Origin of the sequence: Pseudarthrobacter sp. L1SW (genome assembly GCF_020809045.1) — a bacterium.
GTDB lineage: Bacteria > Actinomycetota > Actinomycetes > Actinomycetales > Micrococcaceae > Arthrobacter.
The window spans coordinates 1479383-1594725 of record NZ_CP078079.1; the positions used below are offsets into that span (position 1 = coordinate 1479383).

The window sequence follows — 115343 nt, forward strand, 5'->3', positions numbered from 1 at the left end:
CCCCGAATGCTTCGTCGTCAGTCCGGCCGCCCCTGAGCGGCCCGGCGAAGCAGGCTCCTGCGGGAGCCGGGAAAGACCTCCGGTTGGTTAATCTGACTGGAAGTGGGTTCCCTGATGAACGTTCCCCTGTGGGGCTGGCTGGCTGTCCTTCTCTTTATCGTCCTGATGCTTGCGATTGACCTCTTTGCCCACCGCAAAGCACACGTGATCGGCGTGCGGGAAGCAGCGCTCTGGTCCGCCGTCTGGGTGGCCTTTGGTGTTGGCTTCGGTGTCATGGTGTGGCAGGTGTTCGGTGCCGAGTTCGGCCAGCAGTACTTTGCCGGCTACCTGATTGAAAAGTCCCTCGCCGTGGACAACGTGTTTGTTTGGGCCATCATCTTCACGTACTTCGCCGTACCGCGGGAGTACCAGCACCGCGTCCTGTTCTTCGGCGTCCTGGGGGCACTGGTGTTCCGGGGCATTTTCATTGCGGCCGGTGCGGCGATTATCGCCAGCGCAGGATGGGTGCTCTACCTGTTCGCAGCCTTCCTGCTCATCACCGGCTACCGGATGATCCGGCACCGGAACGACCATGTTGATCCGGAGAAGTCCCGGGCGCTGATGTTTTTCCGCCGGCATGTGCCCATGACGGATGACTTCCACGGGCAGCGGTTCCTGATCCGGCGCCGCGGGGTCCTGCTGGCCACTCCGCTGCTTGCGGTCCTGGTCCTCGTCGAGGTGACGGACATCATCTTCGCCGTTGACTCCATTCCTGCCATCTTCGCCGTTACCGATGACGTGTTCCTGGTGTTCACTGCGAACGCGTTCGCCATCCTGGGCCTTCGTGCCATGTATTTCCTCCTGGCGGACCTGATCCACCGGTTCATCTACCTGAAGACCGGCCTGGCGCTCGTCCTGATCTGGGTGGGCATCAAGATGTTCCTGAAGATCGATGTCTTCTACATCCCCACTCCGGTTTCCCTCGCAGTGATTGCCGCGATCCTTGCCGTGTCGGTAGCGGCCAGCCTGTGGGCGACACGGGGCCAGGAGCGCCGGGCCCTGCCCCGGCCTGAGCGCGCGCCGTTTGGAACCGCCTCCCCCGAGGACCTGGAGGCCTTGGAACCGCTGTGGCGGCGCAGGGAGCCAAACAGGTCGGAGCATCTGTGACACCGAACCAATGGAGCGTCCATGACAGCTGAACGTGCCGCCGCGAGCCGTCAGGAGGCGCCAGGTCCAGGCAGGCCTGCCCGGCCCGCCTGGACCTTCCTCACCAACCACGGGCATGTCCTGCTGTCCGTGGCACGGGAGCCCGACATCCTGGTTACGGATATCGCGGAGCGGGTGGGCATCACCACCCGGGCCGCCCTGCAGATCCTCAAGGACCTCGAAACTGCGGGCTATCTGCAACGGACAAGGGTAGGGCGCAGAACCCACTACACCATCCGGCCCCACCAGCACTTCCGGCATCCCTCCACTGCGGCGCAGGAAGTGGACGGCCTGATCCGCCTGTTCACAGAGCGTGCGCCGGGCGGTGGTCCGGCGGCGCGGGCGGAACCGTAACAGCCACCACCTGCATGCTTTGCCGGCGTCCGGCCGGACCGCCGAATGCAGGTAATCTTAGAGAGTTCCGCGGCCGGCACCGGCCCGGACACTGATACTTGCAAGCGGTTAAGGCGAGGGTGATGGTCTACATCTGGAACGATCCGTCCGAGGTCCCGGCGGACTTCGGCCCATCTGTGGTCACCATCGGAAACTTCGACGGCGTGCACCGGGGACACCAGCAGGTCCTGTCCGAGCTGGTGCGCACGGCACGGATCACAAAGTCCAAAGCGGTTGTTGTCACCTTCGATCCGCACCCTGCCCTGGTTCACCGCCCCGAGTCCGCGCCCGAGCTGATCATGGGGCTGCAGGACAAGCTGGAGGCGTTGGGGGAGTTGGGCCTGGACGCCATCCTGGTCATGAAGTATTCACTGGACCTGGCCAGCCTCACCCCTGAGGAATTTGTGGAGCAGTACCTGGTGGACTGCCTGCACGCCGGCCATGTTGTTATCGGCCACGACGTACGCTTCGGCCGCGGCAACTCAGGGGACCTGGACACCATGAAGGCCCTCGGCCAGAAGTTCGGGTTCGAGGTGCAGGTGATCAGCGAGTTCGGCTCCGAGGGTTACCCCCTGCATGACGACGACGGGACGGACCGCCGCTGCTCCTCCACCTGGGTGCGGGAAGCCCTCCAGGAGGGAGACGTTGCCACGGCTGCCGCCGTGCTGGGCCGTCCGCACCGCATGCGCGGCGAGGTTGTCCATGGGGCCGCCCGCGGCCGTGCCCTTGGTTTCCCCACCGCCAACCTTGCCAGCAACGCCAGCGGCCTGGTCCCTGCCGACGGGATCTACGCCGGGTGGCTGGTGGACCAGGCTGGAACGCGGTGGCCTGCGGCAATCTCCGTGGGTTCCAACCCCACATTCGACGGCGTCAGTCGCCAGGTGGAGGCCCACGTGATCGACCGGCCCAAGGAGGACGTGGAGGACTTCGATCTCTACGGCCAGACAGTAGTCGTGGAATTTGTAGCCCGGCTGCGGGGCATGGTGGCCTACCGTGGGCCGGAGGCACTCGTGGAGCAGATGCGCCTGGACGTCATCCAGGCCCACGGGCTGCTGGCCAGGCGCTAGGGCGCCACCAACGAAAGGCTGTACCCGTGTCCGTCGAGAAGAACACCCGGAAGCTGGACAAGGGGATTGTCCGCGACTTCAGCTCACGGATGAGCTACGCGTCCTACCTGCAGCTGCCAACCCTCCTGAGCGCGCAGCAGCCGGTCAGCAAGCCCGAACACCACGATGAACTTCTCTTCATCATCCAGCACCAGACCACCGAGCTGTGGCTGAAGCTGGTGCTGCATGAACTGCGCAGCGCCGCGGCGTGGCTTCGCGCAGATGACCTGGGGTCGGCGCTCAAGGGCATTGCCCGGGTGAAGCACATCCAGAAAACGCTGACCGAGCAGTGGTCCGTGCTGGCCACCCTCACCCCCACCGAGTATTCCCAGTTCCGCGGGTTCCTTGGCAATTCCTCCGGCTTCCAGTCGAGCCAGTACCGCGCTGTGGAGTTCGTGCTGGGCAACAAGAACCGAAAGATGCTCCCGGTGTTCGAGTCGGACCCGGAGGCGCACGCCATGCTGGAGGAACTGCTGGCAGCACCCAGTATCTACGACGAATTCCTCGCCTACCTCGCCCGGCAGGGCTTCGACGTGCCGGCGTCGGTCCTGCAACGGGACGTCACGAAGGCACACGAGTACACCCCGGAACTGGTGCCGCTGTTCAAGCACATCTATGAGAACGCCGCGGACAACTGGGGCGCGTACGAGGCGTGCGAGGAACTGGTGGACCTTGAGGACAACTTCCAGCTGTGGCGTTTCCGGCACCTGCGGACCGTCCAAAGGACCATCGGGATGAAATCCGGAACGGGCGGATCCAGCGGCGCCGCGTTCCTGCAGAAGGCCCTCGAGCTGACCTTCTTCCCGGAACTTTTCGCAGTCAGGACGGAGATCGGACAATGACCATCCAAGGGGAGAACCCAGCTGCACCAGCGGAGGCGCCGTTGCAGCAGCGCGCCGCCGACCTCGACCGGGAGGATCCGCTGGGGCACTGCCGCGGTCACTTCATCGGCACGGACACACCCCTGTCCTACCTGGACGGAAACTCGCTGGGCCGGCCGCTGAAGCGCACTGCCGAGGACATCGCCGCCTTCATCCGCGACGACTGGGGTGGGCGGCTCATCCGCGGCTGGGACGAGCAGTGGCTGGCCCTGCCGCAGTCCATCGGCGACCAGCTGGGACGGGCAGTGCTGGGCGCCGCGCCGGGCCAGACCATCATCGCCGACTCCACCACCGTGGTGCTCTACAAGCTGATCCGTGCAGCCCTTGCCGCTGTAGCGGATCCGGACCGCAACGAACTGGTCCTTGACACTGAAAACTTTCCCACGGACCGGTACCTCGTCGAGGGCATTGCCCTTGAAGAGGGCCTGACCCTGCGCTGGATCCAGGCGGATCCGGCCGCGGGGGTGACCGTTGACCAGGTGCGCGAGGCAACGGGGCAGCGCACCGCCGTCGTACTCCTCAGCCAGGTCGCCTACCGCTCGGGCCATTTGGCGGACCTTCCCGCCATCACCGCAGCAGTGCACGACGCCGGGGCCCTGGTGGTGTGGGATCTTTGCCATTCGGCGGGGTCGGTGGAGATCGACCTGGACGGTGCCGACGTGGACTTCGCGGCCGGCTGCACCTACAAGTACCTTAACGGGGGTCCCGGCTCGCCTGCCTTCGCCTACGTCAATGCCCGGCACCTGCCCGCGCTGAACCAGCCCATCTGGGGCTGGATGGGGCGGAAGGACGCCTTCGGGATGGCTGCCGGCTATGAGCCGGCGCCGGGGATCCGGGGGTTCCTCAGCGGGACGCCGGCGATCTTCGGGATGCTGGCGATGCGTGGAACCCTGGACCTGATTGAGGAAGCCTCCATGGCTGCCATTCGGGCTAAATCGGAGAAGCTCACAGCCTTCGCCGTCGAGGTGTTTGATGCCTGGCTGGCGCCGCTGGGAGCTGAACTTGCCTCACCGCGGGATCCCGCAGAACGCGGCAGCCACATTACGGTGGACCATCCGGATTTCACCAAGGCAACGGTGGAGGCGCTGTGGGAAGGCGACGTCATCCCGGACTTCCGCGCCCCCCGCGGTATCCGCGTAGGCCTGTCGCCGCTGAGCACCAGCTTCCGGGAGGTTCTCCAGGGCATGGAGGCGATGCGGGACCGCCTGCAGGGATAACGACGCCCCCAGCAGCGACCGACGGAGTGCTGTTTCGACAACATTAGGCAGTGGCCGGTAAACTGAACGATGGATCCGGCTGCAGTCCGTGGCGGCTGGTTCCTGTTGCGTACGGCCCGCACCGGTTTTCCGGCAGGGGCCGCAGCAGCAGACCCGGCAGTGAGTTACTGACCTGGGCCCTCACGGCACATCCCAAGGAGTTATTGTGGCACTTGACGCCGCTGTAAAGCAGTCCATCATCAAGGAATACGCAACCGGCGAAGGCGACACCGGTTCACCGGAGGTCCAGGTTGCAGTCCTGACCCAGCGGATCAAGGATCTGACTGAGCACATGAAGGAGCACAAGCACGACTACCACACCCAGCGCGGTCTGCTGGCCATGGTTGGTCGTCGCAAGCGCATGCTGAGCTACCTCAAGAAGACTGACATCGCCCGCTACCGTTCGCTCATCGAGCGCCTCGGCCTGCGCCGCTAGTCGGACTTAGGGGCGGCCCCTTCCACCACGGAACGGGCCGCCTTCTTCAAATGAAAAACTAAACAGGAGGATCAACCGCATCACGCATTCGCGGTCCTCGGTAGTGATCCCCGGGAACGGCTTCCTTGAGTGAAGCCCCGGCCCGTGGGTCTCGATCGATGACCGGGTGCAGGGCCAGTAGACAGATGCTGGCTGGGTTGATGCGGCTGGACTTCCGTAAAAATGAAACGGAGGTGACTCTCTTGGAGGGTCCCGAAATCCAGTTCTCGGAAGCAGTCATTGACAATGGCCGTTTCGGCAAGCGCGTAATCCGCTTCGAAACCGGCCGCCTTGCCAAGCAGGCAGCCGGCGCAGCGATGGTGTACATCGACGACGACACCGCGCTGCTGTCCGCCACCACCGCCGGCAAGCACCCGCGTGAAGGCTTTGACTTCTTCCCGCTGACGGTCGACGTCGAAGAGCGCATGTACGCTGCCGGCCGCATCCCGGGCTCGTTCTTCCGCCGCGAAGGACGCCCGTCCACCGAAGCCATCCTGGCCTGCCGCCTGATGGACCGCCCGCTGCGCCCCGCCTTCATCAAGGGCCTGCGCAACGAGGTCCAGATCGTGGTCACCGTCCTGGCGATCAACCCGGACGAGCTCTACGACGTGGTGGCCATCAACGCCTCCTCGATGTCCACCCAGCTGTCCGGCCTGCCGTTCTCCGGCCCCATCGGCGGCGTCCGCGTTGCCCTGGTTGCCGACGAAAACGGATCCCAGTGGGTGGCGTTCCCCAAGCACTCACAGCTGGAGAACTCCGTCTTCAACATGGTGGTAGCCGGCCGTATTGCCGGTGACGACGTCGCGATCATGATGGTCGAAGCCGAAGCCACGGACAACTCCTGGAACCTCATCAAGGAACAGGGCGCCACCGCCCCCACGGAAGAGGTTGTTTCCGAGGGCCTCGAGGCTGCCAAGCCGTTCATCAAGGCACTCTGCGACGCCCAGGCCGACCTCGCCGCCCGCGCTGCCAAGCCGACCGTCGAGTTCCCGGTCTTCCTGGACTACGAGGACGACGTTTACGCCGCCGTTGAGGCCGCTGCCGCCGAGAAGCTGACCGCTGTCTTCCAGATCGCCGACAAGCAGGAGCGCGACAACGCGTCCGACGCCCTGAAGGACGAGGTCACCGCTTCCCTGGCCGGCCAGTTCGAAGGCCGCGAGAAGGAGCTGTCCGCTGCCTTCCGCTCGGTTACCAAGCACGTTGTGCGCCAGCGCATCCTCAAGGACCAGATCCGCATCGACGGCCGTGGTCTGACGGACATCCGCCAGCTCACCGCCGAGGTTGAGGTCCTGCCCCGCGTCCACGGTTCGGCCATCTTCGAGCGCGGCGAGACCCAGATCATGGGTGTCACCACGCTGAACATGCTGAAGATGGAACAGCAGATCGACTCGCTGTCGCCAGTGAAGACCAAGCGCTACATGCACAACTACAACTTCCCGCCGTACTCCACCGGTGAGACCGGCCGCGTCGGTTCGCCGAAGCGCCGCGAAATCGGCCACGGTGCGCTGGCCGAGCGCGCGCTGGTGCCGGTCCTGCCGTCCCGCGAGGAATTCCCGTACGCCATCCGCCAGGTGTCTGAGGCTCTCAGCTCCAACGGTTCGACGTCGATGGGTTCCGTCTGCGCCTCCACCCTCTCGATGCTGAACGCAGGTGTGCCCCTGAAGGCCGCCGTCGCCGGCATCGCCATGGGCCTGGTCTCTGACCAGGTGGACGGCCAGACCCGCTACGCTGCGCTGACCGACATCCTTGGTGCTGAAGATGCCTTCGGTGACATGGACTTCAAGGTTGCCGGTACCTCCGAGTTCGTCACGGCCATCCAGCTGGACACCAAGCTCGACGGCATCCCCGCTTCCGTGCTGGCAGCAGCCCTGAAGCAGGCCCGCGAAGCACGCCTCCACATCCTCGAGGTCATCAACTCGGCCATTGACACCCCGGACGAGCTCTCCGAGTTCGCACCGCGCGTTATCGCCGTGAAGATCCCCGTGGACAAGATCGGCGAGGTCATCGGCCCCAAGGGCAAGATGATCAACCAGATCCAGGAGGACACCGGCGCCGACATCTCCATCGAGGACGACGGCACGGTCTACATTGGCGCCACCAATGGCCCGTCTGCAGAAGCAGCACGTTCCGCCATCAACGCCATCGCGAACCCGCAGGTCCCGGAAATCGGCGAGCGCTACCTGGGTACGGTCGTCAAGACCACCACCTTCGGTGCCTTCGTTTCGCTGACCCCGGGCAAGGACGGCCTCCTGCACATCTCCGAGCTGCGCAAGCTGGCCAACGGCAAGCGCGTGGACAACGTTGACGACGTTGTCTCGGTGGGCCAGAAGGTCCAGGTGGAGATCACCAAGATCGACGACCGCGGCAAGCTCTCGCTCGCCCCGGTGGTTGCCGAGGAAGAAGGCGCCGAGGTTGAGGTTGAGACCGAGCGCGCCCACACCACGGAGCCCGCTGAAGGCGCTGACATCTAGCATTCCGCCATGCGGGCGCAGCCCGCGGCAAGCATGAATCGGCGGGGCCGGTGGATGATCCACCGGCCCCGCCGCTGTTACGATGGCAGCCAGATCCCGGCTGCCCCTTTCGAAAGGCCTCAATGACTGTTGTACCCCTGCCGCTTGAGCAGAACCACCGCGGCGATACCCTGGTCCACGGGGCCGACGGCGGCTCCGAAGTCCGGCGTTCGGTGCTGCCCGGCGGAGTGCGGGTACTTACCGAGGCGATGCCCGGGCAGAGGTCGGCCACCATCGGGTTCTGGGTGGGTGTCGGTTCCCGCGACGAGGCGCCCGGCCAGCACGGCTCCACCCACTTCCTTGAGCACTTGCTCTTCAAGGGCACCAAACGCCGCACCGCACTGGAGATCGCCTCGGCTTTTGACGAGGTTGGCGGCGAGTCCAATGCGGCCACGGCCAAGGAAAGCACCTGCTACTTCGCGCGGGTCCTGGATACCGACCTGCCGATGGCCATCGACGTCATCGCGGACATGATCACCGGCGCCGTCCTTGATCCTGCTGAGATGGAGCAGGAACGCGACGTCATCCTTGAGGAAATCGCGATGGACAGCGATGACCCCACGGACGTCGCCCATGAGAACTTTGTTGCGGCCGTCCTGGGAAGCCATCCCCTGGGCCGCCCCATCGGCGGCACGCCGGACGCCATCCGGGCGGTGGCCCGCGATTCCGTCTGGGAGCACTACCAGCGCTATTACCGGCCGGATGAACTGGTGATTACCGCCGCCGGGGGCCTGGAGCACGACGTCGTCTGCGGCCTTGTGGTGGAAGCGCTTGAGTCTGCGGGCTGGTCCCTTGAGTCCGACGCTGCGCCAGTGGAACGCCGGTCCACGGAACGTGCCCTCATCACCGGGACGGCCGGGCTCCACGTCGTCAAACGCGCCGTCGAGCAGGCGAACATCATCATGGGTTGCCCGACGATCGTGGCCACGGACGAACGGCGCTATGTCATGAGCGTCCTCAACGCCGTGCTGGGCGGGGGAATGTCCTCACGCCTGTTCCAGGAGATCCGCGAGAAGCGCGGCCTGGTCTATTCCACGTACTCCTTTGCGTCCTCCTACGCGGATGCCGGCTACTTCGGTATGTACGCCGGGTGCACGCCGTCCAAGGTGCGCCAGGTACTGGACCTGCTCGCAGTTGAGCTGGACAAACTGGCGGAGCACGGCATCTCCGAGGACGAACTCCGTAAGGCCGTGGGCCAGCTGGGCGGCGGGATCGTATTGGCCCTGGAGGACACTGGTTCGCGGATGTCCAGGCTTGGCCGGGCAGAGCTTGTGTCCGGTGAGTACCAGGACATTGACGAGACCTTGCGCCTGATCAAGGCTGTAACCACCGATCAGGTCCAGGAACTTGCGGCCGAACTCGCTGCCGCTCCCCGGACTGTGACCGTGGTCGGACCTTTCGAGGAGACGGAAACGTTCGGCCTCTGACGGCGGAACAGCAGGATGGGCTCGTCAACGGCAGGACTTGGCTCTGGAGGTGAGCGGACAGTGGAACGGACCCCGCCTGGCCGCGCGCCGAAAGCTTTGGCTGGCTTCCTGGGCCACTGGCGGGGGATCACCCGCTTCGCCGCCGGTCCTTGGGGTCCTGAACGGGCGGTCGACGCCGAAGTAACCTACACCCCGGTGGCCGGCGGATCGGCCGTGGTCCAGAGCTACCGCCACTTGGAGCCGGACGGCACGCATTTCGAAGGTCACGGAATCTTCACCGTCGATCCCGACCACCAGGACGTTTTCTGGTACTACGTGGACAACGCGGGCCCGGCACCCGCCGCTGCAGCCCGCTGCACGTGGCAGCATGGCGCCCTCAGGGTGGAACGCGAGGGCGGTGCCGGGTGGACCCGGCACACCTTGAGGGTCGATGGCGGTGTGCTGACGCACGTGACAGAGCTCCGTACACGGGGCGGGAAGTCCGCAGAACAAGGCGCCGGCATGCCCGACGGGACGGGCTCGGCTTACGTTCCGTTTTTGACGTCATCGTTCCAGCGGGCTGACGGTTTCAGGTGACTGCACAACGGAACGGCATCTGACACAACAGGCTGCATTTGCACCTCATACAACGCGTTTCATTTACCGCATTCCCAGTAAGGTTCCAGGCGACCTCAGCAGAGCAGCACGTCCCACTCCCACTCCTTGGGCGGGTCCTCGGGCAGCTTTGGGGGCCTGGCATAGAAGTCGACCCACACGGGATCGTCGGGCGAAAAGACCTCGGGATCCTCAAGATTGCCAGCGACTGGTTCTTCAAGCGGAGGTTCCCCGCCTTGGAATCCAGGTGTTTCCGGTGCACCGGGAAGGAGCCCGGGAGGCCATTGTGCTGGTTCCCGGTCGTGGTGTTCCGCCTTGTAGAGCCTGCCGGTAGGTGAGGTCCAGCCGGGCGGTTCGGTTTTGGTGGCCGGGGTGGGTTTCCAACCGCTGTTGTGTTTCAGGCGGTGATGTTTTGGGCAGAGAAGGGCCAGGTTGCTGACCCCGGTGTTGCCGCCGTGCTGCCAGGCCTGTAGATGGTCCGCCTCGGTGTCCAAAGTCCGGTTGTTGCAGCCAGGGAAGGTGCATTTGCCGTCCCTGAGCTGTAGGGCCTTTTTCATGGCTTTGGTGAGGCGGTAGCCGGCCCGGCCGATTTCGAGGGGTGCGCCATTCCGGGGGGCGACGAGGACCCGATGGAACGAGTGTGCTCCGTCGGCGAGGAGTTTGCGGGCCATCGAGGCAGGGATAGGCCCGTAACCGTCAAGGTCTGCGGGTTCGTCGGTGAGGCCAAGGAGTGAGAACACCGGGACGGTGACGAGGACTTGGGCGTTCGGGACCGGGACGTTACCGAGATTGGTGAACGCGGTGCCGGTTTCAGCGCCAGCCCCCGCAGCGACATCCCCGACCGTTACCCCGGCAGCGTCTGTGCCGCTGGTTCTGGCAGTGGCATCTGGCTGGTCATTGACAGACAGGGAAGCCAGCCCAATGGGGGTGCCGGTGTCTTCTGCAGCGCTGCCTTCTACTGTGCTGCCTTCTACACCGCTGGCTCTTGCCGTGCCGGTTCTTCCTGCGCGGGTACCCGCTCCTGTGTCAGTACCCGCGGCGTGGCCAAGGGCCGGTCCTGCGCTGAGGAGCAGGTGGGCGGCGACGTCGGGCCGCATTTGCGCCAAGGTCCGGGTTTCTTCGGGGCCCTGGAGACCACGGGCGAGGGCGGTGGTGCGGTTCCAGATGGCGCTTGCGGTGTCGGCTGGCAGATAGAGCGAGAGCCAAGCCATGCCGTCGCGGTCCGGGGTGCATTTCATCCGGCGGTCCGCGGCGCATTTGATGTGGCGTTTCTCCAGGGTCTCGGGGTGGTGGCGTTCACGCCAGGCGCGGACCCTGGCGCGGAACCGGTGAGGCACGAGTTCACCGGCGGCGGCTCCCCGGGCCGGTTTAGGGGCGTCGGGATCGAGGAAGTGCGCGACGAGGGCGGCGGCGCCGGCGGGGCCGAGGGTGTCGGTTTCGTCGGCGAGGATTTTGGCGTGCTGCCAGGAGATGGTCCCGGCCGCCAAGGCGCCCATGGCCAGCGGGAGTGCCGCGAGCTGGCGGGCTTGGGTGACGAGGGCCCCGGCGGCGGGGGAGCTGAGGGTCAGGACCCCTGCGATTTCCTCAATCGCCGACATCTCGGTGTAGGTCCGTTCGTGCACGGGCGCGTCCGGCGGGGTCATGGCGTGCTGGATCCCGATGGCCTCTGCCGCGTCCCCGGCCTTCACTGCGGCGACCTGCGCTTCAAGTTGCTTCGCCACGGCCATCCGCTCCAAACGGATCTCATACCTGCGCTGCAGCACATCGACTCCAGCTCCCGCACCAGTGCCGACTTCCAGGGCGGCGTCTTCAAGAAACAGCGCATTCATGCGGGCGATGGAGGCCGTAATGCCCTCCATCGCCGGTGCCGTGCCCGGGCTGGTTTCCATACGGACATCATCCATCGAGGCACCGACATTTTGAGCGGGCGACGAACCAACCGCCAGCGGCGAACGCTTTAGAGGCAACAAGCCCGCCCAGGGTGATCCTTCCAGGCGGCTGCTGAACAAGGTGGCTGTTGGGGCGGGCGGAACGCCACCAATGGGCCGTCTCGCCTAGCCCCCGGCAAACGGAGGCAGCACATCCACCACGTCGTCAGCCTTCAACACAACGGCGCGGTCCCTCACCGCCACCTCATTAAGCAGGAAGCTGCTGCGTGACAAAATGCGGGCCAGCGGGGGAGTGCCGGCAGGCGGTTCAGGCCGCTCCACGGAAAGAACTGCCTCCAGCAGATCGGTAACAGTGGCGCCTGCCCCCAGCTCGAAGCGCTCTTCCTCCACGCCCGCCGCAGCGCGTGCGGCAGCGAAGTAACGTACGTTCAAAAGTTTCAGCCCCCGATGGCGCTCATGCTGCGGTCCGGTTGGACGAAGTCCGGTGCGTCAAGTCCCACGTGGTCCATTCCGTGGGCTTTTGGCTTGATCCACATGGCGTCCTGCCACCGCTGGGCAAGATCGTCATCGCTGGCGCCCGTCCGCAACAATCCCAGCAGGTCGAACTCTTCGCGGGAGAACAGGCAGCTCATGATCTTGCCCTCGGCCGTGATCCGCGTCCGCCGGCAGTCTGAACAGAAGGGCTCGGTCACCGAGGCGATAATCCCTACGGTGCCCAGCGCGGGACCGGAGGAACCGTCAGGCCCAGCCTCCCGCCGTCGTACTTCAAAGCGTTCCGCCGGGGCGCCGTCCCGGGCGCGGGGATCGGAGCTGAGTACAAAGTCGGACGACAGCAGCTCGCGGATCTCCGCGGCCGTGATCATGTTCCGCCGGGTCCAGCCATGGTCGGCGTCAAGTGGCATCTGCTCAATGAAACGCAGCTCGTAGCCGCGCCCCAGCGCCCACGCCAGCAATGACGGCGCCTCCGTATCGTTGATGCCACGCATCAGGACCGCGTTGAGCTTGACCGGGCCAAGACCTGCCGCCCAGGCTGCATCAACCCCGGCCAGCACCTGGTCCAGGAACGGCCGCCGGGTCAGCTGCGTGAAGGTTTCCTCGTGCAGCGAATCCAGGGACACGTTGATCCGGGTCAGTCCGGCCGCCTTCAGCGCTGCTGCCTTCTTCGCCAGCCCCACACCGTTGGTGGTCATCGAAATGGGCAGGTCGGGATGGTTCCGGCGGAGAGCGGCGATGATCTCCACGAGATCGTGCCGGACGAGTGGTTCGCCGCCGGTAAGCCGCAGTTCGCGCACCCCCAGCTTGTCCACGCCGATCCGCACGATCCGTATGATCTCGTCCGCCGACATCACCGCCTGCTTTGCGAGCCATTCCAGGCCTTCGGCAGGCATGCAGTACGTGCAGCGGAGGTTGCATTTGTCCGTCAGGGACAGCCTCATGTCCGTGGCCCGGCGGCCGTACCGGTCCACGAGCCCGGCGGGAGCGTCGGCGGGGCGGGCCGCGGGGACGGATGGCAGCGCTGTGGCCGCTTCCTCCCGTGGCTGCGGCATACCTAGCTGGACACTCATGAATTCAGGCTACGCCACGATGGGCTCTGCATCACACCCGGGTCCACGCGGGTTGCCGCCGCAGAATGTGCAGCCGGAACGGCGCCGCGGGTATCCGTCGAACCTATGCTGGAGGTGTGGACAGCTCCGAGCAACAGGAGGCAACGCACGACGGCGGAACGCGGGTTCCGGAGCGCCCGGCGCCTTCCCTGCCGCAGGGGGAGGGGCAGGGGCAGGCTCAGGGTCAAGGGCAGGCGCTCGGGCGGCGTGCGTGGTTGGCAGCCGCAGCAGGTGCAGTGGCGGTGGGCAGCGCGGTAGTGCTTGGGGAACTTTTGGCGGGCATCTTCAGTCCATCGCTGTCACCCATGACCGCTGTGGGTGGTGCCGTCATTGATGCCGTTCCTCCCGGTGTCAAGGACTGGGCGGTCGCGCTGTTCGGGACGGCCGATAAAGTTGCGCTCCTGGTGGGCATGGCGCTGGTCATTGCCGGCCTGGCCGCTTTGGCAGGAGTCGTGGAGGACCGCCGTCGCTTTGCCGGCATAGCAGTGGTTGGCGTCTTTGGCCTGGCCGGCCTGGCAGCCGTCCTGACCCGCGCCCAAGCGAGTGCCAACGCACTGGTGCTGGCGGTACTCACCGCCGTCGTCGCGGTGGTCCTGCTCAGGTTACTGGTCCGCAGGCTTCAGGAGTGGGGGAGCCAGGCCGCGGAGCCGGCCACCGCAGCTGCAACCCCATCCCCAGCTGCAAGCCCAACGCCAACCGCATACCCATCGCCGACCCCAAACCCAAGGCATGCCCCTGCCCGGCGCCGCTTCCTGCAGGCCTTGGCCGGGGGAGCCGCCTTCACGGCAGTCGGCGGCGCGTTCGCGGCAGCCTGGCGGGGGGCCGCCGCGGTCGCAAGCGAAGCCCGGGGCCGCGTGGCGCTGCCGGTTCCCGCCTCAGCAGCGCCGGCCATACCGGCAGCCGCAGAGGCAGGAGTCGAGGGCATCACCCCGCTGGTCACCCCGAACACCGACTTCTACCGCATCGATACCGCGCTGTCGGTCCCAGCCGTCGATCCCGCGACGTGGGTCCTGAAGGTCACCGGCATGGTGGACAGGGAGGTTGAACTGTCCTTCGCCGAACTCCTGGCCAAACCCTTGGTTGAACGCCATGTCACCATCGCCTGCGTGTCCAACAACGTGGGCGGCGACCTCATCGGCAACGCGCGCTGGCTCGGGTGGCCGGTCCGCGAACTGCTGGCACTGGCAGGCCCGCAGGCCGGCGCGGACATGGTCCTCTCCAGGAGCGCCGACGGCTGGACGGCTGGAACGCCCCTTGAGGTGCTCACCGACGGCAGGGATGCGTTGCTCGCCGTCGGAATGAACGGGGAGCCACTGCCCCTTGAGCACGGCTTTCCCGTGCGGCTGGTGGTGCCGGGTCTCTACGGCTACGTGTCGGCCACCAAATGGGTTACTCAGCTCAAAGTCACCCGGTTCGAGGATGATGTGGCCTACTGGACGCCCCGTGGTTGGTCGGAACGTGGTCCCATCAAGACCTCTTCAAGGATCGACGTGCCGCGTGGCGGCCGCCCCGTGAAAGCCGGAACGGTGCTCTTCGGTGGGGTGGCCTGGGCGCAGCACACCGGCATCGGGAAGGTGGAACTGCGGGTGAACCGCGGACCGTGGCAACAAACCGGGCTGGCGCAAAGCATCTCGCTGGACACCTGGTGCCAGTGGAAGCTTGGACTGGACCTGACGGAAGGGCAGTACGAAGTCCAGGTCAGGGCCACGGACCTCTCCGGCCGTGTCCAGGACGAGCAGAACCGCCCCGCCGCCCCCAACGGAGCAACCGGGTTCCACACGATTAGAGTGGACGTGAAACCCTGAAGGCTGACACCGAAGGCGGAACCATGACCAGCCCCGAACCGCATGGAATGCCTGTGGACGGAATCCGGCACGCGGCCCCGCATTCCGCCCGGCACCAGGCAGGGCACCACGCGCGGTCCGTGGCTGACCACGCCGCCGCCGTCGAGGATCTCCTGCGGCCATTGCGGTCACCGGAGCGGACGGAACACCTGCCGCTGCGCGTGGCCCTGGGCCGGGGCCTCGTCCACGACATCCCCGCTCCCATCAGCCTGCCGCCCTTCCCCAACTCGCAGATGGATGGCTATGCCATCCGTTCCGCTGACGTGCCCGACGGCGGCGGAGAGTTGCGCGTTATGCCTCCCGTCCCCGCCGGTGCCAGTCCGGACGGACTCAGGCCCGGCACGGCCGCACCGATCATGACGGGAGCCATGCTTCCGGACGGAGCCGACGCCGTCGTCCCCATTGAGCGGGCCGTTCCGGACCGCTTCCTGCCGCCCGTAGTGCCGGCAGCGGGACAAGCCACGGGACAAACGACGCAACAGGCAACGGTGCAGTTGCCACCGGCAGTGCCCGGAACGTTTGTGCGGGCAGCAGGCAGCGACATCCTTGCCGGCGAGACGGCGCTGGCAGCCGGCACGTTCCTCGGCCCGGCCCAGCTGGGCCTGCTCGCGGCACTGGGAATCCCGGACGTGACGGTCTACAAGGCCGTGACGGTCCTGCTGGTGACCACCGGCGACGAAGTGGTGGAGCCGGGCCAGGAGCTGCCCGACGGGAAGATCTACGATTCCAACGGCACGCTCCTGGAAGCTGCCATGAGGCAGGCGGGCCTGCTGGTCCGGCGGGCAGGCATTGCCACGGACCACCCGGACGCCCTCCGCACGCTGCTTCGTGCAGAGGGCGGGGCTGCGGACCTGATCGTCACCACCGGAGGGGTCAGCAAAGGCGCCTACGAGGTGGTCCGGCAGGCCATGGAGGACCAGCCGGTGGAATTCCTGCACGTGGCCATGCAGCCGGGAGGTCCGCAGGGGATCGGCAGCTTCGAAGGGATTCCTTTCCTGGGCTTCCCGGGCAACCCCGTCAGCTGCCTGGTGTCCTTCGAGATGTTCCTCCGCCCGGTCCTGGCCGGGCTCCTGGGCACACCCGCACCGCGCCTGCCTGTCCGCGCCCGCCTCGCCCAGCAGCTCACGTCTCCCGAACACAAGCACCAGGTCCGCCGCGGCACTTTGCAGCCCGACGGCACGGTGGAGCTGCAGGGCGGCGAAAGCTCCCATTTGATGCACGCGCTCGCCGGCTCCAACGTGCTGGTCCACGTCCCGGTGGGAGTGGCCGCGCTCGCGGCCGGTGCGGAGGTGGAAGTATGGATGCTGTGAATGCAGAACAAACCCCGGCCGCGCTGACGCACCTGCGCCAGGACGGCAGCGCCCAGATGGTGGATGTCTCCGCCAAAGCCGAAACCACCCGCGAGGCCACCGCCACCGCCACCGTCCACACCACGGCTGAGGTCATGGCCCTGCTCGGCTCAGGCGGACTGCCCAAGGGGGACGCCCTGGCCGTGGCACGGGTCGCCGGGATCATGGCAGCCAAGAAAACCCCCGAACTGATACCCCTTTGCCATCCGCTTCCGCTGTCCAAGGTAACCGTGGATTTTGAACTTGGCACCGGGACAGTGGCGATCCTCGCCACCGTCAAGACCCGCGGCGTCACCGGCGTGGAGATGGAAGCCCTCACGGCAGTGTCCGTTGCGGCGCTCAGCGTCTACGACATGATCAAGGCCGTGGACAAGCATGCCGTCCTCACCGACATCAAAGTGGTTGCCAAGAGCGGCGGCAAGAGCGGGGACTGGACACTGTGAGCACGCCCAGCACCCTCAACGCCCCCGAACCCCACCGCCACGGCGACGTCCAAGGCCGGAAGGCCGGCGTCGTGATCGCCTCCACCCGTGCCGCCGCCGGTATCTACGACGACGAAACCGGCCCCGTGATCACCGACTGGCTGACCGAACACGGCTTCGACGTCTTTCCCGCCATGGTGGTTCCGGACGGTGAGCCCGTAGGAGCAGCCGTCCGTGCGCTCCTCACCCAGCACCCCGCCGTCGTCATCACCAGCGGCGGCACGGGCCTCAGCCCGGACGACCGCACCCCGGACGTTACGCTGCCCCTGCTGGACCGCGAGATCCCGGGCATCATGGAAGCGGTCCGCCGCGCCGGCGCCGCGAAGACCCCGCTGGCGGCGCTGAGCCGTGGTTATGCCGGCGCTGCCGGCAGTACCTTCATCATCAACCTGCCCGGATCACCCAAGGGGGTCATGGACGGGCTGTCCGTCCTGGACCCGCTGATCGGGCACCTTTGCGACCAGCTGGAAGGCGGACATGGGCACTGAGGCAGTTTTCGAAGTAGTCAACGCCGTCCTGAGCGCGGAGCCGATCTCCGTTGACCGGGCTATCGCGGCGGTGGAGAGCGACACTGCGGGGGCGGTGGTCAGCTTCAGCGGCGTGGTCCGCAATCACGACGGCGGAAAGCCGGTTGAGCGCCTTAACTACAGCGCGCACCCCACGGCGCACCAGGTGATGGCCGACGTCGTCGCGCGCCTTGCCGAGGAGCAGGCGGCCGGAACCGGCGGGAAAGAGGGCGGGTCCTCGCAGCCGGTCCGCATCTGGGCGGCACACCGGATCGGCATGCTGGAAATCGGCGACCCCGCGCTGGTGTGCGCCGTGTCCGCAGCACACCGCGGCCAGGCCTTCGCCGTCTGCTCCGAGCTGGTGGACCGGATCAAGGAGCAGGTGCCCATCTGGAAGGAACAATTCTTCACGGACGGCACAGTGGAATGGGTGGGAGCAGGCAGCTGAAGCTCCCGCTGGCGCCGCCCAGGACCTTGGTTCCTGCGAGGTAACGCACACTCCCCGGTTCCTGTGCGGCACGGGCCCACCGGTAGGCTTAACGCCATGACCGAACAACTCCCTGCTCCCATGCCCGTTGCCGTGCTGGGCGCGAACGGGCGCATGGGCGCCGAAGCCGTAAAAGCCATCGAAGCCGCACCGGACATGAAGCTGGTGGCGGCCCTGGGTCGCGGCGATTCGCTGGACCAGGTCACGGCTGCCGGTGCGCGGTATGTGGTGGACCTGACGGTCCCGGAAAGCACCGAAGCGAACGTCCGCTTCGCCGTGGAACACGGCATCCACGCTGTTGTGGGAACCACGGGCTGGGATGCGGACCGGTTGTCCGCGCTGGAAAGCCTCCTGGCAGCACACGCTGACACGGGGGTCCTGATCGCGCCCAACTTTGCCCTCGGATCCGTGCTGGCGTCCGCCTTCGCGGCCAAGGCCGCCAAGTACTTTGAATCGGTGGAGATCATCGAGCTGCACCACCCTGACAAGGTGGATGCGCCTTCAGGCACGGCGGTCCGGACCGCCCAGCTGATCGCCGCCGAACGCGCTGCGGCGCAGGTGCCGCCCAGCCCGGACGCCACTACCAGCGAACTGGCTGGGGCGCGCGGTTGTGACGTCGACGGCGTGCGGGTCCACAGCGTGCGCCTCCGCGGGCTCGTGGCGCACCAGGAAGTCCTTCTCGGCAGTTGGGGTGAGCAGCTGACCCTGCGCCATGACTCCTTTGACCGCGCCTCCTTTATGCCCGGCGTGCTACTTGGCGTCCGCAACGTGGCGGCACACCCCGGACTGACCGTGGGCCTGGACGGCTACCTGGACCTGGGGCTCTAGGCCATGGGCGGACTGCTGGCCGGGTTCCGGAAAAACCGCACCAAGATCTGGGTGGGTGCGGTGACGCTGCTGCTGGTCTTCTACCTGGTGGTGTCCTTCCAGCGCTCCATCCTCCTGCTGACGGACAGCAACCTCGCAGCGCAGGCTATCGGGGCGGCTTACCTTGTGCTGCCCATGATCGGGGCCTGGGCACTCATCCGCGAACTGATGTTCGGGGCCCGTACGGAGCAGATGGCAAAAGTGCTCGAGGCGGAGGGCGGGCTGCCGGTGGACGAACTGCCCCGCACGCCGGCCGGCCGCATCGTCCGTGCTGCCGCGGATGCCGAGTTCGAGAAGTACCGTTCCGAGGCCGAGGCTGCTCCGGATGACTGGCGCTCCTGGTTCCGCCTGAGCTGCGCCTATGACGCCGCCGGCGACCGGAAACGCGCCCGCGCTTCCATGCGGGACGCCGTCAGGCTTTTCCGGGGGGACGTTCCCGCCTGAGGCACCGGCTGCCCGGCACTCTCAGGCAACCGGCCGCGTGGCACCCTGAGGCACCGGCTGCCCGCGGTTCAAGGCAACCGGCCGCCCGGCGCTAGCGGACGGACGTGAGTTCGCCCCGGCCCGCCAGGTTCGCGGCGTGCCCGGCCCACTCCAGCGGCCCGCGCCACTTGAGCAGCACGAACACCATTCCCACGACGATGGCGGTGGCGGCGTGGGCAAAATACATCCCGTCCTCCGTCCAGCCGGCGGGCAGCGGTTTGAGGTAGAAGCCGGAAACCACCCAGACGTGGGCCGTGTAGAGGGTCAGGGTCATCGCTCCCGCACCGCGCAGCGGCAGCAGCAGGTCCAGGTCCACCCACTCGGCCAGCCGGCCCAGCAGCAGGCACGCGCCGATCACCGCCACCGCCACCGCCGAGGTGTGCAGCAGGTCCAACGTGGTGGCGGAGTGCGGTGCCGCGGATGCCAGCCACCACCAGGAGCCCTCCTGCGGGATGCCCGTCAGGTTGACCTGCAGGATGCTCTCCAGCGGATAACCCGGAGAGTCCAGCACTTCCTCCAGCGCAGCCCGGCCGCCCCAGCTCTCCATCGCCGTAACGCCCAAAGTCTTTGCCAGGACTGCCACGATGGTGCCGCCAACCAGGAGGACCACCGGCACCATCGCCCTGGCCAGCACCAGCCTGCCCACGATGAGTCCCACGAGCAGGTATGAAAGCCACTGGAACACGGGGTAGTAGCCGGTGAAGAACAGGTCCGCCAGCAGGCTCGACGGTGTTGCCAGGTCCTCCCAGGACGGGTTGTGGCCCAGTTGCAGCGGTGGTTCGGCGGCCAGTAGCCACGGGCGCAGCAGGTACGCCAGCACCGGGGACCCCAGGATCCAGCCGCCGGCCCAGGCGCACAACCGCTTCAGCCCCATCCCCAGGAAGGGCAGGACGCACAGGAACAGCACCGCGTAGTGGACCAGGATGATGGCCAGGTTGACTTCCAGCCCGCCAAGGGAAAGTCCGACGGCGGCAATCACCAGCGCACGCAGGGCAATGCCCCGGCGGGCGGCGGACAGGTCGGGGCCCTGCAGCGGCCTGTGCTTTCCCGTGGACAAGGCCAGGCCCACCCCGGCAAGTACCGCAAAGAGCGCCGCCGCCCTGCCCGAGAAGGTGAGGCCAATCCAGGTGGGCGTCAGGTCCGCGTTCGACTCGAAGGTGGGGAGCAGGTGGGTGGCCATCATCCCCAGCAGTGCCAGGCCGCGGGCAGCGTCGATGCCGTAGAGGCGCGCCGCCACCAGCCGCCCGGCAGTCTTACGGGACGTTCTTGCCGGGTTACGGGACGTCATGACCAGATCGTCTCATACCTGCCTGTGCCCGGGCTGTCACAAGAATCTCCTTGTATTCGAATATGTGTTCGAATAATATAGGCTGCATGCACACTCCATCATCCGGAATCCCCGCTCATGAGTCCGGCAATGCAGGGCTCATGAAGGCCATGAGTCCAGGGGTTGTTGATTTCCTCTTCCGCCAGCTGGTGACCGGCCGGCCGCCCGAGGATGTCCAGTGGGAGCAGGAGGGCCTCAGCCTCGCCGCCCAGCCCGAGGGCGCGGAGCTCGCCCGCCGCCTCGCCGAAGCGGACATTGACGCCCTGACCCCCGTGGAGCTCTTCCACTACGTCCGGGCAGCCCAGCGGCTGGCGTCATGGGCAGAGGAGCTGCGGCAGGCCGCCGTCGGACGGTATTGCCACCCGCCGGCAGGGACGCCCCGCTCCGCCGGCCAGCCCGCTCCCTGACTGCCAGCCTGCTCCCTGACTGCCAGCCGGCTCCGCCTACCGGCCCGCTCCCTGGCTGCCAGCCTGCTCCCTGACTGCCAGCCGGCTCCGCCTACCGGCCCGCTCCCTGGCTGACTGCGGGCCCGCTCCCTGACTGCCAGCCCGCTCCCTGACTATCGGCCGGGTGGTGACGGCAAGGCCTGGACGGTCGGCAGGAGGCGTTGGCCATGAGGTGGAGATGGGGTGCAGAGACGCCCATTTGACGTGCATCACGCTCCCGGCATTGTCCTAACCAGCCGCGGACAGGGTAACGTTTTTTCCATGGCTGACAATTCCGCGCATCTCCCTGCCCTTGGTACTCTTCTGACCGCCATGGTCACGCCGTTCACCAAGGACGGCGCAGTGGACTATGAGCAGGCCGCTGAACTGGCGGCCAAGCTGGTGGACGACGGCTGCGACGGGCTGGTGGTCACCGGAACCACTGGCGAAACGTCCACGCTGACGGACGAGGAGAACCTCGGCATGTTCCGCGCCGTCAAGGACGCCGTGGGCGGCCGGGCCGCGATCATCGCCGGCACGGGCACCAACGACACCGCCCACTCAGTCCACCTTTCCCAGCAGGCAGCAGCCCTCGGCGTCGACGGCCTCCTCCTGGTGACGCCGTACTACAACAAGCCCAGCCAGGCCGGCGTCCGCGCACACTTCGAAACCGTCGCCTCTGCCGTCGACGTGCCCGTTATGTTGTACGACATCCCGGGACGTTCCTCCATCGCCATTGAGCCCGACACGATGATCCGGCTGGCGCAGCACCCGAACATCGTGGCAGTCAAGGATGCCAAGGCCGACTTCGTCGCCGCCACGCGCGTCATGGCGGAGACAGACCTCCTGTTCTACTCGGGCGATGACGGACTGACCCTTCCGTGGATGGCCCTTGGCGCCGTCGGCCTGGTGGGCGTCACCACCCACGTGGCCACGCGCCGTTTCCGCGAACTTATCGACGCCGTCAACGCGAACGACCTCAGCACTGCCCGGAAGATCAACTTTGATCTCCAGCCGGTAGTCCGGGCCACCATGACCCGGGTCCAGGGGGCCGTTGCGGCCAAGCAGATTCTTAAATGGCAGGGAGTCCTGCCCAACTCGATTGTCCGTTTGCCCCTCGTGGAGCCGGACGAAGCCGAGATCGAAACCATCCGCGGGGATTTGGCGGAAGCGGGGCTGGTCTTTTCCTGAGGAGTAAGACCGGCACCCTTCCGCCTGGAAAGTAGTGCAATATGACCCAAACCGCCCTCACCGGCCTTGTTACCCCTCCCCGCCTGCCGCAGGGCACGCTCCGGATTGTCCCGCTCGGCGGGCTGGGGGAGATCGGCCGGAACATGGCCGTGTTCGAAATCGACGGCAAACTGCTGGTCGTGGACTGCGGCGTCCTCTTCCCCGAGGAAACCCAGCCCGGCGTCGACCTGATCCTGCCTGACTTCTCCTACATCGAGGACCGGCTGGACGACATCGTCGCCGTGGTCCTCACCCATGGCCACGAAGACCACATCGGCGCTGTTCCGTACCTGCTGCGCCGCCGCAACGACATTCCGCTGGTGGGCTCGCAGCTCACCCTCGCTTTGATCGAAGCGAAGCTGCAGGAGCACCGCATCCGGCCGTACACCCTCACGGTCGAGGAAGGGCAGGTCGAAAAGTTCGGTCCGTTCGAGTGTGAATTCGTGGCCGTCAACCACTCCATTCCGGACGCCCTGGCCGTGTTCATCCGGACCGCCGGCGGCACTGTCCTGCACACCGGCGACTTCAAGATGGACCAGCTGCCGCTGGACGGGCGCATCACCGACCTCCGGCACTTCGCCAAGCTCGGCGAGGAGGGCGTGGACCTCTTTATGTCCGACTCCACCAACGCCGACGTTCCCGGCTTCACCACGGCCGAGAAGGAAATCGGACCCACGCTGGAACGGCTCTTCGGCCAGGCCAGCAAGCGGATTATCGTTGCTTCCTTCTCGTCCCACGTGCACCGGGTCCAGCAGGTCCTGGACGCGGCGGCCAAGCACAACCGCAAAGTGGCCTTCGTGGGCCGCTCCATGGTCCGCAACATGGCGATCGCCGAGAAGCTGGGCTACCTGGATGTCCCGCCGGGCTTGATCGTGGACATCAAGAACATCGACAACCTGCCGGACAACCGCGTGGTGCTGATGTCCACCGGTTCCCAGGGCGAGCCCATGGCAGCGCTGTCCCGAATGGCCAACGGCGACCACCGTGTGGTGGTGGGCGACGGCGACACCGTCATCCTTGCCTCCAGCCTCATCCCCGGCAACGAGAACGCCGTCTTCCGGATCATCAACGGGCTCCTCAAGCTCGGGGCCGACGTGATCCACAAGGGCAATGCCAAGGTCCACGTTTCCGGGCACGCCGCGGCCGGCGAGCTCCTGTACTGCTACAACATCCTCGAGCCGCTCAACGCCATGCCGGTGCACGGTGAGACCCGCCACCTGATCGCCAACGGCAAGATCGCCATTGAGTCCGGCGTACCGGAAGCCAGCGTCATCCTTGCGGACAACGGCACCGTCATCGACTTGAAGGACCACCGGGCTGACGTGGTGGGCCAGGTGGAAGTCGGTTTCGTCTACGTGGATGGCTCCAGCGTCGGCGAGATCACCGATGCCGACCTCAAGGACCGCCGGATCCTTGGAGACGAAGGCTTCATCTCGATCATCACGGTCATCCACCGCGCCACCGGCAAGGTGGTGTCCGGCCCCGAGATCCACGCCCGCGGCGTGGCCGAGGATGACTCCGTGTTCGACGAGATCATCCCCAAGATCAATGCCGCGCTGGAGGAGGCTGTCCTCAACCACGCCGACCACACCAGCCACCAGCTCCAGCAGGTGGTCCGCCGCGTGGTGGGCACGTGGGTCAACCGGAAGCTCCGCCGCAAGCCGATGATCATCCCCGTGGTGCTCGAGGCCTAACAGCAGCCTGCCTGCTCCGGCCCGCGTTCCCGTTCAGCGGGACCGCGGGCCGGAGGCATTTAAGGGCCGCGAACCGGGGGATCAGGGGGCCTAAATCCCCGGAAAACCAGCCCCACTCGGGTACCGTGGCTGGTATGGCCACTCGTACTACGTCCGCGCCCAATGGCTCCAGCAGGGGCAGCGCCGGAAGCAAAACCGGCAGCTCCTCCGGCCGCGGTTCAGGCTCCACGGCCGCCAAATCGGGGCGTGGTTCCGGCAGCACCGCGCGCACCCGCCAGCTCCCCGCCGTCGAACATCACCAGCCCTGGCTGCTGCGTGTGGTGGGCGGAGCCTGGCTGGGCGTCGGCCACCTGGTGGGCGGCGGGGTGCGGCGCATCGGCCATGACGTCAGCGACCTGCCCGCGGAGGAACGGCGGGACGGCGCAGCCCTGTTCAACCTGGCCCTGGGCATCTTCGTCGCCACCTTCGCCTGGTGGGGCCTCACCGGCTGGTTCCCGGATGCCGTGTACGCCGTTGTCAACGGCACGTTCGGGTGGATTTCGTTGCTCCTCCCGCTGATGCTGTTTGTCTGCGCCTTCCGGCTCTTCCGCCAGCCGTCCGACGGGCGGGGCAACAACCGGGTGGGCATCGGCTTCCTCATCATGGCGTTCGCCGGCTGCGGGCTGGCGCACATCCTGGGCGGCCAGCCCACTGTGGCGCAGGGGTTCGACGGCCTCCGCCAGGCGGGCGGCATGCTCGGTTTCCTGGCTGCGTCGCCCTTGGCGGCCATCCATCCCGTTGTTCCAGTGGCCCTCTACTCGCTGCTGGCCTTCGTCTCCCTGCTGATCATCACCGCCACTCCGTTCACTGCCATTCCGCGGCGGCTGCGCGCCGGCTATGAGCACCTGATGGGCGTCGACCTCCTGGATGACCAGGACCGGGACGCCCATGACCGCAGCTACCTGGAACGGACCCCGCCCGCGCCGCCCAAGGGCCCCAAGAAGAAGCGCCGCTTCTTCGGCAAGGACGAGAAGGACGCCGACGCCGGACTGGAGGGCTACGTTGGGGACGAGGCGTTTGAGCATGCAGTGATCGACGACGACGACCCCAAGGAAAGCGCGGAGGCGCGCCCGGCGCCGGGCATCCGGCGGCCCACCCAGGCCGAGATCGCCGTCGAGAAGATCAAGGCGGCCCAAGGCCTGGGCGCCGGCGCTTCCTCCGCCGCGGGTGAAAACGCAACCGAAGCCATCCCCATGATCACCCCCGGCATGTCCGCGGCCGCTGCCAAACCAGCCGCCGCACCCACAGTGCCGTCCAACCCCGTGGCGCCCGCCCCGCCGCCGGTTCCCATCCCGCAGCGCACCGAGCAGTTGTCCCTCGCCGGCGACGTAACGTACACGCTCCCGGCATCGGACTACCTGACGCCCGGCTCCATCCCCAAGGAGCGCACGGAAGCCAATGACGCCGTCGTCGCCGCGCTGACCGACACCCTGCAGCAGTTCAATGTGGACGCCACCGTCACAGGCTTCAGCCGCGGCCCCACCGTCACCCGGTACGAGATCGAACTCGCTCCGGGAACCAAGGTGGAACGCGTCACCGCGCTGTCCAAGAACATCTCCTACGCCGTTGCCTCCAGCGACGTCCGCATCCTCAGCCCCATTCCGGGCAAATCGGCCATCGGCATCGAGATCCCCAACACGGACCGCGAAACCGTCTCGCTCGGCGACGTCCTCCGCAGCCAGAACGCCCGCCGGACGGACCACCCCATGGTGATGGGCGTCGGCAAGGACGTGGAGGGCGGCTACGTGGTGGCCAACCTCGCCAAGATGCCCCACCTCCTCGTTGCAGGTGCCACCGGTGCCGGCAAGTCGTCGTTCGTGAACTCGATGATCACGTCCATCCTGATGCGCGCCACCCCCGATGAGGTGCGCATGGTCATGGTGGACCCCAAGCGCGTGGAACTCACTGCCTACGAGGGCGTCCCGCACCTCATCACCCCCATCATCACCAACCCGAAGAAGGCTGCCGAGGCACTGCAGTGGGTGGTCCGGGAGATGGACGCGCGGTACGACGACCTGGCCAACTACGGCTTCAAGCACATCGACGACTTCAACAAGGCGGTCCGCGCCGGCAAGGTCCACCCGCCGGTGGACTCCAAGCGCGTCATTCGGCCGTATCCCTACCTGCTGGTGATCGTGGACGAGCTCGCGGACCTCATGATGGTCGCCCCGCGCGACGTTGAAGACTCGATCGTCCGCATCACGCAGCTTGCCCGCGCGGCAGGCATCCACCTGGTGCTTGCCACGCAGCGGCCGTCCGTGGACGTCGTCACCGGGCTCATCAAGGCCAACGTGCCGTCCCGCATGGCCTTCGCCACGTCCTCCGTCACCGACTCACGCGTTGTCCTGGACCAGCCCGGGGCCGAGAAGCTCATCGGCCAGGGTGACGCGCTCTTCCTGCCCATGGGCGCCTCCAAGGCCATGCGCGTCCAGGGTGCCTGGGTCACGGAATCCGAGATCCACAAGGTGGTTGAGCACGTCAAGGGCCAGCTCCAGGCGAGCTACCGCGACGACGTTGCCGCCGAGGCGCCGAAGAAGCAGATCGACGACGACATCGGGGACGACCTTGAGGTCCTGCTGCAAGCCACGGAACTCGTGGTCACCACCCAGTTCGGCTCCACCTCCATGCTCCAGCGCAAGCTGCGCGTGGGCTTCGCCAAGGCAGGGCGCCTCATGGACCTGCTGGAATCCCGGGGTGTCGTTGGCCCGTCCGAAGGGTCCAAGGCCCGCGACGTCCTGGTGAAGCCGGACGACCTGGCTCCCGTCCTGGCCGCCATGAAGGGCCAGGACGCGCCGGCTGCGCCGGACTCGCAGACCGCAGCCCTGAGCGACAACGCCAACGCGAACATCGCCCAGGGTGGATACGCGGAAGACCTCGTGGCCGCGGACCTCGACCAACGGAAGCAGAGTGTCGAATATTACGACGGCTCGGATTCCCCGCCTGGCGGCTACGACGACGAAGACGGTTCCGAAGATGCCTGGTCCCTCACGGGGCGCTAGCCCAAAGAATGTAGCCTAGTTAGGTGACTAGCACCGATGCCACCGCGGCCGGCCCAGGCCGTGCCGGGGTCTGGAACCTTCCCAATGTCCTGACCATGATCCGGATCGCGCTGGTCCCGTTCTTCGTGTGGTTCCTTATCGTTGACGCGCCGGGGCTGCAGAGCGCGTCCGGGCCGTGGCGGTGGGCGGCGGCTGCGGTGTTCGCCGTCGCCATCTACACGGACAAGCTCGACGGCGACATCGCCAGGAGCCGGAACCTGGTGACCGACTTCGGCAAGATCGCCGATCCCATCGCGGACAAGCTCCTCACCGGCTCCGCCCTGGTCCTGCTCTCGGTGCTCGGCGAACTGCCCTGGTGGGCCACGCTGGTGATCCTGGTCCGTGAATGGGGCATCACCGCCCTGAGATTCTTTGTGATCCGCTACGGGGTGATCCCTGCTTCGCGGGGCGGAAAGCTCAAGACTGTTGTGCAGACCGCGGCAATCTTCCTTTACCTCCTGCCACTGGGTGCCATCGCCCCATGGCTTGCCTGGGTGGCGTTCGCCGTGATGATGGCTGCCGTGGCCATCACAGTCTGGACCGGCGTCCAATACGTTGTTGAGGCATTGCGCCTTCGGGCCAAGGGAAAGCTGCAGGCAGGCAGCAGCACAGGACAGGAGCCGGCATGACCAATCTCCACCATCTGTCTGCGGAAGCGGTCAGGAAGGCCCTCGACACAGGGCGCACCGTGGCCGCGGCAGAATCGCTGACCGCCGGCATGGTGTCCGCTGTCCTTGCCGACACGCCCGGCGCCTCCGGGATTCTGCAGGGCGGCGTGGTCGCCTACCAGAACTCGGTCAAGGAATCGGTCCTGGACGTCCCGTCGGAGCTGCTGGCCCGCGTGGGATCCGTTGACCCCGATGTCGCCGCGGCCATGGCGGCTGGAGCCCGGACGGTCCTGCGCGCTGACATCGGCGTCTCCACCACCGGGGTTGCGGGACCCGACGCGCACGACGGAAAGCCCGTGGGCACGGTGTATGTAGGGATTGCCACCGCCGGTGGGGCGTCGGCCTTCGAGTATTCCTTTGCCGGCAACCGGGCAGAAATCCGCGGGCAGGCCTGCGCAGCTGCCCTGGAGCGGCTTCTCGAGGCCCTGTCCCGGTGACCCCGTCCGGCCGAAGTTACCCGGACGTAAAGTTGGCGGGAACAAAAGCCGGTACCGATTAGTTATTACATTGTGTCGCTTCCGGAGAGTGGAGGCGCCTAGGATGAAATGACCACGACGGTTCGCTATATGGCGGACCTGACCAATGAGGGAGCAAGGCGATACAGATGGTAAAGCAGCCCGTATCCGTAAACGGCGTTGTCCGCTGGAAGGATGTGGGCCTCGCCGATCAGGCTAAGAGCGAACAGAAGGAGCGCAAGATGGTTGTACTTCGTCACGAAATCGGTGATGTCCTGCGCGATGTCCGCCAGCGTCAGGGGCGTACGCTCCGTGAAGTTTCGCACAGCGCCCGTGTCTCCCTGGGTTACCTCAGTGAAGTGGAGCGCGGCCAGAAGGAAGCATCATCAGAGCTCCTGTCTTCAATTTGCTCGGCGCTGGATGTCCCGTTGTCCAGCATGCTCCGCGAAGTGAGCGACCGGGTGGCAGTTGCCGAAGGCGTCGCCGTTCCGGACACCGTTCCGCAGGAATTTTCCCAGCGTTATGGCCGTGACCTTGAGCGCGACCTGAACACTGAACTTAATGACGAACTTTCCACCGGCCTTCTGTCCGGCGCCCGGTAAGGGCGCCGCTGTAAGGCGGCCCTGGAAGTAAGACGCACTGAAGCCCCCGGCCCCGGCCGGGGGCTTCAGTTGTATCTGCCTACCGGTCGTCAGCAGGAGCGGCCGCGGGGCCGTCCTTCGGGAACCCGTCACGCTCGTAGGTGGCGTTCAGCTTGGCCATGTACCGGGCCAGTTCTTCCAGGTCCTCCACCGGCCATTCGCCCAGGCGTTCACGGAACACCTGCCGCCGGGCATCCTGGACCTGGTGCATCTTTTCCTCGCCCTTGGGCGTCAGCCGGATGGCCTGGGCACGCCCATCCAGCGGATCGGCCTCCTTGGACACGAGTCCAAGGCTCTCCAGGAAGGCGATCTGCCGGCTGACGGACGGCTTGCCCACGCCAATGTTCATGGCCAGGTCGGTGAGCCGGATGGGGCCCTCCCTGCGGATCACCGTCAGCAGGCCGTAGGCTGCCGGCTCCATGTCCGGATGCACCTGGCGGGAGAGCTGGTTGGAGATGGCCCGGGCACGCCGCCAGAAGAGGCTTATCTGGTGCTCCACGTTCTGCAACGCGGCGTCCACTGTAGCTTCGTCGTGGCGGCCTTGCAGGAAGGGGACATCGGGGGAGCTGCTCATGGCAACAATTCTAGGGTGCGGACCGTGAGAGACTTTTCTGGTGCGAATCAGCGATTATTGGCGGCTTATGGACGACGAATTCGGCGCCGGGTACTCGCGGGTCCTCAGCAGCACGCTTGTGCTGGCAGGGGTTGGCGGGCGCACCGCGGACCAGGCGCTGGCTGCCGGCGTAGAACCGCGGAAGGTGTGGCTGGCTGTCTGCGACGTCCAGGATGTCCCGGCCGAGCGCAGGCTGGGCCGGGATATAAAGCCCCGCACGAACTAGCCCGAATCTCCTGACACGCCGCGCTCCTGTTCGAATACCTGTTCGGGTAAAGCTATGCTTTTCCTAGCGGGTTATCCACATAGCCGCCGTTATCCGGCCGGAATGTCAGTGGGTCCCATTAGCGTCAGAGATGACCAATAAACGGCCGCTGAGGCCACTCCAAAGCGAGAAAGCATTAGAGGTGTGAACCATGGCGGCAGCCCCGGATCGTGCAAAAGCGCTCGAAGCAGCGCTGGCCCAGATCGACAAGCAGTTCGGTAAAGGCTCAGTCATGCGGCTCGGCGATGAAGTCCGGGCCCCCATCGAGGTCATCCCCACCGGCTCCATCGCCCTGGACGTTGCCCTGGGAATTGGCGGCCTTCCCCGGGGCCGCGTCGTTGAAATCTACGGCCCGGAATCTTCCGGTAAAACCACCGTGGCCCTGCACGCAGTGGCCAATGCCCAGCGCCTGGGCGGCATCGCGGCCTTCATTGACGCCGAACACGCCCTTGATCCGGAGTACGCTGCAAAGCTTGGTGTGGACACGGACGCGCTCCTGGTGTCCCAGCCGGATACCGGCGAGCAGGCCCTCGAAATCATGGACATGCTGGTGGGCTCAGGTTCCCTGGACGTCATCGTGATCGACTCCGTCGCAGCGCTGGTGCCCCGGGCCGAAATTGAAGGCGACATGGGCGACAGCCACGTGGGCCTCCAGGCACGCCTCATGAGCCAGGCCCTGCGTAAGATCACCGGCCGGCTGAGCCAGACCAAGACCACCGCCATCTTCATCAACCAGCTCCGTGAAAAGATCGGTGTCTTCTTCGGTTCCCCCGAAACCACCACCGGCGGTAAGGCCCTTAAGTTCTACGCCTCCATCCGTATCGACGTGCGCCGCATCCAGACCCTCAAGGAGGGCGCGGATTCGGTCGGTAACCGCACCAAGGCGAAGATCGTCAAGAACAAGATGGCACCGCCCTTCAAGGTGGCCGAGTTCGACATCATCTACGGCCAGGGCATCTCCCGCGAGGGCGGAATCATCGACATGGGCGTTGAGCACGGCATCATCAAGAAGTCCGGTTCCTGGTTCACCTACGATGGCGACCAGCTGGGCCAGGGCATGGAGAACTCGCGCCGGTTCCTGCGCGACAACCCGGAGCTGGCCGCCGAGCTCGAGCGCCTGATCAAGGAAAAGCTTGGCGTGGGTGTGAAGCCGGCGGAGCCCGAGTCCAAGGATTCCCCGAAGCTGAAGGCCGTCGACGGGTTCTAACCGTTGACTGGTTTTGAACGGGAGCGGCCCCGCAGCAGCGGGGGCCGCCCACGGCGGACCCGCCCGGCTTCCCCTGCAGAGGGGGAGCCGCGCGGGCCGGGCGACCCCGACGCACCCCATTACGGTGATCCCGAGCCTGATCCGGTGTCGGTTGCGCAGGCCATTGTCTACCGCCAGTTGACCGCATCGGCCAAGAGCAGGCGGCAGCTCGCACGGAAGCTTGCCGAGCGGAACATCCCCGAGGATGTCGCCGAGGCGGTGCTGGACCGGTTCCAGGACGCGCGCCTGATCAACGACGCCGACTTCGCCGACATGTGGGTCCGGAGCCGTGCGCAGTCCCGGAAACTGGCAAAGGGGGCCCTCCGGCGCGAGCTGGAGGAGAAAGGCATTGACCAGGAGACGGCCGCGGCAGCCTTGGAACAGTTGTCGGACGCCGACGAAGAGGCCTCCGCAAGGCAGCTTGTGGAGCGTAAGCTCCGCCCCGGGCTGGATCTTCAGGACCGGGCGGAACGGGACAAGGCTGCCCGCCGGCTGGCATCCATGCTCGCGCGCAAGGGCTACCAGCCTTCCCAGGCGTTCCGGATCGTTAATGACGTCCTGGAGTCCCAAGCCGCACCCGACAGCGGCGAACGGTAAAACCGGTACCCTTAACAGGTGAGTTTGACCATCCCTTCCCCCCTTTCCGGTACCGGCACCGCCACAGCGACCGGTGGCGCTCCGCAGGAGGCTGCCCAAAAGCCCCGCACCTACCAGGTGCGGACCTTCGGCTGCCAGATGAACGTCCATGACTCGGAACGCATGGCAGGCATGCTCGAGGACGCAGGGTACGTACCGGCGGACGGTGAGCAGGCCGACGTCGTAGTGTTCAACACCTGCGCCGTGCGTGAAAACGCTGACAACAAGCTCTACGGCAACCTGGGAATCCTCGCTCCGGTGAAGGCGGCGAACCCCGGCATGCAGATTGCGGTGGGCGGCTGCCTGGCGCAGAAGGACCGGGAAACCATCCTGAAAAAGGCGCCGTGGGTGGACGCCGTCTTCGGCACGCACAACGTTGGCGCCCTGCCCGCGCTGCTGGAGCGCGCGCGGCACAACAACGAGGCCCAGCTTGAAATCCTCGAGTCACTGGACGTGTTCCCCTCCACGCTTCCCACCAAACGCGATTCCGTTTACTCGGGCTGGGTATCGATCTCCGTAGGCTGCAACAACACCTGCACCTTCTGCATCGTCCCCGCCCTCCGCGGCAAAGAAAAAGACCGCCGGCCCGGGGACATCCTCGCTGAAATCCAGGCCCTCGTGGACGACGGCGCCATCGAAGTCACCCTCCTCGGCCAGAACGTCAACTCCTACGGCGTCGAATTCGGCGACCGGCTGGCCTTCTCCAAACTCCTCCGGGCCTGCGGCGACATCGAAGGCCTGGAGCGCGTCCGCTTCACCAGCCCGCACCCCGCAGCCTTCACCGACGACGTCATCGACGCCATGGCCGAGACCCCCAATGTCATGCCGCAGCTGCACATGCCGCTGCAGTCGGGCTCGGACAAGGTCCTGCGGGACATGCGGCGCTCGTACAGGTCTACCAAGTTCCTGGGCATCCTGGACAAGGTGCGGGAAAAGATTCCCCATGCCGCCATCTCCACCGACATCATCGTGGGCTTCCCGGGTGAAACGGAAGAGGACTTCCAGGCCACCCTGGACGTTGTGGAAAAGTCCCGTTTCGCCACCGCCTTCACCTTCCAGTATTCCAAGCGCCCCGGGACCCCGGCCGCGGACCTGCCGGACCAGTTGCCCAAAGCCGTGGTGCAGGAACGCTTCGAACGGCTAACCGCCCTCCAGGACAGGATCGCGGCGGAGGAAAACCAGCGCCAGTTGGGCCGCAGGGTTGAGGTCATGGTCACTGCGCAGTCCGGCCGGAAAGCGGGGGAGACCCACCGGCTGTCCGGCCGCTCCCAGGACCAGCGGCTGGTGCACTTCTCCGTGCCCGACGGTGCCCAGGCTCCGCGGCCGGGAGACCTTGTCACCGTCACCATCACCGAGGCCGCAGCCTTCCACCTCGTCGCCGATCCCACCCTTGAGGACTACAGCCTGCGCCGCTCCCGGGCCGGCGACGCTTGGGACAGGTCCCAGGCGGACTCCTGCGGTGCTCCCGGGCCGGGCGCCGGCACAGGGGGCAAGGGCGTCTCGCTGGGCATGCCCGCGCTGCCCGTCCGCACCCGCTGACCGTTGGGCTCCCCGCCTGTCATCGCCGTCGTCGGTCCCACCGGTTCCGGCAAATCGGACCTCGCCGTCAGCCTGGCACTGGAACTGGACGGCGAAGTCATCAACGCCGACGCCATGCAGTTCTACCGCGGCATGGACATCGGAACGGCAAAGATCACCGAGGCCGAACGCAGGGGGGTGCCCCACCACCTGCTGGACATCCTGGAGGTGACCGAGGAAGCCAGCGTGTCACGATTCCAGGAGCAGGCGCGCGCCCTGATCTCGGACATCCACGCCCGCGGCAAACGGGCCATCCTGGCCGGCGGTTCCGGCCTGTACGTGCGGGCGGCACTGGATGTCCTGGAATTTCCCGGAACGGACCCGGCCGTGCGCCAACAGCTGGAAGCTGAGCTCGCTGAGAACGGGCAGGCGGTCCTCCTGGAGCGGCTGCGCGACGTGGACCCGGTATCGGCGGGGAGGTTGTCCGACTCCCGGCGCATTATCCGTGCCCTGGAGGTCCACCGGCTCACCGGCAGGCCGTTCAGTTCCTTTATGCCGCAGCGCGAGTATTTCCAGCCCGCCGTCCAAGTGGGACTGGGCGTGGACCGGGAGGTGCTCAGGGAGCGGCTCGCCAGCCGCGTCCACCGCATGGTGGACGCCGGCCTGCTCGCTGAAGTCCAGCGGCTGGACACCCTAGGGCTGCGCCAAGGGAAAACCGCTTCCCGTGCTCTTGGGTACGCGCAGTTCCTCAAGGTGCTCGACGGCGGGTGGACCGTAGCGGAGGCAGCGGAAGACACCATCGTGGCCACCCGGCAGTTCGCGCGGCGCCAGCTCACCTGGTTCCGTGCCGATCCCCGCATCTCCTGGCTGGACTGGCAGGACCCTTCGTTGGTGGCCAAAGCCGCAGCGCTGTGCGAAGCGCCGCGTATTTAGGGCTGACCCGCCCGGCCGGTAACCTTGGAAACATGGACGCAACCCTCGCAAAAACCACCGAGCCGGCCTTCCGCACCCTGAGCGGACTCCGCTTTTCCAAGGGACACGGCACCGGCAACGACTTTGTCCTGGTGGCCGATCCCGAGGGCGTCCACACCATAGCCGCCCAGGACGTGGCAGCCCTGTGCGACCGGCACCGCGGCATCGGCGGGGACGGGCTGATCCGCGCCGTCCCGTCGCGCTTCCTGCCCGAGGGCCGCGAGCTGCTCGCCGCCGCCCCGGACGCCGAATGGTTCATGGACTACCGCAACGGTGACGGCACTTTGTCCGAGATGTGCGGCAACGGAGTCCGCGTCTTTGTCCATTTCCTCCGCGCCGAGGGGCTGATTGACCTGCCCGACGGCGGCGCCCTCACCATCGGCACGCGCGCGGGCGTCAAGACCGTGGTACGCACAGGCGAAGACTACGCCGTGGACATGGGGCCGTGGGAGTTCATTTTCCCCGGTGAAGCCACAGCCAAGGCAATGGATTCACTGGTTACCGCTGAGGGCCTGGAAGTTCCCCGCCCTGCACTCTCCGTCAGCATGGGCAACCCCCACACCGTCGTTGCCTTGGCGGAACTGTCGGAACTCGCGGCAACCCGCCTGTTCACGGCGCCCGTGGTGGACCCTGTCCCGGCCCACGGGACCAACGTTGAGTTCGTGGTTCCGTCAGAGCCCCTGGTGCACGACGGCGTCGGGACGGTGACCATGCGCGTGCATGAACGCGGGGTGGGGGAGACCCAGTCGTGCGGAACCGGGGCTTGCGCAGCGGCAGTGGCCATCCGTCACTGGGCAGGCGCGGAAGCCCCCGACACCTGGCGCGTTAACGTTCCAGGCGGCGTGGTTGGCGTCAAGTTCTTTGCCGGCCCGGCGGGCCATGAACATGTCGAGCTGAGTGGCCCGGCCGTTATTGTGGCAACCGGGACGCTTTCCTGACCTTCAGGATCCGGAAGGACTTGGACGTCGACTCCCGGCTGACACTGAAGGATTCGTCCAGCTCCGCAGCAAGCCAGCGTTGCAGCGAGTCGGCCCCCAGGTTCTTCTGCACCACCAGCCACGCTGTTCCGCCCGGCGCAAGGCGGGGCAGCCACAGCTTCAGGAGCGAGTGCAGTTCGTCCTTGCCGATCCGGATGGGCGGATTGGACCAGATGGTGTCAAAGCGCACGTCCGGGTCCACGGCTTCAGGGGTACTGGCGGTGACGTTGGCCAGTCCCAGCGCCGCAGCGTTCTCATTCGTCAGGGTGATGCAGCGTTCGTTGACATCCACCGCGTAGACCCGGGCTGAGGGCGACTTCAGGGCCATGGTCAGGGCAATCGGGCCCCAGCCGCAGCCGATGTCCAGCAGGTTCCCCTGCGGCGCGGGGGGCGGGACCTCGGCGAGGAGGATGGCGGTGCCCTTGTCGATCCCGTCCGGGCTGAAGATGCCGGTGGAAGTCTGCAGCCTGCGCACCTGCCCTGCGAGTTCGACACTCAGCGGCTTGCGGGTAAAAGGGCCGGCGGGTGTTGCGCTGAAATAATGTGCGGACTCCATAACTGGCCAGAGTAGTTCCCCTTGCAGCGTAAAGGGAAACTGCCGGGCAGGCCCCTCTGCTACGCTGGTGGGCATGTTCCTGATCTTCGAGTAGCCGGCACGGGCCCAGCCCGTCCCGCAGCCTGTCTTCAAGCGACAGCATGTCCCACCCAGCGATGCAGGTTTTGAACCTTCCGCTGCGTGCACCGGCCAACGGATTTCCGCCTGCCGGTCGCCGGACGACACTCGAAGGTCAGCCTCCCGCTGGACTTCCCGCCGTTTTTCCGGCTGTCCATCTCTGCCACGAATCGACGTCGTGGCATGTCCGCCGGCGCTGCCTCCTGCAGCGCCAGGCCCAACAAGCCAGGAGGCTTGGATGACCGCAGGCCGTCAGCCCAGCGCGAATACTTCACCAATCACCATCATTCGGCACTATTCTGGAACTGCCGAATCTTCAAAGGAGACCATGACCAGCCAGCCCAACACCGGATCAGATCCAGCCGCCCAGGACATGAGTCCTGCCGAAATCCAGGCTGTCATCGACCGGATTCTCTCCAAGGATGTACCGGCCAGGAACCTCAGCACGCCAGGCGGTGACGAGGGCCGTGACGGGAAGGCTATGCTCGGCAAAGCCCAGGCGATTTCCCGCCTGGACGAAGAACACACAACGTACGACGGCGACCAGCAGGACCTCGAGGAACGCCGCGCCCTGCGCCGCACAGCAGGCCTTTCCACTGAACTGGAAGACGTCACCGAGGTTGAGTACCGGCAGTTGCGCCTTGAGCGGGTGGTCCTGGCCGGCCTCTGGTCCGAAGGGACCCTGGCCGACGCCGAGAACTCTCTGCGGGAGCTTGCAGCCCTCGCCGAAACTGCCGGTTCCGAGGTCCTGGACGGGCTGGTCCAGCGGCGCGACAAGCCGGATCCCGGAACGTTCCTCGGCTCGGGCAAGGCCCTGGAGCTCCGGGACATCGTGATGTCCACCGGTGCGGACACGGTTGTGGTGGATGCCGAGCTCGCGCCCTCCCAGCGCCGGGGCCTGGAGGACATCGTCAAGGTTAAGGTGATCGACCGGACGGCCCTGATCCTGGACATTTTCGCCCAGCACGCCAAGAGCCGTGAAGGCAAGGCCCAGGTGGAGCTGGCGCAGCTGGAATACCTCCTGCCGCGCCTGCGCGGCTGGGGCGAGTCGATGTCCCGCCAGGCCGGTGGCCAGGTGGGCAGCGCGGCCGCCGGCATGGGTTCGCGTGGTCCCGGTGAGACAAAGATCGAGCTGGATCGCCGCCGCATCCGTACAAGGATGGCCAAGCTGCGGCGGGAGATCGCCGCAATGAAGCCCGCCCGCGAGACCAAACGGGCCAACCGCCGTCGTAATGCCGTGCCGTCCGTGGCGATCGCCGGGTACACCAACGCCGGCAAGTCCTCGCTGCTGAACCGCCTCACCGACGCCGGTGTCCTGGTGGAGAACGCACTGTTCGCCACCCTGGATCCCACCGTCCGCAAAGCGGAAACTGCGGACGGCCTCGGCTACACCCTGGCCGATACTGTCGGCTTTGTCCGTTCGTTGCCAACCCAGCTGGTGGAGGCGTTCCGCTCCACGCTCGAGGAAGTCGCGGACGCGGACCTCATCCTGCACGTGGTGGACGTCTCGCACCCGGATCCTGAGGGCCAGATCGCCGCAGTGCGCAAGGTCTTCAGCGAAGTGGACGCCCGGAAGGTGCCCGAAATCATCGTGCTCAACAAAGCCGACGCCGCTGATCCCTTCGTGGTGGAACGGCTCAAGCAGCGCGAGCCGCGGCACGTGGTGGTCTCGGCCCGTACGGGGGAAGGCATCGCAGAGTTGCTGAAGGCAATCAGCGACGCCATTCCCCGGCCCAGCGTCAAGCTGGAACTGCTCATCCCGTACGACCGCGGGGACCTGATGAGCAAGCTTCACGATTCCGACGCCGAGATCATCAGCGTTGACCACGTTGAGGCCGGTACCAGGGCTGTCGTGATGGTCCGGGAAGGCTTCGCGGCTGAACTGGAACCTTTCGTCAGCAATGACTGAGGCCGTGGCAGGAGAAGCCACGGAAACGGCCGTCGAGCAGTTCGTGATCGAACTGCTCGACCGGGCCGTGGCCGGCATGGGCGGGCAAAGCCGCGCCGGCCAGCATGAGATGGCCAGGCAGGTGGCCCGTGCCATTGAAACGGGGGACCACCTCCTGGTCCAGGCGGGGACCGGCACCGGCAAGTCCCTGGCATACCTCATCCCCCTGATCGCGCATGCCCTGCAGAGCAACAAGCCCGCCCTGGTGTCAACGGCCACCCTGGCCCTCCAGACGCAGATTGTGGGCCGGGACCTGCCCCGGCTGCTCAAAGCGATCACCCCCGCCTTGGACAGGCCGGTCAAAGTGGCCCTGGTCAAGGGCCGTTCCAATTACGTGTGCCGGCACAAGCTGGAAGGCGGCTTCCCCAGCGAGGAGCCAGCCGAGGGCCAGCTGTTCAGCCTGGGCGAGGACACCAGCGTGCCCCACTTCGCGGCAGCCGTGGGCGGCCCGTCGTCCCAGCTCGGCAAAGAGGTTGTGCGGCTCCGGGAATGGGCGGAGAAGACCCACACCGGGGACCGTGACGAACTCCTCCCGGGAGTGACGGACCGCGCCTGGCGGCAGGTGTCCGTGACTTCCATGGAGTGCCTGGGCGCCCAGAAGTGCCCCATGGCTGCGGAATGCTTCAGTGAGCTCGCGCGCCAGGATGCTGCGGAAGCGGACGTGGTGGTCACCAACCACGCGATGCTTGCCGTCAGCGCGTTCGAGGGCCTGGCCGTCCTGCCCGAGTACGACGTCGTGGTGGTGGATGAGGCCCATGAACTTCAGGACCGGGTCACGGGGGCGGTCTCAGGCCAGCTTTCCGTGGCCATGGTCCACGCTGCTGCTGCCGGCGCGCGGAAGCACACCGCCATTACCGTTGACGCGCTGAATGCCGCAGCCGCCAACTTGGAGCTTGCCCTGGCGGGCGTGCCGAACGGCCTGCTGCCGAACGGGCTCAACGACGAACAGCTGGACTGCGTGGACCAGTTGCGCGACGCCTGCCGTGCTGCCCTCTCGGATTCGAAGGGGGACAGCAGCACCACGGCCGACGGCGGCAGGCAGCTCGCGCGGTCCCGGCTCCTGCTCATCCTGGAACTTTGCGAACGGCTCCTCGCAGCCCGGGAGAACCGCGAAGTGGTGTGGTTCTCGCGCGCCAGTTCTTTTGACCCGGCGCAGGGATTCTCCCAGCCGGACGAGACCGCCCCCGCCTTGATCAACATCGCGCCGTTGTCCGTTGCCGGAAGGCTGCGGGAAGGGCTCTTCGCAGGCCACACGGTGGTGCTGACCTCAGCGACGCTGGCCATCGGATCGGCGTTCGAACCGGCCGCAGGCGGACTGGGACTGGTGGGTGACGGGGCCCCGAGCTGGACGGGCGTGGACGTGGGATCGCCCTTCGACTACCAAAAGCAGGGCATCCTCTATGTGGCCGGTCACCTGCCGAAGCCGGGCAGGGGCGGGTCGCCGGAAGCGCTGGACGAGCTGGAAGCCCTGATCCGTGCTTCAGGTGGCGGGGCGCTGTGCCTCTTCTCCTCCCGCCGGGCGGCAGAAGAAGCGGCCGAGGCACTGCGTCCCAAGCTGGGCATGACGGTCCTCTGCCAAGGTGACTCCACCATGACCGGCCTGGTGAAGCAGTTCGCCGACGAGCCCGATACCTGCCTGTTCGGAACCATGTCCCTCTGGCAGGGCGTGGACGTCCCGGGAGGCTCGTGCCGGCTTGTGGTGATCGACAGGATTCCTTTTCCGCGGCCGGACGATCCCCTTATGACCGCCCGTTCACGGGCCGTGGCTCAGGCCGGCGGGAACGGCTTTATGACGGTTTCCGCCACGCACGCCGCGATCCGGCTCGCCCAGGGGGCAGGCCGGCTGATCCGTTCCACCGGCGACAGGGGAGTGGTGGCCGTCCTTGACTCCCGGCTGGCCACCGAGCGCTACGCGGGGTTCCTCCGGGCTGCCCTGCCGCCGTTCTGGGCCACGACAGACCGGACGACGGCGATTGCCGCCCTGGAGCGGCTGGCCCGGGAAAACGCCTGAGCCGTCAGGCAGATTGAGCAGGCCGTGCCAGGGCAAACATGGCCTGGTGCGGGGCTGGGCAGGGCGTTACAGCGAGCGGAGTACCGAGACAACCTTGCCCATGATGGTGGCGTGGTCCCCAAGGATGGGTTCGTACTGGGTGTTCTGCGGGAGCAGCCACGTGTGGCCGTCGCGTTGGCGGAAGGTCTTGACGGTGGCCTCGTCATCGAGGAGCGCAGCCACGATATCCCCATTGGCCGCATCCTGCTGGCGGCGAACCACAACCCAGTCACCGTCGCAGATGGCTGCATCCACCATGGAATCCCCGGCCACTTTCAACATGAACAGTTCGCCCTGCCCCACCAGCTGCCTGGGGAGCGGCATCACGTCCTCCACCAGCTGGTCAGCAAGGATGGGACCGCCCGCCGCGATCCGGCCCACCAGGGGAACCATGGCTGTGTCCAGGGCGGTGGGCAGTTCGGTGACAGTGCCTGCGCCCGGTGAACGCGGGGCGGACGGCTGGCTTGCGGGCTTTGCAGCCCCGCCATCCAGGGTGAGTGGCATCAGGACCTCCATGGCCCGCGGACGCTTGGGGTCGCGGCGGAGGTAGCCAAGTTTCTCCAGCTGGGACAGTTGGTGCGTGACGCTCGAAAGGCTCGCCAGTCCCACGGTGTCGCCGATCTCCCGCATGGAAGGCGGGTACCCGTTCTCATTGACCGAACGCTGGATGGTTTCGAGGATCTTCTTCTGCCGTGGAGTCAGGCCCTTGGCGGTCCTCTTCGGTTGCGCGGTTCCCCTGCCCCCGGCGGCTGCTGCTGCCATATTCGCCAATGCCTTTCGGTTTCCGCCGGGCCGCTCCACGGCCAGGCCCTGGAAGGTCCCGTCCTTGAATGTCAGACCCTGCTGGTCGACTGTCCAGGTGGTTGTTCTTTGGTTCAAAACTAGGCCAGCCGCATTGCTTTTTCAAACATTTGTTCTAGCGAGTCTCGACAAGATTCGTTGATAGGTGCTAAAACTGAGGAAGCAAAGTTCGAATATATGTTCTACTCACCGCCCCGGTCATTCGAAGAGCAGGCCGGAAGGCCGCCGGGTGCAGGTGGTGGGGAGGACGTCCGGGCAGCACAGTACGGTCCAGGAGGGCTCAGATCATGTCAGCTACATCTGTTTCGCGGGGTTCACGCCAGCAGCTGCTTTCGGTGCAGCAAATCCTGTCCGAGTCCGAGATCCGGCAGGCCGAACGGCCGGCGCCGCTTCCGCCGCTCCGCCTGACGCGCCGCGGCCGCATCGTGCTGATCGGGATTCCGCTGGTCATGCTGGCGGCCCTGCTCCTCTCCCTGGCGGGCTTCTTCAATGCCCCGGCCAAGGCGTCGGAGTCTGCTGCTGATCTTGCTACCACGCCCACTGTCACGGTCACCGTCCAGCCCGGCGAGTCGCTGTGGGGCATTGCGGCCAGCGTCGCACCCGAGCGCGACCCCCGGGACGTCGTGGCGGACATCGTCCAGCTCAACAACCTGCCTGCCGGCGCGGTCTTCCCCGGCCAGCAGCTGTTCGTGCCCGCCACCTAGCCCCCGGGCATCATGCCTGTCCGGCAACGGAAGGGGCGCAGCACGCCGAGGGCGAACAGGGAGCCGTCACATTTTCCGGTGTCCGGCGCGGGCACTAAACTGTTCAGGTGAATGACCAGCTAGAGCGCCTGAACCGGCTTCCCCTCCGCAGCAACCTCCGTGGGCTTACCCCCTACGGCGCGCCCCAGCTGGACGTTCCAATTCTCCTGAACGTCAATGAAAACACCCACGGGGTCCCGGCGGACGTCAGGGCAGCCATCAGCGCAGCGGTGTCAGAGGCGGCAGCCGGCCTCAACCGATACCCGGACCGGGAATTCACGGACCTGCGGAAGGCGCTGGCGGAGTACCTGGGGCACGGGCTGGACGAATCCAACCTGTGGGCGGCCAACGGCTCCAACGAAGTCCTGCAACAGATACTCCAGGCCTTCGGAGGCCCGGGACGCACGGCGCTCGGATTCCCTCCCACGTACTCCATGTATCCCCTGCTGGCCAGCGGAACAGACACCGAATACATTGTGGGCGAGCGGGCCGAAGGCTACGGGCTGAGTGCTGAATCCGCAGCGCGGCAGGTCAAGGAGCTGCAGCCCAACATCGTCTTCCTGTGCTCACCCAACAACCCCACGGGAACCGGCCTTGGGCTGGACGTGGTGGAAGCCGTCTACGAGGCCGGCGAGGCAAGCCAGACGATCGTGATCGTCGACGAGGCGTACCACGAGTTTGCGCATGACGGAACGCCCAGTGCGCTGACGCTGCTGCCAGGCCGGGAACGGCTGATCGTCTCGAGGACCATGAGCAAGGCGTTCGCGCTGGCCGGCGCACGCCTCGGCTACATGGCGGCAGCCCCCGAAGTTACCGATGCACTGCGGCTGGTCCGGCTTCCGTACCACCTTTCCGCCATCACGCAGGCCACCGCCCTCGCAGCCCTCCAGCACCGGGAGGCGCTGATGGCGGATGTGGAAGACATCAAACGGCAGCGGGATCGCATCGTCTCCGAGCTGACGCGGATGGGCCTCAAGCCTGCCGCCTCAGACTCCAACTACGTATTCTTCGGCGGCCTGGAGGACCCCCACCAGGTGTGGCAGGGGCTGCTGGAGGCCGGCGTTTTGGTCCGGGATGTGGGAATCCCCGGGCATCTCCGCGTCACGGCCGGAACTGAGACCGAAACCACAGCCTTCCTGACCTCCCTCGAAAGCATCCTTGCCAGCCAGGCCAAGCTTCCCGCCTAGACTGGAAGAACCGGCGCTGGACGCCCGAACCACCCCTTCTGCCCAAAAGGACCCCAAGCATGAGTACCACCGGATCGAATGTTGCCGCGGCCCGGACCGCGCGCATGGAACGTGCCACCAGTGAGTCCTCCGTGCTCGTGGAAATCAACCTTGACGGTACCGGCACCTCGGACATCGACACGTCGGTGCCGTTCTACGACCACATGCTCACCGCGCTCTGCAAGCACTCCCTGATCGACATGACCGTCAAAGCCACCGGTGACATCCACATCGATGTCCACCACACGGTGGAGGACGTGGCCATCACCTTCGGCGAAGTGCTGCGCACCGCCTTGGGGAACAAAGCAGGCATCCGCAGGTTCGGAGAAGCCACCGTTCCCCTTGACGAAGCACTGGCCCACGCCGTGGTGGACGTTTCCGGGCGTCCGTATCTGGTGCACGGGGGCGAGCCTGCCGGCCAGGAATACCACCTCATCGGCGGCCACTTCACCGGATCCCTCACCCGCCACGTCTTCGAAGCAATCACCCTGCACGCCGGCATCTGCCTGCACATGAACGTCATCGCGGGCCGGGATCCCCACCACATTGTCGAGGCCCAGTTCAAGGCCTTCGCCCGGGCACTGCGCGCAGCCGTGGAACCGGATCCTCGCGTTGAGGGAATCCCGTCCACGAAGGGTGCGCTGTGAGCGGGCAGGTCCTGCGGGACGGCGCCATCGTCGACCCCTCGGCCTCCCGGAAGCTGCCCTCGCCTGAAGGCAAGCCCACCGTGACGGTCCTGGACTACGGTTCCGGTAACGTCCGGTCCGCAGTGCGTGCCCTCGAACGCGCCGGCGCGGAAGTCATCCTCAGCTCCAAGCCCGAGGACGTCCTGAACGCGGACGGCCTGGTGGTTCCCGGCGTCGGCGCCTTCGAAACGGTGATGCGTGAGCTCAAAGCGGTGGACGGCATCCGCCTCATCGGCAGGCGGGTGGCCGGCGGCCGCCCGGTCCTGGGTATCTGCGTGGGGCTCCAGGTGCTCTTTGAGGCAGGCGTCGAACACGGCACGGAGGCGGAGGGTATCGGTGAATGGCCGGGCAAGGTGGAGCTCCTGCCCGCTGACGTGGTGCCGCATATGGGCTGGAACACCGTGAAGGTGCCGGAGGGATCCAAGCTGTTCGCCGGCGTCGAAAACGAGCGGTTCTACTTTGTGCACTCGTATGGCGTGCAGGAATGGAACTTCGATGTTGTCCAGCCTCGGATGGCCGCACCCCTGGTTACCTGGTCCGAGCACGGCGGCCCCTTCATTGCTGCGGTCGAAAACGGTCCGCTGTGTGCCACCCAGTTCCACCCGGAGAAGTCGGGTGACGCCGGCGCCCGGCTGCTGCACAACTGGGTGCACAACCTGAAGAAGCCTGCTGCCGGTGCCGCGGCGCCCGCCGGCGTCCCATCAAGGGAAGACGGCACCGCCTAGATGTGGTGGTCCGTCCTCCTGATGGGGCTCGCCGGCCTGCTGATCGGCGGCGCCCTGTCATTCAGGCAGCAGCACAAGCCGCTCTGGACCCAGATATCGTTCTACGTTTTGGCGGGCATGTCCCTGCTCGCTGCCTACCTGCTCACCCTGCCCGGCAACTGACCGGCAGCTGGCCACACTGACCCCGACCCGAAGGATTGACATGACCACCGCAACCGATCTGCCGGTTCTTGAACTGCTGCCCGCCGTCGACGTCGTCAATGGCCAGGCCGTCCGGCTGGTCCAGGGGGAAGCGGGCAGTGAGACCAGCTACGGCACCCCGCTGGAAGCCGCCCTGAACTGGCAGCAGCAGGGTGCCGAGTGGGTGCACCTGGTGGACCTCGATGCCGCATTCGGCCGCGGCTCGAACGCGGAACTGCTCCGCGACGTGGTGGGCCGTCTGGACATCAAGGTGGAACTTTCCGGCGGTCTCCGTGACGACGAAACCCTCGAAGCGGCCTTGGACCTCGGCGTGGCCCGGGTGAACCTGGGAACCGCCGCGCTGGAGAACCCCGAATGGACGCGCCGGGCCATCGAACGCTTTGGCGACAAAATCGCCGTCGGACTTGATGTCCGCGGCAGCACGCTCTCCGGCCGGGGCTGGACCAAGGAAGGTGGGGACCTCTGGGACGTCCTGGGCCGCCTCGAGGAAGCAGGCTGCAGCCGCTACGTGGTCACGGACGTGACCAAAGACGGCACGCTGCAGGGACCCAATGTAGAACTCCTCCGCCAGATGGTGGAAAAGACAGGCAAGCCGGTGGTCGCGTCAGGCGGCATTTCCAGCCTCGACGACCTGAAGGTCCTCCGTTCCTTGGTGCCTTTGGGTGTCGAGGGTGCCATCGTGGGCAAGGCCCTCTATGCGGGCGCTTTCACGCTGCCCGAAGCGCTCGACGTCGCCGGCCGCCGCTAGGCCGCCCCGGCGCAGCAAAAGGCAAGCGATGGCCAGCAACGAAACCGGACCCGGGGTCCCTCAGCAACGACACCTTCCCGGCCATATCGCCGCCGCGCTGGCAGGTGCGGGAGGCGTTGCCGACTCCGCCGGGCAACCGTGGGCCGGACGCAGCCTGGCCGGTGAACACGCCAAAATCCATAACTTCGAGGACGACGACGGAACGGCCAGCGGCGCCTACCTGGCCGCCATAGCAGCGCTCCGGGAAGGGACCGGGGACGAAGCAGGCGTAGTGGCGTCACTCGCCAGCGCCCGGGTCTTCATCCCCATCGTCGCCCAGCTCGCAGAGGATGCCGAGGGCGCCCTCGGCCTGAGCTCCGACAAACAGGCGGACATGGCCCTGGTAACCCTCAAAGCCGCCGACGGAAGGACGGCAATGCCCGCCTTCACCACCACGGCTGCCCTGGCCGCCTGGCACCCGGACGCCAGGCCGGTTGCCGTCTACGCTGCCCGCGCGGCGCTCTCGGCCGTCGCCGAGGGCGCCGAGCTGCTGGTCCTTGATCCGGGCTCCGAGTTCACGTTCGTGGTGCGCCGGCCCGGGGTCTGGGCCCTGGCGCAGCAGTACGGGTGGGTCCCCTCCTACGAGGACGGAGAGCTGGCGGAAGAGATGGTCCGGGCCGCTGCGGGGTTTCCCGCAGTGCGGAGCATCGACCTGGTGCCGGGCAGGGGAGTGGCCGCCCGCGCCGCCGATGGGACCGTGGTTGCCGGCGGCGGCCCGGGGCCTGAACTGCAGGTTGTGCTCTACCTTGAAGACGGCCTTGATGCGGCCGGAGTGCAGGAACTCGTGGCAGGCCTCCAGGCGCAGTGGTCGCGGAATGTATTGTTTGGGGAGCGCGTCGACTCGATTGAGGTTAAGTTGAGGCGCGCAGACCGCTAGCCGCAGTCAGGCGGGGTGATCCCCGGCCCACTGCGGCAGACGTGAGGATCACCGTGAATTTCGCTCTCTACCGGGAGTTGCTCGCCGTCGGGCCTGTCCGCAGGCTGCTGCTGGTGGGCATGGTTGCCCGTATTCCCCATTCCGCGGCCGGCGTGCTGCTGACCCTGCACATCGTCCTCACCCTGGACCAGGGATATGCCGCCGCGGGTGCTGCTGCCGCCGTCATGACCATCGGCATTGCCCTTGGTGCACCCTGGCGCGGGCGGCGCGTTGACACCGTGGGCCTGCGCGCGGCACTGGTCCCGTCCGTGATCTCTGAAACCATTATCTGGTCGGTGGTTCCGCATGTGTCGTACCAGTGGCTCCTTCCCCTGGTGTTCGTGGGCGGGCTGCTCACGCTCCCTATCTTCAGCGTGGTCCGCCAGTCCCTGGGCGTTCTGGCGGACGGCGACCAGCGCCGTACCGCCTTCGCCCTCGACGCGATTACCACCGAGATAGTGTTCATGATCGGCCCCGCTGCGGGCGCCATCGTTGCCACCAGCGGGTTCACTGTGCTGGGCCTGACCGTGGTGGGCGTCTCCACGTCTCTTGCCGGCCTGTTCCTGATGTGGTTCAACCCGCCCACCCGGAGCGCGGACCAGGCCGGGGAATCCACTGCCGACGAATGCCGTGCGGCAGAGGCCGCCGTAGTGACCGCCGCCCCCGCGCACTTGCAGGAGGCAGCGGCGGAACTGGCGCCGGCGGAAGCCCGGGGCAGCGCTGGCCTGCGCGGCAAAGTGGCGCACAATTTCGCATGGTTCACCTCCGCCGTCGGCGCTGTTTTTGCGGTGGCAGCCGGTGCCGGCATGGTCCTGAGCGGGACGGACGTGGGCATTGTTGCCGCCCTGGAGACGGGCGGGCACCAGCGCGACATCGGCATCGTGTTCGTCTTCTGGTGCGCGGCGTCGGTAGTGGGCGGCCTGGTGTACGGCGCCATGCACCGCCCAGTCCCGCCACTCGTCCTGCTGCTGGGGATGGCGGCACTGACCATCCCCATGGGATTCGCCCACGACACCTGGACCCTGGCCTTCGCCTCGCTCCTGCCCGGACTGCTGTGCGCGCCCGTGCTGTCCTCGGCATCAGAAAAAGTGGCTGACCTGGTCGCCGAGGACCGCCGTGGGGAAGCCATGGGCTGGTACGGGTCCGCGCTGACGGCAGGCGTGGCCCTGGGTGCACCGCTCGCCGGCGTCTTTATCGACGGCACGGGCCCCTCCGGAGGGTTCGTATCGGTGGGGGTTGCAGGGGTGCTGCTCTGCTTTGCGGGGCTGGTCCTGCAGCAGCGGCGGCGGCGCGCAGCGGTGTGAGCACTCCCGCCCATCGATTGCTCCGCAAATGCCCTTTTGGTCCCGCAAAACGGCAGTTACGGAGCAATCGATGAAGGGGATGGGACGGCCTGAGCCTGGAAAGCGCGACGGCGGGCCGACCTTTGGAGGTCGGCCCGCCGTCGCGGACTGCTGGGGGAGAAGTTGCCTTAGTTGACCGCGCCGGTGTACTTCTCGCCAGGGCCCTTGCCGGGCGCATCGGGGATCAGCGACTCTTCGCGGAATGCCAGCTGCAGCGACCGCAGGCCGTCACGCAACGGCCCTGCATGCTGCGAGCCGATCTCCGGGGCGGCGGCCGTCACCAGGCCGGCCAAGGCCGTGATCAGTTTCCGTGCCTCGTCCAGGTCCTTCAGCTCCTCGGCGTTGTCCTCGGCCGCCAGCCCCAGCTTGACGGCGGCTGCGCTCATCAGGTGGACGGCTGCCGTGGTGATGACCTCGATTGCCGGCACTTCGGAAATGTCGCGAACCTGCTGGGAGACATCGGGACCGCCGGCTGATGGCTCGAAAACGTGTGAATTACTGTCTGGGGTGCTCATACTGGTAAGCTTGACACAGACCGACTGGATGTCGTTATTTCAGAGATTGATCCCACGGATCAAGGTTCCCTCCGGCGCTGCACAGCGTTGTCGGGAATTTTTTCTGTAAGATGGCATGCAGTTTGCAAGCGGAGTTCTCTCCCACCCGCGTCAGCCGCTGTTCCGATTCATTTCGGGGCGCAAGGTTGCCGGGTACCTGGTTGGGCATGGAACCGGCGTCCGCCGGAACCGTGCGGGCAGTCCCTTGACGGGAGCTGCATCCGATCTTTCAGAGGCCTTCGATTGCTCCGGCAATTGGGGGCCTTCTCTATTTGCCGGAATCCACTACAAAAACAGGAGCTTTAACATTAGCGAGCCAAGAATCAATGAGCGTATCCGCGTCCCCGAGGTGCGGCTGGTCGGCCCTGCAGGTGAACAGGTAGGAATCGTCCGTATTGAGGATGCCCTGCGTCTGGCTGCCGAGTCCGACCTTGATCTCGTTGAAGTTGCACCTCAGGCGAAGCCTCCGGTGTGCAAGCTGATGGACTTCGGCAAGTACAAGTACGAGGCCGCGGTTAAGGCACGCGAAGCCCGGAAGAACCAGACGAACACCGTTCTGAAGGAAATCCGCTTCCGCCTGAAGATCGACACCCACGACTACGAGACCAAGCGCGGCCACGCACTGCGCTTCCTCGGCGCCGGGGACAAGGTCAAGGCCATGATCCAGTTCCGTGGCCGTGAGCAGCAGCGCCCGGAAATGGGCATCCGCCTGCTCCAGCGTTTTGCCGACGACGTCGCTGAAGTTGGCGTAGTGGAGTCCAGCCCCCGCATTGACGGCCGCAACATGGTCATGGTGGTTGGCCCCCTGAAGAACAAGGCCGAGGCCAAGGCGGAAGCCCGCCGCGCTACCCAGCGGGCCGAGGCGAAGGCGCAGAACGAAGCCAAGGCTTCGGGCCGCGTGGACACCTCGGGTGACGACCAGGCTCCGCTGACCCAGTCGCTGGCGGATCTGCTTCCGGAGGGTTTCGCCATCACTACGGAGCCGGAAACAGTAGCCGAGGCCCCGGCCCAGGAGCCGGCCGCCGTCGAGCCTGCTGCGGCAGAAGCTCCCGCGAAGGCAGCGGAAGCGCCCAAGCAGGAAGCACCAAAGCAGGAAGCCCCGAAGGCTGCGGCCTCCAAGGCAGCTGCTCCGAAGGCTGCGGCCTCCAAGGCAGCTGCTCCGAAGGCTGCGGCCCCCAAGGCTGCGGCCCCGAAGGCTGCTCCCGCACCCAAGGCCGCCGAGAAGCCCGCTGCGGCTGCCCCGGCTGCTCCGGCCGCACCCGCAGCAGCACCTAAGCCTGCAGCGGTTCCTGCTCCGCCGAAGCCGGTGGCCAGGCCTGCGGCACCGAAGCCTGCTGCCCGCCCTGCCCCCAAGGCAGTGCCGAAGCCGGCTGGCAAGAAGACCACTTAGTTCACAACTGCCTGGGGTTCCGTCCCCGGGCAGTCAGCAACCAGCATGCCGCCCGCAGGGGCGGCTGCGCGAGAGAGCTGCAGGCCCAGCCTGCGGATACGTAAGGAGATCGGTTCCCATGCCGAAGATGAAGACCCACAGTGGTGCCAAGAAGCGCTTCAAGCTGACCGGCAGCGGCAAGCTGCGCCGCCAGCAGGCCAACCGCCGCCACTACCTCGAGCACAAGTCCTCGCGGCTGACCCGTCGCCTTGCCGGCGACAAGATCGTCTTCAAGGGCGACGCCAAGGTCATCCGGAAGATGCTCGGCATCTAGTTTCCAAGTTCTTTGACTGACCACCACCTGGTGGCCGGTCACCTACCAAAAAGCCTTCTCAGGCCGCCGGGAAACCGGCAGTAGATGCTTGGGATCAGATTTTCGAAGGAGTACGCACGTGGCACGTGTGAAGAGGGCGGTCAACGCCCACAAGAAGCGCCGGGTTATCCTTGAACGCGCAAAGGGCTACCGTGGACAGCGTTCACGCCTGTACCGCAAGGCCAAAGAGCAGCTGCTGCACTCGTTTGTGTACAGCTACGGCGACCGCAAAAAGAAGAAGGGCGACTTCCGCCGCCTGTGGATCCAGCGCATCAACGCTGCATCCCGCGCCAATGGTCTCACCTACAACCGCCTGATCCAGGGCCTGAAGGCCGCTGAGGTTGAGGTTGACCGCCGCATGCTCGCCGAGCTGGCCGTTTCCGACGCCAACGCCTTCGCTGCACTGGTCAAGGTTGCCAAGGATTCCCTGCCTGCCGACACCTCCGCCAAGAAGGTAGTTGCGTAGCAACTGGCTGTTCCCGTCAGGGGCAGTTCAGGAACCGGTGGCCGCAGCCACTAAAGTTCTTGTATGAACGAAACCGGGCGCCCGCAAGATTTTCCGCTGTCCAATCCCCGAGCTGATCGGGTGAGGGACGTGGCAAAGCTTGCCGGGCGCCCGGCGCGTTTAAAGCGTGGCCTGTTCCTTGCTGAAGGACCGCAGGCTGTCCGCGAAGCCCTCAAACTCCACCAGAAGCGCCTGGCCGCCGGAGCCCCGGGCGTGGTCACCGAGGTCTTTGCCAGCGAAAGCTGCCTGGACCGGTTCCCGGAATTTGAGGAACTGTCCCAAGGGGTCAACGCCCGACTTGCCACTGATGACGTCCTTGCGGCCATGGCGGACACCGTCAATCCGCAGGGGATCGTGGCAGTCTGCCGCTTCCTGGACGTGGCACTGGAAGAGGTGCTCGACGCCGGTCCCCGCCTGGTTGCCGTGCTGTGCCAGGTCCGTGATCCCGGGAACGCGGGAACGGTCCTCCGTGCGGCGGACTCGGCCGGTGCGGACGCCGTCGTCCTCACCTCCTCGAGCGTGGACATCTACAACCCCAAGGCCGTCCGCTCCACCGCGGGATCCCTCTTCCACCTCCCGGTAGTGCTGGGCGCGGACATCGGTGAACTGGTAACCGCGTGCCGGGCACGGGGGATCGGCATCCTGGCGGCGGACGGCTACGGTTCCCTCAACCTCGACACCCTGCAGGACGAGAACGCCCGGCGGCGGCTGACAGGCGGCGGTCCGGAGTCCGCCTATGCCCTGGAGCAGCCCACCGCCTGGCTGTTCGGCAACGAGGCCCAGGGCCTGTCCCAGGAGGAGCTGGCGCTGGCAGACCACAGGGTTGCCGTGCCGGTCTATGGTTCCGCCGAGAGCCTGAACCTGGGTACTGCGGCAACGGTTTGCCTCTACGCCAGCGCGCGGTCGCAGCACCTGCCCGCGCCGGTGACCGCCTAGCCCAAGACCTGGCAGCGCTTCCATGCCGGGTCCTTGCCGGAAAAGATAAGGGCCCCGGATGTCCGGAGCCCTTGCGTAAATGTCGAGTTATCGAAGCGGATCAGGGTGCGCGGGTAGCCTTGCCGCGTCCGGTGATTGCCCCGTAGATGCCGGCAACAACAAGGCCGCCGACGATAGCGAGAATCCAGGTGCCCAGGTCAAAGAAGGCAAGATCGCCCTTGTTGAACAGGAGGCTGCCGATCCAGCCGCCCACAATGGCGCCCACTACACCCAAAACAAGGCTGGTGACCCAGCCGCCGCCAACCCGTCCGGGCATGACGGCCTTAACAATGGCCCCTACGATAAGGCCGAGGATAATCCAAGCAAGAAAACCCATGTCTCCTCCTTATAGTGGCCGGGATCCCTTGGTCCCGATGAGGCTCAAGCTAACATAAGGCCCCGGCAATGTCAGCAGGCTTACGGTTAGTCACTGGTGCATGCAGGGCGTTGCGGCGGGTACGGTAACTACGGGCGGAGCCGAGGCAGGACCCGCAGTTTCCCAGCTGAACCTGACCGGAAAGAGGTGGAGCCCTTGGCTGCAAGTGGCGGTACCAAGGCGGTTGTGGCGGCCCTGGCTGCGAACCTGACCATCGCCGCCCTGAAATTCGTGGCGTATGCACTGACGCTTTCCTCGTCCATGCTCGCCGAAGCCATCCACTCCCTGGCCGACTCCGGCAACCAGATCCTGCTCCTGGTGGGCGGAAAGAAGGCCAAACGGGCACCAAGCCCCGAGCACCCCTTCGGCTACGGCCGGGAGCGCTACATCTACGCCTTCATCGTCTCCATCGTGCTGTTCAGCGTCGGTGGCCTCTTCGCCCTCTACGAGGCATGGGACAAGTTCCAGCACCCGCACGCCATCGAAGGCGGCTTCTGGTGGGTTCCCCTCGCCGTGCTGGTAGGCGCCATCATCGCGGAATCCTTCTCGCTCCGGACAGCCGTCATCGAGTCGAACCATTCCCGCGGAAAGCAGTCCTGGGCCAGGTTCGTGCGCAGTGCCAAGCAGCCTGAGCTGCCGGTGATCCTGTTGGAAGACCTCGGTGCCCTCGTGGGCCTCGTCTTCGCCCTCATTGGCGTCAGCCTGACGCTCATCACCGGGGACGGACTCTGGGATGCGGCCGGCACCGCAATGATCGGCCTGCTGCTGGTGGCCATTGCCGTCGTGCTTGCGCTGGAAACCAAGTCCCTGCTCCTGGGCGAGTCCGCAACCAGGGAGGACGTCGAGAAAATCGCCGCGGCGATCGAAGCCGACGGCGGGCGGATCATCCATCTCAAGACCCTGCACCTTGGGCCGGAGGAACTCCTCGTGGCGGCCAAGATCGCCGTCACCCGCTCTGCCACCGGAGACCAGATCGCCTCGGAAATCGACACAGCGGAGGCACGGATCCGCGCGGCCGTGCCCATTGCACGCGTCATCTACCTGGAGCCCGACCTGCACCGGGCCAACGCCACGGGGACAGGCCAGCAGCCTGCAGCAACAGCCCCGCAGTCGTAAGGCCGGCCTGGCAAATGCTGGCGGCCGGAAGCCGCTGCCAGCCCGGTCCAAGGATCAGGCGGTCAGCGGCTTCCTGCGCTCCAGGAGGCCGCTGGCAATGGCGACGCCGAGTCCCATCACGGCGAGGACAGCGCCTACCAGCGCGGGGGCAACGTATCCCCAGCCCAGGGCGATCACCAGCCCGCCCAGGAAGGCGCCGAGTGCATTGGCCACGTTGAGCGCCGCATGGTTCAGTGACGAGGCAAGGGACGGCGCGTCAGGGGACGCGTCCAGGAGCCTGGTCTGCAGCGCGGGGATCAGCATGGATCCTGATGCGCCCACCACGAACACCATGACGAAGGCGGACCACGGCCAGTGGACTGCGACGGCGTAGACCACCAGGGCAACGGCTATGGCGGGCAACACCTTGTACAGGGTTCCCATCACCGACTTGTCCGCGATCCTGCCGCCCACGATGTTGCCGGCCACCATTCCCAGGCCATACAGCGCCACCACCAGCGGAATCAGCGACGACGGGATGCCCGCCACCAGCGTCATGGTGTGCGCGATGTAGGTGTAGGTGGCGAAGAAGCCGCCAAAGCCCACAATGCCGATCAGGATGGCCAGCCAGACCTGCAGGCGCTTGAGGGCTCCCAGCTCGCGCCGGATGCTTGCGTCCGGGTGGGCGTGGTGGAACGGGACGAACTTCCAGACCAGGGCAAGCGTCAGGAGCCCGATAAATCCCACCATGATGAACAGCAGCCGCCAGCCGTATGTTTGCCCCATCCACGTGGCAAAGGGAACCCCCACCACGTTGGAGATGCTGAGCCCGGCCATCACCATGGAGATCGCCCACCCCCGCCGTGTTGGCGGAACCAGCGAGGCAGCAATGACGGCTGCCACTCCGAAGAACGCGCCGTGGGGCAGGCCCGCAGCAAAGCGCGAGGCCAGCATGGTCCCGTAGTCAGGGGCAAGGAAGGACAGGAAGTTGGCGGCGGTGAAAAACAGCATGAGTCCCAGCGCCAGGTGCTTGCGGGGGAGCTTGGCGCCGACGGCGGCGAGCAGCGGTGCCCCCACCACCACGCCCAGGGCGTAGGCCGAAATGAGGTGTCCGGCTTCCGGCGTCGAAATCCCCAGGCCCTGCTCAACTTCCTTCAGCAGGCCCATCATGGTGAATTCCGTGACGCCGATGCCCACGCCGCCCATGGCGAGGGCAAAGACGGCCATGGCGATGTTGGGGGACCGGGTGGGGGCTGCCGTGGACGTTTCGAGGACGCTGCTCATAGGCCTGCTTTTCGGGGTAGGACGTGATGATGGGACCGATGCCGCGGCAGTGGGGCTGGTAAATCCGGACCCTGCCAACAACCCCGGGAAGGGGGAAGGGTATTCCCGCTGCGGGGACGGTGTGTCCGGCCCCACCATTGTCCCCCATAGAATGAGCCAGTGACTGGACTGATACAGGTGGTAGGCGGAGCCGTCGTTGACAGCCTGACGGAACCCTCCCTGCTGCTGGTGGCGCGGCGCAGCGCGCCTGAAAAGCTGGCTGGCATGTGGGAGTTCCCCGGCGGCAAGGTGGAATCCGGCGAGCAACCGGAAGCGGCACTTGCCCGCGAGCTGTTCGAGGAACTCGGGATCGGCGTGCGGCTCGGCCCCGAGCTTCCGGCGGAGGCGCCGCAAGGCTGGCCGTTGAACGACAGTGCCAGCATGAGGGTGTGGCTGGCGGAAGTGGCCCGCGGGGAAGCCCGGCCGCTTGAAGACCACGATGAACTGCGGTGGGTGGCGCTGTCTGATCCGGAAGCCGTCCTGGGCCTGCCCTGGATACCCGCCGATTTCCCGATCGTCAGGGCGCTTCTTTCCGCCCTGGCAGTGCAGGCAGGGGCTGCGCGCTCCTAGAAGAGCGTTGCCTGTCCTGCTGGTCCGCCCTGGCCTGCCAGCCGGGGAAGCCCCTCCGGCCCTGAAAGCCCTGGCACTCCGGGCTTGCCGGGCGTAGCGGGGCCGGCACCATGGCCTGCCGCTGCCGGAATGGCGCCTGCCGGGTACTCGGCTTCCTCGCCACGGGGGTCGTCCTCCAGGTCCCTGTGGCTGAAGCCGGAAGAATTGCTGAATCCGTGGCGTGCTTTGAAGTACCGTACTTTGCCGGCAAGCCAGGACCGGTACTCCTTGGAGGCGTACGAGCCGGAGCCGTACAGGCGGCGGTAGCGGCCGGCCAGTCCGGGATGGTTGGCGGCAATCCACCTCATGAACCACTCCCTGGTTCCCGGCTTCAGGTACAGGGCTCCGGCGGTGACGCCCGTGGCACCGGCAGCAGCCAATGAAGCGAAAAGAGCGTCAAGGGCCTCATCGCTGTCAGAAAGCCAGGGGAGGATGGGCATGGCCATCACCCCGCAGGGCAGTCCGGCCTCGCGAAGGCGGGACACAAGCTTGAGCCGTGCCCGGGGCCCCGGCGTGCCGGGCTCGACTGCCTCGGAGAGGGCTTCGTCGGTCATGGCCAGGGAAATGCCCAGGCCCACAGGCACCTGGGTTGCGGCGCTCTTCAGCAATGGAATGTCCCTTGCCAGCAGCGTCCCCTTGGTGAGGATGGAGAGGGGAGTGCCTGACTCGGCAAGGGCGGTGATGATCCCGGGCATCAACCGGTATCGGCCCTCGGCACGCTGGTAGGGATCCGTGTTGGTGCCGAGCGCCACCTGGTGGCGGCCCCAGGATGGTTTGGCGAGTTCCTTGCGGAGGACCTCCGCGGCGTTGACCTTGACCACCACCTGGCTGTCGAAGTCCAGGCCGGCGTCGAAATCCAGGTAAGTGTGGCTCTTGCGCGCGAAGCAATAGACGCAGGCATGGCTGCAGCCGCGGTAGGGGTTGATGGTCCACTCAAACGGCATCCTGGAGCCGGGCGGCACTTTGTTGAGCACCGATTTGGCGGTGACCTCGTGGAAAGTGATGCCGGCGAACTCGGGTGTGGTGACAGAGCGGACCAGGCCAGCCAAGGGAAGCAGGGGTGGGGAAGCGGTGTCCGGAGCAGTTCCTGCGGGCCGGGGCATCAGTGCTTGGGCGTCCCATCTCATGCCCTCCATTCGAATCTATGTTCGAAGCAAAGTCAAGCATGCCTGCCCCGCGTCGACGAACCGCAACGCACTTAGGGGAGGTCCAGGAGCTCCCACACCACGGTGATGGACATGGCCACCGTCGAATCCCCGGTTTCCACGGCGAGGGATTCCACCGAAGCGGCGCGTTGCATCCGCGCCAGCGGCACCGGACCCTGGACAGGGATGTTGTCCTCAATGGAAAGCACCCGTCCCAGCCGGGCCGAGGCAAGCCGGGCATACTGCTGCGCCGTACTTGCCGCATCCACCCACGCAGCTTCACGGGCCCGTGCCCGCACCGCGGCGTCGTCGCTGAACGTGAGTTCGAGGCCGTTCAGCCGGACCTCGTTGCCGCCCGCCTCGACGGCTCCGGAGATCGCGGCGGATGCGGAGCCAGGCGTCCGCAACCTTACTGTGAGGGTGCTGGCTGCAACATACCCCGTCAGACGCTGGCCCTCCCCTTCCCTCCACGCGAGGTCCGCCCGCACGTTCAGGCCGGCAGTGCGGACGTCCGCACCATCGACGCCGTGCCGGCGGAACGCGGACGCAACGGCCTCCGAGCTGGCGCCGGCGCGGGAGTAGGCGGCCTCCACCGAGTCGGCGCGGCACTCCACCCCGATGGACACCACCATGAGATCAGGGGCAGCGGCCGCCGAGCCGGTCCCGGTGACTGTGACGGTGCCGAACCGGTCAGCGCCGCGCGGAGGACCGCCGGGCGCGTGGGTGCCGCCCGGACCATTCCCGGGGAAACCCGGGCCGCCGGGCTGATAGCCGGCCGCCCCGAAGCCGTCCTCTGCCTCCCTGCCGCTGCTGGAATCCGCTGCCATGGGTCACGCCTCCGCTTCAGCCGGCCCGCGGCGCCGGCGGCGGGGGCGCACGTGCTCGGGATAGCCGCCGGCGGCCAGTCCGGCGTCCCGTTCAAAGATGTTGGCCGTCCCAGGGTTCCCGGTGCGCAGCAACGACCACCCGGCGCTGAGGAGATACAACGGCAGGAACGGGAAACCCAGGCACCAGGCGTACTGGCTGCAGTGCCGTTCCTCGTGGCCCAGCAGGGCCGGCTGCAACTGCAGGTTGTCGGCGGGGCAGCGGCACAGCACCACGTTGCCCAGGGTGAACGCCCCCGCGAACGGCAGCCGCCACCCGTACCCGCCGGCGAGGACCAGGCCCCGCGGTCCGCTGCGGATGTCCGTACGCGCTGCAAGGGCGACGGCGAGGCCAAGGACCGTGCTGCCGTTGGCCAGGTTGGCGGCCTGCCTCAGCCGCTGGGCGGCCGTGAGGCGCTCCTGTGCCCGCTGGCTTCGAGGCGCTGTCATGAGGCCATGCTAGCCGGACGGTTCAATTAGACTGGAGGATAGTGGCCGCCGGTTCTGCCGGTGGGCCCTGACCTGGTCATTGAATGCCCTGCCCTTGGGGCTTTCATCCATGACCTGCCAGTGATGGACGCGCCGCCGGGAAACCGCGCAGGCTGCGCCATTCACCGGCAGCCACGACTCGTAGCTAAGAACAGTAGATGACTGAAACTTTGCCGGGCGCCGCCATCCCGAACCCCACGGATGAAGCCGCCATCACTGCCGCTGTAGACCAGGCCGTCGCCGCCATCGCCGGCGCGGCCACCCTTGACGAGCTGAAGGCGGTGCGCCTCGCCCACACCGGCGAGAAGTCCCCCCTCAGCCTTGCCAACCGCGAAATCGGCAAGCTGCCCAAGGACCAGAAGGCCGTGGCCGGAAAGCTTATGGGCTCCTCCCGCGGGCGGGTCAACAAGGCGCTCGCGGACCGCACCGCCGAGCTGGAAGCCGAAAATGACGCCCGGATCCTGCTCGAAGAGACGGTGGACGTCACCGCCGCCCCGCGCCGTCGTCGTGCCGGTGCCCGGCACCCCCTGTCCACCCTCCAGGACCGCGTCTCGGACATCTTCGTCGGCATGGGCTGGGAAATCGCCGAGGGCCCGGAAGTGGAATCGGAGTGGTTCAACTTTGACGCACTGAACTTCAAGCCGGACCACCCGGCCCGCGAAATGCAGGACACCTTCTTCGTGGAGCCGCCCGAGGCCCACCTGCTGATGCGCACCCACACGTCCCCGGTGCAGGTCCGCTCCATGCTGGAACGCGAGCTGCCCATCTACGTGCTGTGCCCCGGAAAAGTGTTCCGCACGGACGAGCTCGACGCCACGCACACGCCGGTGTTCCACCAGTTCGAAGGCCTCGCCATTGATAAAAAGCTCAGCATGGCGGACCTCCGCGGCACCCTGGAACACTTCGCCCGGCAGATGTTCGGCGGCGAAGCCCAGATCCGCCTGCGCCCCAATTACTTCCCCTTCACGGAGCCCTCTGCCGAGCTGGACATCTTCCACCCGGGCGCCAAGGGCGGACCGGCATGGATCGAGTGGGGCGGCTGCGGCATGGTCAACCCCAACGTGCTCCGCGCCGCGGGCATCGACCCCGACGTCTATTCAGGTTTTGCCTTCGGCATGGGCATCGAGCGGACCCTGATGTTCCGCAACGAGGTCGGCGACATGCGCGACATGATCGAAGGCGATGTACGTTTCAGCGAGCACTTCGGGATGGAGATCTAACAGTGCGTATCCCAATTTCCTGGCTGCGTGAATTTGCAGAGGTACCGGCCGGAGCAACGGCCGAAGACGTGATGGCCGAACTGGTCAAGGTGGGCTTCGAGGAAGAGGACGTCCACCGTCCCACGGACACCCTGAAGGGCCCCATCGTGGTGGGCCAGGTCCTCAGCATCGTCAAGGAACCGCAGACCAACGGCAAGACCATCAACTGGTGCCAGGTCCGTGTGGTCCCCGAGGGCCAGGAGCAGACGCTCACCGGCGACGGCATTGACCCGTCCGGCGTGCAGGGCATCATCTGCGGCGCCCACAACTTCGTGGAAGGCGACAAAGTGGTGGTCACCCTTCCCGGCGCCGTGCTGCCCGGCGACTTCCACATCTCCGCGCGGAGGACGTACGGCCACCTGTCCGCCGGCATGATCGCCTCCGTCCGCGAGTTGGGCATCGGCGAGGACCACGACGGCATCCTGGTGCTGTCCCGGATCGGGCTGGACCCCGAGGTGGGCACGGACGCCATGGAACTGCTTGGCCTCTACGATGAAGCCGCGGAAATCAATGTCACCCCGGACCGGGGCTACGCCTTCTCCATCCGCGGGGTAGCCCGGGAGTATGCCCACGCCACGGGCACCGCCTTCACGGATCCCGCGTCGCGCGTCGACGCTCCCGCGGAGCTTTCCGGCGGCTACGGCGTCAAGCTCAACGACGACGCCCCCATCTACGGGAACCCTGGCTGCGACCGGTTCGTGGCCCGGACCGTCCGCGGCGTGGACGCCACCAGGCCCACCCCGCCGTGGATGGTGTCCCGCCTCCGCCTGGCCGGCATCCGCTCCATCTCCCTGCCGGTGGACATCTCCAATTACGTGATGCTGGAACTTGGCCAGCCCACGCACTGCTACGACCTGGACAAGCTGTCCGGGGACATCGTGGTGCGCCGGGCCGCGGCCGGCGAGAAGATCACCACCCTCGATGACAAGGTGCGCACCCTCGATGCCGAGGACCTGCTGATCACCGATGACTCCGGCGCCATCGGCATCGCCGGCGTGATGGGCGGGGCGGACACCGAGGTGGGGGACTCGACGTCGAACATCCTGGTTGAGGCCGCGCACTTCGACGAGGTGTCCATCTCCCGTTCCCGCCGCCGCCACAAGCTGCCGTCCGAAGCGTCCAAGCGCTTCGAGCGCGGTGTGGACTGGCAGGTTGCCGGCACCGCCGCCCAGCGCGTGGTGGACCTCCTGGTGGAGCTCGCCGGAGGCACGGCAGACGAAGCGGGAACCGACGTGGGAACCGCCCCCGACTCTGTCACCATCGAACTTCCGGCTGCCTTCGCGGCCGCCCGGATCGGCATCGACTTCACCGAAGAGCAGATCACCACCTCCCTGGAGGACCTGGGCGCAGCCGTGGTGAAGAACGACGACGGCTGGAGCGTCACGGCCCCCAGTTGGCGCCACGACCTGGAGACCAAAGAGGACCTCTCCGAGGAGATCGCCCGCCTGGTGGGCTACGACCAGATTCCCGCCACGCTGCCTGTGGCACCTCCCGGCCGCGGCCTGACCCGCGTGCAGCAGCAGCGCCGCCGCCTGATCCAGGCGCTGGCTGATGCCGGGCTCACCGAAGTCCTGGCCTACCCCTTCGTGTCCAAGGCGGCCAACGACACCTTCGGCGTGCCTGAACAGGGTGCTGCCCGGACCGCGGTCAAGCTGGCAAACCCGATCAGCGAGGAGCAGGGCTTCCTGCGGACTTCCATCCTGCCCGGGCTGATCGAGGTGGCCAAGCGGAACCACTCCCGCGGGTTCCGGGACCTGGCACTCTTCGAATCGGGCCTGGTGTTCCACCCGTCCGAGAAGACGGGCACCGACGCCATCCCGCCGCTGGGCGCCAAGCCTGCCGATGAGGTGCTGGATGCGCTGTACGACGGCGTCCCCGCCCAGCCGTTCCACCTCGCCGCAGTCCTCACTGGCCATGATTCACCCGCCGCACCGGGGCACACGCCGCGGCTGTGGGACTGGGCTGACGCCGTGGACGTCGCCCGCCTCGCCGGCGACGTCCTGGGCGTGGACATTGTGGTCAGCCAGGGCGCGCACCAGGCGTTCCACCCGGGCCGCGCCGCAAAGCTCTCGCTCCGCAGCGGTGAAGTGGTGGGCTATGCCGGTGAACTGCACCCCAAACTGCTGGCCGCCGCGGACATGCCGCCCCGCTCCGTAGCCCTCGAGCTCAACGCCGACGCGCTGTTCGATGCTGCGCCTGATGTCATTGTGGCGAAACACATCTCCACGTTCCCCGTAGCCACCCAGGACGTGGCGCTGGTGGTTCCCGCCGGGATTCCGGCCGATGAGGTACTGGCCGCCCTCCGCGAGGGTGCCGGAGAACTGCTGGAGGACGTTGCGCTCTTCGACGTCTACGCCGGCAAGGGGATCGAGGAAGGCAAGAAGTCCCTGGCCTTCGGACTCCGGTTCCGTGCCAACGACCGCACCCTGACGGCGGACGAGGCCTCGGCTGCACGCGAGAGCGCCGTCGCCCTGGCCGCTGAGCGCTTCGGCGCGGTCCAGCGCTAGGCGGTATCACCCAAGTCCCATGGACGCCAGGCTGGCCCTGCGGGCAGTGGACATCGCAACCGATGTCCACTGCCCGCAGGCGCAGCAGGATTGCCTGGAAGGATTCATGGAAGGGCTCGTCCCCGGACCCGCTGAACAACTGCGGGCAGCGGCCATGGATCCGGCTGCGGCCCGGCGGTTCCTGGCCGGCAGGGCAGCACTGCGCCGTTTCGCCGGCGACGTGCTCGGTCTCCCGGCATCGCAGCTGCAGCCCTCCTACTCCTGCCCCCAATGCGGTTCCGGACCCGGCCTCTCCCATGGCCGCCCGGGCTTCCTGCATCGCGGCCGTCCGGCGCCCCTGCTGCTAAGCATGGCCAGGACCGGCAACTGGGTCCTGCTGGCGGCAGTCTCCCCGCCCGGCAGGGGAGAGCGGCTGGGGGTGGACGCCGAGGATCCGGGACGGTTCGGCTTCGAGGGGTTCGACGCCGTGGCCTTGACCCCCTCCGAGAGGCTCACCCTTGCAGGACTTCACGGCGGGGCGCTGCTGCGGGAACGGGCCCGGCTCTGGAGCCGTAAGGAGGCCTGGCTCAAGATGACTGGCGACGGGCTCAGGGTGGATCCCAGGACGGTGGCCGCACTGGAGGAACCTGGAGTGCGGGACCTGCCGTCCACCGCAACCGGCCTGCCGGCGTCGCTGGTTGCTGCCGTGGCCCTGGGCTAGGCCAGCCGGCTCCGCGCGGCGGGCAGCGGCGGAAGCGCAAGCTCAAAGAGCCACGGGTGGAGCACTGCCTCGGCGTCAATGCCAGCAACACCGTTGGCGATCAGGATGAAGTCGGCCGTTGAGACGGTGCCGTGGCGGTGGGTCCTGGTCCATTCCTGCAACAGGGTAAAGAACGCAAGGTCCCCGCAGTGCATGCGGAGCGCGTGCAGCGCCAGTGCCCCGCGCTTGTAGACACGGTCGTCAAACATCAGGGCCGGTCCGGGGTCTCCGATGAGCAGGTCCTGCCCGGCGGCGGAAAGCCTGCGCCAAGCCGCAGCCGCCCTGTCGTGGGTGGCCATCACGCCGGCCGCCTCGGACCAGATCCATTCGGCGTAGCAGGCAAACCCCTCGTGAAGCCAGATGTCGTGCCACCCGCCGACTGTGAGCGAATTTCCAAACCACTGGTGCGAGAGTTCGTGGGCGATCAGCCGTTGGGCGTCCCAGTCCAGGCTGAGATGGTTGCGGCCCAGAATGGCCATTGTCTGGGCCTCCAGCGGAATTTCCAGGACATCGTCCGCCACCACAACCGTGTACTCGGAAAACGGGTAGGGCCCAAAGCAGCTGACGAACGTGCGCATCATGTCCGGCTGCAGGCGCAGCCCCTGGCGGGCCGCGGCTGCCAGGGCAGGCGGGACTGCGGCGGTTTGGCGCACGCCCGGGGCGACCCCCGGGTCGAGGACCAGGGATTCGTACCGGCCGATCTGGACCGTGGCCAGGTAGGTGGCCATCGGCTCCTCCTGCTCGTAGGTCCAGGTCTCCCGGCTTGCCCTGATGCTGTGGCCCACCAGCGTGCCGTTGCAGACGGCACGGTAATTGGCGTCGGTAGTCACCGCGATCCGGTAGCTTGCCTTGCTCCGCGGATGGTCGTTGCACGGAAACCACGACGGCGCGCCGTTGGGCTGGCCGGCCACCAGTACGCCGTCGGTCAGTTCCTCCCAGCCCACTTCACCCCACAGCCCGCGGCGCGGAGCAGGATTGCCCTCATAGCGGACGTCTATTGTGAACGTTTCGCCCGGGGCGAGGTCGGCGTCCAAATGGACCACCAGTTGTTCTGCCCGCTGCGCGAAGCGCCGCACGCGCCGCCCGTTCATCTGCACTTTGACGGCGCGAAGGCCCGCCAGGTCCAGGACGACGGCGGACGCCTGCCTGGCTGCCGTGGCGTAGATGACGGCACGGCCGGTGAGCCGGTTGGCGGCCATCCGGTAGTCGAGGTCCAGCTCGTAGCGGGACACCCGGTACGAGTCGGTACCGTGGCCCGGCATGTAGCGGTCGGACAGCACCCCCGGGATGGCCGTCCCGGTGGCGGGTCCGGACGCTGCTGGTTCAGGAAGACTCATGGACGCGGGCCTCAATCACAAACGGTGGCGAATACTTACTTCAGGCGGGGTGCAGGAACACCGGGGCCGGCCCACGGACTGACGGGGTTGCCCATCCAGTAGGTTCCGGCCGGTACCGTTTCCCCGCGCATTACCAGGGAGGCCGGTCCCACCGTTCCGCCGTGGCCGATGCGCGCCTGCGGGAGGATGACACCGTGCGGTCCCATCGTTGCGCCGTCTTCGAGCGTAACAGGGCCGATGCTCATGATGCGGTCGTGGAACAGGTGCGTCTGCACGACGCAGCCTCGGTTGACGGTGGAGTTCGCCCCAAGGGTGACCAGGTCGGCTTCCGGCAGCCAGTAGCTCTCGCACCATGTTCCGGAGCCAATCCTGGCGCCCAGGGCGCGCAGCCACCAGACAAGGGCCGGCGTGCCGGTGGCTGCCCGGGCGAACCACGGCGCGCTGACCATTTCAATGAATGTATCCACTACTTCGTTCCGCCAGATGAACGAGCTCCAGAGCGGGTGTTCCCCGGCCCTGATGCGGCCGACGAGCAGCCATTTGGCAACCACTGCACTGGCAGCAGCCACGGCACCGGCCAGCAGCATCACCATGCCTCCCAGCAGGGCCGCCGGGGCGTAGCCCAAGGATGCGGCGAGCCAGTCCAGGGCCAGCAGCACGCCCACGGCGAGGCCCACCGTGAGCGCCACGGGAACGAACCGGCAGGCCTCCCACAACGCACGTGCCAGCTTCAGCCTGGCTGGCGGCTGGTAGGTGAGCGAACTGTCCGAGGCGATGGCCGTGCGCCGCAGCCGTACGGGCGGGCTGCCCAGCCAGGAGGTTCCGGACTTCGCTTTCGAAGGTGTCGCGGACAGGACGGCCACCAGCGAGTTCTTGGGAACATTGCGGCCCGCCCCCGTCATGCCCGAGTTGCCCAGGAACGAGCGCTTGCCGATCTTGGCCGGTGCGATCCGCAACCAGCCGCCGCCAAGCTCGTAGGAGGCCACCATCGTGTCATCCGCCAGGAACGCGCCCTCTCCCACGGTGGTCATCTTGGGAACCAGCAGCACGGTGGAGGCCTCCACGTTCCTGCCGACCTTTGCTCCGAGCAGGCGAAGCCAGACGGGCGTAAAGAGGCTGGCATAGACGGGAAACAGGAGGTCCCGGGCCAGGTCCAGGACACGTTCGGTAGCCCAGATCTGCCAGCCGATCCGGCTCCGCACGCGGTAGTAGCCCTCCCGCAGGCCCAGCCCAAGCAGGCGCGTGGTTCCCAGGACCAGCAGCAGGTTGGCGGTGAACCAGACCAGGGCGGCAAGGGGCAGGGAGGCCAGCAGGGGCAACCAGGCCTCGGACAGTGAGCTGTGGCCCCGGATGAACAGGAAGGCCACCAGGCAGGCAGCGCCAGCGGAAACGTAGGGGATCATGGCCAGCAGTGCGCTGGCGGCGGCGAAGGCTGTGAACCAGAGCCGGGCCAGCAATGCACCGGTGGCCGGCTGGGCGGGCCAGTTCTGCTTCGCTTTGCCGCGGCGTTCCGCCGGTGAACCGGCCACTACCTGGCCTGCCTTGACCTTGCCCAGGACCGCCGAGCCGGGCTCCACCTGGCCGCCGGCGCCGATGCTGGCGCCGGGCATCAGGGTGCTCCGGGCGCCTACCGTGGCGCCTGCGCCGATCCGGATGGCTCCGATGTGCACGCTGTCACCGTCGATCCACCATCCCGACAGGTCAACTTCGGGCTCCACGTTGGCTCCGGTGCCCAGCGACAGGAGACCGGTGACGGGCGGCAGCGAGTGCAGGTTGACGTTGCTGCCGATTTTCGCGCCCAGGGCCCTTGCGTAGTAGGGCACCCAGGGTGCGCTGGCCAGGCTGACCGCACCCGCGAGGTCCTGGATCTGCTCAGCCAGCCACAGCCGGAGGTGGACTTTCCCGGATCTGGGATAGGTGCCCGGCTTGACGTTCCGGAGCAGGATCCGGGCCGCTGCAACGGAGATGAGCATGCGCCCGGCAGGGCTGACGAACACCAGCCAGGACGCACCCACCCACCACCAGGACACCGTGGCCGCAGCGGTGAAGCCGGCCAGCCCCGCCAGGAGGTTGTTCGCCGCCATCAGGTACGTCAGCCACCGCATGCCCACGAGGATGTGGAGCGGGACGCCCATCAGCGTCTGGAAAACCTGGGACTTCCGGGCGGTGGGCCGGACCGTGCGCGCTTTGGCAGGGCCGGCGGGGGCGCCGTCCGGCAGTGACTGACGGGCTACATCGATCAGGGCCCCGACGCGGGGCGTGGCGTAGATGTCTGCCACAGTGATCGTGGGGTAGCGGACCCGCAGCGCAGAGACGAGCTGCGCCGCGGCAAGGGATCCGCCCCCGGCCGCAAAAAAATCCGCGTCGAGGCTGGTTGCCTTACTGCCCAGGACAGCGCCCCACTGGTCAACGATCCACTGGGCGTCATCGGGAAGGTTCACCAGGGCGGGGCCTGCGTCGTCGGCTCCGCTGCCGGGGAGCGGCCAGGGCAGGGCATTGCGGTCCACCTTGCCGCTGGTCTTGGTGGGCAGGGAGTCGACGACGGCCAGCAGCGGAATCAACGCAGCTGGAAGGCTGTCCGCGAGGAGCCTGCGGGCGGCGGCCAGGTCCAGCCCAGCAGGCCCGGCCGGCGCAAGGTACCCCACGAGGATCTGGTTCCCGGCCGCCGTCGTCCGGACCGCGGCCGCAGCGCCCGCGATCCCTGGCAGTGCCTGCAGGGCTGCGTCGATTTCTCCCAGTTCGATGCGCCGTCCGCCCAGCTTGACCTGTTCGTCGGCGCGGCCCATAAAGATGAGGCCCTCGGCTTCAAAGCGGACAAGGTCCCCCGAGCGGTAGGCGCGGTCCCAGCCGAGCGTGGGAAAGGACGCATACTTTTCGGCGTCCTTGGCCGCGTCAAGATAGCGGGCAAGCCCAACGCCGCCGATGATGAGCTCGCCAATGCCTCCCGGGGGAACGGGAATCCCGCTGCCGTCCACCACGGCCAGATCCCAGCCGTCCAGCGGGAGGCCGATCCGCACCGGACCCGGGCCGCCCAGGCGCGCAGCGCAGGCCACGACCGTGGCCTCGGTGGGGCCGTAGGTGTTCCACACTTCCCGGCCGTCCACGGCCAGCCGCTCCGCGAGTTCCGGCGGGCACGCCTCCCCGCCGAAGATCAGCAGCCGGACGTTTTCGAGCGCTTCGGCGGGCCAGAGGGCAGCCAGGGTAGGGACGGTGGATACAACCGTGATGCCGTGGCTGATGAGCCAGGGGCCAAGATCCATGCCGGTCCGCACCAGGGCACGGGGCGCAGGGACCAGGCAGGCGCCGTGCCGCCACGCAAGCCACATTTCCTCGCAGGACGCGTCGAACGCCACGGACAGCCCCGCCAGCACCCGGTCCGCCGTCCCAATCGGTTCCGCAGGTAGGAAGATCCGGGCTTCGGCGTCCACGAACGCGGCAGCAGAACGGTGCCGTACGGCAACGCCCTTCGGGGTTCCGGTTGAACCGGAGGTGAAGATCACCCACGCGTCGTCGTCCACGTGCGCGGTCCGGGCTGCCGGATAAGGGGCGGGCCTGCTGCCGGTGAGGCTGATTCCCTTTTCCGTGACGACGGCGGCCACCCCGGCTTCCCCGAAGACGAGCCTGGCGCGTTCCTCGGGGTCGTCCGCGTCCACGGGGACATAGGCGGCACCGATGAGCAGGATGGCGAGGATGGAAACGTACAACCTGTTGGTGCCGGAGGGGATCCGCACACCGATCCTGTCCCCGGCGCCCAGCCCAGCCAGGTGCATCTCCCGCCCGGCGGCGCGGACTTCGGCCAGCAGCTGGGCGTAGCTCAGCGACTTGTGGCCGTCGTCGAGGGCCGACGCGTCGGGATAGCGCTCCGCCGTGTCCAGCAGGATGTCAACCAGCGTCCGTGCCGGGGGAGCGGCAGCAGAGCCCGCCAGCTGTGGCCGGTAACGGGCCCGCCCGCGGAACTTGTCCGGGGCCTGTTCCGCGGCATAGCCGTCGGCTGCCCGGCTGCTGCTTTGTTGCTCGGTCACCTGGGCAGTGTCCCGGGGCAAGATGAACGGAAAGTGTCCAGGTTTGCCGGCCGTCCGTCCGTTGTTCGGCATGAGTTCATCGCGGTTCCTTAGTGTGCCCCCCCAAAAGCGGCTGGCCCTATGGAACCAGGACCACCTTGCCGGTGGTCCGGCGCCCCTCGAGGTCGCGGTGAGCCTGGGCGGCCTCAGCCAGCGGGTACTGTCCGCCCACCCTCACTTTCAGGCTGCCGTTGGCGGCGGCCGCGAAGATTTCGTCCGAACGCCAGCGCCGTTCCGCCGCGTCCAGCAGGTGGTGCGCAATGGTTGGCCGGGTCAGGAAGAGCGAGCCGCCCGCGTTAAGGCGCTGCGGGTCCACCGGGGGAACGGGACCCGAGGCTGCGCCGAAAAGCACCAATGTCCCCCTGACGCGCAGGGCGGCCAGCGAGCCGTCGAACGTGTCCTTTCCCACGCCGTCGTACACGACGTCGGCACCCTTGCCGTTGGTGATGTCCCTGACGGCATCGGTAAATCCCTCGTAGCGCAGCACATGGTCCGCGCCGGCGTCGAGGGCGAGCCGTTCTTTTTCATCCGTGGATACGGTGGTGACCACGGTGGCACCCTTGGCCTTGAGCAGCTGGGTCATCAGCAGGCCAACGCCGCCGGCGCCGGCGTGGAGCAGCACAGTGTGCCCGGGCTCCACCTTGAAAGTGGAGTTAATCAGGAAATGGGCCGTCATTCCCTGCAGCGGGAGGGCGGCAGCGGTGAGGTCGTCGAGTCCCTCCGGCACGGGCAGGGCCTTGTCCGCATCCACCAGCGCGTAGCCGGCGTAGCAGGCGGTGCCCTCGGCGGTGGCCACCCGGTGTCCTTCCGCGAAGCCGGTCACGCCTTCGCCAAGTCCGGCAACCGTCCCCGCCGCCTCAGAGCCCGGCGTAAAGGGATACGGGACCTTGTACACGCCGCTGCGCTTGTAGGTATCGATGAAATTCACTCCTGCCGCACCAACTTTGACCAACAGCTGGCCAGGGCCCGGGAGCGGCCGGTCCACCTCTACATATTCGAGGACTTCCGGGCCGCCCGCCTGCCGTGCGACGATTGCATGCGTCATGGCTCTCCTTCCCCGGGCCCGGCCTTTCCAGCCCCGGCTGCAGGTTCCATCCTAGGGAACCCCGCAGGGAAAGCTTGCAGGGAAAAGCTGCAGGGAAAGCGTGCAGGGAACCTGCTAAGGGAAACAGGGGCCCCGAGCCGAATCGCCATGGCCGGCTGCATAAATATCGGGACTAGTGAATATTCTTGCTGTAAGGTGGAGGCCATGACTATTTCTGTTGCAGTGTCAGGCGCCAGCGGTTATGCCGGGGGAGAAGTCCTGCGACTCCTCGCCGCACATCCGGATGTCACCATTGGAGCCATCACGGCCCACAGCAACGCCGGCTCCCGGCTCGGCGAGCTCCAGCCCCACCTGCACGGACTGGCCAGCCGCATCCTCGAGGACACCACCGTGGAGAACCTGTCCGGCCACGACGTCGTCTTCCTGGCCCTGCCGCACGGTGCATCGGCCGAAATCGCTGCCCAGCTCCCGGAGGGGACCATCGTCATTGACGCCGGGGCTGACCACCGCCTTGAGGATCCTGCCGTCTGGGAGAAGTTTTATGGCTCTGCCCACGCCGGCACCTGGCCGTATGGCCTGCCGGAACTGCCCGGCCAGCGCGAGGCCCTGAAGGGCGCAAGCCGCATTGCCGTGCCCGGCTGCTATCCGACGTCGGCCCTGCTGGCCTTGACGCCAGGGTTCGCCGCGCACCTCCTGGAACCCGACGACGTCGTGATCGTGTCCGCCTCCGGCACCTCGGGCGCGGGCAAGGCCGCAAAAGTGAACCTGATCGGCGCCGAGGTGATGGGCTCCATGAGCCCCTACGGCGTGGGCGGCGGACACCGGCATACCCCCGAGATCGAACAGGGACTGTCCAACGCGGCAGGGGAGAAGGTCACGGTGTCCTTTACACCCACCCTGGCGCCCATGAGCCGCGGCATCCTCACCACGGCGACCGCAAGGGTAAAGCCGCAGGCACTCAACGGCACCACGGCCGAACAGCTGCGCCAGGCATGGACCGACGCCTACGAGGACGAACCGTTTGTGCACGTCCTGCCGGAAGGCCAGTGGCCTTCCACCAAGTCCGTGCAGGGGTCCAACCACGCTGCGATGCAGCTTGCCTATGACGCCCACACCGGCCGCGTGATCGTCACCTGCGTTATCGACAACCTCACCAAAGGGACCGCCGGCGGCGCCGTCCAGTCCATGAACATCGCACTCGGCCTGCCGGAAACCGCCGGCCTTGACCTGCAGGGAGTAGCTCCGTGACCATTACCGCACCTTCCGGATTCCGGGCCGCCGGCATTACCGCAGGACTGAAGGCTTCCGGCAACCCGGACCTTGCCCTGGTGGTCAACGACGGACCGTCCAAGGCTGCCGCCGCAGTCTTCACCAGCAACCGGGTGGCTGCGGCCCCGGTCCACTGGTCCCGCCAGGTGGTTTCCGACGGCCGCGTGGACGCAGTCATCCTCAACTCCGGCGGCGCCAACGCCTGCACCGGGCCCACCGGCTTCCAGAACACGCACAGCACTGCCGAAAAGGTGGCGGAGGTGCTGGGCATCTCGGCCACGGATGTGTTTGTCTGCTCCACGGGCCTGATCGGCGAGCAGCTGCCCATGGACAAGATCCTTCCCGGCGTGGAGGCAGCCGCCGCCGCACTCAGCACCGACGGCGGCCCCGAAGCCGGCCTGGCCATCATGACCACCGACTCGGTGCCGAAATCCGCGCTGTTCATCGGCAGCGACGCCGACGGCCAGGAATTCAGCATCGGCGGCATTGCCAAGGGCGCGGGCATGCTCGCTCCCGGCCTGGCAACCATGCTGGTGGTGCTCACCACGGATGCCACGGTGGAGCCGGAAATGCTCGACGTCGTCCTCCGCGACGCCACGCGCATTACCTTCGACCGGGCCGACTCCGACGGATGCATGTCCACCAACGACACCGTGGTGCTGCTGGCCTCCGGCGCGTCCGGCGCTGTTCCCTCCGCCGAAGCGTTTGGCGAGGGCCTGATCAAGGTCTGCGCCGAACTTGCCCGCAAGCTGATTGCGGACGCCGAGGGTGCCAGCCACGACATCGCCATCCGCACTTTCAATGCCGCCAGCGAAGCCGACGCCGAAACCGTCAGCCGGTCCGTAGCCCGTTCCAACCTCTTCAAAGCCGCCATCTTCGGCAAGGACCCCAACTGGGGGCGGGTGCTCTCCGCCGTTGGCACCACCGACGCCGCGTTCGAACCGGACCAGCTGAATGTGGCCATGAACGGGATCCAGATCTGCCGCAACGGCAGCATCGGGGATGACCGCAGCCTGGTGAACCTGGAACCGCGTGAGGTCCTGGTGGAAATCGACCTGCAGGCCGGAGACGCCGAGGCCACCATCTGGACCAACGACCTCACCCACGACTACGTTCACGAGAACAGCGCCTACTCCAGCTAGGGTCCCGTGCCCCCGGCAGAAACCGTTGCGGAAAGTGACAGCATGAACACCCAGACGCGTGAAACCACCAGCACGTCCGACGCCCAGGACAAGGCTGCGACGCTGATTGAGGCCCTGCCCTGGATCCAGCGCTTCGCAGGCACCACCATGGTGGTCAAGTACGGCGGAAACGCCATGGTCAATGATGAGCTCCGCCGCGCCTTTGCCGAGGACATTGTCTTCCTCCACCACGTGGGCATCCATCCCGTGGTGGTCCACGGCGGCGGCCCGCAGATCAACTCCATGCTCGGCAGGCTGGGCATCGAGTCTGAGTTCAAGGGCGGCCTCCGCGTCACCACGCCCGAGGCCATGGATGTGGTCCGCATGGTCCTCACCGGCCAGGTGGGGCGCGAGCTGGTGGGACTGATCAACTCCCACGGCCCCTACGCCGTCGGTATGTCCGGTGAAGACGGCGGGCTGCTGCGCGCGGTCCGCACCGGGACCGTGGTGGACGGCGAAGAGGTGGACCTCGGGCTGGTGGGCGAGGTGGTGGGCGTTGATCCCGCAGGCATCGAGGACATCCTCGGGGCCGGCCGCATCCCCGTCATCTCCACCGTCGCGCCTGAGATCGTGGACGACGGCGACGGCTTCCTCGGCACGGCAGGGTTCCAGACCACCGGCCAGGTCCTCAACGTCAACGCGGACACCGCCGCGGCTGCCGTTGCGTCGGCGCTGGGCGCCTCCAAGCTGGTGATCCTGACCGACGTCGAAGGCCTCTACGCCAACTGGCCGGACAAGTCCTCCCTCATTTCCTCCCTTACGGCCTCGGAACTGCGGGACATGCTGCCGCGGCTCGAATCAGGCATGATCCCCAAGATGGCAGCCTGCCTGAAGGCCATTGACGAGGGTGTGGAACGCGCGCACATCGTGGACGGGCGCCTGCCCCATTCCATGCTTCTTGAAACTTTTACGACGGCGGGCATCGGCACGCAGGTAGTCCCGGACGAGGAGATCAACGGATGAACGCGGTGGAAAAGTCAGCGGTGACGGAGCTCGTGGAGACCACGGGCCACGCCGGCTCCGAGTGGCTGGCACGCTACTCCACCTCCCTGATGGGCGTGTTCGGCACTCCACAGCGTGTGCTGGTCCGGGGCGCCGGCTGCCTGGTCTGGGATGCGGACGGCAAGGAGTACCTGGACCTCCTGGGCGGGATCGCGGTCAACGCGCTGGGCCACGCGAATCCCTTCGTCACGTCCGTCATCTCAAGCCAGCTGGCCACGCTCGGGCATGTCTCGAACTTCTTCACCAGCCCCACGCAGATCGCCCTCGCCGAAAAACTCCTGGCCATCACCGAGGCGCCGGCCGGTTCCAAGGTGTTCTTCACCAACTCCGGCACCGAGGCCAATGAGGCTGCCTTCAAGCTGGCCCGCCGCAATACGGGTGGGAGCGGCGTGAAGCGGACCAAAATCATCGCCCTCGAAGGCGCGTTCCACGGCCGGACCATGGGCGCACTTGCCCTGACCGCCAAGGAGGCCTACCGGGAGCCGTTTGAGCCGCTGCCCGGCGGCGTGGTGCACATCCCCTTCGGGGACGTCGAGGCGCTCAAAGCCGCAGTGGATGAAACCGTGGCCGCCGTCTTCCTGGAACCCATCCAGGGCGAGGCGGGCGTGCGGCCCCTGCCGTCCGGATACCTTCGGGCCGCTCGGGAGCTCACTGCCCGGGTAGGGGCGCTGCTGATCCTGGACGAGGTGCAGACCGGCATGGGGCGCACCGGCAAGTGGCTTGCCAGCGAGGACGCAGGCATCATGCCCGACGCCGTGACCTTGGCAAAGGGCCTTGGCGGCGGCTTCCCGATCGGTGCGCTGGTCACGTTCGGCGGCCACACGTCGTCGTTGCTGTCCGCGGGCCAGCACGGCACCACGTTCGGCGGCAATCCGGTGGCCACGGCAGCTGCCCTCGCCACGCTCCACGCGATCGAAAGCCAGGACGTCCTGGCGAACGTTGTATCGGTCGGGGAGCACCTGCGTTCCGCGCTGGGGGCCATCCCGGGCGTCACCGAAGTCCGGGGCGAAGGGTTGCTCATCGGCTTCGACCTCGACGCGGACGTGGCCCCCGCAGTGGTGCAGGCGGGCCTGGACGCGGGCTTCATCGTCAACAGCCCGGGTCCCCACACCATCCGGCTTGCGCCGCCGCTGGTCCTCACCGCAGCGCAGGCAGACACCTTCCTGGCCGCCTTCCCGGCCATCCTCCAAGCAGCTAAGGACGCCCAGTGACAACAGCCACCGGCACCACCCGGCACTTCCTCAAGGACACGGACCTCAGCCCCGCAGAGCAGGCCGAGGTCCTGGACCTCGCCGTCCGCATGAAGGCCGCGCCGTACAGCGTGCAGCCTTTCGCTGCCGAGGGCAACGGCCGCAAGACCGTGGCCGTGATCTTCGACAAGACCTCCACCCGGACCCGCGTTTCGTTCGCCACCGGCATCGCGGACATGGGCGGCAATGCGCTGATCATCAACCCGGGCGAGGCGCAGATCGGCCACAAGGAGTCCGTGGAGGACACCGCCAAGGTCCTGGAACGCATGGTGTCCACCATTGTCTGGCGGACCGGCGCCCATGCCGGCCTGGTGGCCATGGCCGAGAACTCCAAGGTGCCGGTCATCAACGCGCTGTGCGATGACTACCACCCGTGCCAGCTGCTCGCGGACCTGCTGGCCGTGAAGGAGCACAAGGGCCAGCTCAAGGGGCTCACCATGAGTTACTTGGGCGACGCGGCCAACAACATGGCGAACTCCTACCTGCTGGCCGGAGTCACGGCCGGCATGCACGTCCGGATTGCCGGGCCCGAGGGATACCTCCCGGCAGCGGACATCGTGGCAGCCGCGGAGGAACGCGCCGCGGAGACCGGCGGTTCGGTGCTGGTGACCAGTGACGCGGCGGAGGCCCTGAAGGGGGCCGACGTCGTGGCAACGGACACGTGGGTGTCCATGGGCCAGGAAGCCGAGAAGGAAGCCCGCCTCCAGCTGTTCCGGGAGTACTCCGTCGATGAGGCGGCAATGGCACAGGCTGCGGAAGACGCCGTCGTGCTTCACTGCCTGCCCGCCTACCGCGGCTACGAAATCTCCGCGGGCGTCATCGACGGTCCGCAGTCAATCGTCTGGGACGAGGCCGAAAACCGGCTGCACGCCCAGAAGGCCCTGATGGCATGGCTGATGCACCGGTCCGGCCTGGCCTTCGTTGACGGCCTCGCTCCGGTTGAAGGCACCGGGGAGAGCACGTTCTAGTGTCTGCCCAACCGGCGTCGCCGGGCTCCAGCCCGGCAACCAAAACGGCCCGGCAGGCCCGGATCGCGGCCATCCTGACGGGTGAATCGGTGCGTTCCCAGGCTGAGCTGGCGGCCCTGCTGGCGGACGACGGTGTGCAGGTCACCCAGGCGACGCTGTCGCGGGACCTGGTGGAACTCGGCGCTGTCCGGGTGCGCGGCAAGGAGGGCGTGCTTGTCTACGCCGTACCCGGTGAAGGCGGCGAGCGGGCCGCTAAAAGCGGGGTGAGCCAGGAGATCCTGGACGCCCGGCTGGCCCGGCTCTGCAGTGAACTGCTGGTCACCGCGGAGGCCTCGGCCAACATCGCCGTGCTCCGTACCCCGCCGGGCGCCGCCAACTTCCTGGCACTCGCCATTGACCATTCGGTGATGCCGTCCATCCTGGGGACCATCGCCGGGGACGACACCGTGCTGCTGGTCTCCCGGGACCCCGAGGGCGGCCAGGACCTGGCCGCCAGGTTCCTGCAACTGGCTGAAGAAGCGGGGCAATAAGCTTGAAGACAACATCCACAACCCCCCAATCCCAAGGAGCATCCAAGTGACTGAACGCATCGTGCTGGCCTACTCAGGCGGCCTGGACACCTCAGTAGCCATCGGCTGGATCGGCGAAGCCACCGGCGCCGAGGTCATCGCCGTGGCGGTCGACGTCGGACAGGGCGGCGAGTCCCTGGAGACCATCCGCCAGCGCGCCCTGGGCTGCGGCGCCGTCGAGGCCTACGTGGCCGACGCCTCCGACGAGTTCGCCAACGAGTACTGCGTCCCCACGCTCAAGGCCAACGCCCTCTACCAGGGCCACTACCCGCTGGTCTCGGCCATCTCCCGCCCGGTCATCGTCAAGCACCTGGTCAAGGCTGCCCGTGAATTCGGCGCCACCACGGTTGCCCACGGCTGCACCGGCAAGGGCAACGACCAGGTCCGCTTCGAAGTGGGCATCCAGACCCTGGGCCCGGACCTGAAGTGCATCGCTCCGGTCCGCGACCTTGCCCTCACCCGCGACAAGGCCATCGCGTTCGCCGAGGAAAAGGGCCTGCCGATCGAGACCACCAAGAAGAACCCGTACTCGATCGACCAGAACGTCTGGGGCCGCGCCGTGGAAACCGGCTACCTCGAAGACATCTGGAACGCCCCCACCAAGGACATCTACGACTACACCGCCACCCCGGAGTTCCCGCCGGCACCGGATGAGGTCATCATTTCCTTCGAAGCCGGCGTTCCGGTGGCGATCGACGGCGTGAAAGTCACCCCGCTGCAGGCCATCAAGGAACTCAACCGCCGCGCCGGCGCCCAGGGCGTGGGCCGGATCGACGTCGTCGAGGACCGCCTGGTGGGCATCAAGTCCCGCGAAATCTATGAAGCACCGGGTGCCATGGCGCTGATCACCGCGCACAAGCACCTCGAGGACATCACCATCGAGCGCGAGCAGGCCCGCTTCAAGGCAACCGTCGGCCAGCGCTGGGCCGAGCTGGTGTACGACGGCCAGTGGTTCTCCCCGCTCAAGCGCTCCCTGGACGCCTTCATCGAGGACACCCAGAAGTACGTCTCCGGCGACATCCGCATGACCCTGCACGGCGGCCAGGCGATCGTGAACGGGCGCCGCTCCGACACGTCGCTCTACGACTTCAACCTGGCCACCTACGACACCGGTGACACCTTCGACCAGTCCATGGCGCGCGGCTTCATCGAGCTGTGGGGCATGTCCGCCAAGGTTGCCTCCGGCCGCGACATCCGGGTCGCAGGTCAGTGACAAGCGCTACAAATACCGGTGCACTGTGGGGCGGCCGGTTCGCCGGCGGCCCCGCCGATGCCCTGGCGGCCCTGAGCAAGTCCACCCACTTCGACTGGCGGCTGGCCCGCTACGACATTGCCGGCTCCAAGGCCCACGCGCGGGTGCTGCACAAGGCGGGCCTGCTGGACGACGCCGAGCTGGAAGGCATGCTGGCGGCCCTCACCCGGCTGGATGAGGACGTCGCCTCGGGCGCCTATGTGCCGGCCGAATCCGACGAGGACGTGCACGGCTCGCTGGAGCGCGGGCTGATCGAGCGCGCCGGCGCACAGTTGGGCGGCAAGCTCCGCGCCGGCCGGTCCCGCAACGACCAGGTTGCCACGCTGGGCCGGATGTTCCTGCGCGACCACGCCCGGATCATCGCCCGCGGCGTGCTGGCCACCGTGGATGCCCTCGTTGAGCAGGCCAAGGCGCACCACGGCGTTGCCATGCCGGGCCGAACCCACCTGCAGCACGCCCAGCCGGTGCTGCTCAGCCACCATCTCCTGGCCCACGCCTGGGCGCTGCTGCGCGATGTGCAGCGGCTCCAGGACTGGGACAAGCGCGCGGGCGTTTCGCCTTATGGCTCAGGTGCTTTGGCGGGATCTTCACTGGGGCTGGACCCCGAGGCCGTCGCGGCGGACCTGGGATTCTTCTCGGCGGCGCACAACTCGATCGACGGTACCGCGTCCCGCGACGTCTTCGCCGAGTTCGCCTGGGTCTGCTCCATGATCGGGGTGGACCTGTCCCGGATCTCCGAAGAGGTCATCCTGTGGGCCACCAAGGAGTTTTCCTTCGTCACGCTCCATGACTCGTACTCCACGGGGTCGTCCATCATGCCGCAGAAGAAGAACCCGGACGTGGCGGAGCTGGCACGTGGCAAGGCGGGGCGGCTGATCGGCAACCTGACCGGGCTCCTGGCCACGCTCAAGGGCCTGCCGCTGGCGTACAACCGCGACCTGCAGGAGGACAAGGAACCGGTCTTTGATGCCGCGGATACCCTTGAGCTCCTGCTCCCGGCGGTCTCCGGCATGATCGCGACGCTCAAGTTCAACACCGAACGGATGGAGTCGTTGGCGCCGCAGGGCTTCGCCTTGGCCACGGACATCGCGGAGTGGCTGGTCCGCCAGGGCGTCCCGTTCCGCGAGGCGCACGAGCTGTCCGGCGCGGCCGTCAAGCAGGCGGAATCCCGCGGCGTGGAGCTGTGGGACCTGACGGATGAGGAATACGCCGCCATCTCGGAGCACCTCACGCCGGAGGTCCGCACGGTCCTGTCTACTGAGGGATCGCTCAACAGCCGCAACTCCCAGGGCGGAACGGCACCGGCCGCCGTCGAACGCCAACTGGCTGCGCTGGAGGCGGAGCTCGCGGGCGCCCGGGAGTACGCAGCCTGACAGCGACGCTCTCTCACTTAACGTGCCTTTCCAGCCAACGCTCTCTCACTTTCCCCGAGAAAGTGAGAGGGCGTTGGCCATTTTCACGCATCAAGTGAGAGAGCGTTGGGGCGGTGCCGGGGAGGAGGCCCGGGCTACCATGGCCGCATGAGCGAAACCTTCCGGAAGTTCCTTCGCACCCTGCCCGACTTTCCCTCTGACCTGCCCGGCTTCGATCCGGACAAGTCGCCGCAGGACCCGGTCCTGCTCTTCAAGCAGTGGCTGGACGAGGCCCTGGCGGCGGGAGAGCTGCAGCCGCATGCGTGCAGCCTGGCCACGGTTGGCCCCGGTTCCGGCGGTGGACAGCAGCCCTCGTCCAGGATGCTGATCCTGAAGAACATCGACGACGACGGCTGGCACTTTGCCACGTCCCGCGCGTCGCGCAAGGGCAGGGAACTGGGCGGCAACCCGCACGCCGCCCTCAACTTCTACTGGCCATCGCTGGGCCGGCAGGTCCGCGTGGCGGGTCCCGTCGTCGTGCTGTCCGCCGAGGCCTCGGCCAGGGACTGGGCCGAACGGCCGCGTGCGGACGGCAGGGACAACCCTGAGTGGCAGCTGTACGCCATCCGCCCCAGTGAGATCGAGTTCTGGCAGGCCAGCAACGACGGCAACCATATCCGCCACCGCCTGGGCGCGGACGGCGCGCGGCTGGACTAGGCTGGGCGCCATGACCGCCCCCGCACCTGACGCACTGCTCGCCGGAATCCATCAAGCTGCCGATGACGTCACCGCCGACGCCGCCAAGCTCACCGATGCGGACGTGAAGGCTCCGTCCGCCCTGCCCGGTTGGACGCGCGGACACGTCCTGGCCCACCTCACGGGCATCTCGAACGCCATGGCACGGCAGCTTGAGTACGCGGCGCGCGGGGAAAAAATTGAGCTGTACGACGGCGGCATGGACGGCCGGAACAAGGCGATCGACATGGCTGCGGGCCACGATGCCGCTACGCACCGGACGGACCTGGCCGCGGCCCTGGAGCGTGTCCTGCGGGCGTTCGATGCGCTGCCGGGCATCAAGGATTCTTCGGCCAACCGCACCGGCTGGTGGGCGCCCATTTCCTATCGGGGCGGGGTGGTCCTGGACGGTGGCCTGGCCCTCTGGCGCGAGCTCGTCATCCATAACTCCGACCTGCTGACCGGCAGGGGACCGGAAACCTGGAGCCGGCCGTTCTGCGAGCACCTGTTCGACTTCCTCGCAGCCCGCGTCCCGCCGGAGGAGAAGCTTGTCCTGCAGCCGCTTGGCCTGCCGCCCGTCTCTATCGGCAGCGGCAACCGGTCCACCGTGGTCAGCGGCATGGTCACCGATATCGCCGCCTGGCTGGCCGGCCGCACACCCACGTTGGGGAGCCTGCGGGCTTCCGCCGCGGCCGACGGCGTCGACCTGCCGCCGCTGCTGCCCTGGCCGGCCGGGACCCCTGCATCCAAATAGCAGGGTTCCCGTTCGTCAGGCGGCTTGTCAGGCGGCTTCGCGCGCCAGCAGGCTCTGTTTGATGGGCAGTCCCCACCGGAAGCCGCCCAGCGACCCGTCCGTCCGGATCACGCGGTGGCAGGGAACAAACAGGGCAGCGGCATTGAAGGCGCAGGCGCTGGCCGCCGCCCTGACGGCCTTCGGGTTGCCGGCCAGCCCGGCATACTCGGTGTACGTCACGGGGGATCCAGGCTGCACCAGCCGGAGCACGTCCCAGGCGTGGGCGCGGAACGGCCCGGACTTCTGCCTCACCGGCACCTGCATGGCCGGCGCCGGATCGCCCCCGTAGAACGCCTCCACGGCAGCCGAGATTTCCCCAAGGTCGGTGACCAGTTCAACCGAAGCGGGCCGCAGGGAGGGGTGGATTTGCCCGGTCAGGTCGCCGGACTTGCCGGTCCAGCCGCTGGAGAGGACCACGCCGTCCTGGGCCAGGATGGTGAACGGTCCGTCCGGGGTGGACATCTGGAGCAACTGGGCCTTCATCGGTTCGCTTTCTCTGCGGTGCTGGTGCGTGCTGTGCTGGTGCCTGCCGCGGCAAGCGCCGCCGCCCGCGGACGCGCGCCGGCAGTGGACGGGGCCGCCGCCCGCCACAGGTGCATGGTGGCATAGGAGCGCCACGGGCTGACCTCGCGGAAGTCCGGGGTTCGGCCCGCAGCACCCGGGAGACCAGGTCCCGCATTCGCCGCGGCCTCCGCCATGCCGCTCAGTGCCTTGATCCCGTTCCGCACCGCCGCGTCGTTGGCCAGGAATACGTCCGGGGCGCCGAGCACCCGCATGGTGAGGTAGCCCACCGTCCACGGTCCAACCCCCGCCAGGGGCAGCAGCTTGGCGGCCAGGCTGGCCGGGTCGTCGCCGTAGCCGAAGTCGAGCCTACCCTCCGCGAGGGCGGAAGCGGCTGCGAGGAGCGCCTCGGTGCGCTTCCGGGGTCCGCGCAGGAGGGCGTGGCCGTCTGCAGCGATCTCCGCTGCCGTGGGGAACATGCGGTCAAGGCCCTCGCCGGGGCTTTGGCTGGGGCGTCCGACGGCGGCCAGTTGGGTGAGTGCGGTCCGCGCCGCAGCGACGGTCACCTGCTGCCCAACCATCGCCCGGACCAGCATTTCCGCGGGATCCAGCGCTCCGGGCATCCTGATTCCGGGGGCACCTGCCACCGCATCCGTAAGCCGGTTGTCCCCGGCCAGCGCGTTGTCAATGGCAACCGGGTCAGCGTCCAGGTCGAACAGCCTCCGGACGCGGCTCAGCAAGGCCGGCAGGTCGCGGAGGTCCACCGCGCCGATGGTGAGGGTCAGCGGTCGCCCGGGCCCGCCGTCGTCGTAATCCACCCGGAACCGCGCGTCTCCGTGGGGAAGCCGCAGCGTTCGGGCGTAGGACGCCGTGGTTCCAACTTCGATTCCAGGCAGGGCGCGCACGGCCAGGAATGTGAAAATCCCGGGGTCGAAAGGTTCCCGGTAGGGGAGGCGGAGGGTGATGGCCGTGGACCCGGCGGGGGCCTTCGGCTGCCGGGCCGCCCGCAGCGCAGTGGGGGTCATGCCGAAGACCTCAAGCATGGTTTCGTTGAACTGCCGTACGCTGCTGAAGCCCGCCGCGAACGCGACGTCCGCGAGCTTCATGGTGGTGGACACCAGCAGGGTCCGGGCGGTCTGTGCCCGGCCTGCCCGGGCCAGCGACAATGGCCCCGCGCCCAGTTCCTGGGTGAGGATGCGGTTGAGCTGGCGGGACGAATAGCCCAGGCGGGCTGCGAGGCCCTCCACGCCGTCCCGGTTGATCACGCCGTCGTTGATGAGCCGCATGGCGCGTCCGGCAATATCCTGGCGCAGGTTCCAGGCGGGTGTCCCCGGAACCGCCTCCGGAAGGCAGCGCTTGCAGGCCCGGTAGCCGGCGTCGTGGGCTGCGGCGGAGGTCTCGTAGAACGTGACGTTGGCGGCTTTGGGGGTCCTGGCCGGGCAGGAGGGGCGGCAGTAGATGCCCGTGGTCCGGACGGCAGTGTAGAACTGCCCGTCGAACCGGGTGTCCCGGGCATCGATTGCCCGGTAGCGCTGCCAGAAGTCCATTCCTCCATCCTGCCAGCCGCACAGTGCCCCGGCTAGCGGAAATCAGACACGGCCGTTTCCCCTGCTGATACCGGAATTCCCGGTTTTGGCGCCCGGCTTTGGATAGAGTCTCGCCATGAGCAGAAATCCGCTGGCCGGCGCCTCGCTGCGGGATTTCCTGTCCGGGGATGCCCGCGAGTTGGCCCCGCTGCTGCTGGGCGCGGTCCTGACGCACGAGTCGCGGGAAGGCGCCGTGTCCGTCCGGCTCACCGAGGTGGAGGCCTACCTGGGGCCCGAGGATTCCCTGCATCCTGACCCCGGATCCCACACCTACCGCGGGCCCACGCCCCGCAATGCACCCATGTTTGGCCCGGCCGGACACCTCTACGTCTACTTCACCTACGGAATGCATCACTGCACCAACCTCGTCTGCGGACCGGAAGGAACGGCCTCGGCCCTGCTGCTGCGGGCCGGGGAGATCGTGGAGGGCGTGGAACTGGCGCGGCGCCGGCGCCCCACCTCCAAGGGGCCCGCCGACCTCGCAAGGGGCCCGGCCCGCCTAGCCAAGGCTATGGGCATGACGACGGCGGACAGTGGACGCGATGCGCTGGCCCCGCCTTTCGGGCTGGTGCTTCCGCCCCGCCCCAGCCAGCCGGTCAGTTCAGGCCCCCGGGTGGGGGTCTCCGGTGCAGGCGGAACGGACCTCTACTCGTGGCGCTTCTGGATCACCGGCGACCCCACCGTCTCCCAGTACAAGGCAGCCAAGCCCAAGAGGGCAAAACCGGATCCGGCCGGGTTTCACAGGCATTAACGGAAATGGTTGTAGAATGGTAGGTCTGTCTTTTGCGATAGGGGAACGTTAAATGCTCGACGCCGATTTGGCCCACGAACGGGACTATGTTGCCGGCCTGTATGCGCGGCTGGAAGAGCTGCGCGAGGAAAAGCGCCGCCAGCTGGCGCAGGTCCGCCGGGCCGGGGCCGTGGGCACCATGCAGAACGTCTCCGAGCGTGACGCATTCGCGGCCCTGTATGAGGACCGCCTGGCACAGCTCGATGCCGTGGACGACCGGCTGGTCTTCGGCCGCCTGGACCTGGACTCGGGGGAAGCGCAGTACATAGGCCGTATCGGCCTCACCACCGAGGACCTGCAACGGCTGATGGTGGACTGGCGCGCGCCCGAGGCCGGCCATTTCTACCAGGCCACCGCGTTTGACCGGCAGGGCGTGCGTCGCCGCCGGCACCTCATTTTGCAGGGGCGTGAGGTGAAGGCCATCGAGGATGACGTCCTTGATGCGGGCATGCTTGCGGACAACGAATCGCTGCAGGGCGAGGGCGCCCTCCTGGCCGCGCTGAATTCGAAGCGCACCGGCCGGATGTCGGACATCGTCAGCACCATCCAGTCCGAGCAGGACCGCATCATCCGCTCCTCGATTTCTGGTGCGCTGGTGGTGCAGGGCGGGCCCGGCACCGGCAAGACCGCTGTTGCCCTGCACCGCGCCGCCTACCTGCTCTACACCCACCGCGACCGCCTCAAGACCGCCGGCGTACTGCTGGTGGGCCCGTCGTCGTCGTTCATGAAGTACATCGAACGGGTGCTGCCATCCCTCGGCGAGACCGGCGTGGTCATGGCCAGCCTGGGCCGTCTTATGCCCGGAATCCACGCTGTGCCCGAGCCGGACGCCGCGGTTGCCGCCATCAAGGGGCGGCTGGACATGGCCGGCGTCGTGGCAAATGCCGTGGCCAACCGGCAGCGGATGCCCGCCGAGGACCGGATCCTCGAAGTCGACGGCCGCAAACTCGTGCTGACCCAGCGCCAAGTGCGCCGGGCACGGGAACGGGCACGCTCCACCGGCAAGCCCCACAACGAGGCACGCGTGACGTTCGTCAAGATCCTGCTGCGGGAACTGACCGAACAGATGACCGAGCTCGTTGAGGCCGGGAACATCGGCAACAACGCCGACCGCTCCTACCTGGCTGAAGATGTGCGCAGCGCGCGTGACGTGCGGATCGCCCTCAACCTTTGCTGGATGCCCATGACGCCGGAAAAGCTGATCTCCGAGCTCTTCAGCAAGCCGGCAATCCTGGAAGCCTGCACGCCCAAGCTGACCGCCGCGGAGCGTGCCCTGCTGCTGCGCCCCGCGGACGCGCCCTGGACGGAATCCGACGTGCCCCTGCTGGATGAGGCTGCTGAGCTGCTCGGCGAGCTTGATGCGGCGGCCGGGCGTGGACTCGCCCAGCAGGAACACGACCGTGCCCGGGACCTTGCGAACGCGAAGCAGACGCTGGTCAACATGGAGGCGGCCGGCGTGGACCCGCTGATGTCTGCCGAGGAACTGGCCGAGCAGAACCAGGAGCAGGAAGCGCGGCAGACCGCGGCCGAGCGTGCCACCAGCGACCGCACCTGGGCCTTTGGCCACATCGTGGTGGACGAGGCGCAGGAGCTTTCGCCTATGCAATGGCGACTGCTGGTCCGCCGTTGCCCCCTGAAGTCCTTCACGATCGTCGGGGACATCGCGCAGACGAGCTCAGTTGCCGGGGCCAATTCGTGGCAGGGCGCGCTTGCTCCGATGTTCGGTGAGCGCTGGCAGCTGGAGGAGCTGACGGTCAACTACCGGACTCCCTCGCAGATCGCCGAAGCCGCGGTCCGGATGGCCAACGCTGCCGGACTGGTGGTATCGGCGCCCAAGGCTGTCCGAGAAGGGCGCTGGTCGCCCATCATTGATGAGGTGGAGCGGGGCCAGGTTGTCAGCCGCCTTGTTGAGGTCCTGTCCGAGGAACTGGACGCGCTCGACGGCGGGCTCCTCGCCGTCATCGCGGACGGCGCCTTCCTGCCAGAAGCCACCGCAGCCCTGCGCGCCGCCTACGGGCGCCGCGTAGGAACAGGTGCCGGCAGCTATGAGCAGGACATCGTGGTGATCAGCCCGCGTGAAGCGAAGGGCCTGGAGTTCGACGGCGTCGTGGTGCTTGAGCCGTCCATGATGCTCAACCACGAGCACGGCAAGGTGGGGGACCTGTACGTGGCGATGACCCGTGCCACCCAGCGGCTCCGGCTTATCGCATCGGAACCTGTGCCGGCCGGGATCAAGCGCTGATCCGGCCTGCCGCAATACTGCTAACTTAGAAGGCGTGCCAGAACTCAACAGCCTCGAATCGCAGCAGAACGACCCCACTTTTGCCAACGTGTGGCAGGAGCTGAAATGGCGTGGCCTGGTCCACGTCTCCACCGATGAAGCAGAGCTCGAAAAACTGCTCGCCGGTGGGCCGGTGACGTACTATTGCGGCTTCGATCCCACCGCGCCGAGCCTGCACTTGGGCAACCTGGTCCAGCTCCTGCTTATGCGGCGGCTGCAGCTGGCCGGCCACAAGCCGCTCGGGCTTGTGGGCGGTTCCACCGGGATGATCGGCGATCCCCGCCCCACCGCCGAGCGCACCCTGAACACCAAGGACACCGTGGCCGAGTGGGTGGGCTACCTCCAGGCGCAGGTCCGCCGGTTCCTCAGCTTCGAGGGCGACAACGCAGCCCGGATGGTCAACAATCTGGACTGGACAGCGCCGCTGAGCGCCATCGACTTCCTGCGTGACGTGGGAAAGCACTTCCGCGTGGGAACCATGCTGCGCAAGGACGCCGTGGCCTCCCGGCTGAGCTCGGATGAGGGCATCAGCTACACAGAATTCAGCTACCAGATCCTGCAGGGGATGGATTACCTCCAGCTTTACCGCGATTACGGCTGCGTGCTGCAGACCGGCGGCTCCGACCAGTGGGGCAACCTCACCAGCGGAACCGAGCTGATCCGCAAGGTGGAGGGCAAGAGCGTCCATGCCCTGGGAACCCCGCTGATCACCAATGCTGACGGCACCAAGTTCGGCAAGAGCGAGGGCAACGCCATCTGGCTCGACGCCGGCATGTGCAGCCCGTATGCCTTCTACCAGTTCTGGGTCAACACGGCGGATGCCGATGTTGTGAACCGGCTGAAGGTCTTCACTTTCCTTACTCGGGCTGAGATCGAAGAAATTGCCGTAGCTGTGGCTGAGCGCCCCTTCGCCCGTGAAGGCCAGCGCAAGCTCGCCTACGAAGTGACGTCCCTCGTGCATGGGGTCGACGCCACGGAAAAGGTAATTGCGGCATCCGCAGCGCTGTTCGGCAACGGTGACCTTACTGCCCTCGACAAGTCCACCCTCCAAGCGGCCACCTCCGAGCTTCCCTCCGCCACCGTGCAGGTGGATGCCATGGGAATCGTGGACCTGCTGGTTGCTTCGGGTCTTTCCGAAAGCAAGTCGGCGGCTCGACGCACTGTGGGCGAAGGCGGAGCCTACGTCAACAACGAGAAGGTCTCCGACCCTGAAGCCGTGATTTCAGAGTCCGAACTCCTGCACGGGCAGTACCTCCTCCTGCGCCGCGGAAAGAAGAACCTCGCCACGGTGGAAGTCCTGGTTCCCTAGGCTTTCACCCGCCCGAGAAGACGCCTTGCACGCTCCTCCGCAGCCGATTTGCACGGCCGCGGGGGAGCGTGTAATGTTTTCTGAGTCGCCGCCGCTGAAGCGGAAAAATAGCGACAAACCCCCAAACAAAAAGTGAAGCAGCTTCACGATGTGCGGAAGCACTGAAGGAAGAAATGCTTCACTTTCTGATGGGCGGATTCATTCTCCAGAGTGAATTCCGGGAAAACAACCGGATTTGCAAAGTGAAAATGAATGAAATAAGATTGAAACATCGCAGCGAAGAAATACGAAATAGAAATTCATTGAATGAATTGTTTCGGGAATATTCGAATGTGTCTGTTGTTTGAGAACTCAATAGTGTGCCAAGTTTGTTGATACCAATTGTTTTAGTGATTGGTTGAATTGACTGGATTGCCCGCCCCTGTGGGTGGTCTGGTTTTTACAGCTGGTTTCAAATTTTGTGCAGCCTTTTTGTCCCGTTTTCCCGGGGCTGGGGGTTGTGTCTGTTTTACTTCAACGGAGAGTTTGATCCTGGCTCAGGATGAACGCTGGCGGCGTGCTTAACACATGCAAGTCGAACGATGATCCCAGCTTGCTGGGGGATTAGTGGCGAACGGGTGAGTAACACGTGAGTAACCTGCCCTTAACTCTGGGATAAGCCTGGGAAACTGGGTCTAATACCGGATATGACTCCTCATCGCATGGTGGGGGGTGGAAAGCTTTTTGTGGTTTTGGATGGACTCGCGGCCTATCAGCTTGTTGGTGAGGTAATGGCTTACCAAGGCGACGACGGGTAGCCGGCCTGAGAGGGTGACCGGCCACACTGGGACTGAGACACGGCCCAGACTCCTACGGGAGGCAGCAGTGGGGAATATTGCACAATGGGCGCAAGCCTGATGCAGCGACGCCGCGTGAGGGATGACGGCCTTCGGGTTGTAAACCTCTTTCAGTAGGGAAGAAGCGTAAGTGACGGTACCTGCAGAAGAAGCGCCGGCTAACTACGTGCCAGCAGCCGCGGTAATACGTAGGGCGCAAGCGTTATCCGGAATTATTGGGCGTAAAGAGCTCGTAGGCGGTTTGTCGCGTCTGCCGTGAAAGTCCGGGGCTCAACTCCGGATCTGCGGTGGGTACGGGCAGACTAGAGTGATGTAGGGGAGACTGGAATTCCTGGTGTAGCGGTGAAATGCGCAGATATCAGGAGGAACACCGATGGCGAAGGCAGGTCTCTGGGCATTAACTGACGCTGAGGAGCGAAAGCATGGGGAGCGAACAGGATTAGATACCCTGGTAGTCCATGCCGTAAACGTTGGGCACTAGGTGTGGGGGACATTCCACGTTTTCCGCGCCGTAGCTAACGCATTAAGTGCCCCGCCTGGGGAGTACGGCCGCAAGGCTAAAACTCAAAGGAATTGACGGGGGCCCGCACAAGCGGCGGAGCATGCGGATTAATTCGATGCAACGCGAAGAACCTTACCAAGGCTTGACATGAACCGGTAATACCTGGAGACAGGTGCCCCGCTTGCGGTCGGTTTACAGGTGGTGCATGGTTGTCGTCAGCTCGTGTCGTGAGATGTTGGGTTAAGTCCCGCAACGAGCGCAACCCTCGTTCTATGTTGCCAGCACGTGATGGTGGGGACTCATAGGAGACTGCCGGGGTCAACTCGGAGGAAGGTGGGGACGACGTCAAATCATCATGCCCCTTATGTCTTGGGCTTCACGCATGCTACAATGGCCGGTACAAAGGGTTGCGATACTGTGAGGTGGAGCTAATCCCAAAAAGCCGGTCTCAGTTCGGATTGGGGTCTGCAACTCGACCCCATGAAGTCGGAGTCGCTAGTAATCGCAGATCAGCAACGCTGCGGTGAATACGTTCCCGGGCCTTGTACACACCGCCCGTCAAGTCACGAAAGTTGGTAACACCCGAAGCCGGTGGCCTAACCCCTTGTGGGAGGGAGCTGTCGAAGGTGGGACTGGCGATTGGGACTAAGTCGTAACAAGGTAGCCGTACCGGAAGGTGCGGCTGGATCACCTCCTTTCTAAGGAGCACCTACAGGCTGTCACTGCGTGTATGCGTTGGTGGGGGTTTGTCAGGAGTATATGCCCGTTGCGCAGACGCAAGTTCTGCGGCGGGTGCTCAAGGGTGGAATATCAACGGATAGCGGCTGCCTGGTCTTGGTCTTGTCTAGTACGGATGCTTTGTGTGTCCTGGAACGGCGGGGTCTGGGGTTGGGTGGTTTAGTGTTTGGCACACTGTTGGGTCCTGAGGCAACAGGACCGGTATGGGCCTCTTTTGTGGGGGTTGTGCCGGGTTTGTTTGTTTCTGGTTTCCTGGCTGCACCGATCATGCATGTTGTGTGTGTGGGGTGTGTGGTACGGGGTTGTTGTTTGAGAACTACATAGTGGACGCGAGCATCTTTTATAAGAAGCAATTTCCAAGAATATGAACCTGGATCTGGCTGCGCGTGGTGATGGTCCCTCTTTTGGGGGGTTGTTGTTGGGTGTGGTTGGTTTCTGTGGTTCTCTCGAAAATTAGCGTTTTTGATCTTTTGTGGTCAAGTTTTTAAGAGCACACGGTGGATGCCTTGGCATTAGGAGCCGAAGAAGGACGTAGGAATCTGCGATAAGCCTGGGGGAGTCGATAACCGGACTGTGATCCCAGGGTGTCCGAATGGGGAAACCCCGCCAGGGACGCGAGTTGCCTGGTGACCCGCATCTGAACACATAGGGTGCGTGGAGGGAACGCGGGGAAGTGAAACATCTCAGTACCCGCAGGAAGAGAAAACAATAGTGATTCCGTTAGTAGTGGCGAGCGAACGCGGATCAGGCTAAACCGTTCCATGTGTGATAGCCGGCGGGCGTTGCATGGTCGGGGTTGTGGGACTTTCCGTACTGTCTCTGCCGGGGCAGTGGGGTGTGATGTGCAGGCATAGGTGAACGGTCTTGAAAGGCCGGCCAGAGAGGGTGTTAGCCCCGTAACCGTAATGTTGTGTACCGCCCGGATGAGTATCCCAAGTAGTACGGGGCCCGAGAAATCCCGTGCGAATCTGTCAGGACCACCTGATAAGCCTAAATACTCCCTAATGACCGATAGCGGACCAGTACCGTGAGGGAAAGGTGAAAAGTACCCCGGGAGGGGAGTGAAACAGTACCTGAAACCGTGTGCTTACAATCCGTCGGAGCCAGTCTGATTCTGGTGACGGCGTGCCTTTTGAAGAATGAGCCTGCGAGTTAGTGTTACGTCGCGAGGTTAACCCGTGTGGGGCAGCCGTAGCGAAAGCGAGTCTGAATAGGGCGTTGCAGTGGCGTGATCTAGACCCGAAGCGAAGTGATCTACCCATGGCCAGGTTGAAGCGACGGTAAGACGTCGTGGAGGACCGAACCCACTTCAGTTGAAAATGGAGGGGATGAGCTGTGGGTAGGGGTGAAAGGCCAATCAAACTTCGTGATAGCTGGTTCTCCCCGAAATGCATTTAGGTGCAGCGTTGCGTGTTTCTTGCTGGAGGTAGAGCTACTGGATGGCTAATGGGCCCTACAAGGTTACTGACGTCAGCCAAACTCCGAATGCCGGTAAGTGAGAGCGCAGCAGTGAGACTGTGGGGGATAAGCTTCATAGTCGAGAGGGAAACAGCCCAGACCACCAACTAAGGCCCCTAAGCGTGTGCTAAGTGGGAAAGGATGTGGAGTTGCGAAGACAACCAGGAGGTTGGCTTAGAAGCAGCCATCCTTAAAAGAGTGCGTAATAGCTCACTGGTCAAGTGATTCCGCGCCGACAATGTAGCGGGGCTCAAGTACACCGCCGAAGTTGTGGCATTCAAATATTAGCTAAGCCCTTGTGGTTCAGGCGTTTGGATGGGTAGGGGAGCGTCGTGTGGGCGGTGAAGTCGCGGTGTAAACCAGCGGTGGAGCCTACACGAGTGAGAATGCAGGCATGAGTAGCGAAAGACGGGTGAGAAACCCGTCCGCCGAATGATCAAGGGTTCCAGGGTCAAGCTAATCTGCCCTGGGTAAGTCGGGACCTAAGGCGAGGCCGACAGGCGTAGTCGATGGACAACGGGTTGATATTCCCGTACCGGCGAAAAACCGCCCATGCTGAACAGGGGATACTAACTGCCCGAGACCTGCCCGATCGCCCTTGTGGTGTGAGGGTTTTGGTGGAGCGCAGGACCTGATCCTGGGAGGCAAGCGTATTAACAGGTGTGACGCAGGAAGGTAGCCAAGCCGGGCGATGGTTGTCCCGGTCTAAGGATGTAGGGCGAACGGTAGGCAAATCCGCTGTTCATGATGCCTGAGATCTGATGGGACCCCCGTTTGGGGGGATTTGGTGATCCTATGCTGCCGAGAAAAGCATCGACGCGAGGTTTTAGCCGCCCGTACCCCAAACCGACACAGGTGATCAGGTAGAGAATACTAAGGCGATCGAGAGAATTATGGTTAAGGAACTCGGCAAAATGCCCCCGTAACTTCGGGAGAAGGGGGGCCCCAACCTTGATACACCCACGCGGTGTGGAGGGGATCGGGGCCGCAGAGACCAGGGGGAAGCGACTGTTTACTAAAAACACAGGTCCGTGCGAAGTCGCAAGACGATGTATACGGACTGACTCCTGCCCGGTGCTGGAAGGTTAAGAGGACCGGTTAGCCGCAAGGCGAAGCTGAGAATTTAAGCCCCAGTAAACGGCGGTGGTAACTATAACCATCCTAAGGTAGCGAAATTCCTTGTCGGGTAAGTTCCGACCTGCACGAATGGAGTAACGACTTCCCCGCTGTCTCAACCATAAACTCGGCGAAATTGCAGTACGAGTAAAGATGCTCGTTACGCGCAGCAGGACGGAAAGACCCCGAGACCTTTACTATAGTTTGGTATTGGTGTTCGGAGTGGCTTGTGTAGGATAGGTGGGAGACGTTGAAGCCCGGACGCCAGTTCGGGTGGAGTCATCGTTGAAATACCACTCTGGTCACTTTGGACATCTAACTTCGGCCCGTAATCCGGGTCAGGGACAGTGCCTGATGGGTAGTTTAACTGGGGCGGTTGCCTCCTAAAAAGTAACGGAGGCGCCCAAAGGTTCCCTCAGCCTGGTTGGCAATCAGGTGTCGAGTGTAAGTGCACAAGGGAGCTTGACTGTGAGAGAGACATCTCGAGCAGGGACGAAAGTCGGGACTAGTGATCCGGCGGTACATTGTGGAATGGCCGTCGCTCAACGGATAAAAGGTACCTCGGGGATAACAGGCTGATCTTGCCCAAGAGTCCATATCGACGGCATGGTTTGGCACCTCGATGTCGGCTCGTCGCATCCTGGGGCTGGAGTAGGTCCCAAGGGTTGGGCTGTTCGCCCATTAAAGCGGTACGCGAGCTGGGTTTAGAACGTCGTGAGACAGTTCGGTCCCTATCCGCTGCGCGCGCAGGAAATTTGAGAAGGGCTGTCCTTAGTACGAGAGGACCGGGACGGACGAACCTCTGGTGTGTCAGTTGTACTGCCAAGTGCACCGCTGATTAGCTACGTTCGGATGGGATAACCGCTGAAAGCATCTAAGCGGGAAGCTCGCTTCAAGATGAGATTTCCATACACCTTGTGTGTGAGAGGCCCCCAGCCAGACCACTGGGTTGATAGGCCGGATGTGGAAGCGAGGACTAACGACTCGTGAAGCTGACCGGTACTAATAGGCCGATAACTTACACCACACACCCACCCCGCAAACGGGTTCAAAAGCGTTTGCACCAAGGGGGAGGGTAAAAAGATAACAAGACTGCTTGCGTCCACTATGTGGTTCCCAACCAACAAACCCGCCACGGGCCTGTTGCGCTGAGGAACACAACTGAATAAACAACACCACCGCTCCCAACAACACAACGGGAGCAGTTGTAACCACAAAGCTTCCCACCCCGGGCACCACAAACCCGGCGGACGGGTACAAGGGTTACGGCGGTCATAGCGTGGGGGAAACGCCCGGTCCCATTCCGAACCCGGAAGCTAAGACCCACAGCGCCGATGGTACTGCACCCGGGAGGGTGTGGGAGAGTAGGTCACCGCCGGACACACATTACAGCAGGGCCCTGACGGCAACGTCAGGGCCCTACTGCTTTAACCACCCACACCCACCCACACCCACCCACACCCGGGACCCCCTCTGACCCGCCCCCCGGGGGGATGCTCTCCCACTCACCGCGCCCTCCCCAAGGGGGGACGCTCTCTCACTTAATGTGCCCTCCCGGGGGGACCCTCTCTCACTGCTCTAAGGGGCGGGTGCCCGCGGGCCGGCTTGCCCACGTGACGCACCGGCGGAAGCCCGAGGGCTGGGACTCCGAGGCGCCGTTTAATTGTCATCGACGGCGTCAGGCAGGCATGGCCACAGCGCAAGAGCTTTGCTGGTAACCGTATCGTCGAGGTCGCCGCTGGTGGCGTCGGTGGCCAGGTGCTTGCCCTGGGCCTGGTCGAGGAGGTGCGGATGGACGTCGTGCCCGTCGTGTTCGGGTCCGGCAAGCACTACTTTGGGTGGACGACGTACAGCACCTGTTGGAGGATCCCTACGCAGTGATTCAGGGCAAGCGGGTGCTACTACACCTGCTTTACCGAGTGCGCCGTGGACGTGTGTGAGCGGGTACGCGAAAAGTCCTCTGTGAACGATGGCCCAAGATCGGGACGTGGGCTGCGTTTGCGCATCGCTGACCCGGAACCGACGCACCCACCGATCTTCGGCCACAAATACGCCCTCAGGTGTGAAGAGCAATAGACACACGCTTTTCTGCGTCCTCTTCCACTCCCTCAAGGGAACAGGCCCGGGCCCTCTACCAATCCCATGGGACCTGACAGAGCGTTGGTAGATACCCCACATCGAGTGAGAGAGCGTCCCCCGAAACCCCGCATCGAGTGAGAGAGCGTGTGAATATTGCCACGATGCCGGTGCCGGGGCTGTTCTCGTCCTGCCCCGTTGGGCGGCTCCACTAGAATTGATGAAGATGTACGGACTTCGAAGCGCTTGATTTCGGGTTGCGTAGGAAACGAAACACGGATACGAGCGGCTGCAGTTGCGCCAGTGGTCGGCTCACAACAGGAGGAATCCACATGGCTGAGCACAACGGCGGCGGCAACCGGGGCGGAAATGACCGCGGCGGGTTCCGTGGCAACAACAATTCAGGCGGGGACCCCCGCGGTTTCCGCTCCCGCACCAGCCGCGGCGGCGAGTCGTCCGGACGTCCCTCCGGCGGTGGAGAGCGGAAGCCTTTTGGTGACCGTGACCGGAAGCCGTATGGTGACCGTGACCAGAAGCCTTTTGGTGATCGTCCGCGCCGTGACGGTGAAGGGGACCGGCGTGGTTTCGGCGGTGGAGAGCGGAAGCCTTTTGGTGACCGTGACCGGAAGCCTTTCGGTGACCGTGACCAGAAGCCTTTTGGTGATCGTCCGCGCCGTGACGGTGAAGGGGACCGGCGTGGTTTCGGCGGTGGAGAGCGGAAGCCTTTTGGTGACCGTGACCGGAAGCCTTTTGGTGATCGTCCGCGCCGTGACGGTGAAGGGGACCGGCGTGGTTTCGGCGGTGGAGAGCGGAAGCCTTTTGGTGACCGTGACCGGAAGCCCTTCGGCGGCACTGGTGACCGGAAACCGTTCGGCGATCGTGACCGCAAGCCGTTCGGTGACCGTGACCAGAAGCCCTTTGGTGACCGTCCTCGCCGTGACAGCGAGGGGGACCGCCGCGGCTTCGGCGGAGGCGAGAACCGGAAGCCTTTCGGTGACCGGACTGACCGTGGGGACCGGGCCGCCCGGGACGACCGCCAGGACCGCGCGCCCCGCAGCTTCGATCGTGGTTCCAGCCGGGACAATGCCGGACCACGCAACTTTGGGCGGGACCGCCAGGAAGAACGTCCCGTCCGGGTGCCCAACGCCCGGGACCTGCGGAGCGCCAACCGTCCGGACCGGGAGCGTTCCCCGGAAATCGATGAAGACGTCACGGGCAAGGAACTGGACCGCGCAACCCAGCACCAGATCAAGACCCTCGAAGCCAAGAGTGCGGAGTGGGTTGCCCGCCACCTGGTGATGGCCGGCCGGCTGATCGACGAAGAACCGGAACTCGCGTTCCAGCACGCGCTGGCTGCCAGCCGGCGTGGTGGCAGGCTCGCTGCGGTCCGCGAAGCCGTCGGACTGACAGCTTACGCAGCAGGCCACTACGGCGAAGCCCTACGGGAATTCCGCACCTACCGCCGCATCAGCGGCTCCAACGTCCACCTCCCGGTCATGGCTGACTGCGAGCGTGGGTTGGGCCGCCCTGACCGTGCGCTGGATGTAGCCCGGTCCGAGGAAGCCCAGGACCTGGATGCCCCCGGGAAAGCCGAACTTGCTATCGTCGCCGCCGGTGCCCGGACCGATCTTGGCCAGCTGGATGCTGCGGTAGCCGAACTGGAAATCCCGCAACTGGACATCAACCGGGCGTTCTCCTACAGCCCCCGGCTTTTCCGTGCCTACGCTGACGCCCTCGCCGGCGTGGGCCGCGAAGCTGAAGCCGAGAAATGGCGGAAGCAGGCCGTCGTAGCGGAGAACGCACTGGGCCAGGGCGTGGACGAAGAGCCGGACATCATTGACCTCGGCTGGGATGAAGAGGAAGAGGCCAGGGAGGAAGCCGAGCGCCGCCGCCTGCTGGACCGTGCTTCCCAGGCATCAGAAACCGCCAAGGGCGCCACATCCTCCACCGATACGGCATCAGGCGCCAGCGCAGCTGAGGCCGTTACCGCTGCAGAGTCTTCTGAACCACAGGACGCCAGCATCGACGACCAGGAGACCGACTATTTCGCCTCCGACGACACCGAATCCGACGAGGACTCGGTGGAGCCGGACGAGCTGGACACCTCCGAGGAGGCCGAGTCCGGAGCCGAGGCCGAAGCTGGACACGATGGTGAACCCGGACTGGAATACCAGGCCGGGGACCAGCAGGACCGCCGGGAAGACTGACGGATGAGTGACGTTCCCCTGATTTCCCTGTTCGATGCACTCCTGGCCGACCTGGATGGCGTGGTTTACGCCGGACCGCACGCCATCCCCGGTGCGGTTGAGTCCCTGAAGCAGCTCTCCGGCCTTGGCGTGGGGCTGGGCTATGTGACCAACAATGCATCCCGTTCACCCGCACAGGTGGCTGCCCACCTCCGGGAACTCGGGGCGCCTGCGGAGGACCGGCAGGTTGTCAGTTCCTCGCAGGCCGCCGCGGACCTGCTCGCCTCCCTGCTGGCTCCGGGCTCCAGGGTCCTGATCACCGGCAGCCCGGCGCTGGCCGCGGAAATCGAGCTCGTGGGCCTGGTGCCGGTGTACGGCCAGGACGAGGACCCGGTAGCCGTGGTCCAGGGTTTCAACCCCGAGATTGGGTGGAAGGACCTCGCCGAAGCCACCTACGTCGTGAATGCAGGGGCTCTTTGGGTGGCCACGAACACCGACATGTCCATACCGCAGGCCCGCGGCATCGCCCCGGGGAACGGCACGCTGGTGCAGGCTGTTGCAGCCGCAACAGGCCAAACCCCGCAGGTGGCCGGCAAGCCCGAAGCGCCTCTGTTCCACTCTGCAGCCAAGCGGCTGGAAGCGGAGCGCCCCCTGGTGGTGGGTGACCGGCTGGACACGGATATCCTGGGCGGGAACAACGCGGGCTTCGCTACCGTGGCGGTACTGACCGGCGTCGATACCCGGCAAACCATCCTGGCTGCCCGCGCCGCCGAGCGCCCGGACTACATCATCAGCTCCCTTGCGGACCTGCACAGGGCGTACCCGGAAGTCACGCACGACGACGGCACGTACGCCTGCGGTGAGGCCACCGCCCGCGTGGCCAACGGCGCAGTAGGCATCATAGGAAGCCAGGACAACTTGGATTCCTGGCGTGCCGCGTGCGCAGCCTGGTGGGCAGCCACCCCGGACGCGGCCGCACCCCAGGCGCCCGAACTCGTCTGGTTGGATCACTAGACTGGTGGAATGACTGAGCTGACCGAACCCGAACCCGCAGCAGCCCAGCCTTCCCTGGATTGGCCTGAAACCGGCGACGCGGGTGTCTCGGACCCGGCGGTGGCGCACGCCCTGGCAAGGCTTGCGGCCTTGCCCCAGGTCCCGGTGGCAGAGCATGAGGCCGTCTACAACGAACTCCACGATGAACTGCTCGCCGCACTAAACAGTGATCCCGCCAACAGTGACCCGGGCAGCGGTCCGACTGACGGTGCCGCCTGATGCCGGTCCGCCTCGACCAGGCGCTGGTTGCCCGCGGCCTTGCACGGTCCCGCACCCACGCCGCCGCCCTGATCGCCGAAGGCAAAGTCAGCTCCGCCGGTCAGGTCCTCGCCAAGGCGTCCCTCCAGGTTGATGAGGACAGGGACCTTGCCGTTCAACATGACGAACAGGACGCCTATGCCAGCCGCGCAGGATACAAACTGGCCGGCGCCCTTGACGCTTTCCCCGAGGTTTCGGCAACGGGAAAAAGGTGCCTCGACGCCGGAGCGTCCACCGGGGGCTTTACCGATGTGCTGCTGAGGCGCGGTGCGGAACAGGTGGTGGCGGTCGACGTCGGGCACGGCCAGCTGGTGCCGCAGCTCCGGGAGGATCCGCGCGTGGAGGTCCACGAGGGACTGAACGTCCGCTATATGGCGCCCGCGGACATAGGCGGTCGCGCCGAGCTCACGGTGGCTGACCTGTCCTTCATCTCCCTCACCCTCGTGGTCCGTCCACTTGCGGAATGCACTGAACCCGGCGGGGACCTGGTGCTGATGGTGAAGCCGCAGTTCGAAATCGGGAAGGACCGGCTGGGACGCACCGGCGTGGTGACCTCCGAGCGGGAACGGCGGCTGGCGGTGGAGAAGGTGGCCAAGGCGGCGCTCGACGCCGGGCTCGACCTAAGGGGCCTCGCGCAGAGTCCGCTGCCCGGCCAGGACGGAAACGTTGAATACTTCCTGTGGATAAAACGCAGGATGACCCAAGACTTGCCTAAGATCGAAGAGCGGGAGGCAGCGGCCGCTGCCTTGCTCGGACGTATCTGGCCGAACCACTAGAGAGCGGAACCTGATGAGCAGGCGTGTACTGGTCCTCGCCCATACCGGCCGCGAGGACTCGCTGAAAGCCGCCTGGGAGGCGTGCGCCCTGCTTCATGCCTCGGGCATCGTGCCTGTCATGCAGGAGTCCGAACTTGGGGACATGGAGCGGTTCTTCGGGCACCTGGCGCAGCCCGTGGAGGTCCTCCACGACCATGTCCAGCTCCCGGACGTTGAACTCGTCATGGTCCTCGGCGGCGACGGCACCATCCTGCGCGCGGCCGAGCTTGTCCGCGAGGTGGATGTTCCGCTGCTCGGCGTGAACCTTGGCCACGTGGGATTCCTCGCCGAAAGCGAGCGGGCGGACCTGGCCCAGACGGTCGAATGGATCGCCAGCCGTGAGTACACAGTGGAAGAGCGCATGACCATCGATGTCCAGGTGTGGGTCCGCGGCCAGAAGATCTGGCACACGTGGGCGCTGAACGAGGCCGCCATCGAGAAGGCCAACCGCGAACGCATGCTGGAGGTGGTCACCGAAGTGGATGAGCGTCCGCTGACATCCTTTGGCTGCGACGGCATTGTGCTGGCCACGCCTACCGGTTCCACGGCCTACGGCTTTTCTGCCGGCGGCCCCGTTGTCTGGCCTGAGGTGGAGGCCCTGGTCATCGTCCCCATCAGCGCCCATGCCCTCTTCGCCAAACCCCTGGTGGTCTCGCCCCGTTCCCGGCTTGCGGTGGAGGTCCTTGGCCGCACTGATGCCCAGGGCGTCCTGTGGTGTGACGGCAGGCGCTCGGTGGACCTGCCTCCGGGCGCAAGGGTCGAAGTGACGAAATCCGCCACCCCGGTGAGGCTGGCGCGGACGCACCAGACTCCGTTTTCCGCGCGGCTGGTGCGTAAGTTTGAGCTGCCGATCCACGGCTGGCGCGGCCCGGTTCCCAAGGCTGAAGCCGTCCACACCGGCCCTATCCCCATCATCCGGACGCCGCGCCCCATGCCTCCGCTCCAGGTGCCGCAGGCTGAGCTGCCTGATGTAGAAACCGATCCGCCGACCGCAAAGTGAAGCCATGCTTGAAGAACTGAGAATCCGCGATCTTGGCGTCATCACTGACGCAACGCTGCCGCTCGGGCCAGGCCTGAGTGTGGTGACAGGTGAGACAGGTGCGGGCAAGACCATGGTGGTCACCGCCGTCGGGCTCCTCCTCGGTGCCCGCTCCGACGCCGGCGCCGTCAGGAGTGGCGCCAAAAGTGCCACGGCTGAAGCAGTGCTGAAGCTCGACGCCGGGCATCCCGCCATTGCCCGGGCACAGGAGGCAGGTGCCGAGGCGGAAGAGTTCGACGGCGGCGCCGAGCTGATCCTGGCCCGCCGCCTTGGTTCGGACGGCCGCAGCCGTGCCTTCCTGGGCGGCAGGGCCGCGCCGGTGGGCGTCCTTGCCGAGATCGGCGAGACCCTCGTGGTGGTCCACGGACAGTCGGACCAGATCCGGCTCAAGGGGGCCGCCGCCCAGCGCGGTGCCCTGGACAAGTTCGCGGGTGACGCTCTGGCTGGCCCGCTGGCCGCCTACCAGGACCTCTACAGCCACTGGAAGGCCAGCCAGGCGGAGCTGGACACGCTCCGCAGTGCTGCCAGGGACAGGCTGCGCGAGGCCGAATCGCTTGAGGCGGCCCTCGCCGAGATTGACGAGGTGGATCCGCAGCCGGGGGAGGACGAGCTGCTCAAGGCAGAGGCCGTCAAGCTCGCCAACGTGGAGGAGCTCCGCATCGCAGCAAGTACGGCCCACCAGGCCCTCATTGCCGAGGACTTCGGCGAGGCGGGGGACGCCACTACCCTGGTGGACGCAGCCAAGCGGACGTTGGAGCAGGTGGCAGAGCACGACGCCGAGCTGGGTTCGGCGGCTGCGCGGCTGGCCGAGGTGGGCTTCCTGCTGAACGATATCGCCACGGAGCTGGCCAGCTACCAGGCCGGCCTGGATACAGAAGGGCCGGAACGGCTCGCCGAAATTGAGGACCGGCGGGCAGCCTTGGCCAAACTGGTCCGCAAGTACGCACCCACCATCGACGAGGTCCTGGCCTGGGCAGAGAACGCCCGCGTCCGCTACGACGAACTGCAGGACGATTCCACCCGGATCGAAACCCTGGACGCGGAAGTGGTGAAGGCCGAGGCGGACCTGCAGAAGCAGGCGGCCGCCATCAGCAAGATCAGGGGCAAGGCCGCCAAGGACCTCTCGGCCCGGGTCAGCGCGGAGCTTAAGGCGCTGGCCATGGCCGATGCCACCATGATCATCACCATCGAGCCGGCCGGCCAGCTAACCCCATACGGCGCTGACGAGATCAGTTTCCTCCTGCAGCCCCACTCCGGCGCGCCGGCCCGGCCGCTGGGCAAGGGCGCGTCCGGCGGTGAACTCTCGCGTGTCATGCTCGCCATTGAAGTGGTGCTGGCCGCCGTGGACCCCGTCCCCACCTTCGTTTTCGACGAAGTGGACGCGGGAGTGGGTGGACGTGCCGCCGTCGAGATCGGCCGCAGGCTGGCCATGCTGGCACGCCACGTCCAAGTGCTGGTGGTCACGCACCTGCCGCAGGTGGCCGCCTTCGCGGACCAGCACATCACCGTCACCAAAACCTCTGTCAGGGGAGCCGACGGCAAAACAGCCACCGGGTTCACCTCAAGTGATGTCCGCCTCCTTGACGGTTCCGAACGCGTCCGCGAACTGGCCCGCATGCTGGCTGGCCAGGAGGATTCTGAATCGGCGCAGGCCCACGCCCAGGAACTGCTGGACGACGCGAAACTCCTGCCGCAGCGGGCCTGAACCCCGCTCCTGCCGGGGTGCCAACCACCGGCCACCCCTTGCTCCGGGGGCGGCCGGACCGGCAGACTGGGGCATTTGGGAAGCACTCCCAGCGATCCGTGGAAGGCTCAAATGATGATAGGCTCGAATTCCGTGGTGCAGCGATCAAATTCCCGTGTAAATTCCCGGTTCCCGGGCTCGTCCAAGACGACCAAACACATCTTCGTAACCGGTGGTGTGGCGTCCTCGCTCGGTAAGGGACTGACGGCATCTAGCCTCGGCCACCTGCTGCGTGCGCGTGGCCTGTCTGTAACTATGCAGAAGCTCGATCCCTACCTGAACGTGGATCCGGGCACCATGAATCCCTTCCAGCACGGCGAAGTCTTCGTCACCGACGACGGCGCCGAAACGGACCTGGACATCGGGCACTACGAGCGTTTCCTGGACGAGAACCTGGAAGGCTCCGCGAATGTGACCACCGGGCAGGTGTACTCCACGGTCATCGCCAAGGAACGCCGCGGCGAGTACCTCGGGGACACCGTCCAGGTCATCCCGCACATCACGGACGAGATCAAGCGCCGGATGCGCCTGCCCGCCGAAGGCAAGAACGCCCCGGACGTCATCATCACCGAAATCGGCGGCACCGTGGGCGACATTGAGTCCCAGCCGTTCCTCGAATCGGCCCGCCAGGTACGCCAGGACATCGGCCGCACCAACGTCTTCTTCCTCCACGTCTCGCTGGTCCCGTACATCGGGCCGTCCCAGGAACTGAAGACCAAGCCCACCCAGCACTCCGTTGCCGCCCTGCGGTCCATCGGCATCCAGCCCGAAGCGATTGTTATCCGCTCGGACCGCGAAGTTCCTGACGCCATGCGCGAGAAGATCGGCCGGATGTGCGACGTCGACATCGACGCCGTGGTTAACGCTGCGGATGCGCCGAGCATCTACGACATCCCGAAGACCCTCCACACGCAGGGCCTGGATTCCTACATCGTGCGCGCCCTGGACCTGCCGTTCAAGGATGTGGACTGGACCAGCTGGGACAAGCTGCTCGAAGCCGTCCACAACCCCAAGCACCACGTGGAAATTGCTCTGGTGGGCAAGTACATCGACCTGCCGGACGCCTACCTTTCCGTGACCGAGGCCCTGCGCGCCGGCGGCTTCGCCAACGACACCAAGGTCAAGATCCGCTGGGTGCCGTCAGACGAATGCGAAACCCGCGAGGGCGCCATCAAGGCGCTCGACGGCGTCGACGCCATCTGCGTCCCGGGCGGCTTCGGCATCCGCGGGCTCGAGGGCAAGCTGGGCGCGTTGAAGTTCGCCCGCGAAACCAAACTGCCCGTCCTGGGGCTGTGCCTCGGCCTGCAGTGCATGGTCATCGAGTACGCCCGCAACGTGGTGGGACTCGAAGGTGCTTCCTCCAGCGAATTCGAACCCGATTCCAAGTACCCGGTCATCGCCACCATGGAAGAGCAGCTGGAATTCGTCGAAGGCCGCGGCGACCTGGGCGGCACCATGCGCCTGGGCCTCTACGAAGCCAAGCTCGACCCCGGATCCGTCATCGCCGAAACCTACGGCAAGACCACCGTCAGCGAACGCCACCGCCACCGCTACGAGGTCAACAACAAGTACCGCGAGCAGATCGCAGCCCAGGGCCTGGTCTTCTCCGGCACATCACCGGACGGCAAGCTCGTGGAGTTCGTCGAACTGCCCGCCGACGTCCACCCGTACTACGTGGCCACCCAGGCGCACCCCGAGCTGAGCTCGCGCCCCACCCGGCCGCACCCGCTGTTCGCCGGCCTGGTGAAGGCAGCCCTGGACCACCAGCAGGGCTCCGACACGGCCGCCACCGTGGGGGCCGGCGCAGCGGAGGCCGGGCATTCCGGTACGGTAGCCGCTAAGTAGTTCCGCACGACACAAAGGACGGCGCGATGCCCGGTACACACGAAGCCACCCATGTAGTAAAGGTTTCGGATGCACCGAGCCCGCGCCGTCTTTTGTCCACCGAGAAGGTGTACGAAGGCCGGATCTGGGACGTCGTCAGCGACACCTTCCAGCTGCAGGAGACGGGCGAAGCGCTCACCCGGGATTACATTGACCACCCCGGCGCCGTTGCCGTCCTGCCCATGAACGACGACGGCGAGATCCTCCTCCTGAAGCAGTACCGGCACCCCGTGGGCATGGACCTTTGGGAAATACCCGCCGGGCTGCTCGACGTCGAGGGCGAAGGGTTCGTGGTGGGTGCGGCGCGTGAGCTTGCCGAAGAGGCCGACCTGGCCGCCGGCACGTGGAACGTCCTGGCTGACGTCTTCAATTCTCCGGGGTCCTCCAGCGAGGCCATCAGGATCTACTTGGCCCGCGACCTCTCGGAGGTCCCGCACCATGAGCGGCACGAGCGGACGGACGAGGAAGCCGAGATCGAGTTCCACTGGATCAGCCTGGACGACGCCGTGGAATCCGTGCTGGCCGGCAGGCTCCACAACCCGTCCGCCGTCGTCGGAATCCTGGCGGCGGCCGCGGCACGCACCGACGGGTACGAACGCCTCCGTCCGGGGGATGCGCCGTGGCCCGAGCACCCCAGCCAGCGCTGATGGTCCCTGGTCCTTCCACCGGTCTTGCCCCGGCAGGTGCCGTTCCGGCCGCTTCCGATTCGGCAAACCCCGCCCCGGCAGCACCGGTCCAGGACTCCGCACCACCGGCAGCCCCGCTAACAGCCATTGACCGCGGCATCACCGACTACCTCCAGCACATGGGCGTTGAGCGCGGGCTCGCGGCCAACACCCTGGCCGCCTACCGGCGCGACCTTGCCCGCTACTCCCGCTACCTAACAGCTGCCGGTTGCCGGCGCCCGGAGGAGGTCACCCGCCGTCACGTAACAGGATTCGTCCAGGCCCTCTCGGATGGTTCCGACGGCGGCACCGCCCTGGGTGTGCGGTCCGCGGCCAGGACTGTGGTGGCAGTCCGTGGCCTCCACAAGTTCTGGGCCCTGGAGGGGCAGACCCCTTCCGACCCCGCCAGTGAGGTCCATCCGCCGATGCCCGGGAAGCGGCTGCCCAAGGCCATCAGCGTGGACGAGGTGACCAGGATCCTTGAGGCGGCGGGAACGGATACGGCAACGGGGCTGCGGGACCGGGCCCTCCTTGAGTTCCTCTATTCCACCGGTGCCCGGATCAGTGAGGCCGTGGGCCTGGACGTTGACGACGTTTCCCTGGCGGAAGCCGAATCGGGCCCGGCCATCGTGCGGCTCTTCGGGAAGGGGTCCAAGGAACGCCTGGTGCCTCTTGGCTCGTACGGCGCCCGGGCGCTGGACGCCTACCTGGTGCGCGGCCGTCCCCTGCTGGCGGCCAAGGGGAAAGGCACGCCGGCACTGTTCCTGAACGCCCGCGGCGGCCGGATCAGCCGCCAGAGTGCCTGGACCATCCTCAAGGCGGCAGCCGAAAAGGCGAACATCACCAAAGACGTTTCTCCGCACACCCTTCGGCACTCGTTCGCCACCCACCTGCTCGAAGGCGGCGCCGACGTCCGCGTGGTCCAGGAACTCCTGGGGCATGCCTCGGTGACCACCACCCAGGTGTACACACTGGTCACGGCCGATACCCTGCGGGAGATCTACGCCGCGGCGCATCCCCGGGCGCTGGGCTGACCATGGCTGGAGCCGCAGTGGCCCTGTGTTTCCTGCTCCGGGAAGTCGACGGCGCCCCGCAGGTGCTGCTGGGGCTGAAGAAGACCGGCTTCGGGCGGGGAAAGATCGTCGGCATCGGCGGCCACGTCGAAGCGGGGGAGACCGACGCGGACGCAGTGATCCGCGAGGTACGGGAGGAAGCCGACGTCAGGCTCCGCCACGAAGACCTCAGGGACGCGGGGGTTGTGCGGTTCGTGTTTCCTGCCAGGCCGGAATGGGACATGGACACCCGCCTGTTCACCGCCCGGAGCTGGGAAGGCGAACCCACGGAAAGCATCGAGATCGCCCCCGCCTGGTTTGATGCCGCAGCGCTGCCCGTGGACCGGATGTGGCAGGATGCGGACCACTGGCTGCCGGTGGTGCTGGAGGGCGGCAGGGTGAACATCCTGGTCACCATGGACAACGACAATGAAGCCGTGGCCTCCTCGGAGAGCCTTTTGTTCTGAAGCGGCGGGACTCCTAAAGGACGACGGCGGCGCGGCCACCTTGGAAGGTGACCGCGCCGCCGTGGCTCCCCGCCGTCGTCGTGCTGCCCGCAGGGGCGGGGGTTACGGCAGGTGCCGCTCCTCGGGCCCGTTGTACTCGCTGAGCGGCCGGATCAGCGAATTGGAGTCCAACTGCTCCATGATGTGAGCCGTCCAGCCCGTGATGCGGCTGGCAACGAACAGGGGAGTGAACGTTGCCGTATCGAAGCCCATTAGGTGGTAGGTGGGCCCTGCCGGGTAGTCGAGGTTGGGCTTGATGGCCTTGGCCTCGTCCATGGCCATTTCCAGCCCCTGGTACAGGCCCAGGATTTCCGGCCGCCCGTAGTGGGCGATCATCTTGTCCAGCGCAGCCTTCATGGTGGGCACCCTGGAGTCGCCGTGCTTGTACACACGGTGGCCGAAGCCCATCACCTTCTTCTTCTGGGCGAGCGCGTTTTCCATCCACGCCTTGGCGCGTGCTGCCGCCTCCTCAAGGGACTCCTCCGGCCGGATCCCGATCTCGTCAAAAGTGTGCATGACGGCCTCGTTGGCGCCGCCGTGCAGCGGTCCCTTCAGCGCACCGATGGCTCCGGTGACGGCCGAGTGCAGGTCCGAAAGCGTGGAGGTGATGACCCGTGCCGTGAAGGTCGAGGCGTTGAAGCTGTGCTCCGCATACAGGATCATGGAAACGTTGAAAGCCTCCACCACCTCCGGCACCTGCTCCTCGCCGAAGGCCATCCAGAGGAAGTTTGCCGAGTAGCCAAGATCGTCCCGAGGCTCCACGACGCCGTGGCCGTGCCGCCGGCGCTGGTCGTAGGCCACAACGGCCGGCATCGCCGCGAACAGGTCCACCGCCTTGGCCATGTTGGCCTCCCGCGACGAATCCTCCGCCAGCGGGTGCCTCGCCCCCATCACGGAAGCTGCCGTGCGGCACACGTCCATGGGGTGCGAACTGGTGGGCAGCGCATCGACAACCTGCTTGACCACCGGGTCCAGGGCGCGCCCGGCCTTCTCCCGCGCGGTGAATTCGGCAAGCTGGTCCTGGCTGGGCAGTTCCCCGTTCCAAAGCAGGTACGCAACTTCCTCGAAGCTGCACCGGGCGGCGAGCTCCTGGACCGGGTAGCCGCGGTACAGCAGTGAGTTGGTGTCCGGGTTGACCTTCGAGACGGCTGTGTAATCCACTACGACGCCGGCGAGACCCTTTTTGATGTCCTGTTCAGCCATGCTGAAACTCCCTTGTTCCTGTCGCCTTTCGGATGCCGGCCGCGGCCGGCGGTGGTCGTTTTAGTGCTTCCCGGGGACTTGGAAATTGAAGACCCCGGTGTCGAAGCGGTTGTAGGCCTCGTAGTCAACGAGGTCGTACAGCCGCGCACGGGTCAGCATGCTGCCCACCTGTGCCTCCTGTGTTCCCTCAGCCTTGATCGAGTCCAGCGTACGCTCAGCAGCGCCCATGGCACTACGGAGCAGGGTCACCGGATAAATCACCATGTTCACGCCCACCCCAGCCAGCTGGTCCACGGTGAAGAGTTCGCTTTTTCCGAACTCCGTCATGTTGGCCAGGATCGGCACGTCCACGGCGTCGCGGATGGCCTGGAACTCGTCCAGGGTGGCCATCGCCTCGGGAAAAATGGCGTCCGCGCCGGCGTCCACAAGGGCTTTTGCGCGGTCCTGGGCTGCTTGGAGGCCATCCGTGGCGCGGATGTCGGTGCGGGCCATGATGAGGAAGTTCGGGTCCCGCCGTGAATCCGCTGCCGCACGGATGCGTTTGGTGGCGGTCTCGAGGTCCACCACGTTCTTGCCGTCCAGGTGGCCGCAGCGCTTGGGGTTGAACTGGTCCTCGATGTGCAGCCCGGCGAGGCCGGCATTCTCGATCTCCTGGACAGTGCGGGCCACGTTCATCGGTTCACCGAACCCGGTGTCGGCATCCACGATCGCGGGCAGGTCCGTCATGCGGGCGATCTGTCCGGCGCGGGTGGCGACTTCGGTGAGGGTGGTCAGGCCGATGTCCGGCAGGCCGAGGTCGTTGGCCAGCACGGCGCCGGAGATGTAAACGCCGGCGAACCCCTTTTCCTCGATGAGCCGGGCCGAGAGGGGGTTGAAGGCTCCGGGGAACTGCTGGATGGTTCCGGAGGCCAGCAGCTCCCGGAACCGGATCCGCTTCTGCTCTGGCGTGGTCTTGGAGTACAGCATCAGAAGAGGCCCTTCGGCGCGGCCGCGAAGTCGATGACCCCCGGTGCCGCAGTGATGTTCAGCTGGTCCAGCTCACCGGCGGCGAGTTCCGGGAGGCGTTCGACGGCGGCCAGGAACCTTTCGATTTCGGCCTCCTCCACGAGTCCGGCGGCGAGGGTGCGGAACTTGTTGACGTACTGCTCGCGGCCGAAGGGCCGGGCGCCGAGCGGGTGTGCATCCGCCACGGCGATCTCGTCCGTGATCACGGTGCCGTCCGCCAGGGTGATCTCCACGGAACCGCCGAAGGCCTTCTCGGCAATGTCCAGGGAGTGGTAGCGCCGCGTCCACTCGGGATCTTCCTCGGTGCTCACCTTCTGCCACAGGTCCACCGTGTCCGGCCGGGCGGCGCGTTCGGGGGCGTAGGAGTCCACGTGGTGCCACGCCCCATCCTGCAGCGCCACGGTAAAGATGTACGGGATGGAGTGGTCCAGGGTTTCCCGGCTGGCCTTGGGATCGTACTTCTGCGGATCGTTGGCGCCGGAGCCAATGACGTAGTGCGTGTGGTGGCTCGTTTTGATCAGTACGGACTTCACGTTCGCAGGATCGGTGGCTTCCGGGTGCTCACGGTTGAGCTTCCGGGCGAGGTCGATCCACGCCTGGGCCTGGTACTCGGCGGAATGTTCCTTGGTGTAGGTGTCCAGGATGGCGCGCTTGGCTTCCCCCGCCTCCGGCAGGGGGACCAGGTAGGACGCGTCCGGGCCGTCCAGCATCCACGCGATCACGCCGTCCTCGCCCTCGTAAATGGGAACCGGGGAGGTCTGGCCGCGCATGGCACGGTCCGCCGCCTCTACCGCCATCTTCCCGGCGAAGGCAGGAGCATGCGCCTTCCAGGTGGAGATCTCGCCCTTCCGCGACTGCCGCGTGGCGGTGGTGGTGTGCAGTGCCTGGCCGACGGACTGGAAGATGGTTTCGACGTCGAGCCCCAGCAGGGTGCCGATACCCGCCGCTGCCGACGGGCCAAGGTGGGCGACGTGGTCGATCTTGTGCTTGTGCAGGCAGATGGCCTTGACCAGGTTCACCTGGATCTCGTACCCGGTGGCGATGCCCCTCACGAGGTCGTGTCCGCTGGCTCCGGTGTGCTGGGCAACCGCAAGGATCGGCGGGATGTTGTCCCCCGGGTGTGAATAGTCGGCGGCCAGGAAGGTGTCGTGGTAGTCCAGTTCGCGCACCGCCACCCCGTTGGCCCACGCCGCCCATTCGGGGGAAACGCGCTCGCCGATACCAAAGACCTTGGCTCCCTGGCCGCCCGTGCTGGGACCATGGGCCAGGGCCTGGGCCCGGGCCGCCACGATGGGGCCGCGGTTCAAGGACGCGATGGCCACCGATGCGTTGTCGATCACCCGGTTGATCACCATGTCCGTGACCTCGTCGGTGACGGCGACGGGATCGGTGGCAACCTTGGCGATCTTGTAGGCGAGCTGCTCTTCGCGGGGCAGGTTCTCCTCGCTCTTGTAAACGCGGACGTGGTGTTCCTTAACCATGGTGCTCCTTGTCATGAGGCGTGTGCGTGTTTTTGACGTGTGAAAGGCTTCTGTGCAGGTGGAGGGTGGTGGCTGCCTCGGCCAGCCGGGGATTGCCGAGGGCTATCGCTTCAGCGATGGCCGCATGCTCGGCCGCGGCGGCAGTGAGCCGCTGTGCGTCATCCGCGGCCAGCCTGCGCACCCGGACCAGGTGCACGCGCAGTCCGCGCATGGACTGGGCCAGGTAGGAGTTGGAGGCAGCAGCGTCGATCGCCGCGTCGAGGCGCCCCGCGAGGTCGTAATAGGCGTGGCGGCCCGGATCGCTGCCGTCGATGAGGGCCGGTGCTTCCAGGAGTTCCTTCTGCAGCTGCAGAAAGACGGCAGAGTCGCCGCGTTCGGCGGCCAGGGCGGCGGCTTTGCACTCCAGCGTTTCGCGGAGCTCGAACAGTTCGTCGATGTCGTCGAGTGAAACATCGGTGACGACGACGCCGCGGCTGCCTGCCGTCGTCGTCAGCCCTTCCGCCGTCAGCCGGCTCAGCGCCTCCCGAAGCGGGGTGCGCGAGACACCAAGGCGTTCCGACTGCTCCACCTCTGCCAGAACGGTCCCCGGCAGGAGGCGCCACTCCGTGATGTCATCACGCAGCGCTTCATAAGCCCTGTCGCTGGCGCGCATCCTTGCCTCCTTCGATGGTTTGCCTCTCCAGTGTATACAGAAGAGCGCAAAAAGCCACAGGTCCGCGGATCTAGACCCTACACTTCTTGACGAGTGTATACATTGCCCTTGTTTTCCCTCCAACGGGCGGGCTAGCATGGCGTCATCACAATGTCGTGGATGGGATGCACTTTTATGGTCACCAACAGCTATCGGGACACGTACGAACAAAGCCTCCGGGAGCCGGAGGAGTTCTGGCTCAGCACCGCCGGCAAGGTTTCCTGGTCAACGGAACCCCAGCGCGCCCTGGATTCAGGTAACGCTCCGCTGTACGGCTGGTTTCCGGACGGCGTCCTGAATACTTCCTACAACGCCCTGGACCGCCACGTGGAGGCCGGCCGGGGGGACCAGGATGCGCTGATCTACGATTCGGCCATGCTTGGCGTCCAGCGGCGGTTCAGCTACGCGGAACTCACCGGGCTGGTGGAGCGCTTTGCCGGTGCCTTGCGCAACCGCGGTGTTGGCAAGGGTGACCGGGTGGTGATCTACATGCCGATGATTCCCGAGGCCGCCATTGCCATGCTCGCAACTGCGCGGCTTGGGGCGGTGCATTCCGTGGTGTTTGGCGGCTTCGCCCCCAAGGAGCTCGCTTCGCGCATCCGGGATGCCGCCCCAGCGCTGGTGGTCACTGCCTCGGGCGGAATCGAGCCCTCACGCCGCATCGAATACCTCCCCGCCGTCGCGGACGCCCTCGCCCTGGCAGGTGCGCCGGATCTCCCCGTCATTGTCGCGGCACGGGAAGGTTTCGCCGCCACGGCAGCGGACCACGGCTGGCTGGACTGGGATACTGAAATGGCCGCCGCGGAACCGGCCGGGCCCGTGGACGTCGCTGCCACGGATCCGCTGTACATCCTGTACACCTCCGGTACTACCGGTACGCCCAAGGGCGTGGTCCGGGACAACGGCGGACACGCCGTCGCCCTCAGCTGGACGCTCGAAAACATCTACGGCATCGGTCCCGGGGACGTCATGTGGACCGCGTCGGATGTCGGCTGGGTAGTGGGGCACTCCTATATCGTGTACGGCCCGCTGCTGGCCGGCGCCACAACAGTCCTCTACGAGGGAAAACCGGTGGGAACCCCGGACGCCGGTGCTTTTTGGCGTGTTGTCCAGGACCACGGCGTCAACGTGCTGTTCACGGCGCCCACGGCGCTGCGGGCCATCCGGAAGGCGGACCCGGAGGCTGCCCTGCTCGGCGCATACGACATCTCCAGCCTGCGCACCCTCTTCACGGCAGGGGAGCGCCTGGATACGGACACGTTCCACTGGGCCTCGCAGACGTTGCATGTTCCGGTGGTGGACCACTGGTGGCAAACGGAGACGGGCTGGGCCATTTGTGCCAATCCCCGCGGACTGGAAGAACTGCCCATCAAACCTGGTTCGCCCAGCGTTCCCATGCCGGGGTTCAAGCTCCGCATCGTGGATGGCCTCGGGGAGGATATGGGGCCGGGAAGCGAGGGCAACATCGTGCTGGGGCTGCCGCTGCCGCCCGGGACGCTGGCCACGCTCTGGGGCGACGACGAACGCTACATCTCCTCCTACCTGCAGGCTTTCGAAGGCTGCTACGCCACGGGTGACTCCGGCTACCAGGACGGCGACGGCTACGTGTTCGTCATGGGGCGGACTGACGACATCATCAACGTTGCGGGGCACCGGCTCTCCACCGGTGCCATGGAACAGGTCATTGGGCAACACCCGGCAGTGGCTGAGTGCGCGGTGATCGGCCTCGCGGATCCGCTCAAGGGCCAGCGTCCCAGCGGCTACGTTGTGCTGAAGTCCGGGGTCGAGGTGCCGGAGGACGTCCTGGTCAAGGACCTGGTGGCGCTGGTCCGCCGGGATATCGGCGCCGTTGCGGACTTTAAGCACGTCACCGTTGTTGAAGCCCTGCCCAAGACCCGGTCCGGGAAAATCCTCCGCAAGACCATGCGCCAGATTGCGGACGGCGAGGAGTACACAGTGCCCTCAACGATCGAGGACGCCGGGGTGATAGACCAGCTCATCGGCACCCTCCGTCCCACGGCGGGTTGAACCTTCCGGAACCCCGGCGCGGCTCAGCGCCCGTTCCAGCGGTATTCGTTCTCCGGCCTGCCCGGGGTCCCGTAGCGGGCAGTCCTGGCGACCGTCCCCGCATCGGCAAGGTACTCCAGGTAGCGCCGTGCTGTGACGCGGGACATGCCCAGGGCGTCCATCACTTCCGTGGCCGAGACGGCATCGCTCTGCTGCTTGACGAAGTCCTGCACTGAGCCCAGCGTGGAAACCGAGAGGCCCTTGGGCAGGGGGAGTTCCGAGGGCGCCCGCAGGCTGGCGAAGGCCTGGTCCACTTCGCTTTGGGACGCGCCGGTCTTTCCGGATCCCGCGTTCGGGCCGGCGAGCTGCTGCCGGAACTGCCGGTAGCTTTCCAGCTTGTCCGCGAAGGTGGCGAACGTGAACGGCTTGATCAGGTACTGGACCACCCCGATGGCCACCGCGTTCCGGACGATCGCCAGTTCCCGCACCGCCGTGATGGCGATGATGTCCGCCAGGATACCGGCCGCCCGCATCCGCCGAGCAATGTCCAGCCCGTGGAGGTCCGGAAGGTTCATGTCCAGGAGGACCAGCTCCACAGGGTTTCCTGCCGCGGACAACTCACTGAGCAGGCGGAGGGCAGACTGGCCGTCAGGGGCGCTGCCGGCCAGCTCAAAGCCCGGCAACCGCCCGATGTAGGCAGCGTGCGCGGCTGATGCGATGGCCTCGTCCTCAACGACGAGGACCCGGATGTTGCTCACGGGGTGTGCTCCTTCTGCGGGGACACCGCTGCGGGAAGAAATACTTCGAACTTCGCTCCGCGCCGTCCGTTGATGGTCAGCGTACCTCCCAGGCGCTGTACCGCCTGCCGGACCAGCGCCAGCCCGATGCCCCGTCCGCCCGGTCCGGAAGGCTTCGTGCTGAAGCCGTGCCGGAAGATATTGTCCGCGGCCTGGGCGTCCAGGACGGCGCCGGAATCGTGGACGGCGATGTCCAGCCCTTCCTCGTCCGACTCCACTGTCAGCTCCACCCGCCGCGGCGGCGGAGCGTCGGCGGCCGCATCAATCGCGTTGTCCAGCAGGTTTCCCAGGATGGTGACCAGGTCCTGCACGGCGACCCCCGCCACACTACCGGAACCCAGCGTCGCAACGTCCAGCTGGACCCCCCGTTCGTGCGCTTCGGCCACCTTGCCCATGACCAGGGCGCCCAGCACGGGCTCATCCACCGAGCTGACCATGTCATCGGTCAGCTGCTGGCTCAGTTCCAGGTCCCGGGTGGCAAAGTCCAGGGCTTCCTGTGTCCGGCCGAGCTCCAGAAGGGAGACCATGGTGTGGAGCCTGTTGGCGTGCTCGTGCGTCTGGGCGCGGAGCGCGCCCGAAAGGGTGCGCATGGTTTCCAGTTCGTTCCCCAACGCCTCGATCTCGGTCCGGTCCCGCAGGGTGGCCACCGTGCCGTAGACAGCTGTCCGGCCGCGGTTCCCCGGCGCCCCGGGCGCCTTGGCCGGTCCCTGGTTAACCACCAGGACCCGCGAACCAGTGAGGACAATCTCGTCCTTGGCAGTCCGCCCGGACTCGAACAACTCCCGGAGCTCCTCCTCAAGCGGCAGTTCCGCCAGCGACGGCGGCCGGGTAGGGTCCTTGCTGCCGGCACCCTCCAGGCCCAGCAGTTCTGCCGCCTGGTCGTTGTACATCACCACACGGCCCTTGGCATCGATGAGGATCAGCCCTTCCCGCACCGAGTGCAGGACGGACTCGTAGTACGCGAACAGCTGCGAGAGCTGCTCCGGCCCCCAGCCGCGCGTGACCCGCCGGAGATACCGGCCCAGCAGCCAGGAGGCCAGCGAGCCTCCCACCAGCAGGGCAAGGCCGATCGCCAACAGGGCAGGCAGGCGTCCGGCAACGGCAACATCCACAGTGCGTACCGTGACACCCACCGCCACCAGCGCCTTCACGTCGCCCGCTTCATCCTTGACCGGGACGATCGTCCGCACTGACGGGCCCAGCGTCCCCGCCGTCACTTCCGTGTACTGCTCACCCCGCAGCGCAGCGTCAATCGAGCCGATGTATGGCCGTCCGATTTCCTCCCCGCGCGGGTGCGTCCAACGGGTCCTGTCGGGAGCCATGATGGTGACGAAGTCGACGTCGGCTGCGGACATAACGTCGCTGGCGTAGGGCTGCAGGACTGCTGAGGGGTCCGGCCCGCCGGCCGCCTCCAGCACCAGAGGGCTCGCCGCAATCGAAGCGGCAATCCCCGCCATCCGCACGCCGGCCTCGTCATAGGCGCGGTCACGGGCATCAACGAACGTGGCCGAACCAACAATCGCGATGAACACCACCACAATCAGCAGGTTCGCCACGAAGAGCCGGCGGGCGATACTCCAGGGGTGGATCATCCGTACCTCCCACGCGCCTTCCACGACCAATATGAACGCAACGGTGAGCTGGGTCACGGCGTACCCAATGATGGATATCACACCGGAGGACGTGTTGAGCCCAGAGACTGTGCCGCAGCGTCTATCAGATTATCCATATAAGGAGACACACCATGGCTTCTCAACGAGGAGAGTCGCTTGACACCGTGAAGACGCGGCGCAAGGGCATCGACAAATCCCACTACCTCTACATCGCCGTCATCGCCGCCGTGATCCTCGGCGCCGTGGTGGGCCTGATGTTTCCGGAAGTCGGCAAGTCCCTCAAGCCGCTCGGCGACGGATTCATCAAACTCATCAAGATGATGATCGCCCCGATCATCTTCTGCACCATCGTCCTGGGCATCGGCTCGATCGCGAAAGCTGCCACGGTAGGCAAGGTAGGCGGCCTGGCACTGGGCTACTTCGTCCTGATGTCCACGTTCGCGCTCGCCATCGGCCTGGTGGTGGGCAACCTGATCCACCCGGGCGAGGGCCTGAAGCTTGCCCCCTACGACCCCAACAAGAAGGCGGAAGTAGACAGCACCGTTGCCTTCCTCCTCGGCATCATTCCCGGAGACATCCCCGTCCTCCCCACCCTCTTTGCCGCCCTCCTCGTAGGGTTCGCCCTCCAGAAGATGGGCCCCCAGGGCGCCCCCATCCTCAAGGCCATCGGCCACGGCCAGGTCCTCGTATTCCGCATCCTGATCATGATCATGTGGCTTGCCCCCGTGGGCGCCTTCGGTGCCATCGCCGCCGTCGTGGGAGCCACCGGCTTCCAGGCCATCGTCAGCATGTTCACCCTGATGGCCGCCTTCTACATCACCTGCGCACTGTTCATCGTGATCATCCTCGGCGGCCTGCTCAAGGTTGTCACGGGCGTCAACATCTTCAAGCTGATGAAGTACCTGGGCCGCGAATACCTGCTCATCTTCTCCACGTCCTCCTCCGAAGCTGCCCTGCCCCGCCTGATCGCCAAGATGGAACACCTCGGTGTCTCCAAGCCCGTTGTTGGCGTCACGGTGCCCACCGGCTACTCCTTCAACCTTGACGGCACGGCCATCTACCTGACCATGGCCTCCCTGTTCGTTGCCAACGCCATGGGCACGCCGCTGGACCTGGGCGCCCAGGTCTCCCTGCTGATCTTCATGATCATTGCCTCCAAGGGTGCAGCCGGTGTCACCGGTGCCGGCCTTGCCACGCTCGCTGCCGGCCTCCAGGCACACAAGCCCGAGCTGCTGGGCGGCGTGGGCATGATCGTGGGCATCGACCGGTTCATGTCCGAGGCCCGCGCCTTGACCAACTTCACCGGCAACGCCGTCGCCACCGTCCTGATCGGCACGTGGGTCAAGGAGATCGACGGCGACCAGGTCAACCAGGTGCTCTCCGGCGAACTGCCCTTCGACGAGCAGACCATGATTGCCGGCCACGGCCACGCGGCCCCCGCAGACGAGGCGCGCCCCGTTCCCGCCGCCGTCTAGCACCAGTCCGGATTCCACTCCGGATAACCACAGCAGCCCCCGCAGCCCTGGCCGCGGGGGCTGCCGCATGTCCGGAACGCTACCAACCTTCGACCTCAGCTAGAGGGTAAAGGCTCAACATGGGCCGAAAGTCAAGTTCCCTCGAATGCCGTGTCGGTCGCTGTAACCTTGGGAAGAAGAAGGAACGGCGCTGGCAATCAGCGGCAGGAAATCACCGTCATCGAAAGTGTGGATAGATACGTGAGCAGCGAACAGGGTTCAGCAACTCTGGAGGGCACGGAATTTGACCTGGACAACGCGGTGATGGGCCCCACCGGGCGCCCATACCGCGAGTTCCCGGAACCCGCGCCGCTGTCCTCCCACGGTCCGGCCCGGGTCATCGCCATGGTGAACCAGAAGGGCGGCGTCGGTAAGACCACCTCAACGATCAACCTCGCTGCAGCCCTGGCAGAGTACGGCCGCCGCGTCCTCCTGGTGGATTTCGATCCGCAGGGTGCGCTTTCGGCGGGCCTCGGCGTGAACCCCCACGAGCTGGACCTCACTGTCTACAACGTGCTGATGGACCGCAAAGTGGATATCCGCGACGCCATCCACCAGACCGGCGTCGAGAACGTCGACCTCCTGCCGGCCAACATCGACCTCTCCGCTGCCGAGGTCCAGCTCGTCAACGAGGTGGCGCGCGAGCAGGTCCTGGACCGGGCCCTCAAGAAGGTCGAGGACGACTATGACGTTGTCCTCATCGACTGCCAGCCCTCCCTGGGGCTCCTGACCGTCAATGCCCTCACTGCGGCGCACGGCGTCATCATTCCGCTGATCTGCGAATTCTTCGCCCTCCGCGCCGTGGCGCTGCTGGTGGAAACCATCGACAAGGTGCAGGACCGGCTTAACCCGCGACTGCAGGTGGACGGGGTACTCGCCACGATGTACGACGCCCGGACGCTGCACAGCCGCGAGGTCATCACCCGGCTCGTGGAGGCCTTCGGAGACAAGGTCTTCGAGACCGTCATCAAGCGCTCCATCAAATTCGCGGACGCCACCGTGGCCGCCGAGCCGATCACCAGTTACGCCGGCAACCACGTGGGGGCCGACGCCTACCGCCGGCTTGCCAAAGAGCTGATCTCGCGCGGCGGCGCACCCTAGCCACGCCGTGGCCGAAACCAAGCCCGGCTTCGAGGTGCGGCTGGCCAACTTCACGGGTCCGTTCGACCTCCTGCTGGGACTGATCGCCAAGCACCAGCTGGACATCACCGAGGTGGCCATCGCCACGGTGACCGACGAATTCATCAAGTACATCCGGAAGCTGCAGGAACTGGGCGAGGACTGGGCCCTGGACGAAGCAAGCGAATTCCTGGTGATCGCCGCGACCCTGCTGGACATCAAAGCCGCAAGGCTCCTTCCTGCCGGGGAAGTGGAAGACGATGAGGACATGGCCCTGCTGGAAGCCAGGGACCTGCTCTTCGCCCGGCTCCTCCAGTACAAGGCCTTCAAGCAGGTTGCCGGGCTCCTGGGCGAAACCCTGCACCAGGAAGCCCGGCGTTTTCCCCGGCAGGTGGCGCTGGAGGAACACTTCGCGGCCATGCTCCCTGAACTCGTCTGGAAGCACACTCCAAAACAGTTCGCCGCCCTGGCCGAAGCTGCCCTGCAACCCAAGGCGCCCAAGCCCACGGAAGTCGGGCTGGGCCACCTCCACGGCGGCCAAGTCAGCGTCAAGGAGCAGGCGGAGATCGTGGGGCTGCGGCTCCAGAAGGAATCGCCGCTGACCTTCCGGGCCATCATTGCCGACGCCGAATCCACCCTGGTGGTGGTGGCCAGGTTCCTGGCCCTGCTGGAACTGTTCCGGGACAAGGCAGTGTCCTTCGACCAGCTTTCGCCGCTGGCGGACCTCGCCGTCCACTGGACTGCCGGCGGCCGGCAGTGGTCCGCGGAAAACCTGAGCGAAGAATTCGAGGAGCAGCTGTGACCAGTGAAGCTACGGAAAGCACGCGCCCGGGGGAGGACCTCGAAAACCTTCCCGGCGGGGCAAAAGCTGCCATCGAGGCCGTCCTGATGGTCATCGACCAGCCGGCAACAGAGGACGAGCTGGCTGCTGGCCTTGGGCTGACCGTTGAAACGGTCAGCGCCCTGCTGGCCGAACTTCAGCGCGAGTATACCGGCTATACTGTTAAAGCCCCGGATATGGAACAAGCCAGCGCCGCTGGTTTCGGCTCCAGCCCCCGGGGTTTTGAATTGCGGAACATCGCCGGTGGCTGGCGGATCTATTCCCGCGCGGAATTCGCCGACATTGTCGGCAAATACGTGCTGGAAGGACAAACGGCCAGGCTTACCCAGGCGGCCTTGGAAACGCTGGCGGTCATCGCGTACCGGCAGCCCGTCTCCAGGGCAAGGGTGTCCGCAATCCGGGGTGTCAATGTCGACTCCGTTGTCAGGACACTCGCCCAGCGCGGGTTGATCGAGGATTCGGGAACGGATCCGGAGTCCGGGGCCATTCTCTACCGGACCA

Annotated in this window: 102 protein-coding genes and 3 rRNA genes (1 of these 105 cut by a window edge); 79 read left to right on the forward strand and 26 right to left on the reverse strand. The window is 66.3% G+C overall.

Features of this window, described 5'->3' with window-relative positions:
* Positions 1-114 precede the first annotated feature (114 nt).
* The 9 genes from KTR40_RS06815 to KTR40_RS06855 all read left to right on the forward strand — a co-directional run bounded on the left by KTR40_RS06815 (position 115) and on the right by KTR40_RS06855 (position 9809).
* Entirely contained in the window at positions 115-1146 is a 1032-nt protein-coding gene (locus KTR40_RS06815) for a TerC family protein (RefSeq protein WP_228405690.1), read from the forward strand.
* Positions 1147-1167: 21 nt separating this feature from the next.
* The gene (locus KTR40_RS06820; protein ID WP_228405691.1) at positions 1168-1539 is read left to right on the forward strand and encodes a winged helix-turn-helix domain-containing protein; all 372 of its coding nucleotides are present in this window, start codon (positions 1168-1170) and stop codon (positions 1537-1539) included.
* 122 nt (positions 1540-1661) lie between these two features.
* Positions 1662-2645 carry a bifunctional riboflavin kinase/FAD synthetase gene (locus tag KTR40_RS06825; RefSeq protein ID WP_228405692.1) on the forward strand — a complete coding sequence of 328 codons (984 nt, stop codon included), beginning with the start codon at positions 1662-1664 and terminating at the stop codon, positions 2643-2645.
* Between the two features lie 26 nt (positions 2646-2671).
* Positions 2672-3526 (forward strand): tryptophan 2,3-dioxygenase, encoded by an 855-nt coding sequence (gene kynA, locus KTR40_RS06830; RefSeq protein WP_139028712.1) that lies wholly within the window; start codon positions 2672-2674, stop codon positions 3524-3526.
* Positions 3523-4782, forward strand: coding sequence for a kynureninase (locus KTR40_RS06835; RefSeq protein WP_228405693.1), 1260 nt, complete (start codon positions 3523-3525; stop codon positions 4780-4782). The genes kynA and KTR40_RS06835 overlap by 4 nt, the downstream gene beginning before the upstream one ends.
* A gap of 205 nt (positions 4783-4987) precedes the next feature.
* Positions 4988-5257 (forward strand): 30S ribosomal protein S15, encoded by a 270-nt coding sequence (gene rpsO, locus KTR40_RS06840; protein ID WP_013600532.1) that lies wholly within the window; start codon positions 4988-4990, stop codon positions 5255-5257.
* 242 nt (positions 5258-5499) lie between these two features.
* Positions 5500-7767 (forward strand): polyribonucleotide nucleotidyltransferase, encoded by a 2268-nt coding sequence (locus KTR40_RS06845; RefSeq protein WP_228406048.1) that lies wholly within the window; start codon positions 5500-5502, stop codon positions 7765-7767.
* A 122-nt stretch (positions 7768-7889) separates the two neighbouring features.
* Entirely contained in the window at positions 7890-9233 is a 1344-nt protein-coding gene (locus KTR40_RS06850; protein WP_139028714.1) for a pitrilysin family protein, read from the forward strand.
* 60 nt (positions 9234-9293) lie between these two features.
* On the forward strand, positions 9294-9809 hold the full coding sequence (locus KTR40_RS06855; protein ID WP_228405694.1) for a DUF1579 family protein: 516 nt from the start codon (positions 9294-9296) through the stop codon (positions 9807-9809).
* A 95-nt stretch (positions 9810-9904) separates the two neighbouring features.
* Here KTR40_RS06855 and KTR40_RS06860 read toward each other — a convergent pair whose 3' ends face one another.
* The 3 genes from KTR40_RS06860 to moaA form a co-directional block, all read right to left on the reverse strand.
* A complete protein-coding gene (locus KTR40_RS06860) occupies positions 9905-11716 on the reverse strand; it encodes an HNH endonuclease signature motif containing protein (protein ID WP_228405695.1) in 1812 nt (603 codons plus the stop codon).
* Positions 11717-11881: 165 nt separating this feature from the next.
* Positions 11882-12148 carry a MoaD/ThiS family protein gene (locus tag KTR40_RS06865; RefSeq protein WP_139028716.1) on the reverse strand — a complete coding sequence of 89 codons (267 nt, stop codon included), beginning with the start codon at positions 12146-12148 and terminating at the stop codon, positions 11882-11884.
* Positions 12149-12153: 5 nt separating this feature from the next.
* Positions 12154-13281, reverse strand: a complete 1128-nt coding sequence (moaA, locus tag KTR40_RS06870; RefSeq protein ID WP_228405696.1) for a GTP 3',8-cyclase MoaA — start codon at positions 13279-13281, stop codon at positions 12154-12156.
* A 344-nt stretch (positions 13282-13625) separates the two neighbouring features.
* Between moaA and KTR40_RS06875 the strand changes: the two genes are divergently transcribed.
* The 7 genes from KTR40_RS06875 (at position 13626) to KTR40_RS06905 (ending at position 19299) form a co-directional block, all read left to right on the forward strand.
* Entirely contained in the window at positions 13626-15125 is a 1500-nt protein-coding gene (locus KTR40_RS06875) for a molybdopterin-dependent oxidoreductase (RefSeq protein ID WP_228406049.1), read from the forward strand.
* A 23-nt stretch (positions 15126-15148) separates the two neighbouring features.
* Positions 15149-16474, forward strand: a complete 1326-nt coding sequence (gene glp / locus KTR40_RS06880) for a gephyrin-like molybdotransferase Glp (RefSeq protein ID WP_370633175.1) — start codon at positions 15149-15151, stop codon at positions 16472-16474.
* Positions 16462-16956, forward strand: a complete 495-nt coding sequence (gene moaC / locus KTR40_RS06885) for a cyclic pyranopterin monophosphate synthase MoaC (protein WP_139028718.1) — start codon at positions 16462-16464, stop codon at positions 16954-16956. Before glp ends, moaC begins: the two co-directional genes overlap by 13 nt.
* A complete protein-coding gene (locus KTR40_RS06890) occupies positions 16953-17483 on the forward strand; it encodes a MogA/MoaB family molybdenum cofactor biosynthesis protein (RefSeq protein WP_228405697.1) in 531 nt (176 codons plus the stop codon). The genes moaC and KTR40_RS06890 overlap by 4 nt, the downstream gene beginning before the upstream one ends.
* A complete protein-coding gene (locus KTR40_RS06895) occupies positions 17473-17949 on the forward strand; it encodes a molybdenum cofactor biosynthesis protein MoaE (RefSeq protein WP_228405698.1) in 477 nt (158 codons plus the stop codon). Before KTR40_RS06890 ends, KTR40_RS06895 begins: the two co-directional genes overlap by 11 nt.
* Before the next feature lie 96 nt (positions 17950-18045).
* Complete coding sequence (gene dapB, locus KTR40_RS06900) at positions 18046-18816, forward strand: 4-hydroxy-tetrahydrodipicolinate reductase (protein ID WP_228405699.1); 771 nt, start codon at positions 18046-18048, stop codon at positions 18814-18816.
* 3 nt (positions 18817-18819) lie between these two features.
* The gene (locus KTR40_RS06905; protein ID WP_139028722.1) at positions 18820-19299 is read left to right on the forward strand and encodes a hypothetical protein; all 480 of its coding nucleotides are present in this window, start codon (positions 18820-18822) and stop codon (positions 19297-19299) included.
* Between the two features lie 91 nt (positions 19300-19390).
* On the opposite strand, the gene KTR40_RS06910 is transcribed toward KTR40_RS06905, so the two are convergent.
* Complete coding sequence (locus KTR40_RS06910) at positions 19391-20626, reverse strand: heparan-alpha-glucosaminide N-acetyltransferase domain-containing protein (RefSeq protein ID WP_228405700.1); 1236 nt, start codon at positions 20624-20626, stop codon at positions 19391-19393.
* A gap of 86 nt (positions 20627-20712) precedes the next feature.
* Between KTR40_RS06910 and KTR40_RS06915 the strand changes: the two genes are divergently transcribed.
* The 7 genes from KTR40_RS06915 to KTR40_RS06945 all read left to right on the forward strand — a co-directional run bounded on the left by KTR40_RS06915 (position 20713) and on the right by KTR40_RS06945 (position 28816).
* Positions 20713-21072 (forward strand): hypothetical protein, encoded by a 360-nt coding sequence (locus KTR40_RS06915; RefSeq protein ID WP_370633176.1) that lies wholly within the window; start codon positions 20713-20715, stop codon positions 21070-21072.
* 300 nt (positions 21073-21372) lie between these two features.
* Positions 21373-22281: a 4-hydroxy-tetrahydrodipicolinate synthase gene (gene dapA / locus KTR40_RS06920; protein WP_228405701.1), complete on the forward strand. Its 909-nt coding sequence runs from the start codon at positions 21373-21375 to the stop codon at positions 22279-22281.
* A 41-nt stretch (positions 22282-22322) separates the two neighbouring features.
* On the forward strand, positions 22323-24014 hold the full coding sequence (locus KTR40_RS06925) for a ribonuclease J (RefSeq protein ID WP_228405702.1): 1692 nt from the start codon (positions 22323-22325) through the stop codon (positions 24012-24014).
* 134 nt (positions 24015-24148) lie between these two features.
* The gene (locus tag KTR40_RS06930) at positions 24149-27052 is read left to right on the forward strand and encodes a DNA translocase FtsK (RefSeq protein WP_228405703.1); all 2904 of its coding nucleotides are present in this window, start codon (positions 24149-24151) and stop codon (positions 27050-27052) included.
* Between the two features lie 23 nt (positions 27053-27075).
* Positions 27076-27720, forward strand: coding sequence for a CDP-diacylglycerol--glycerol-3-phosphate 3-phosphatidyltransferase (gene pgsA / locus KTR40_RS06935; RefSeq protein WP_228405704.1), 645 nt, complete (start codon positions 27076-27078; stop codon positions 27718-27720).
* Positions 27717-28196: a CinA family protein gene (locus KTR40_RS06940; protein WP_139028728.1), complete on the forward strand. Its 480-nt coding sequence runs from the start codon at positions 27717-27719 to the stop codon at positions 28194-28196. The genes pgsA and KTR40_RS06940 overlap by 4 nt, the downstream gene beginning before the upstream one ends.
* A 167-nt stretch (positions 28197-28363) precedes the next feature.
* Entirely contained in the window at positions 28364-28816 is a 453-nt protein-coding gene (locus tag KTR40_RS06945; RefSeq protein WP_043793869.1) for a helix-turn-helix domain-containing protein, read from the forward strand.
* Between the two features lie 79 nt (positions 28817-28895).
* Here KTR40_RS06945 and KTR40_RS06950 read toward each other — a convergent pair whose 3' ends face one another.
* On the reverse strand, positions 28896-29429 hold the full coding sequence (locus KTR40_RS06950; RefSeq protein WP_139028729.1) for a MarR family winged helix-turn-helix transcriptional regulator: 534 nt from the start codon (positions 29427-29429) through the stop codon (positions 28896-28898).
* 40 nt (positions 29430-29469) lie between these two features.
* Between KTR40_RS06950 and KTR40_RS06955 the strand changes: the two genes are divergently transcribed.
* From KTR40_RS06955 to dapF, 6 genes are all read left to right on the forward strand, one after another.
* On the forward strand, positions 29470-29694 hold the full coding sequence (locus KTR40_RS06955) for a DUF3046 domain-containing protein (protein WP_139028730.1): 225 nt from the start codon (positions 29470-29472) through the stop codon (positions 29692-29694).
* 190 nt (positions 29695-29884) lie between these two features.
* Positions 29885-30940, forward strand: a complete 1056-nt coding sequence (gene recA / locus KTR40_RS06960; protein WP_066274884.1) for a recombinase RecA — start codon at positions 29885-29887, stop codon at positions 30938-30940.
* A 144-nt stretch (positions 30941-31084) separates the two neighbouring features.
* A complete protein-coding gene (locus KTR40_RS06965) occupies positions 31085-31576 on the forward strand; it encodes a regulatory protein RecX (RefSeq protein ID WP_228405705.1) in 492 nt (163 codons plus the stop codon).
* A gap of 18 nt (positions 31577-31594) precedes the next feature.
* The gene (gene miaB, locus KTR40_RS06970) at positions 31595-33154 is read left to right on the forward strand and encodes a tRNA (N6-isopentenyl adenosine(37)-C2)-methylthiotransferase MiaB (RefSeq protein ID WP_139028732.1); all 1560 of its coding nucleotides are present in this window, start codon (positions 31595-31597) and stop codon (positions 33152-33154) included.
* Positions 33155-33157: 3 nt separating this feature from the next.
* Positions 33158-34066, forward strand: a complete 909-nt coding sequence (miaA, locus tag KTR40_RS06975; RefSeq protein WP_228405706.1) for a tRNA (adenosine(37)-N6)-dimethylallyltransferase MiaA — start codon at positions 33158-33160, stop codon at positions 34064-34066.
* Positions 34067-34098: 32 nt separating this feature from the next.
* Positions 34099-35043: a diaminopimelate epimerase gene (dapF, locus tag KTR40_RS06980; RefSeq protein ID WP_228405707.1), complete on the forward strand. Its 945-nt coding sequence runs from the start codon at positions 34099-34101 to the stop codon at positions 35041-35043.
* Here dapF and KTR40_RS06985 read toward each other — a convergent pair.
* Positions 35015-35638, reverse strand: a complete 624-nt coding sequence (locus KTR40_RS06985; RefSeq protein WP_139028735.1) for a class I SAM-dependent methyltransferase — start codon at positions 35636-35638, stop codon at positions 35015-35017. The two genes, dapF and KTR40_RS06985, sit on opposite strands and share 29 nt — an antisense overlap.
* Before the next feature lie 445 nt (positions 35639-36083).
* On the opposite strand from KTR40_RS06985, the gene hflX reads away from it, so the two are divergent.
* Positions 36084-37664, forward strand: a complete 1581-nt coding sequence (gene hflX, locus KTR40_RS06990) for a GTPase HflX (protein ID WP_139028736.1) — start codon at positions 36084-36086, stop codon at positions 37662-37664.
* Positions 37657-39714, forward strand: a complete 2058-nt coding sequence (locus KTR40_RS06995) for an ATP-dependent DNA helicase (protein WP_228405708.1) — start codon at positions 37657-37659, stop codon at positions 39712-39714. The genes hflX and KTR40_RS06995 overlap by 8 nt, the downstream gene beginning before the upstream one ends.
* Before the next feature lie 66 nt (positions 39715-39780).
* On the opposite strand, the gene lexA is transcribed toward KTR40_RS06995, so the two are convergent.
* Positions 39781-40515, reverse strand: a complete 735-nt coding sequence (gene lexA, locus KTR40_RS07000; protein ID WP_228405709.1) for a transcriptional repressor LexA — start codon at positions 40513-40515, stop codon at positions 39781-39783.
* A gap of 374 nt (positions 40516-40889) precedes the next feature.
* Between lexA and KTR40_RS07005 the strand changes: the two genes are divergently transcribed.
* The 8 genes from KTR40_RS07005 (at position 40890) to KTR40_RS07040 (ending at position 47142) form a co-directional block, all read left to right on the forward strand.
* The gene (locus KTR40_RS07005; protein ID WP_370633191.1) at positions 40890-41258 is read left to right on the forward strand and encodes a LysM peptidoglycan-binding domain-containing protein; all 369 of its coding nucleotides are present in this window, start codon (positions 40890-40892) and stop codon (positions 41256-41258) included.
* 107 nt (positions 41259-41365) lie between these two features.
* Positions 41366-42484, forward strand: a complete 1119-nt coding sequence (locus KTR40_RS07010; RefSeq protein WP_228405710.1) for a histidinol-phosphate transaminase — start codon at positions 41366-41368, stop codon at positions 42482-42484.
* Between the two features lie 59 nt (positions 42485-42543).
* Positions 42544-43170, forward strand: coding sequence for an imidazoleglycerol-phosphate dehydratase HisB (hisB, locus tag KTR40_RS07015; RefSeq protein ID WP_066274905.1), 627 nt, complete (start codon positions 42544-42546; stop codon positions 43168-43170).
* Positions 43167-43934, forward strand: coding sequence for an imidazole glycerol phosphate synthase subunit HisH (gene hisH, locus KTR40_RS07020; RefSeq protein ID WP_228405711.1), 768 nt, complete (start codon positions 43167-43169; stop codon positions 43932-43934). Before hisB ends, hisH begins: the two co-directional genes overlap by 4 nt.
* Entirely contained in the window at positions 43935-44096 is a 162-nt protein-coding gene (locus KTR40_RS07025) for a hypothetical protein (protein WP_171058961.1), read from the forward strand.
* A gap of 40 nt (positions 44097-44136) precedes the next feature.
* Positions 44137-44883, forward strand: a complete 747-nt coding sequence (priA, locus tag KTR40_RS07030; RefSeq protein WP_228405712.1) for a bifunctional 1-(5-phosphoribosyl)-5-((5-phosphoribosylamino)methylideneamino)imidazole-4-carboxamide isomerase/phosphoribosylanthranilate isomerase PriA — start codon at positions 44137-44139, stop codon at positions 44881-44883.
* Positions 44884-44911: 28 nt separating this feature from the next.
* Positions 44912-45799, forward strand: a complete 888-nt coding sequence (locus tag KTR40_RS07035) for an SseB family protein (protein WP_228405713.1) — start codon at positions 44912-44914, stop codon at positions 45797-45799.
* A gap of 53 nt (positions 45800-45852) precedes the next feature.
* The gene (locus tag KTR40_RS07040; protein WP_228405714.1) at positions 45853-47142 is read left to right on the forward strand and encodes an MFS transporter; all 1290 of its coding nucleotides are present in this window, start codon (positions 45853-45855) and stop codon (positions 47140-47142) included.
* Between the two features lie 167 nt (positions 47143-47309).
* Here KTR40_RS07040 and KTR40_RS07045 read toward each other — a convergent pair whose 3' ends face one another.
* Positions 47310-47696: a DUF1844 domain-containing protein gene (locus KTR40_RS07045; protein ID WP_139028745.1), complete on the reverse strand. Its 387-nt coding sequence runs from the start codon at positions 47694-47696 to the stop codon at positions 47310-47312.
* A gap of 388 nt (positions 47697-48084) precedes the next feature.
* Here KTR40_RS07045 and infC point away from each other — a divergent pair, with 388 nt between their 5' ends.
* The 4 genes from infC (at position 48085) to KTR40_RS07065 (ending at position 50918) form a co-directional block, all read left to right on the forward strand.
* A complete protein-coding gene (infC, locus tag KTR40_RS07050) occupies positions 48085-49125 on the forward strand; it encodes a translation initiation factor IF-3 (RefSeq protein ID WP_255708712.1) in 1041 nt (346 codons plus the stop codon).
* 118 nt (positions 49126-49243) lie between these two features.
* Entirely contained in the window at positions 49244-49438 is a 195-nt protein-coding gene (rpmI, locus tag KTR40_RS07055) for a 50S ribosomal protein L35 (protein ID WP_009358635.1), read from the forward strand.
* A gap of 118 nt (positions 49439-49556) precedes the next feature.
* A complete protein-coding gene (rplT, locus tag KTR40_RS07060) occupies positions 49557-49943 on the forward strand; it encodes a 50S ribosomal protein L20 (protein ID WP_066274920.1) in 387 nt (128 codons plus the stop codon).
* A gap of 63 nt (positions 49944-50006) precedes the next feature.
* On the forward strand, positions 50007-50918 hold the full coding sequence (locus tag KTR40_RS07065) for an RNA methyltransferase (protein ID WP_228405715.1): 912 nt from the start codon (positions 50007-50009) through the stop codon (positions 50916-50918).
* Between the two features lie 100 nt (positions 50919-51018).
* Here the strand turns inward: KTR40_RS07065 and KTR40_RS07070 are convergent, their stop codons facing one another.
* On the reverse strand, positions 51019-51294 hold the full coding sequence (locus tag KTR40_RS07070) for a GlsB/YeaQ/YmgE family stress response membrane protein (protein ID WP_066274925.1): 276 nt from the start codon (positions 51292-51294) through the stop codon (positions 51019-51021).
* A gap of 195 nt (positions 51295-51489) precedes the next feature.
* Here KTR40_RS07070 and KTR40_RS07075 point away from each other — a divergent pair, with 195 nt between their 5' ends.
* Complete coding sequence (locus tag KTR40_RS07075; protein WP_139028747.1) at positions 51490-52449, forward strand: cation diffusion facilitator family transporter; 960 nt, start codon at positions 51490-51492, stop codon at positions 52447-52449.
* A gap of 54 nt (positions 52450-52503) precedes the next feature.
* Here KTR40_RS07075 and KTR40_RS07080 read toward each other — a convergent pair whose 3' ends face one another.
* Complete coding sequence (locus KTR40_RS07080) at positions 52504-53712, reverse strand: MFS transporter (protein WP_228405716.1); 1209 nt, start codon at positions 53710-53712, stop codon at positions 52504-52506.
* Positions 53713-53871: 159 nt separating this feature from the next.
* Between KTR40_RS07080 and KTR40_RS07085 the strand changes: the two genes are divergently transcribed.
* Positions 53872-54321, forward strand: coding sequence for a (deoxy)nucleoside triphosphate pyrophosphohydrolase (locus KTR40_RS07085; protein ID WP_304940894.1), 450 nt, complete (start codon positions 53872-53874; stop codon positions 54319-54321).
* Here the strand turns inward: KTR40_RS07085 and KTR40_RS07090 are convergent.
* From KTR40_RS07090 to KTR40_RS07100, 3 genes are all read right to left on the reverse strand, one after another.
* Positions 54318-55487 carry an Rv2578c family radical SAM protein gene (locus KTR40_RS07090; protein ID WP_228406054.1) on the reverse strand — a complete coding sequence of 390 codons (1170 nt, stop codon included), beginning with the start codon at positions 55485-55487 and terminating at the stop codon, positions 54318-54320. The genes KTR40_RS07085 and KTR40_RS07090 overlap by 4 nt on opposite strands.
* 71 nt (positions 55488-55558) lie before the next feature.
* Positions 55559-56332 carry an SIMPL domain-containing protein gene (locus KTR40_RS07095; protein ID WP_228405717.1) on the reverse strand — a complete coding sequence of 258 codons (774 nt, stop codon included), beginning with the start codon at positions 56330-56332 and terminating at the stop codon, positions 55559-55561.
* A gap of 3 nt (positions 56333-56335) precedes the next feature.
* The gene (locus KTR40_RS07100; protein ID WP_228405718.1) at positions 56336-56818 is read right to left on the reverse strand and encodes a hypothetical protein; all 483 of its coding nucleotides are present in this window, start codon (positions 56816-56818) and stop codon (positions 56336-56338) included.
* Between the two features lie 197 nt (positions 56819-57015).
* On the opposite strand from KTR40_RS07100, the gene pheS reads away from it, so the two are divergent.
* The 3 genes from pheS to KTR40_RS07115 are packed head-to-tail and all read left to right on the forward strand — an operon-like array spanning position 57016 to position 61323.
* A complete protein-coding gene (pheS, locus tag KTR40_RS07105) occupies positions 57016-58077 on the forward strand; it encodes a phenylalanine--tRNA ligase subunit alpha (protein WP_228405719.1) in 1062 nt (353 codons plus the stop codon).
* Between the two features lie 2 nt (positions 58078-58079).
* Entirely contained in the window at positions 58080-60623 is a 2544-nt protein-coding gene (gene pheT, locus KTR40_RS07110) for a phenylalanine--tRNA ligase subunit beta (protein ID WP_228405720.1), read from the forward strand.
* Positions 60624-60642: 19 nt separating this feature from the next.
* Positions 60643-61323, forward strand: coding sequence for a 4'-phosphopantetheinyl transferase superfamily protein (locus KTR40_RS07115; protein WP_228405721.1), 681 nt, complete (start codon positions 60643-60645; stop codon positions 61321-61323).
* Here KTR40_RS07115 and KTR40_RS07120 read toward each other — a convergent pair.
* From KTR40_RS07120 to KTR40_RS07130, 3 genes are read right to left on the reverse strand one after another with little or no spacing between them, the layout of a single operon-like run.
* Positions 61320-62699 (reverse strand): M1 family metallopeptidase, encoded by a 1380-nt coding sequence (locus KTR40_RS07120; RefSeq protein ID WP_370633177.1) that lies wholly within the window; start codon positions 62697-62699, stop codon positions 61320-61322. The genes KTR40_RS07115 and KTR40_RS07120 overlap by 4 nt on opposite strands.
* Before the next feature lie 35 nt (positions 62700-62734).
* Complete coding sequence (locus KTR40_RS07125) at positions 62735-66793, reverse strand: Pls/PosA family non-ribosomal peptide synthetase (protein WP_228405722.1); 4059 nt, start codon at positions 66791-66793, stop codon at positions 62735-62737.
* A gap of 46 nt (positions 66794-66839) precedes the next feature.
* Positions 66840-67805 carry a quinone oxidoreductase gene (locus KTR40_RS07130; protein WP_228405723.1) on the reverse strand — a complete coding sequence of 322 codons (966 nt, stop codon included), beginning with the start codon at positions 67803-67805 and terminating at the stop codon, positions 66840-66842.
* 204 nt (positions 67806-68009) lie between these two features.
* Here KTR40_RS07130 and argC point away from each other — a divergent pair, with 204 nt between their 5' ends.
* The 10 genes from argC (at position 68010) to KTR40_RS07180 (ending at position 78137) form a co-directional block, all read left to right on the forward strand.
* Positions 68010-69053 (forward strand): N-acetyl-gamma-glutamyl-phosphate reductase, encoded by a 1044-nt coding sequence (gene argC / locus KTR40_RS07135; RefSeq protein ID WP_228405724.1) that lies wholly within the window; start codon positions 68010-68012, stop codon positions 69051-69053.
* Positions 69050-70216 (forward strand): bifunctional glutamate N-acetyltransferase/amino-acid acetyltransferase ArgJ, encoded by a 1167-nt coding sequence (gene argJ, locus KTR40_RS07140; RefSeq protein WP_228405725.1) that lies wholly within the window; start codon positions 69050-69052, stop codon positions 70214-70216. Before argC ends, argJ begins: the two co-directional genes overlap by 4 nt.
* A gap of 42 nt (positions 70217-70258) precedes the next feature.
* Positions 70259-71218 carry an acetylglutamate kinase gene (gene argB, locus KTR40_RS07145; RefSeq protein WP_228405726.1) on the forward strand — a complete coding sequence of 320 codons (960 nt, stop codon included), beginning with the start codon at positions 70259-70261 and terminating at the stop codon, positions 71216-71218.
* Positions 71215-72468: an acetylornithine transaminase gene (locus KTR40_RS07150; RefSeq protein ID WP_228405727.1), complete on the forward strand. Its 1254-nt coding sequence runs from the start codon at positions 71215-71217 to the stop codon at positions 72466-72468. The genes argB and KTR40_RS07150 overlap by 4 nt, the downstream gene beginning before the upstream one ends.
* A complete protein-coding gene (argF, locus tag KTR40_RS07155; RefSeq protein ID WP_139028762.1) occupies positions 72465-73475 on the forward strand; it encodes an ornithine carbamoyltransferase in 1011 nt (336 codons plus the stop codon). The genes KTR40_RS07150 and argF overlap by 4 nt, the downstream gene beginning before the upstream one ends.
* Positions 73475-74005 carry an arginine repressor gene (locus tag KTR40_RS07160; protein WP_139028763.1) on the forward strand — a complete coding sequence of 177 codons (531 nt, stop codon included), beginning with the start codon at positions 73475-73477 and terminating at the stop codon, positions 74003-74005. Before argF ends, KTR40_RS07160 begins: the two co-directional genes overlap by 1 nt.
* A gap of 46 nt (positions 74006-74051) precedes the next feature.
* The gene (locus KTR40_RS07165; RefSeq protein ID WP_139028764.1) at positions 74052-75257 is read left to right on the forward strand and encodes an argininosuccinate synthase; all 1206 of its coding nucleotides are present in this window, start codon (positions 74052-74054) and stop codon (positions 75255-75257) included.
* Positions 75254-76669: an argininosuccinate lyase gene (gene argH / locus KTR40_RS07170; protein WP_228405728.1), complete on the forward strand. Its 1416-nt coding sequence runs from the start codon at positions 75254-75256 to the stop codon at positions 76667-76669. Before KTR40_RS07165 ends, argH begins: the two co-directional genes overlap by 4 nt.
* A 147-nt stretch (positions 76670-76816) precedes the next feature.
* The gene (locus tag KTR40_RS07175; protein WP_139028766.1) at positions 76817-77365 is read left to right on the forward strand and encodes a pyridoxal 5'-phosphate synthase; all 549 of its coding nucleotides are present in this window, start codon (positions 76817-76819) and stop codon (positions 77363-77365) included.
* A 10-nt stretch (positions 77366-77375) separates the two neighbouring features.
* Positions 77376-78137 (forward strand): maleylpyruvate isomerase family mycothiol-dependent enzyme, encoded by a 762-nt coding sequence (locus tag KTR40_RS07180; RefSeq protein WP_139028767.1) that lies wholly within the window; start codon positions 77376-77378, stop codon positions 78135-78137.
* Positions 78138-78164: 27 nt separating this feature from the next.
* On the opposite strand, the gene KTR40_RS07185 is transcribed toward KTR40_RS07180, so the two are convergent.
* Both KTR40_RS07185 and KTR40_RS07190 read right to left on the reverse strand, forming a co-directional pair.
* Positions 78165-78659: a methylated-DNA--[protein]-cysteine S-methyltransferase gene (locus KTR40_RS07185; RefSeq protein ID WP_228405729.1), complete on the reverse strand. Its 495-nt coding sequence runs from the start codon at positions 78657-78659 to the stop codon at positions 78165-78167.
* Positions 78656-80224 (reverse strand): DNA-3-methyladenine glycosylase 2 family protein, encoded by a 1569-nt coding sequence (locus KTR40_RS07190; protein WP_228405730.1) that lies wholly within the window; start codon positions 80222-80224, stop codon positions 78656-78658. The genes KTR40_RS07185 and KTR40_RS07190 overlap by 4 nt, the downstream gene beginning before the upstream one ends.
* Before the next feature lie 115 nt (positions 80225-80339).
* Between KTR40_RS07190 and KTR40_RS07195 the strand changes: the two genes are divergently transcribed.
* From KTR40_RS07195 to rrf, 6 genes are all read left to right on the forward strand, one after another.
* Complete coding sequence (locus KTR40_RS07195; RefSeq protein ID WP_228405731.1) at positions 80340-81014, forward strand: DNA-3-methyladenine glycosylase; 675 nt, start codon at positions 80340-80342, stop codon at positions 81012-81014.
* Between the two features lie 52 nt (positions 81015-81066).
* On the forward strand, positions 81067-83295 hold the full coding sequence (locus KTR40_RS07200; protein ID WP_139028771.1) for an AAA family ATPase: 2229 nt from the start codon (positions 81067-81069) through the stop codon (positions 83293-83295).
* Positions 83296-83329: 34 nt separating this feature from the next.
* Entirely contained in the window at positions 83330-84643 is a 1314-nt protein-coding gene (gene tyrS, locus KTR40_RS07205; RefSeq protein ID WP_139028772.1) for a tyrosine--tRNA ligase, read from the forward strand.
* A 513-nt stretch (positions 84644-85156) separates the two neighbouring features.
* Positions 85157-86679: ribosomal RNA gene (locus tag KTR40_RS07210) — 16S ribosomal RNA — on the forward strand.
* Positions 86680-87193: 514 nt separating this feature from the next.
* Positions 87194-90320 (forward strand): 23S ribosomal RNA (locus KTR40_RS07215).
* Positions 90321-90557: 237 nt separating this feature from the next.
* Positions 90558-90674, forward strand: a 5S ribosomal RNA gene (gene rrf, locus KTR40_RS07220).
* Together the 16S, 23S and 5S rRNA genes form the textbook arrangement of a ribosomal RNA operon.
* 278 nt (positions 90675-90952) lie before the next feature.
* On the opposite strand, the gene KTR40_RS07225 is transcribed toward rrf, so the two are convergent.
* Complete coding sequence (locus tag KTR40_RS07225) at positions 90953-91123, reverse strand: hypothetical protein (RefSeq protein WP_171058967.1); 171 nt, start codon at positions 91121-91123, stop codon at positions 90953-90955.
* Positions 91124-91770: 647 nt separating this feature from the next.
* Entirely contained in the window at positions 91771-92613 is an 843-nt protein-coding gene (locus KTR40_RS07230) for a hypothetical protein (RefSeq protein WP_228405732.1), read from the reverse strand.
* Here KTR40_RS07230 and KTR40_RS07235 point away from each other — a divergent pair.
* The 10 genes from KTR40_RS07235 to KTR40_RS07280 all read left to right on the forward strand — a co-directional run bounded on the left by KTR40_RS07235 (position 92506) and on the right by KTR40_RS07280 (position 102532).
* A complete protein-coding gene (locus KTR40_RS07235) occupies positions 92506-93576 on the forward strand; it encodes a hypothetical protein (protein ID WP_228405733.1) in 1071 nt (356 codons plus the stop codon). The two genes, KTR40_RS07230 and KTR40_RS07235, sit on opposite strands and share 108 nt — an antisense overlap.
* 3 nt (positions 93577-93579) lie before the next feature.
* On the forward strand, positions 93580-94569 hold the full coding sequence (locus KTR40_RS07240; protein WP_228405734.1) for an HAD-IIA family hydrolase: 990 nt from the start codon (positions 93580-93582) through the stop codon (positions 94567-94569).
* A gap of 9 nt (positions 94570-94578) precedes the next feature.
* The gene (locus KTR40_RS07245; RefSeq protein ID WP_228405735.1) at positions 94579-94827 is read left to right on the forward strand and encodes a hypothetical protein; all 249 of its coding nucleotides are present in this window, start codon (positions 94579-94581) and stop codon (positions 94825-94827) included.
* Entirely contained in the window at positions 94827-95642 is an 816-nt protein-coding gene (locus KTR40_RS07250) for a TlyA family RNA methyltransferase (protein WP_228405736.1), read from the forward strand. Before KTR40_RS07245 ends, KTR40_RS07250 begins: the two co-directional genes overlap by 1 nt.
* A 13-nt stretch (positions 95643-95655) precedes the next feature.
* Positions 95656-96681 carry an NAD kinase gene (locus tag KTR40_RS07255; protein ID WP_139028808.1) on the forward strand — a complete coding sequence of 342 codons (1026 nt, stop codon included), beginning with the start codon at positions 95656-95658 and terminating at the stop codon, positions 96679-96681.
* A gap of 4 nt (positions 96682-96685) precedes the next feature.
* On the forward strand, positions 96686-98425 hold the full coding sequence (gene recN, locus KTR40_RS07260) for a DNA repair protein RecN (RefSeq protein WP_139028809.1): 1740 nt from the start codon (positions 96686-96688) through the stop codon (positions 98423-98425).
* A 114-nt stretch (positions 98426-98539) separates the two neighbouring features.
* Positions 98540-100309, forward strand: a complete 1770-nt coding sequence (locus KTR40_RS07265) for a CTP synthase (protein ID WP_139028832.1) — start codon at positions 98540-98542, stop codon at positions 100307-100309.
* Positions 100310-100335: 26 nt separating this feature from the next.
* Entirely contained in the window at positions 100336-100995 is a 660-nt protein-coding gene (locus KTR40_RS07270) for an NUDIX hydrolase (RefSeq protein ID WP_228405737.1), read from the forward strand.
* Entirely contained in the window at positions 100995-102047 is a 1053-nt protein-coding gene (xerD, locus tag KTR40_RS07275; RefSeq protein WP_228405738.1) for a site-specific tyrosine recombinase XerD, read from the forward strand. The genes KTR40_RS07270 and xerD overlap by 1 nt, the downstream gene beginning before the upstream one ends.
* Before the next feature lie 2 nt (positions 102048-102049).
* Positions 102050-102532 carry an 8-oxo-dGTP diphosphatase gene (locus KTR40_RS07280; RefSeq protein WP_228405739.1) on the forward strand — a complete coding sequence of 161 codons (483 nt, stop codon included), beginning with the start codon at positions 102050-102052 and terminating at the stop codon, positions 102530-102532.
* Between the two features lie 102 nt (positions 102533-102634).
* On the opposite strand, the gene KTR40_RS07285 is transcribed toward KTR40_RS07280, so the two are convergent.
* From KTR40_RS07285 to KTR40_RS07300, 4 genes are read right to left on the reverse strand one after another with little or no spacing between them, the layout of a single operon-like run.
* The gene (locus KTR40_RS07285) at positions 102635-103774 is read right to left on the reverse strand and encodes a bifunctional 2-methylcitrate synthase/citrate synthase (protein ID WP_139028813.1); all 1140 of its coding nucleotides are present in this window, start codon (positions 103772-103774) and stop codon (positions 102635-102637) included.
* A 60-nt stretch (positions 103775-103834) separates the two neighbouring features.
* Positions 103835-104740, reverse strand: coding sequence for a methylisocitrate lyase (gene prpB / locus KTR40_RS07290; RefSeq protein WP_139028814.1), 906 nt, complete (start codon positions 104738-104740; stop codon positions 103835-103837).
* Positions 104740-106260, reverse strand: coding sequence for an MmgE/PrpD family protein (locus tag KTR40_RS07295; RefSeq protein ID WP_139028815.1), 1521 nt, complete (start codon positions 106258-106260; stop codon positions 104740-104742). Before KTR40_RS07295 ends, prpB begins: the two co-directional genes overlap by 1 nt.
* The gene (locus KTR40_RS07300; protein ID WP_139028816.1) at positions 106253-106912 is read right to left on the reverse strand and encodes a GntR family transcriptional regulator; all 660 of its coding nucleotides are present in this window, start codon (positions 106910-106912) and stop codon (positions 106253-106255) included. The genes KTR40_RS07295 and KTR40_RS07300 overlap by 8 nt, the downstream gene beginning before the upstream one ends.
* Positions 106913-107086: 174 nt before the next feature.
* On the opposite strand from KTR40_RS07300, the gene KTR40_RS07305 reads away from it, so the two are divergent.
* Positions 107087-108979, forward strand: coding sequence for an AMP-binding protein (locus tag KTR40_RS07305; protein ID WP_139028817.1), 1893 nt, complete (start codon positions 107087-107089; stop codon positions 108977-108979).
* 23 nt (positions 108980-109002) lie between these two features.
* On the opposite strand, the gene KTR40_RS07310 is transcribed toward KTR40_RS07305, so the two are convergent.
* On the reverse strand, positions 109003-109716 hold the full coding sequence (locus KTR40_RS07310) for a response regulator (protein WP_139028818.1): 714 nt from the start codon (positions 109714-109716) through the stop codon (positions 109003-109005).
* Positions 109713-111347: an ATP-binding protein gene (locus KTR40_RS07315; protein ID WP_139028833.1), complete on the reverse strand. Its 1635-nt coding sequence runs from the start codon at positions 111345-111347 to the stop codon at positions 109713-109715. Before KTR40_RS07315 ends, KTR40_RS07310 begins: the two co-directional genes overlap by 4 nt.
* 152 nt (positions 111348-111499) lie before the next feature.
* Between KTR40_RS07315 and KTR40_RS07320 the strand changes: the two genes are divergently transcribed.
* The 4 genes from KTR40_RS07320 to KTR40_RS07335 all read left to right on the forward strand — a co-directional run.
* Positions 111500-112843 carry a cation:dicarboxylate symporter family transporter gene (locus KTR40_RS07320; RefSeq protein ID WP_139028819.1) on the forward strand — a complete coding sequence of 448 codons (1344 nt, stop codon included), beginning with the start codon at positions 111500-111502 and terminating at the stop codon, positions 112841-112843.
* Between the two features lie 240 nt (positions 112844-113083).
* Positions 113084-113983, forward strand: a complete 900-nt coding sequence (locus KTR40_RS07325) for a ParA family protein (protein WP_013600617.1) — start codon at positions 113084-113086, stop codon at positions 113981-113983.
* Between the two features lie 7 nt (positions 113984-113990).
* Positions 113991-114803, forward strand: coding sequence for a ScpA family protein (locus tag KTR40_RS07330; RefSeq protein WP_139028820.1), 813 nt, complete (start codon positions 113991-113993; stop codon positions 114801-114803).
* A gap of 86 nt (positions 114804-114889) precedes the next feature.
* Positions 114890-115343: the 5' portion of an SMC-Scp complex subunit ScpB gene (locus KTR40_RS07335; protein ID WP_370633192.1), read on the forward strand. 116 nt of this gene lie beyond the right edge of the window; the window shows 454 of its 570 coding nt (coding positions 1-454); its start codon is at positions 114890-114892; its stop codon lies beyond the right edge, outside the window.

Bases quoted from the DNA above. Each gene is read 5' to 3' on its own strand.
- KTR40_RS06815 (WP_228405690.1), top strand. From the start codon at position 115: ATGAACGTTCCCCTGTGGGGCTGGCTGGCTGTCCTTCTCTTTATCGTC.
- KTR40_RS06820 (WP_228405691.1), top strand. From the start codon at position 1,168: ATGACAGCTGAACGTGCCGCCGCGAGCCGTCAGGAGGCGCCAGGTCCA.
- KTR40_RS06825 (WP_228405692.1), top strand. From the start codon at position 1,662: ATGGTCTACATCTGGAACGATCCGTCCGAGGTCCCGGCGGACTTCGGC.
- KTR40_RS06835 (WP_228405693.1), top strand. From the start codon at position 3,523: ATGACCATCCAAGGGGAGAACCCAGCTGCACCAGCGGAGGCGCCGTTG.
- KTR40_RS06850 (WP_139028714.1), top strand. From the start codon at position 7,890: ATGACTGTTGTACCCCTGCCGCTTGAGCAGAACCACCGCGGCGATACC.
- KTR40_RS06860 (WP_228405695.1), bottom strand. From the start codon at position 11,716: ATGGAAACCAGCCCGGGCACGGCACCGGCGATGGAGGGCATTACGGCC.
- moaA (WP_228405696.1), bottom strand. From the start codon at position 13,281: ATGAGTGTCCAGCTAGGTATGCCGCAGCCACGGGAGGAAGCGGCCACA.
- KTR40_RS06875 (WP_228406049.1), top strand. From the start codon at position 13,626: ATGACCGCTGTGGGTGGTGCCGTCATTGATGCCGTTCCTCCCGGTGTC.
- glp (WP_370633175.1), top strand. From the start codon at position 15,149: ATGACCAGCCCCGAACCGCATGGAATGCCTGTGGACGGAATCCGGCAC.
- moaC (WP_139028718.1), top strand. From the start codon at position 16,462: ATGGATGCTGTGAATGCAGAACAAACCCCGGCCGCGCTGACGCACCTG.
- KTR40_RS06895 (WP_228405698.1), top strand. From the start codon at position 17,473: ATGGGCACTGAGGCAGTTTTCGAAGTAGTCAACGCCGTCCTGAGCGCG.
- dapB (WP_228405699.1), top strand. From the start codon at position 18,046: ATGACCGAACAACTCCCTGCTCCCATGCCCGTTGCCGTGCTGGGCGCG.
- KTR40_RS06905 (WP_139028722.1), top strand. From the start codon at position 18,820: ATGGGCGGACTGCTGGCCGGGTTCCGGAAAAACCGCACCAAGATCTGG.
- KTR40_RS06910 (WP_228405700.1), bottom strand. From the start codon at position 20,626: ATGACGTCCCGTAACCCGGCAAGAACGTCCCGTAAGACTGCCGGGCGG.
- KTR40_RS06915 (WP_370633176.1), top strand. From the start codon at position 20,713: ATGCACACTCCATCATCCGGAATCCCCGCTCATGAGTCCGGCAATGCA.
- dapA (WP_228405701.1), top strand. From the start codon at position 21,373: ATGGCTGACAATTCCGCGCATCTCCCTGCCCTTGGTACTCTTCTGACC.
- KTR40_RS06925 (WP_228405702.1), top strand. From the start codon at position 22,323: ATGACCCAAACCGCCCTCACCGGCCTTGTTACCCCTCCCCGCCTGCCG.
- KTR40_RS06930 (WP_228405703.1), top strand. From the start codon at position 24,149: ATGGCCACTCGTACTACGTCCGCGCCCAATGGCTCCAGCAGGGGCAGC.
- KTR40_RS06940 (WP_139028728.1), top strand. From the start codon at position 27,717: ATGACCAATCTCCACCATCTGTCTGCGGAAGCGGTCAGGAAGGCCCTC.
- KTR40_RS06945 (WP_043793869.1), top strand. From the start codon at position 28,364: ATGGTAAAGCAGCCCGTATCCGTAAACGGCGTTGTCCGCTGGAAGGAT.
- KTR40_RS06950 (WP_139028729.1), bottom strand. From the start codon at position 29,429: ATGAGCAGCTCCCCCGATGTCCCCTTCCTGCAAGGCCGCCACGACGAA.
- recA (WP_066274884.1), top strand. From the start codon at position 29,885: ATGGCGGCAGCCCCGGATCGTGCAAAAGCGCTCGAAGCAGCGCTGGCC.
- dapF (WP_228405707.1), top strand. From the start codon at position 34,099: ATGGACGCAACCCTCGCAAAAACCACCGAGCCGGCCTTCCGCACCCTG.
- KTR40_RS06985 (WP_139028735.1), bottom strand. From the start codon at position 35,638: ATGGAGTCCGCACATTATTTCAGCGCAACACCCGCCGGCCCTTTTACC.
- hflX (WP_139028736.1), top strand. From the start codon at position 36,084: ATGACCAGCCAGCCCAACACCGGATCAGATCCAGCCGCCCAGGACATG.
- KTR40_RS06995 (WP_228405708.1), top strand. From the start codon at position 37,657: ATGACTGAGGCCGTGGCAGGAGAAGCCACGGAAACGGCCGTCGAGCAG.
- lexA (WP_228405709.1), bottom strand. From the start codon at position 40,515: ATGGCAGCAGCAGCCGCCGGGGGCAGGGGAACCGCGCAACCGAAGAGG.
- hisB (WP_066274905.1), top strand. From the start codon at position 42,544: ATGAGTACCACCGGATCGAATGTTGCCGCGGCCCGGACCGCGCGCATG.
- KTR40_RS07025 (WP_171058961.1), top strand. From the start codon at position 43,935: ATGTGGTGGTCCGTCCTCCTGATGGGGCTCGCCGGCCTGCTGATCGGC.
- priA (WP_228405712.1), top strand. From the start codon at position 44,137: ATGACCACCGCAACCGATCTGCCGGTTCTTGAACTGCTGCCCGCCGTC.
- KTR40_RS07035 (WP_228405713.1), top strand. From the start codon at position 44,912: ATGGCCAGCAACGAAACCGGACCCGGGGTCCCTCAGCAACGACACCTT.
- KTR40_RS07045 (WP_139028745.1), bottom strand. From the start codon at position 47,696: ATGAGCACCCCAGACAGTAATTCACACGTTTTCGAGCCATCAGCCGGC.
- rpmI (WP_009358635.1), top strand. From the start codon at position 49,244: ATGCCGAAGATGAAGACCCACAGTGGTGCCAAGAAGCGCTTCAAGCTG.
- KTR40_RS07065 (WP_228405715.1), top strand. From the start codon at position 50,007: ATGAACGAAACCGGGCGCCCGCAAGATTTTCCGCTGTCCAATCCCCGA.
- KTR40_RS07070 (WP_066274925.1), bottom strand. From the start codon at position 51,294: ATGGGTTTTCTTGCTTGGATTATCCTCGGCCTTATCGTAGGGGCCATT.
- KTR40_RS07080 (WP_228405716.1), bottom strand. From the start codon at position 53,712: ATGAGCAGCGTCCTCGAAACGTCCACGGCAGCCCCCACCCGGTCCCCC.
- KTR40_RS07090 (WP_228406054.1), bottom strand. From the start codon at position 55,487: ATGAGATGGGACGCCCAAGCACTGATGCCCCGGCCCGCAGGAACTGCT.
- KTR40_RS07095 (WP_228405717.1), bottom strand. From the start codon at position 56,332: ATGGCAGCGGATTCCAGCAGCGGCAGGGAGGCAGAGGACGGCTTCGGG.
- KTR40_RS07100 (WP_228405718.1), bottom strand. From the start codon at position 56,818: ATGACAGCGCCTCGAAGCCAGCGGGCACAGGAGCGCCTCACGGCCGCC.
- pheS (WP_228405719.1), top strand. From the start codon at position 57,016: ATGACTGAAACTTTGCCGGGCGCCGCCATCCCGAACCCCACGGATGAA.
- KTR40_RS07115 (WP_228405721.1), top strand. From the start codon at position 60,643: ATGGACGCCAGGCTGGCCCTGCGGGCAGTGGACATCGCAACCGATGTC.
- KTR40_RS07120 (WP_370633177.1), bottom strand. From the start codon at position 62,699: ATGAGTCTTCCTGAACCAGCAGCGTCCGGACCCGCCACCGGGACGGCC.
- KTR40_RS07125 (WP_228405722.1), bottom strand. From the start codon at position 66,793: ATGCCGAACAACGGACGGACGGCCGGCAAACCTGGACACTTTCCGTTC.
- KTR40_RS07130 (WP_228405723.1), bottom strand. From the start codon at position 67,805: ATGACGCATGCAATCGTCGCACGGCAGGCGGGCGGCCCGGAAGTCCTC.
- argC (WP_228405724.1), top strand. From the start codon at position 68,010: ATGACTATTTCTGTTGCAGTGTCAGGCGCCAGCGGTTATGCCGGGGGA.
- argB (WP_228405726.1), top strand. From the start codon at position 70,259: ATGAACACCCAGACGCGTGAAACCACCAGCACGTCCGACGCCCAGGAC.
- KTR40_RS07150 (WP_228405727.1), top strand. From the start codon at position 71,215: ATGAACGCGGTGGAAAAGTCAGCGGTGACGGAGCTCGTGGAGACCACG.
- KTR40_RS07175 (WP_139028766.1), top strand. From the start codon at position 76,817: ATGAGCGAAACCTTCCGGAAGTTCCTTCGCACCCTGCCCGACTTTCCC.
- KTR40_RS07180 (WP_139028767.1), top strand. From the start codon at position 77,376: ATGACCGCCCCCGCACCTGACGCACTGCTCGCCGGAATCCATCAAGCT.
- KTR40_RS07185 (WP_228405729.1), bottom strand. From the start codon at position 78,659: ATGAAGGCCCAGTTGCTCCAGATGTCCACCCCGGACGGACCGTTCACC.
- KTR40_RS07190 (WP_228405730.1), bottom strand. From the start codon at position 80,224: ATGGACTTCTGGCAGCGCTACCGGGCAATCGATGCCCGGGACACCCGG.
- KTR40_RS07195 (WP_228405731.1), top strand. From the start codon at position 80,340: ATGAGCAGAAATCCGCTGGCCGGCGCCTCGCTGCGGGATTTCCTGTCC.
- KTR40_RS07200 (WP_139028771.1), top strand. From the start codon at position 81,067: ATGCTCGACGCCGATTTGGCCCACGAACGGGACTATGTTGCCGGCCTG.
- KTR40_RS07240 (WP_228405734.1), top strand. From the start codon at position 93,580: ATGAGTGACGTTCCCCTGATTTCCCTGTTCGATGCACTCCTGGCCGAC.
- KTR40_RS07245 (WP_228405735.1), top strand. From the start codon at position 94,579: ATGACTGAGCTGACCGAACCCGAACCCGCAGCAGCCCAGCCTTCCCTG.
- KTR40_RS07250 (WP_228405736.1), top strand. From the start codon at position 94,827: ATGCCGGTCCGCCTCGACCAGGCGCTGGTTGCCCGCGGCCTTGCACGG.
- KTR40_RS07255 (WP_139028808.1), top strand. From the start codon at position 95,656: ATGAGCAGGCGTGTACTGGTCCTCGCCCATACCGGCCGCGAGGACTCG.
- recN (WP_139028809.1), top strand. From the start codon at position 96,686: ATGCTTGAAGAACTGAGAATCCGCGATCTTGGCGTCATCACTGACGCA.
- KTR40_RS07265 (WP_139028832.1), top strand. From the start codon at position 98,540: ATGATAGGCTCGAATTCCGTGGTGCAGCGATCAAATTCCCGTGTAAAT.
- KTR40_RS07270 (WP_228405737.1), top strand. From the start codon at position 100,336: ATGCCCGGTACACACGAAGCCACCCATGTAGTAAAGGTTTCGGATGCA.
- xerD (WP_228405738.1), top strand. From the start codon at position 100,995: ATGGTCCCTGGTCCTTCCACCGGTCTTGCCCCGGCAGGTGCCGTTCCG.
- KTR40_RS07280 (WP_228405739.1), top strand. From the start codon at position 102,050: ATGGCTGGAGCCGCAGTGGCCCTGTGTTTCCTGCTCCGGGAAGTCGAC.
- KTR40_RS07285 (WP_139028813.1), bottom strand. From the start codon at position 103,774: ATGGCTGAACAGGACATCAAAAAGGGTCTCGCCGGCGTCGTAGTGGAT.
- prpB (WP_139028814.1), bottom strand. From the start codon at position 104,740: ATGCTGTACTCCAAGACCACGCCAGAGCAGAAGCGGATCCGGTTCCGG.
- KTR40_RS07295 (WP_139028815.1), bottom strand. From the start codon at position 106,260: ATGGTTAAGGAACACCACGTCCGCGTTTACAAGAGCGAGGAGAACCTG.
- KTR40_RS07300 (WP_139028816.1), bottom strand. From the start codon at position 106,912: ATGCGCGCCAGCGACAGGGCTTATGAAGCGCTGCGTGATGACATCACG.
- KTR40_RS07305 (WP_139028817.1), top strand. From the start codon at position 107,087: ATGGTCACCAACAGCTATCGGGACACGTACGAACAAAGCCTCCGGGAG.
- KTR40_RS07315 (WP_139028833.1), bottom strand. From the start codon at position 111,347: ATGATCCACCCCTGGAGTATCGCCCGCCGGCTCTTCGTGGCGAACCTG.
- KTR40_RS07320 (WP_139028819.1), top strand. From the start codon at position 111,500: ATGGCTTCTCAACGAGGAGAGTCGCTTGACACCGTGAAGACGCGGCGC.